Here is a 113147-nt window from a genome sequence, read left to right as displayed (position 1 = left end):
CCACCTTGCGCAGAACGATCCGCATGCGCTGTCGCTGGCGCGCACGATCGTGTCGAACCTGAACCGCGTCAAGCCGCAGCAGGGCGAACGGCGCGCGAGCGTCGAGCCGCACTATCCGGCGTCGGAACTGTACGGCGTCATCCCGGTCGATACGCGCAAACCATTCGACGTGCGCGAAGTGATCGCGCGCGTGGTCGACGGCAGCGTGTTCGACGAATTCAAGGCGCGCTACGGCACGACGCTGGTGTGCGGCTTCGCCCATATTCACGGCATGAAGGTCGGCATCATTGCCAACAACGGCATCCTGTTTTCGGAGTCGGCACTGAAGGGCGCGCACTTCATCGAGCTGTGCTGCCAGCGCAAGATTCCGCTCGTGTTCTTGCAGAACATCACCGGCTTCATGGTCGGGCGCAAATACGAAAACGAGGGCATCGCGCGCAATGGCGCCAAGATGGTCACGGCCGTGGCCACCGCTGCCGTGCCAAAGTTCACCGTCATCATCGGCGGCTCGTTCGGCGCCGGCAACTACGGCATGTGCGGCCGCGCGTTCTCGCCGCGCTTCCTGTGGATGTGGCCCAATGCGCGTATCTCGGTGATGGGCGGCGACCAGGCTGCGTCGGTGCTGGCCACCGTCAAGCGCGACGGCATCGAAGGCCGCGGCGGCCAGTGGTCGCCCGAAGAAGAAGCCGCGTTCAAGCAGCCGATCCGCGACCAGTACGAGCACCAGGGCCACCCGTATTACGCGTCGGCGCGGCTGTGGGACGACGGCGTGATCGATCCGGCCGACACCCGCACCGTGCTGGGCCTGGGCTTGTCCGCCGCCATGAACCAGCCGATCGGCGACACGACGTTCGGCGTGTTCCGCATGTAAGGGGATGACGATGACCTATGACACCCTGCTTGTGACCGTTGCCGACAAGGTCGCCACCGTCACGCTGAACCGCCCCGACCTGCGCAATGCCTTCAACGAAGGGGCGATTGCCGAACTGGCGCGCGTGTTCGATGAACTCGGCCGCAACGACGCCGTGCGCGCGATCGTGCTGGCCGCCAATGGCCCGTCGTTCTGCGCCGGTGCAGACCTGAACTGGATGAAGAAGATGGCCGGCTACTCGCATGACGAGAACGAGGCCGATGCCATGCGCCTGGCCGAGATGCTGCGCACGATCTACCTGTGCCCCAAGCCGGTGGTCGCGCGCGTCCAGGGCGATTGCTACGCCGGCGGCATGGGCCTGGTGGCGGCCTGCGACATCGTCGTGGCGAGCGAGGCGGCCGGTTTTTGCCTGTCCGAAGTGAAGCTCGGGCTGATTCCGGCTACCATCTCGCCTTACGTGATCAAGGCGATGGGCGAACAGGCAGCGCGCCGCTACTTCTTGACGGCCGAGCGCTTCGACGCGGCCGAGGCGCAGCGCATCGGTGTCGCGCACGCGGTCGTGGCGCCGGAAGCGCTCGACGCCACTGTCGCCGGGATCGTCAAGGCGCTGGTGAACAACAGCCCGCACGCCGTCCGGCAGGCCAAGACGCTGGTGCGCGAGATCGTTGGCCAGCCGGTCGACGATGCGCTGCTGCGTGACACGGCCGGGCGCATCGCCGCGATCCGCGCATCGACCGAAGGCCGCGAAGGCGTGGCCTCGTTCCTTGAAAAGCGCAAGCCGACATGGATTAACTAGTATTGGAATTTTATCGTGAAGCAGCAAACCACCTCCTCCGACTGGATCGCGCGCAGCCTGCGCAGCGTCTGGCATCCCTGCACCCAGATGCAGCATCACGAAGAGGTGCCGCTGATCGCGGTCAGCCACGGCAAGGGGCCGTGGCTGTACGACTATGACGGCAAGCGCTACCTGGACGGCATCAGCTCGTGGTGGGTCAACCTGTTTGGCCACGCCAACCCGCGCATCAATGCCGCGCTGAAGGACCAGCTGGACAAGCTCGAACACGCGATGCTGGCCGGCTTCACGCACGCGCCCGTGGTCGAGCTGGCCGAACGCCTGACGGCGCTCACCGGCCACGCGCTGGGCCACGCCACGTTCGCCTCCGACGGCGCATCGGCCGTGGAAATCGCGATGAAGATGAGCTTCCACGCGTGGCGCAATGCCGACCAGTCGTCCAAACAGGAATTCGTCTGCCTGCAGGGCAGCTACCACGGCGAGACGATCGGCGCGCTGTCGGTCACCGACGTGCCGCTGTTCAAGGACGCCTACGGCCCGCTGCTGCGCGCTTCGCACGTGGTAAGCGCCCCCGATGCCCGCAGCGCGTTCGAGGGCGAGACGGCGCAGGACGTCGCGCGGCGCGCGATCCTTGAAGTCAAAGCGCTGTTCGAAGAACGCGCTGACAAGATCGCCGCCATCATCGTCGAGCCACTGGTGCAGTGCGCCACCGGTATGGCGATGTACGACCCGCTGTATCTCAAGCTGTTGCGCGACCTGTGCGACCAGCACCGCGTGCACCTGATCGCCGACGAAATCGCAGTCGGCTGCGGGCGCACCGGCACCTTCTTCGCCTGCGAGCAGGCCGGCATCTGGCCGGATTTCCTGTGCCTGTCGAAAGGCATCAGCGGCGGCTACCTGCCGCTCTCGCTCGTGCTCACGCGCGACGATATCTACCAGGCCTTCTACAGCACCGACATCACGCGCGGCTTCCTGCACTCGCACTCGTACACCGGCAATCCGCTGGCCTGCCGCGCGGCGCTGGCCACGCTCGACATCTTCGAAGAAGACGACATGTTGAACCGCAACCGCGAGCTGGCCACCAGGATGACGGTGGCGCTGGCGCCGCTGGCCGACCATCCGCGCACGCGCCACTTCCGCCAGCGCGGCATGATCTTCGCGTTCGACGCCATCGAACCGGATACCGATCTTGCCTCCACCTTCGCGCGCCGCTTCTTTTCGACGGCGGCCGAGAACGAACTGCTGCTGCGCCCCATCGGTCGCACGGTGTACCTGATGCCGCCGTACGTGCTGGACGAAGAAGAAGTCGCGGGCCTGGCGGCGCGCACGATCAAGACGTTCGAATCCGTTATCGCGGGATGATGTGATGGATCTGATCGCCACCATCGACCGCCAGTTGGGCACGCTGGCCGCGCGCAGCCTCACGCGGCGCCGCCGCATCACCGATGGCGCCTGCGCGCCGCGCCAGCTGGTCGACGGCCGTGACCTGCTGGCCTTTTGCAGCAACGATTACCTGGGCCTGGCCGCTCACCCGCAAGTCATCGAGGCACTGCGCGAAGGCGCGCAGCTGTATGGCGCCGGCAGCGGCGCCTCGCACCTGGTGTCGGGCCACAGCCGCGCACATCACCTGCTCGAAGAAACGCTGGCCGAGTGGATGGCGCCGCACCTCGAGCAGGCGCGCGCGCTGACGCTGTGCACCGGCTATATGGCCAACCTGGCGATCCTAAGCGCCCTCGGTGTCGATGCCGATGCGATGATCTTTTCCGAGGCGCTGAACCATGCGTCGCTGATCGACGGTGCCCGGCTCGCGAAAGCGGGCGTCACGGTCTACCCGCATGGCGACGTCGAAACGCTGACGCAACGCCTGGCCGCCAGCAGCGCCAGCACCAAGATCGTCGTCACCGACAGCGTGTTCAGCATGGATGGCGACCTGGCGCCGCTGCCGGCGCTGCTGGCCGCATGCGAGCGCCACGGCGCCTGGCTGGTGGTCGACGATGCCCACGGCTTCGGCGTGCTGGGGCAGAACGGGCGCGGCGCACTGGAACATTTCGGCCTGCGCTCGCGAAACCTGATCTACATGGGCACGCTGGGCAAGGCCGCCGGCGTCGGCGGCGCGTTCGTGGCCGCGCACGCCAGCGTGATCGAATTGCTCATCCAGCGCGCGCGCCCGTATATCTATACGACGGCCTGCCCGCCGGCGCTTGCACACGCCTTGCTCGCCAGCCTTGCTATCATGGGTGGTGACGAGGGCGCCGAACGGCGTGCACACCTGGCACGACTGGTCGAGCAGCTGCGCGGTTCGCTGAGGCTGGAGCGCTGGGAACTGGCGGCGTCGACCACCCCGATCCAGCCCGTCATCATCGGCAGCAACGACGCTGCACTGCACGCCGCCAGCCGCCTGCATGAGCAGGGCTTGTGGGTGCCGGCGATCCGCCCGCCAACCGTGGCGCCCGGTACCGCGCGCCTGCGCGTGACCTTGTCCGCCGCCCATGCCACGGATGACGTGGCGCGGCTGGCGCAGGCGCTCAACGAACTGGAAAAGGCCGCACCATGAACAATCTGAATGAAACCGATGCACCGGTCATCGTGCAACCCGTACTTGACCCCGAGGTCGACCTGACCGAGCTCGATGAACCCGTGTTGGAGCCCGAACTCGAACTGCGCGCCGACGATCTGCCAATGCGCTTTGCGTGCTTCGTCACCGGCACCGATACCGAGATCGGCAAGACGCTGATCTCGGCCGCCATCCTGCACAAGCTCGTGGCCACAGGCCAGCGCGCCTGCGGCATGAAGCCAGTGGCGGCCGGCACTGAAGTACGTGACGGCGCGCTGCACAATGACGATGCCGACCAGCTGATCGCCGCCGGCAACGTGCACCTGCCAGTCTCGCTGACCACGCCCTACCTGCTGCGCGAACCGGCCGCACCGCACATCGCCGCCGCGCTCGAGGGCGTGACAATCGAGCTGGTGCCGATCCTGGCCGCCTTTGCCGAGGTCCAGGCCGCGTCCGACGCCGTCGTGGTCGAAGGCGTGGGGGGCTTTCGCGTGCCCTTCAACGACGACTTCGACAGCGCCGACCTGGCCGCACAACTGAACCTGCCCGTGATCCTCGTCGTCGGCATGCGCCTGGGCTGCATCAGCCATGCGCTGCTGACGGTCGAGGCGATCGTGGCGCGCGGCCTGGTGCTGGCCGGCTGGGTCGCCAACACGGTCGACACGGACATGCGCTTTGCGCAAGAGAACATCGAGGCGCTGACCCAGCGTATCCCGGCGCCGCTGCTGGGCCGCGTGCCGCGCCTGAACGAACCGACGGCTGCTGCGGCAGCCGAATTTATCGACCTCGCCGGACTGCCAGGCTGGCCGTCCACGCGGGTCTAGTTTTTGAAGGAACCGAAATGACCAATATGAACACTGTCGCCCTGCACCGCCCAACGGCAGCCATCAAGCCGCCCGAGAATGCAACCTGGCCGCTGGCCGACGTGCTCGCGCTGTTCGACCTGCCGTTCACCGAACTGATGCACCGCGCGTCGACCGCGCACCGCCTGAATTTCCCGGACGGCGACGTCGAACTGGCGACGCTGTTGTCGATCAAGACCGGCGGCTGCGAAGAAGACTGCGGCTACTGCCCGCAGGCGGCGCGCTACGACACGGGCGTGGAAGCCAAGAAGCTGCTCGACATCGACACGGTGCTCGACGCGGCGCGCGCGGCCAAGGCCAGCGGCGCGACGCGCTTCTGCATGGGCGCAGCGTGGCGCAGCCCGAAAGAGCGCGACATGGACAAGGTCGAGACGATGGTGCGTGAAGTCAAGGCACTGGGCATGGAAACCTGCGCCACGCTGGGCATGCTCGAAGCCGGCCAGGCCGAGCAGCTCAAGCGCGCTGGCCTGGACTACTACAACCACAATATCGACACCGCGCCGGACTTCTACAACAACGTCATTTCGACCCGCGAATACCAGGACCGCCTGGACACGCTGGGCCGCGTGCGCGAAGCGGGCCTGAAGGTCTGCTGCGGCGGCATCGTCGGCATGGGCGAGACGCGCGAACAGCGCGCCGGCCTGATCGCGCAACTGGCGAACCTGAACCCGTATCCCGAATCGGTGCCGGTCAACCATCTGGTGCAGGTGGCGGGCACGCCGCTGCACGGCATGGACAAGCTCGACCCGATCGAATTCGTGCGCACCATTGCGGTCGCGCGCATCACGATGCCGCAAGCGCGCGTGCGCCTGTCGGCGGGCCGCCGCGAAATGGGCGAAGCCGTGCAGGCGATGTGCTTCATGGCTGGCGCCAACTCGATCTTCTACGGCGACAAGCTGCTGACCACCGAGAACCCGGAAGCCGACGATGACCGCGTGCTGCTGGAAAAACTGGGCCTCAAAACCCGCGCAGCGACGCTGGAGTCGGCGCCGAAGGAAGCCTGCAGCTGCTGAATACCCCGTCGTTCCCGCGGAGGCGGGAACCTAAGTTTGCATGCGTATCAGCTACGTTTAACGTGCGTGGCCAAGCAAATGACTTGGGTTCCCGCCTTCGCGGGAACGACGTGGCAGCGCGAATGATCCGGCTGGAGAGACACAGCCAAAGTACCACCCGAACAACCATAAGCGAAAGATAACGCGCATGTTCACCAAACTCCTCATCGCCAATCGTGGCGAGATCGCCTGCCGTGTGGCCGCTACTGCGCGCCGCATGGGTATTCGCACCGTCGCCGTGTATTCCGAGGCCGACGCCGGCGCCAAGCACGTCGCGGTCTGCGATGAGGCCATCCTGATCGGCCCCGCCGCCGCGCGCGACAGTTATCTGCGCGGCCAGAAAATTATCGAAGTCGCCAAGGCCACCGGCGCGCAGGCGATCCACCCCGGCTACGGCTTCCTGTCCGAAAACGCGGAGTTTGCCGATGCTGTGCACGCCGCCGGCCTCGTGTTCGTCGGCCCGCCCGCAGCATCGATGCGCGCGATGGGTTCGAAGTCCGCCGCCAAGCAGCTGATGGAAAGCGCCAACGTGCCACTGGTGCCGGGCTACCACGGCGACGAGCAGGATCCCGCGTTTCTGCGCGAGCAAGCCGACCGCATCGGCTACCCGGTGCTGCTCAAGGCCAGCGCCGGCGGCGGCGGCAAGGGCATGCGTGTGGTCGAGCGTTCCAAAGATTTCGAAGGCGCGCTGGCCTCGTGCAAGCGCGAAGCGATTTCCAGTTTCGGCGACGACAAGGTGCTGGTCGAGAAGTACCTGATCCGCCCGCGCCACATCGAGATCCAGGTGTTTGCCGACAGCCTGGGCAACTGCGTCTACCTGCACGAGCGCGATTGCTCGGTGCAGCGCCGGCACCAGAAGGTGCTGGAAGAAGCGCCCGCCCCCGGCATGCCGCCGGAGCGGCGCGCCGCGATGGGCGAAGCCGCCGTGAACGCTGCGCGCGCCGTCGGCTATGTCGGCGCCGGCACCGTCGAATTCATCGCCAACCAGGACGGCTCGTTCTACTTCATGGAGATGAACACGCGCCTGCAGGTCGAGCATCCGGTGACCGAAATGATCACCGGGACCGACCTGGTGGAATGGCAGTTGCGGGTCGCCTTTGGCGAAGCGCTGCCGAAACAGCAGCATGAACTGGGCATCCACGGCCACGCGATCGAAGCGCGCGTGTATGCCGAAAATCCCGAGAAGGGTTTCCTGCCGTCGATCGGCACCTTGCGCCATATGGACGTGCCGCGTGCGGTCGCGTTCGAACTGGGCAGCGACGGCGCCAATCCGGCCGCCGTGCGTGTCGATTCCGGCGTGCGCGAAGGCGATGCGATTTCGCCGTTCTATGATCCGATGATCGCCAAGCTGATCGTCTGGGGCGCCGACCGCACCCAGGCGCTGGCACGCATGTCGCAGGCACTGAGCGAATTCCGCATCGTCGGTCTGGCCACCAATATCGCCTTTTTGAAACGCCTGGTTGAGGGCGAGGCGTTTGCCACGGCCGACCTGGACACGGGCCTGATCGAGCGCCATGGCGCGACGCTGTTCCCGCCTGCCGCACCGGCGCCGCTGGGCGCACTGGCCCTGGCCGTGTTCGCGCTGCGCGAGAACGCCGCCAACGACCCTGATCCGTGGAGCCAGGCCAGCGGCTGGCGCATGAACGGCGACTACCGCCGCGTGCTGTCGTGGTCCGACGAATTCGGCGCCTACCGCGTCGGCCTGACCTACCGCCGCGACGGGCTCGAAATCGACCTCGATGGCCAGACGCAGCGTGTGGAACGCGTCGGTGGTGCTGGCGACGACCTGGCGCTGCGCCTCGGCGAGACGGCCGTCCAGGGCGTCGTGCGCCGCGACGGCGACGTGTTCCACGTATTTACCGGCGGTGGGCATTTCACGCTGACGTACAATGATCCGATGGCCCACGCCGGCGAAGTCGAAACACTCGGCGGCCGCCTGACGGCGCCAATGCCGGGCAAGGTGGTCGCGGTGCTCGTCCAGGCCGGCGCCACCGTGGTGAAGGGCGAACCGCTCGTCATCATGGAAGCGATGAAGATGGAGCACACGATTGCCGCGCCGGGCGACGGCGTGGTCGAGGACGTGCTGTACGAGGTCGGCGACCAGGTTGCCGACGGCGCACCGCTGCTGGCCTTCAAGGCGGCGTAAGCAACACCCATAAAAACCACCCTACACGATGAGGGGGAGACATGCGGATTGTCCTGTACCGGGGCGATGGCGTCAGCGAGCCTTGGGAACACGCGTTTGCCAGCGTGCTGCCAGGCGCCCAGACCGTCATCTGGAAAGAAGGCGAGCAACTGGCGCACTGCGATTACGCGGTGCTGTGGAATCCGGCGCCGGCCCTGCTGGCCCAGCTGGCCCAGATGGAAAGCGTCAAGGCGATCTTCCTGATGGGCGCCGGCGTCGACGCGCTACTCAAGTTTGGCGATGCCTTGCCCGACGTGCCGCTGGTGCGCCTGGGCGACGCCGGCATGGGCGTGCAGATGGCCGAGTATGTGGCGCATGCGGTGCTGCGGTACTTCCGCCGCTTTGACGAATACGAGCAGCAGGCCAGGCACAGCGCCTGGAATCCGCTGCCCCAGCATCCGAAGGAATCGTTCACGATCGGCGTCATGGGGCTGGGCCGGCTGGGCATGCCGGTGGTCGAGGCGATGCGCCATTTCGGCTTTCCCGTGCGCGGCTGGAGCCGCAGCCCGAAAGACATCCCGGGCGTGCCAACCTATGCCGGCATGGCGCAATTCGGCGACTTTTTGCACGGCACGCGCGTGCTGGTCTGCCTGCTGCCGCTGACGCCAGAGACCACCAACCTGCTCGACCGCCACAACCTGGGCAAGCTGGCGCCGGGCGCGTTTCTGATCAACGTCTCGCGCGGCGCGATCCTGGCCGAGCCCGACCTGATGACGCTGATCCGCTCCGGGCACATCGCCGGCGCCACGCTCGACGTGTTTCGCCACGAGCCGCTGCCGGCCCAGCACCCTTTCTGGAACGAGCCGCGCATCGCCCTCACCCCGCATATTTCGGCGCTCACCATGCGCCAGGACGCCGTGCGCCAGATCGTCGCCAAGATCGACGCACTGGAACATGGCCAACCGGTCGACGACCTCGTCGATCGCCAACGTGGATATTAAGAAATGATGCCCCTGCCAACCAAGGTCAAGATCGTCGAAGTCGGCCCCCGCGACGGCCTGCAGAACGAAAAAGAAGCGCTCGGCGCTGACGTGAAAATCGAACTGGTCGAGCGCCTGGCCCGCGCCGGTTTCGTCAATGTCGAGGCGGCGGCGTTCGTCTCGCCCAAATGGGTGCCGCAGATGGCAACCTCCGCCGAGGTACTGGCCCGCATCGAGCGCCGGCCCGGCACGATCTATTCGGCGCTGGTGCCGAACATGCAGGGCTTCGAGGCCGCGCTGGCCGGCAAGGCCGACGAGGTCGTGGTGTTCGGCGCAGCGTCCGAGGCGTTTTCGCAAAAGAACATCAACTGCTCGATTGCCGAGTCGATCGCGCGCTTCGAGCCGGTCGCGCGCGCGGCCAAGGAACACGGCCTGCGCCTGCGTGGCTCGATCAGCACGGCGTTCGGCTGCCCGTACCAGGGCGCCGTGTCGCTGGACGCCGTGGGCGACGTCGTGGCGCGCATGCGCGATCTGGGCTGTGACGAGATCGATATCGCCGACACGATCGGCGTGGCAACCGCGCGCCAGACGCAGGCCGTGATGCTGCGCGCAGCCCAAGAATTTCCGATGGGCCAGCTGGCCGGCCACTTCCACGACACGTATGGCCAGGCGCTCGCAAATATCTATGCGGCGCTGGAAGTGGGCGTGGCAATTTTTCACTCGTCAGTGGCGGGCCTGGGCGGCTGCCCGTATGCCAAGGGTGCGACCGGCAATGTGGCAACCGAGGACGTGCTGTATCTGATGCAGGGGTTGGGAATTGAAACGGGCGTGGATCTCGACCAGGTGGTCGATGCCGGGCTGTTCATCTCTGCGCAACTGGGCCGCAAGAGCATCAGCCGTGCCGGCAATGCGCTGGCGGCCAAACGGGCCGATTGACCTTCACGCCCCCGGTGTGCCGGGGGCTGTTTCAAGGAAAACGGCCGCACAACGAAAAAAGCCGACAACTCGCGTTGTCGGCTTTTCTCTTAATGCTGGTCGGAGTACAAGGATTCGAACCTTGGACCCCCTGGTCCCAAACCAGGTGCGCTACCGGGCTGCGCTACACTCCGAAGAAGCAAGATAATACCGGCTTGCCGTCACTTGGTCAAGGATTTCGCGTCAAAATCCTCACTCACCCCGGATCTGCAGCGCCCGCTCATACAAGGCATTCTTCTTGCGGCCCGTGATCTGCGCCGCCAGATTGGCCGCCTGCTTGACGCTGCATTCGGTCAGCAGGATCTGCAGCACGCGCTCGGCCTCGATGTCTTCGGCATCGCTTGCAGCGACCGCGCCTTCGACCAGCACGACGAATTCGCCCTTCTCGCGGTGCGCGTCGGCCTTGACCCAGGCTAGGGCCTCGCCCAGCGTGCAGCGGTGGATTTCCTCGAACATCTTGCTCAGTTCGCGGGCAAACACGACCTGGCGGGTCGGCTCGAACGCGGCCACCAATGCTTCGACGCAATCGACGATCCGGTGTGGCGCTTCGTAGAACACGAGCGTCGACGTTTCGCGCGTCAGTGGCGCCAGCGCCGTTTCGCGCCCCTTGGCCTTGGCCGGCAGAAAGCCGACAAAGTGGAAGCGGTCATTGACCAGGCCGCTGGCCGACAGCGCCGTGATCGCCGCCGACGGGCCTGGCAACGGCACCACGTTCAGGCCGGCAGCGCGCACGGCATCGACGATGCGCGCGCCCGGATCGGACACGCCCGGCGTGCCGGCGTCGGACACCAGCGCCACGCGCTGGCCGGCGCGCAGGCGCTCGACAATCTTGTCGGCAACCTCGCGCTCATTGTGCTGGTGCGCCGCGATCGTGCTCTTGGAGAGACCAAAGCGTTGCAATAACGCGCCAGTCTTGCGCGTGTCTTCACAGGCGACGACGTCGGCCAGGGCAAGCAGGTGCAAAGCGCGCAGGGTGATGTCGGTGACGTTGCCAATCGGAGTAGCCACGACATACAGCGTTGCGGTAGGATAGGACTGCTGGGCCGCCTCGCCCATGACGGGAAGTCGGGCGATGTCGATGGTCTGCTGTTCTGTCATATAGGGTTCCGATGCTGAAGAAAAAAAATCTCACGGGCTTGATTGCCGCCTCACTCACGACGCTGCTGGCCGCGTGCGGCAGTACGCCCCTGCCACCCGATACCGGTTGTGGCATGCCAGGCGGATTGTGCAGCCCGGGCGCGTCAGTGACAAGTGGCGCGCCTGCCGCACCTGCCGACTCTGCTTATACACCACCTGCGCCGCGTTCCGATAGCGGCGTCCAGACGAGTCCGGTCGAATTGCCACCAAGCGCCGACGGCAGCACGCCAAGTGCCGCGGTCACGCCAAGCGGCCCCACCGTCCGTGTCGCGCTGCTGTTGCCCCTCGAATCGCAGGCGCTGGCACAGCCCGCCGAAGCGGTGCGCGCCGGCTTCATGGCCGCGTACGACCAGCAGCGCGGCAACGTCACCGTCAACCTCGTGCCCACCGGCGACTCGTCGCAAGCCGCGCTCGACGCCTACCGCATGGCGGCCGCCGAGAATGACATCGTGGTCGGCCCGCTCGCGCGCCCTGCCGTGGCGGCCCTGGCCACGAGCGGCGCCGTCACCAAGCCGACCATCGCGCTGAACCACCCGCAGGTCGCGGCCGCGCTGCCGTCCAAGATGCTCGTCATCGGCTTGTCGCTCGAAGACGAAGCGCGCCAGGTGGCCGACTGGGCTGCGAGCGAGCAGCCATCCGGCCAGGCACTGGTGCTGACCGGGCGCGCCACCTGGCAACAGCGCCTGTCGGGCGCCTTCAGCGCGCGCTGGTCCGAACTGGGCCGCGCCCAGAACACCGTCGAACTGCCCAATGCCGGCGGCTATGTCGACGGCAATGCGCTGGCCGACCTGCGCGCGCGCCTGCAATCGCAGCCGCCGCAACTGGTCTACGCGGCGCTCGACGCCAACAGCCTGCGCCAGGTGCGCAGCGCGCTCGGCACCTCGATGCCCACCTATGGCACGGCCTCGGTCAACCCGGGCCGCGATCCGGCCAGCATCCCGCCTGAGCTGGTCGGCGTGCGCATCCTCGACCTGCCATGGACCGTGCAGGCCGATCACCCGGCCGTGGCCAGCTACCCGAGCTGGAGCAGCGGCGGCCAGGGCCTCGACCTGCAGCGCCTGTACGCGCTGGGCATCGACGCCTACCGCATCGCGCGCGAGCTGTCGCTGCGTCCGTCCGGCGCATTCGAGCTCGACGGCGCCACAGGCCGCCTGTCGATCGATATGGGGCAAGGCGCGCGCGCTTTCCGCCGCGTCGAAACCGGCGTCGTCGTGCGCGATGCGATGCCTGGCGCCGATGGCGCCGCCGTGACCGGCCGCGTGTTCGAAGCGGTCTCCACCGGCCAGTAATATGTGGCCCGGGCGCCTGTCCCAACGGCAGGCCCAGGGCCATCAGTATGAACTTGCCGCCAGCGCCTACCTGCGCCGTCGCAGGCTGGTATCAGTGGAAGAAAACTTTCGCTGCAAGGGTGGCGAAATCGACCTGATCATGCGCGACGGCGCCACACTTGTGTTCGTCGAGGTGCGCCAGCGTGCCAGCAGCAGACAAGGCGGCGCCGCAGCCAGCATCACACCGGCCAAGATCCGGCGCCTGGTCTGCGCGGCCCAGGTGTACCTGCTGCGCTTTCCCGTCACACCGCCCTGCCGCTTCGACGTCGTCGCCATCGATGGCGAACAGATCGAGTGGCTGCAGAACGTGATTGAAGTGTAAGCAATTTTTACCGACCTTGCCCAGTGCCCCTTGCTACTACACTATAATCCTCGGCTATGAATACACAACGCATCCTCGCTCACTTCCAGGAGAGCGCTGACCTGAAGATGAGGTCGGCTGCAACCCTGGCTCCCCACATTTCGCAGGCGGTCGAACTCATGTTCGGCGCCCTGTCCAATGGCAACAAGATCCTGGCCTGCGGTAACGGCGGTTCGGCCGCCGACTGCCAGCACTTTGCTGCCGAGCTGGTCGGGCGCTTCGAACGCGAGCGCTTCCCGCTCCCGGCCATCGCGCTGACCACCGACACGTCGATCCTGACCGCGGTTGGCAACGACTACAGCTTCCGCGAAATCTATTCCAAGCAGGTGCAGGCCTTCGGTCAGGCCGGCGACATCCTGCTGGCCATTTCCACTTCGGGCAACTCGGGCAATGTGCTCGCTGCGGTCGAAGCGGCGCTCGAGCGCGAAATGCGCATCGTGGCGTTTACAGGCAAGGACGGCGGCCAGTTGGCCAAGCTGCTGACCGACGCCGACGTCCACGTCAACGTCCCGCATTCGCGCACCGCGCGGATCCAGGAAGTTCACCTGTGCGCCATTCACTGCATCTGCGACGGCATCGACGTCGCGCTGTTCGGAGGAGACGAGAATGCGTAATACCCGCCGGCCCATGGTCGTGCTGTTGACGAAAGTCGTTCTGGGTTCGGCCCTGCTGGCATCGCTGTCGGGCTGCTTTGGCCTGATCGTCGGCGCCGGCATCGGCAGCGCCGTCTCGGCGGTCGACCGCCGCACGCTGGGCGCCCAGACCGAAGACAAGTCGGTCACGGTCAAGGCCGAGATCAAGATGCGCGAAGTCACGAATGGCAACGGCAACATCAACGTCACGAGCTTCAACCGCAAGGTGCTGCTCACCGGCGAAGTACGCGACGAGGCCATGAAGGCCGCGGCCGAGCGCGAAGTGCGCAAGATCGAAAACGTCGTGTCGGTCATCAACGAACTGAAGATTTCGGGTTCGTCGAGCTACACCTCGCGCTCGAACGATGCTTTGATCACCACCAAGGTCAAGGCCAGCCTGGTCGACATGAAGACGGTGTCGGCGATCTCGTTCAAGGTCACGACCGAACGCGGCGTGGTCTACCTGATGGGTCTTGTGACCCCGCGCGAAGGCAATATCGCTGCCGATGTCGCCAAGGGCGTCTCGGGCGTGACGAGCGTGGTGAAGATCTTCGAGTACATCAGCGAAGAAGACGCCCGCGCCAAGCAGGCCAACGCGCAGAACGCACCGCAGGGTTCCTGAACCCCGGGTGCATCCGCACCATGCAAAAAAGCGGCAGGGCTATAATGGCCCTGCCGCTTTTTTTATTCGATCGCCGACCATGACCGCATCCCCCGCGTCCACCTCTTCCCGTTCCTGGATCAAGCCTGCCGCCATCGGCGCCGTCGTGCTGGCGCTGGCCGGCATCGGCTACGCCTCGCTGGCCAGCAGCACACCGGCCCCGGACGTCACGTTCATCAGCATCGCCGGCGACAAGGTATCCACGCAGTCACTGCGCGGCAAAGTTGTGATGGTCAACTTCTGGGCCACCTCGTGCGTCACCTGCGTCAAGGAGATGCCCGACATGGTCGCGACCTACAACAAGTACAAGGGCCAGGGTCTGGAATTCGTCGCCGTCGCGATGCAGTACGACCGGCCCGACTACGTGCTCAATTTTGCCGAACAGCGCAAGCTGCCATTTACCGTGGCGCTTGATTCGGCGGGCGATATCGCGCGCCAGTTCGGCGACGTCACGCTCACGCCCACCACCTTCCTGATCGACAAGCAGGGCCGCATCATCAAGACCTATGTCGGCGCGCCGGACTTCGGCGCGGTGCACAAGCTGATCGAGAAAGAGCTGGCCGGCTGATCCTGGTTACGCTTTCGGGTACAGGATCATCTGCGTGCAACGGAACAGCGCGATGGTCTTGCCGCTGGCCTTGTCCGTGACGGTGGCGTCCCAGATCTGCGTCGTGCGGCCCAGGTGCACGGCGGTGGCGACGCAGGCAATGGTGCCTTCGCGCGCGGTGCCCAGGTGGTTCGATTTCAATTCGATCGTCGTGAAGTTCTGCGCGCCTTCCGGCAGGTTGCTGATGCAGCCGTAGCCGGCGCAGGTATCGGCCAGCGTGACCACGCTGCCGGCGTGCAGGTAGCCGTTCGGCGCCAGCAGGTGCGGCGCGACCGGCATCTCGGCGGCCAGCTTGCCGGGGCTGACCTCAAGAATCTGGATGCCCAGGTGGCCGGGCAGGTAGGTTGCGCCGAAGGTGTTGAAGGCTTCAGGGGTATGCGGGATGCTCATGGGGTTGTCTCGGTGTTTTTATGAAAGCGGCATCGTACACCGAGACCACCCTCGGCGTCAGCGGCGCCGGCCCTCGTGGTGCTTGCCACCCTTGCCACCCTGCTTGCCGCCATGCCGCTGCCGGGCCGCCGCATTCTGCTGCTGCAGCAGTGCGTCGACCCGCTCGGACGCCTCGCGCGCCAGCTCCTGCGCCAGCGCGATGCTCGGGAAGTAGTCCGGCGCCCGGTACCCCAGCCACGCATAGGCCGAATACACGCGGCACTGGTCCTCGACCTCTTGCAGGTTCATGTAGAACAGCTGCTGCGGATTACTGTGGCCATGCAGCTTGACGACGATCTTCTTGGCCAGCGACAGGCACCAGTGTTCCCACGCCTTCTGCAGCGCCGGCACGCGGCTCGAGATTGGCACCAGTGACAGCATGAACTTGTCGGCCACTGACAGCGGCAGCGTGTCGAGCCACTCCGCGCGCTCGTTCTGGTCTTCGGTGATGCGCGGGTAGAAGAAGCCATCCGGCACGTCGATATTGTGGACAAAGCGCTTGAGCAGCTTGACCAGCGACGTCTCGCCCGTCACCGACGAAATGCGGTGCAGCTGCTCGAGCGACGGCGCCACGGCAAAGCCGCTGGTGGCCACCGCCGGAATTTTTTCTTTCATCAATGAGCGCATGACCTGGTGCGTCTCGTCGTCGTAGCCGACGACGAAGCCTTCGTCGTGCACGCCGTAGCGCCCTGCCCGGCCCGCGATCTGCTTGGCCAGCGCAGCGGAGATTTCTTCTTCCTCCACGCCGTTGTACTTGACCGTGGTCGTCATCACGATGCGTGCGATCGGCATGTTCAGCCCCATCGCCAGTGCGTCGGTGCCCACCACGATGTCGGCCTGACCGTCGCGGAAACGCTCGGCCTGCGCGCGGCGCACCTCGGGCGACAGGTTGCCGTAGACGGTGGCTACCGACAGCCCTTTGTCGGTGATCATGTCGCGCCACTTGAGCACCTCGCGGCGCGAGAACGCGATCACGGCGTCGCCCCGGCGCAGGTTCGACAGCTTGCGCACGGCCATCGGTTCCATCTCCAGAGGGCCCATCCGCTTGAGCACGTGCACCTCGAGCGGCACATCGAGCCGCTCGGCCAGCGCCTCGATCGCGCGCCGCGCTTCGGGTGCGCCAACCAGGTACACGACCGATGCCGGCGCGCCGCACACGGCGGCAGTCCAGGCGGCGCCGCGGTCGCGATCGGCCAGCATCTGGATCTCATCGATCACGGCCACATCGATCGGCGTTTTTGAGTCGAGCATTTCGACGGTGCTGGCGACGTGCGTAGCGCCCTCCACCAGGCGCCGTTCTTCGCCCGTGATCAGGCTGACCTTGATCGCCTCACCGTGCGGGCGCGCCGCCTGCAGGCGCTCGTAGTTTTCCAGCGCCAGCAGGCGCAGCGGCGCGAGGTACACGCCGCTGGGCGCCTTGGCCAGCGCTTCCATCGCGCGATGCGTCTTGCCCGAGTTGGTGGGGCCCAGGAGCGCGATGAACTTGCGGCCCATGCGGCTGGCGACGTCGAACGAGCGCGGGTACTCGGCCAGGTTGATGCTCTCCTTGGTGCGCGCCGCGTGGCGCTCTTCGGCGTCGCGCTCGATCGCATGGGTCAAGCGCTGCGAAATCCGCTGGAACACGTACTCGGCCGGCTCGGACGTCTGTAGTTCGTCCAGCACATCGAGAAACAGCATCGGATCGTAGCCAGCGTCGTCGGCATCGCCCGCCAGATCGCGCACGAATTCCTCGGCGTCCTGGTGCAGGCGCGCGAGGTCGGCGTCACCGGTGCGTTCTTCGATCAGCGCGCGCCGCCCGGCCAGATCCAGCTTGCGCCACTTGCTCGGCTTGGCCAGCACGCCGCGCGACGGCACCAGGCGATACGGTACGTGCAGGCCTTCGTAGCGCACCGCGCCCGAGAAGCGCAGGAACACGCGGCCTTCCAGTTTGACCAGTTCGATGCCGCGCGCGGCCAGGCCAAGTTCGCGCTCGAGAAACGTATCGTCGTCCTGCTCGGATGGGGGAAATGCTTGTTGGTCGCTCATGGGGAAAAGTCGCTATCGTGATGGCGTCACTATATCGCGCCAGCGACCAATGCACCGCCCGGCAGGGTGGCTGCAAACCGAGCGTCGACGTAACGTCAGCCCCTGGATGTGGCCGCATGGAGTTCGACCCATGCAGCAAACGCGTCAATGAACTTTTTCATCAGTTGCGTGGTGAATTCGTTATTGAACTTCCCGTCCGGTCCCAGCAATTTCTGGGCGCCGCCAATATACGCTTCCGGTTGCTGCAAGAGCGGCATGTCCAGGAACACCATCGATTGACGCAGATGGTGGTTGGCGCCGAAGCCGCCCGTGGCGCCAGGCGAGACGCTGACGATCGCAGCCGGCTTGCCGGCCCATACCGACTCACCGTAAGGACGGGAGCCGATGTCGATCGCATTCTTCAGCGCAGCAGGGACCGACCGGTTGTATTCGGGCGTGAAGAACAAGACGCCATCCTTCGACGCGATGTTCTGGCGAAAGCGGGTCCATGCTTCCGGCGCGCTGGTACCGTTTCCTTCCAGATCTTCATTGAACAGAGCGAGTCCGTCGATCTCGACGATGTCCAGCGACAGCGAGGCCGGCGCAAGCGCGATGATTTCGTGGGCAAACTGGCGGTTCAACGATTGTTGACGCAGGCTGCCGATAACGACGGCGATCTTTTTGGGTGGCATGACCATTCCTTTATGTTGACTGGCGGGGCGAAGCTTGCATCGGTTGCCATGCGCAGCCGTGCAAGCCGTTTCAGGCGGTGACCGGACGATGAGCGCCTGGCGCTCGCAGCGTCATCCGGCCTGGTGTCATACCTTGGCGGCGCCACTGACCACCAGATGGTGACCGGACACCCAGGCGGCATCGTCGCTGGCCAGAAAAATGACGGCGCCTTCCACATCGGCGACCGAACCCAGGCGTCCGAAAGGTGACAATTGCGCCAGCGCCTGATAGTCGCTTTCCTGCAGGTTGGCGATGACGCCGGCGTCGCGCAGCGGCCCCGGCACGACGCCGTTAACGGTGATGTTGCGCTTGCCCAGTTCTTGCGCCAGGCATTCGACGTAGAGTCGGCCCGCGGCCTTGCTGCCCGCATACGCGGTAAAGCCGGCGTTTGGCACGATCGTGGTCGTCGACGAGATCACGATGATGCGCCCGCCATCGGTGACGTGCCGCGCACTTTCGCGCAGGGTATAGAACGTGCCGAACACATTGGTTTTGGTGACCTGTTCGAACATCGCGTTGTCGATCTCGGTGATCGGTGTATCGATCAGTTCACGGCCAGCATTGGCCACGACGATATCGATACGGCCGAACCGGGCCAGCACCGCCGCGAACATCGCATTGACCGCGTCCGGGTCGCTGACGTCGCCACCGACCGCCATCGCCTGGGCACCTTCGGCGACGAGCGCCGCGACGTTTCTGGCGGCCGCAGCCTCGTCACTGTTGTAGGTCAGCGCAACGGCGGCGCCTTCTTTGGCAAAGCGGCGTGCCAGGCCCAGACCCAGTCCGCGCGACGCGCCGGTAATCAGGACGACCTTGTTGGTCATGCGCATGATCACACTCCTTCAACGGTGCGTGCGGTGGAGGCCGCGTTATCCTGCCACTCGACCAGTTCCTGCTCGATGCAGGCCATTTTGCGGCGCATGCCGCCCATGGCATCGGCGCCCAGGGCCGCATGCACGGGTGGATGATCCGCTTCCATCAGGTGGATGATGGCCAGCGCGCCCTTTTCTGGCACATTGGGCTGCTTGCCTTGCAGGTTGCCGATCGCACCACGGAACTTGCCGGCAGGCGTACCTTCGTAGTCGTCGATTTTCCGCTCGGCATACGCGAGCGAGCGACCGGCAAATTGCGTCTCGAAGACGCCGATGGTCAGGACCGTGGCGGCGATGCCGAACGGCGCCAGTTCCCCTGCCAGCGCCTCACCCAGGATGCCGGTGGCGCCCTTGGCAGCGGCGTAGACACCCATGCCCGGGTAGCCGATAAAGCCGCCGATGGCGGAAAACTGGACGATGTGGCCGGAGCGCTGCTTGCGCATTGCCGGCAGCACGGCGCGAACGATGTTCAGGCCGCCAAAGAAGTTCAGGTCGAAGATGCGCCGCGCTTCTGCATCCGACATTTCTTCCACGGCGCCGACCGTGCCGGCGCCAGCGCAGTTGGCGACGATGTCGATACGGCCGAAGCGGGCCAGCACCTCTGCCACACCGGCTTGTACGGCGACTTCATCGGTCACATCGGCCAACACGCCCAGGCCCTGTGCCGGATGCTTGCTGTTAAAGAAATCAACCTCTTGCTGCTTGCGGAACGTGGCGGCGACGATGGCGTCTTTTTCCAGAAGCTGGTGCACCAATTCATGCCCTAATCCTGACGATGCACCGGTAACGAGAACGACCTTGCCATTTACTGGTTTCATTTTCTGCTCCTTGGAGTTTCTGTTTGACGCCGCCGGGGTGGCGGTTTGGAGCACAAATAGTATGTTTTAAAAAATACCCCAACAAGCCGGTTTGGTCGGATGCATCGTCTGACCCATTGGATCATCGCCGCCTTAATTGTCCGGTTATCTGGACGCAGCTTCCCGGCACCGTCCATTGCTGGCACATCGCTTTGTAACTACCATGCGCTATTCCTGGCCGGCCGATACAGCGGACAGATTTCAATTGCGCATTCATATGGATGCCATTCACGCCGGGTATATCGGCTGGCTTTACCAGTGCAAATACCTGGCCCCTTTTAGAAAGAAAAAAATGACGATCCTGAATACCTTGAACAACAATACGCCTGCCGTGCAGACCACGGGACGCATCATGATTGCGGCGCTGTTTCTCGTCAGCGGCATGGCCAAACTGCTGGCGCCCGGGCCGACGCTGCTGTTCATCGCAGCCTCCGGCTTGCCCTTCGCGAAGCTGGCCTTCCTGATCGCCGTGTCAGTGGAACTTGGCGGCGGCCTGTTGCTCGCATTTGGCGTCCAGACACGCGCTGTTGCGCTGGCTCTGGCGATGTTCTCGCTGGTCACCGGCCTGGCATTTCACCACGCGATTGGCGATCAAATGCAATTGACTGAATTATTGAAAAATATCGCAATTGCTGGCGGATTGCTGCATATTGCGACCATTCGGGCGAACACGCCCCAACTGCAAAAAGCACCGCACGCATAATATGAAAACCCGGCCCGCAGGTATTCCAGATGCGGGCCGGCGGGCGAAATGAACGTGCATACATGAATTAGATCTGGACGCCCGCCATATAAGCCTTCAGAATCGTGGCCTGTCTTCGTAGGATTGGACCGCGCGTGAGCCGACTGGACCTGAACGATTTTTTTATTTTTGTGAATGTCGTCGATCGGGGCGGATTTACTGCCGCCGGTAATAATCTCGGCATGCCAAAATCGACGCTCAGCCACCGCATGCAGCAATTGGAAAGCCAATTGGGCGTGCGCTTGCTGAGTCGAACCTCGCGCCGTTTTGGCATGACCGAAGCCGGTGAAGAATTTTACCGGCACGCCGTGGCCACCTTGCGCGAAGCCGAGCTGGCCGAAATGTCGGTGCGCCACCGCCTGTCCGAGCCGATCGGCACCATTCGCTGTACGGCCGGCTCAGCCACCATGCACTTCGCCATGGCGGACATGATTGCCAATTTCCTGCGCCTCTATCCCAAGATCAATGTTGTCGCCCATGCGGCGGACCGCACCGTGGACATCGTCGGCGAAAACTATGACGTCGCCATCCGCGGCCACGCCGCCCCATTGCCCGATTCCGACCTGATCCAGCGAACACTCACGCCGGCGCCATGGTGTCTGTTCGCAGGGAAAAGCTATCTGGCCGAACATGGTGTGCCGTCTACACCAGCCGACCTTGCCGGGCATGCCTCGATTTTTTTTGCGCGGGCCAACGCACCGCTGCACTGGCGCCTGCGCCATGCGACGCTGCTGACAGAAGAAGTGGCCGTGCCGATCCCGCCCCGTCTGCAAAGCGAAGACATGCTCAGCCTGCAACAGGCTGCCGTCGCCGGGCTGGGGATCGTGGCCCTGCCGAGCTATATCGCGCGCGCCGCCGTCGAGCGGGGCGAGCTGCAGCGGGTCTTGCCCGAATGGATCGCTGGCGATGCCACGCTCACGGCGTTGGTCCCTTCCCGCAAGAACATGCTGCCCTCGGTACGGGTCTTCCTTGACCACCTGGCGGCGGAGTTTCCCAAGATCGTTCTGCTGTAAGTTCATCGTCCAGTTAGCTGGACACAGCGTCGCCGTTTCGACGGCTTCTCAATGGACGCCCACGGTTCTATATTCGCTCCATGACAACAGGCGCATGGAGCGACAAAATGGGCACTCAGCCTGCAAGCGAACCAACCGGCAGCAGCCCCGCACGCCTTGGGCGGGTGGATGCCGGCGTCACGCGCACGGTCGGCACGGGCTTCACCTCGCTGCAATTTAGCGCGTCGGTGTTCGAGCGTGACACCGATCCCCTCGTGATGCTGGATCATTTCGTGATGACCGGCGACACGTTCGCGCCCCACATGCACCAGGGCATTGCAACCTTGACGCTGCTGTTCGAAGACTCCCGGGGCCGGTTGATCAATCGCGATACCGTGAGTGGCACCGTGGCCCTGCAAGCGGGCGACCTGTACCGGCTGGCGGCTGGCAACAGCACCGTGCACGAGCAGCGGCCCGATGCGGGTGCGCGTATCCACGCACTCCAGCTGTTCGTCAAGCTGCCGTGCGCACTGCACCGTACGCCGCCCCATGCAGCGCATCTGCGACGCGCCGAGGTCCCGGTGACGCAAGGCCCGGGTTACCGGGTGCGCACCGTCCTGGGCGCCCATGGCGATGCCGGCACCGGTACCGCGGCCAACGAAATGCTGCTCCTCGACGGTCGTGTGGAACCCGGCGCACGCTTCCTGCATCACCTTGCCCGTGACCGTAAAGCGTGGCTCTACGTCATGTCCGGCCAGCTCGAAACGCGCGTCGCGGACGGCGTGCGCAGGCTGGATGCGGGGCAGATGACAACCGTCGACGCCGGCCAGGCAATCGACGTCGCCATCCACGCGACGACGACGACCCGCTTCATCCTGATCGCCGTCGAGCCGGTGCAGGTGCCAGGCAGGCCTGCAACGGTGCTGCGTGCGGCCCTGCCCCTGGCAATGCCCGGCGCCCCGGCCTCACCGGCCCGCTTGCTCCCGATCGAGGAGACGACATGAACCATGCACCTTCCCGGCCACGCCTGCTGTTCAACCCGCTGTTCCGGGCCATCTGGATCGGCATCATCGCGTCGAGCCTGGGTAGCTGGCTGTATGCGGGCGCGGCAGACACGGCGCTGCTGCTCGCGGCAGTCAGGATGTTGACCAGTCTACCGATGTGTCTGCTGGCACTGCTGTCGGTGATCGTGTCGCTGTACGGACAGCGGCACGGGCACCACCAGTTTGCGTTTCAAAAAATGGGCTCCAGCACTTTCGCGGTGAGCATCCTGACCTTCCTCGGTTGCGTGGGTCCCTGGGTCACGCTGTGCAGCGCCGTCCTCCTGGGCCTGTGCGCAGCAATTGCCGCGCTGTCCTTGCAGCCGGTGTGGTTAGAGCTGCTGAGCAAGGCCGACGTTCCCGGGAACCTCGCGTTTGGCGCGGTCGGGACCAACTTCGGACGAGCTGCCTGGAATGTGGCCAGCGGCATCCTCGCGACCGTGATCGGACCGGCCGCCATCTTCATTCTCAGCGCCCTGTCGCTCGGCGCGGCCTTCATCGCCGACAGGACCAAACGCATTCATCACGGAGTCCATCATGCACACTGAAACAGACAACCTGGCCACGCTGGCACGGCCGGCAGCATCTCTTGCACGCAAACTGGTCACGCGCACCAAAGGCAGCGACCATGGCGGCATCACCCGCCTGGTCAGCCCGGGCGATATCGGCGAATTGATCAAGCCCTTCATTTTTGTCGACCGCTTCACGCTCGATGCGCGGCGCGGCACAATGCGCATGCATCCGCACTCCGGCATCGCCACCGTCACCGCGGTGCTGGACGGCACGTTCGCCTATCGCGAATCGACTGGCGCGCATGGCGAACTGCCAGCGGGCGGGGTCGAATTCATGAGCGCCGGCGGCGGCGTCTGGCACCAGGGCATGGCAGCCGACGGTGCGCAGGTGCTGGGTTTCCAGCTGTGGCTGGCATTACCACCCGACGATGAAAATGCCCCGGCACACAGCCAGTATCTGGCCCCTGCCGACGTACCGCGCACTGGTCCGGCGCGGGTGCTGATCGGCACGTACGACGGCGCCGTCAGTCCGATCCAGCCACGCGCCGCGATCAATTACCTGCACGTGGTGCTGGCTGACGGCGAGCGCTGGCGCTACCTGCCGCCACCCGGCCATACGGTCGCCTGGGTAGGCGTGGCCAATGGCACGCTGCACACCGCCGGGGCTGCGCTTGATCTGGACGTGGCAGTGTTCGAAGAAAGCCAGCAGGCCATCGATGTCGTGGCCGAGGGCCGTACCGAGTTCGTGCTCGGGTCAGCGGTCAAGCATCCGCATCCGCTCGTCTCGGGCACCTATTCGGTACACACCAGCGCCGCTGCGCTGGAACAGGGCGAGCGCGAAATCGTGCGGCTGCGCGCCGTGATGCAGTCCGCCGTACAGCCCTGACCAACCCCATTGTGTAAGGCGTCCGACGCGCCTGGCGGCCAGATCGCCAGCAGCGCGTCGCATGCGTTGGCGGGCCTTTCAGGGCCTTCCTGCCCCTGTCCTCTAGATTGCTTCACCGTCCATTTCACCGGACATTGCATCCTGCAAGACCGTCTTGCTGGGCCCGACGCCCCTGCCTACCATGGATCTGTGCCGGTCATCCCGATCGGCGAACTTGACCGGCGCAATACCGCGCCTGCTCTGGAGTAACCATGACTTTGACAATGACACGACGCACTGCGATGGCGCTCGGCGCCCAGGCAACCCTGATCGCCCTGACCGGAAGCGCTGCAGCGCTGGCGTCCGGCGCACCGCGCAGCGGTACCGCGACGCAAGCTGCTTCCCGAACCGGCCAGCGGTTTGATGTCGTGATTGTCGGCGGCGGCTCTGCCGGCGCCGTTCTGGCCGCACGCCTCAGTGCCGACCCGCAGCGCCGCGTGCTGCTGCTCGACGCCGGTCCCGATTATCGGGCCGACCAGTATCCGGCACTGCTGGCCAATGCCAACCTGGTCGCCGCCTCACCCGAGCACGACTGGCATTACCACAGTGACGACGCGGCCCGTCTGGGCCATGACATCGGCATTCCGCGCGGCCGCGTGATCGGTGGCAGCTCGGCGGTCAATGCCGCCGTGGCGATGCGCGCCCGCCCTGCCGACTTCGCGCGTTGGGCCGGGCGCGGCATCGAAGGCTGGGCCTGGCCAGAGGTGCTTGCCGCCTACCGTGCCATGGAAAACACCCCCACGGGTGACGACGCCTGGCATGGCCGCAACGGACCGTTTCCGGTGCGCCAGCGCACTGCTGCGGAAAACACCGTTTCGATGCGCGCCTTCGTGACGGCCGCCGAGTCGGTGGGCCTGCCCCACGTGGACGACTTCAACGGCACGCGCCAGCATGGCGTTGGCCCCTATCCCCTGAATGTCGTTGACGGCGTGCGCATCAATACCGGGATGGCCTACCTGACCGCAGCGGTGCGGGCCCGCCCCAACCTGACGATCCGCGGCCGCGCCGAGACCGACCGCGTCCTGATCGAACGGGGACGCGCCGTGGGCGTGGTGCTGGTGGATGGCGACATGATCCCGGCCGGCGAAGTGATCCTGTCGGCCGGTGCGATTGGCAGCCCTGCCATCCTGCTGCGCTCCGGCATCGGACCGAAAGGTCATCTGGGCGAGATGGGGATCACCACCGTGGCCGACCTGCCGGTGGGCGAGCGCCTGCAGGAACACCCGTTCTTCTACAATGTCTACGCGCTGAAAGCGTCGGCCGTGGCGATGACGCCGGCCGCCGGCGCGATTGTCTGGACGCGCTCGCGCGACGCCGCCAAAGACGATCTGGACCTGCATATCTCGGGGACGCACCTGATCGATCCGAAGGCCAGCCCGACCGGCGGCGCGATCGTACTGGCCTGCGCCGTGACCTTGCCTGCGTCGAATGGCAGCGTGCGCCTTGCCAGCCGCGACCCGCGTATTGCGCCGCGCATCCGCTACAACTTCTTCGAGCAGGAGAACGATCTGGACCGGATGGTCGAAGCCGTCGAACTCTCGCGCAGGATCGGGCGCAGCGCGCCGTTTTCAGAGCTGATCGACCATGAAATGGCGCCCGGTGCCAGCGTGCCCGATGGCCAGGCGCTGCGCCGGAACATCGTCGCCAATGTCGCCGGCTACCAGCATCCCACGTCGAGCGTGCCGATGGGCGCGGACGGCGACAGGACCGCCGTGGTGGATGCCTGGGGCGCCGTGCGCGGCATCGCGGCGCTGCGCGTCGTCGACGCGTCGATCATTCCCGACATTCCATCGGTAGCAACCAACCTCACCACCATCATGCTGGCCGAGCGCATCAGCGCGCACCTGACGACATAAGCCGGCGCGGCGCAAAGGGACGCCGTATACGCCAACAGCGATCAGGGCGATGCATGCATCGCCCTGATCGCTGTTTCACCCACGGCCAACCGGCCGCAGGCACGGGACACCGGTTGGAGTTACGCCGCCACGCCCGCGTTGTGCGCCTGCTGGTCGGCGTGATACGACGAACGCACCATCGCGCCGACCGCCGCGTGCACGAAGCCCATTTCGTAGGCTTTTTGCTCGAACATCTTGAAGACGTCCGGGTGCACGTAGCGGCGCACCGGCAGGTGCGAATTGGTCGGCGCCAGGTACTGGCCGATGGTGAGCATGTCGATGTCGTGATCGCGCATGTCCTGCATGACTTGCAGGATTTCTTCATCGGTCTCGCCCAGGCCGACCATGATGCCCGACTTGGTGACCGCGCTCGGGTACATCTTCTTGAAGTCGCGCAGCAGCACCAGCGAGTGCGTGTAGTCGGCGCCCGGACGGGCTTCCTTGTACAGGCGCGGCACGGTTTCCAGGTTGTGGTTCATGACGTCAGGCAGGCCGTCAGCGAAAATGTTCAGTGCTTTTTCGAGGCGACCGCGGAAGTCGGGCACCAGCACTTCGATCTTGGTGTTCGGGCTCGAGGCACGCGTTTTCTGGATGCACTCGACGAAGTGGCCGGCGCCACCGTCACGCAGGTCGTCGCGGTCGACCGACGTGATCACGACATACGACAGGCGCAGCGCGGCAATCGTCTTGGCCAGGTTGGCCGGCTCGTTGATGTCGAGCGGGTCCGGACGGCCGTGGCCGACGTCGCAGAACGGGCAGCGGCGGGTGCACTTGTCGCCCATGATCATGAACGTCGCGGTGCCCTTGCCGAAGCATTCGCCGATGTTCGGGCAGCTCGCTTCTTCGCACACGGTCACCAGGTTGTTGGCGCGCAGGATGTCCTTGATTTCGTAGAAGCGCGACGAGGCGGTGGCCGCCTTGACGCGGATCCAGTCGGGCTTTTTCAGGCGCTCCATCTCGGCGATCGGCACGATCTTGATCGGGATGCGCGAGGTCTTGCTGGCGCCTTTTTGCTTTTCGCTGGCGTTGTAGGCGGCTGCGGCGGCGACGCCGGTATCGATTTCGGAAGTCATAGGCTCGTTGCCCTCGCGGGGCTGTCAGTTGGTTTGTTCGGGTCTGGCTGGACGCCCTCGGGTGCCAGCTGATCGACCAGGGCCTGGGCCAGCGCCCGCTGTACATCGTGCAGCGGCGCCTCGACGCCCATCGTGCGCATATCGACTGTAACCAGTCCGGAGTAACCGCACGGATTGATCCAGGTGAACGGGGCCAGGTCCATCGCCACGTTCAGCGATACGCCATGGTAGGTGCAACCATTGCCGCGTACTTTCAGGCCCAGCGCAGCGATCTTGGCGCCTTTGCGCGGACCGTCTGCGATATAGATGCCGGGTGCACCGGCAACGCGCTCACCGCCAAGATTATACGCCCCTAACACATCGATCACCGCCTGTTCGATTTTTTCCACAAACTGGCGCGCGTACAGCTTGCCACCCGGCTTGTTGCGGCGCAGGTCCATTAACAGATAGATCACGACCTGGCCCGGGCCATGAAAGGTCACTTCGCCGCCACGGTCGGTCTGGATCACCGGGATGTCGTGCGGGGCCAGTACGTGCTCGCGGTCGGCGCCCAGGCCCAGCGTGAACACGGGGGGGTGCTCGACGATCCACAGCTCGTCGCGCGACTCGGGCGTGCGCGCATCGGTGAAGGCGCGCATCGCCGCGAAGGTGGGCTCGTAGTCGGCCTGGCCGAGTTCACGAATCAGGGGGGAGGTCGCTGACATCGGGGACGAACGCCGTTACAGGACCATCTTGACCATCGGATGCGTCGACAGGGTGCGGTACACCTCGTCGAGCATTTCGCGGCTGGTCGCGCGGATGGTCACGGTCAGGCCCGTGTAGTTGCCCTTGGCCGACGGCCGGGTTTCCAGCTTGCTCTCGTCGAAGGTCGGGTCGAGCTGGGTCACCAGCGCCACGATGGTCGGGGCGAAGTCGATGTGGCTCGCGCCCATCACCTTGATTGGGAAGTCGCTCGGGTATTCGATGAGGGAATCTTTGGGGTCCATGGCTGTAATCCTGTGCAAAAGCGCATTGTAGCCAATACCGGCGGTTTCGCCCTGAGGGTGGGCTGAAAACCGCCGGTACCGGTCAGCGCTCCACGCGCGACACGCCGCGCGCGTCGGTGTTGGCGCGCTGGTCATTGTTGCGCTGCGCCGGGGTGAAGGCGGGCGCTGAAGGCTGCGGGCGCGGCGCCGGCGGGGCCACCATCTGCGGTGGCGCGGCAGGGCGCTGCGGCGCGTTCAGCATCGGAGCAGGCTCGGGACGCGGCTGGGGGCGAGATTCTGGACGCGAATCTGGTCGTGACTCCGGCCTCGCAAACGCCGGCGCATTGGTCGACATGACCGGCTGCCGCTGAATCCGTTCTGCCTGCTCACGCATGCGTTCGCGCCCCATTCGCTCCCGGTCGTTGCGCTCGACTTGGAACCGCATGCGGTCCATCTGGTTGCGATTCTCGAACTCGCGCCCCATGCGTTCGCGCTCGCCCTGCTCGCGCAGCGCCCGCTCCTGCCCCGCCATGCGCTCGCGCGCCAGCCGCTCGCCGTTATTGCGTTCGCGTGTGAGCCGTTCCTGCTCGCCGCGTTCGCGTGCCTGCTGTTCGAACTGCATGCGGTCAAGCGCTGGGCGCTCGAGGCCAGGGCGCTCAAAGGCTGGGCGCTCGACGCCGGTACGCCCAACATTTGCGCGCTCGAGCAGGTCGCGCCGGTCGCGGTTCCAGCCGGGGCGCGCCACCAGCGGTGGCGGCGGCGCGCTGCCCGGCGTGCCCGACACCAGCTGCTCCGGACGATTCGGGCGCGGCGCACGCGGGACGATCACCGGACCACGCCCGCCGAACTGCTCGCGCGGCACGACGGTCAGGCCATTGTAGCGACCTGGCTGCTGTTGCTCGCGGCGGGTGGCGTGGCGCCAGTCGTTCAGGCGGCGCAGGCGCTCGCTCGACAGGCGGTAGCCCGGCACATAGCGGTCATACGGACTCAATGGATACCAGCCATGCGCGGCCAGATTGTGCGACTGGAAGCCCACATTCCAGTTGCTGCCACCGACCCAGCCGACCAGCGCCGGCGACCACACGGGCCGGCGCTCGAGACGCCCCGGGGCCCAGGCCCAGCGATTGCGTACCTGCACCCAGCGTCCGTAGTGGAAGGGCGCGTAACCCCACGGCGCATTGTCGACCCAGGTCCAGCCCCACGGCGCGATGAAGGTCCAGCTGCCGTCGCGGTAGGGTGTCCAGTCGGCGGCCACCTGCGGGGTCCACAGGCTGCCGTAATCCGAACTCGTGCTCCAGCTGCCGTAGCGGTCGAGTTCTTCGTAGCCGGTCATCTCGGTGCCGATATGGCGCGCAGATTGCGCCGCCACCAGGGCCTGGTCGCGCGTGAGCGACCAGTCGTCGAAGTTGTCGCGCTGTGCCTGCAGCGTGCGCACGTCCTCATCGCGCACCTGGGCCGCGCGCCCGCCACGCACGGTCAGGCTGGCGCCGGCGCCGTCCACCTGTGCTTCGCCATCGAGAACGCTCACCAGGCTCGTATCGCGCTCACGCTCGGCGTCCACGCGCAGGCGCCCCGGCTGCGTCAGGCGCACGGTGGCCTGCGCGGTGCGCAGTTCGAATTCGGGCACGACGTCGACGTTCAGCACGCGCACGCTGACGCTGCCGTAATGCAGGCGCAGGCGCAGGCTGTCGTCGTCCAGTTCCGTGACCTCGAGCGAGCTGTCGCCATCGAGCCGGATGGCGGTGGAGCCGATCCGCAGCTCGGTGCGCGCGCCAGGCGCGGTGGAAATCAGGTTGCGCGACGTGATGGGCCAGTTCAGTTGGGCCGGGGACGATTCGGCGCCGACGTCGCCGCCGATGTCGACCTTGCCCTGCACCAGCGAGATGCGGCCGGCCCGGCCCGGGGCCTCGGCCAGTTGCGTGTCGTCCAGCACCTGGCCCTGTTCGAGCGCGTCAGTCTGCAGCACCGTTTGCGCGGGCACGGACGTGGAAAAGGCCGCCAGTACGAGCAATGCGGCGGTCGGGGCGAAACGAGGGGTCATGGTGGTGCTCCGGAGGGGAACGCAGACGGAAAGGTACAAACGCATTACAACGCGCGCCCGCTGACCGGGCAACGCGGCTTACAAACAGTTGCATCTGCCGGCAGACCGGCGTGTCAGCCCGGATGACGCTTGACGAAAAACAGCATCGAGCCAATCACGACCAGCACGCCGCCGAACACGCGGTTCTGCAGCTTCATGTGGCGCGGATCGCGCATATAGCGCTGCATCGACGCGGCCAGCGCCGCGTAGCAGTGCATGACGACCGAATCGATGACGACCATCGTCACGCCCAGGATCGCCAGTTGCGTGAGCAGCGGGGCGTCTTTCGAAATGAACTGGGGCAGCACCGCGACCATGAAGATGATGCCCTTCGGGTTGGTGGTATTGGTCAGGAAACCCGTCAGCACGCGGCGGCCGAACGGCGGGTGCGCTTCGAGGCCGACGGTCGATGCGGCGGGGCCGGGCGCAGGCGCGGCACGCCACTGGCTCACGCCCAGGTAGATCAGGTACAGCGCGCCGACCACCTTGACGATCGTGAACGCGACCGAGGACGCCAGCAGCAGCGAGCCGACACCGGCGCCGGCGATGATCAACACCAGTATCAGGCCCAGTTGCAGGCCCAGCACCGTGGCGCTGGCTTTCTTGAGGCCATAGGCCAGGCCGTGCGACATCGACAGCACCGCGCCGGAACCAGGCGAAATGGCGATCAGGGAACCAGCGATGACGAAGGCGATCCAGGTGGCGAAGCTCATGGTGGCGGGTAGAAAATGGGGAACAGCGGGGAGGGTGGACGACGGGACGTTACTGCATCAGCCTCGCGCGCGCGACCCGCACAGGGGCCGCGGCACAAGGCCGTGGGATGGTGCTTACTTCTTTTTGGTCGGGTTGACCGATGCCTTCAGCGTCGCGCCAGCCGAGAAACGCGGGCTCTTCGACGCCGCGATCTTGATCACTTCGCCGGTGGCAGGATTGCGGCCCTTGCGTGCAGCGCGCTTCGTCACCGAGAAGGTGCCAAAGCCGGTGATGCCGACCGTGTCGCCTTTTTTGAGGCGCTCGGTGATGATCTCGATGATCGTGTTCACGGCCACGCCAGCGGCAGCACCGGACATCTCGGTACGCTTCGCGAATTCTGCGATCAGTTCGCCTTTTTTCATAAATCCCTCCGGGGTTAAAAGAGCGGGAAGATTAGCATAAATATTGCCAAGTGCAATGCCGCGCCAGGAGGGAAATCTGCAAGGAAGCCTTATGCGACGCCGGTTTCGCCGATTGGACCGTTCAAACGGTTGCGTAGTGCGGCGTTGATCAGGGTCTGGTATCCGGTACCGCAACGCTCGGACAGGGTGCGAAATTCGTTGAGGACTTCGTCGTCGAGATAGATGGTGATGCGGGTCTTGCGCTTGGGAGGACGGACACGGCGAACGGGAGCTGCGGCCTGGATCGAATCGGTGTTCATGGGATCTCCTTGATGGGGGACGAGGCTGCAGCACCGCAACCTTCAGCATGGACAATACGTACAACGCATCCGGCGCGCGCGGCAAAAGCGACGAGATGCAGATTGGCGGGGTTGAAACGCAAAAACCGGCGCTGAACCGTGTAGGTACTTTACGGCGCCTCGGTTACTATCATTGCAACTTAATTTTGAAGGAGCACGACCCATGGCTGGAGCAAGTTTACTGACCCTACTGGACGATATTGCCGCCGTCCTCGACGACGTTGCCGTGATGAGCAAGGTCGCCGCCAAGAAAACCGCCGGCGTCCTGGGCGACGACCTGGCACTCAATGCGCAGCAAGTCACGGGCGTGCGCGCCGATCGCGAACTGCCGGTCGTCTGGGCCGTGGCCAAGGGCTCGTTCGTCAACAAGGCGATCCTGGTGCCGGCCGCACTGGCCATCTCGGTGTTCCTGCCGTGGCTCATCACGCCGCTCTTGATGATCGGCGGCGCGTTCCTGTGCTTCGAGGGCGCCGAAAAGCTCGCGCACAAATTCCTGCACAGCCCTGAGGAAGATGCACAGCACAAGGCCGCGCACGTGGCGGCGGTGGCCAATACCGAGGTCGATCTGGTCGCGCTGGAAAAAGAAAAAATCAAGGGCGCCGTGCGCACCGACTTCATCCTGTCGGCCGAGATCATCGTGATCTCGCTGGGCACCCTGGTAGGCGTCGCCTTCGGCCAGCAGGTTGCCGTGTTGGTGGCGATTGCCATCGTGATGACGATCGGCGTGTACGGCCTGGTGGCCGCCATCGTCAAGATGGATGACGCGGGTCTGTACCTGAGCAAAAGCCAGAACGGCGCCGCGCGCGGTCTGGGCAAGGGCTTGCTGGCATTTGCGCCGCGCCTGATGAAGGTGCTGTCGGTGGTCGGTACCGCCGCCATGTTCATGGTCGGCGGCGGCATCATCGCCCACGCCATCCCTGCCGTGCACCACTTCGCGCAAAGCATGGCCGCCGGCGTGGCCGACGTACCAGCGGTGGGCGGCGTGCTGGCGTTCCTGGTCCCGACCCTGGTCGACGCGCTCGTCGGCGTGCTCGTGGGCGCGATCATCGTCGCCGTCGTGACGCTGGTGCAGCGCATGCGGGGCAAGAAAGGCTGACGTGCTGGCGCAGCTGCGGGCATTGATGCAACCACCGGCCGGCATGGCGTTCGACTTCAGCCAGCCGGCTGGCGAACCCGCGCTGGCGCCGGCCGGTGGCATCACCTGGCAGGTGTTCGCCAACCCGGTCGCACTGTTTATCGGCGGGGTGACGGCAGTGCTGCTCGAACTGGCCGAACCGTCGGTGCGCACTGGCGTGTGGGACCACAGCAGCTTCCGGCGCGACCCGGCCCTGCGTCTGCGCCGCACCGGTTTTGCCGCAATGATGACGGTGTACGGCCCCCGCTCGGCGGCCGAACAACTAATTGCAAACGTGGTGCGTATCCACCGCCACGTGCAGGGCGCCACGCCGGCCGGCGTGCCGTACCACGCGAACGATCCGCGCCTGCTCGACTGGGTCCAGGCCACGGCCACCTTCGGCTTTACCGAGGCGTATCACCGCTACGCGCGCCGTTTGTCAGCGCTGGAGAAGGATGCGGCATTCGCCGAGGCGCAGCCTGCGGCGCGCTTGTATGGCGCGACGGGTGCGCCGCGCTCGTGGAGCGAGTGGGAAAGTACGCTGGCCAGCATTGCGCCTGGCCTGGAGGGGTCGGCCATCCTGGCCGATTTCATTCGGATCATGGGCGAGGCGCCGATCCTGCCTGCGCCCCTGCGGCCGCTCCAGCGTTTGCTGGTACGCGCCGCCATCGAGATCACACCGGAGCCGGTGCGCTCATTGCCGCAACTTCGCGGCCACGGCCTGCGCCTGGGCGAGGCCACGCTGGTGCGGGCCCTGGCGCGCGGCGCCGGCTTGCTGCCACTGGGCGACACGCCACCGGCGCAAGCCACCCGGCGGCTGGCGACAGCCAGGCCGCACCACTAACACACCATCACTTCGGCGGCTGATTACGCCGCAAGAACATCGAGCCCAGCGCCATGCCGACGGCAATCGACGTGTAGACCACGCCCAGCGACTTGTTCGACAGGCGTTTCTGGTACCCCGGCTGCAATGGCCGTGGCGTCAGCTTGTGGTCGGTGAAGGCGGCGAAGGCCGACGTTGCCGCTGCCGAGGCCAGGACGGCCGACGGGTTCTTCTGATCGAGCACGCCGCCCATGACACGCTCGAACACCAGTGCCCAGACCGTGGCGCTGGCATGGTGAATCAACAGACCGGGCACCGTGTAGCGCAGCGAGAAGCGGTCACGGAAGCTGGCCTTGCGACCGTGCACATAGTGACTGACAGCATTGGTTGCGGCATAGGGGCTGCCGGTTTCTTTCTTTGCGACCAGCGCCATGGCGACCGTCGAGACAATACTCGAGGCCGCACCGGAGACGAGTGCGCGCTGTATTACCGTATATTTCATACAATCCTCTTTTCGATCGCGTAAAGGGAACATCGGATGCGGATTTTGCTGACGGGTGCAAGCGGGTTTGTTGGGCAACACTTGTTGCAAGCGTTGCTGACCGAAGGCCACCACGTCGTCTGTGCGGTGCGTCATCCCGAAACGAGCGACGACCCGCGCCTCAGCTATATCCATGCTGATTTCACTAACGATAACAATAAATCAACCTGGCTGTCGCGCCTCTCGGGAATCGACGCCGTGATCAACACGGTCGGCATTTTTCGCGAGAGCGGCCGCCAGACGTTTGTCCGCCTGCACAAGGAAACGCCGCGCGCCCTGTTCGCCGCCTGCGCTGAATCGCATGACGTGCAGATGGTGATCCAGCTGTCCGCGCTGGGCGCGGATCGCGAAGGCACCACGCCGTATCACGTGTCCAAGCGCGAGGCCGACGACTACCTCGCATCGCTGCCGCTGCGTTCCTACATCGTCCAGCCGTCGCTCGTGTATGGCCGCGACGGCGGCAGCGCGCGCGCCATGCGCACGCTGGCCAGCATGCCGTTCACGCTACGCTTCGGCGACAAGCCGCAGCTGGTGCAGCCGATCCACATCGACGATCTGGTAGCGGCCATCATCGGCCTGTTCAAGCACCGGCTGCCGATGGCACCGGACGGCGGCGCGACGATGCGCGTGCCGCTGGTGGGGCCGCAAGCGATGCCCTTCACCGAATACCTGGCCACGCTGCGCCGCGCGATGGCGATGGGCCGCCAGCCGGTACTGCACTTGCCCGGGCGCGTAGCCCGTTTGGCCGCCGGTTTCGCTGGACTGCTGCCAGGCTCGCTGCTGGATCGTGACGCGCTGAAGATGCTCGATCACGACAACAGCGCCGACGCGACGCTCACGGCCAACCTGATCGGCCATCCGCCACGGCCCGTCAGTGCCTTCATTCAGGACGCCGAGTGCGAGCGGGCGCGCGCCAAGCTTGGCTGGCTGCTGCCGGTCCTGCGCTACAGCATTGCCGCGGTCTGGATCATCACGGCGATCGTCTCGCTCGGCCTGTTCCCGATCGAGGACAGCCTGGCGCTGCTGGCACAGGCGGGCGTGCCGCCGGAGCTGCAACTGCCCGCGCTGTATGGCGCGGCGGGCCTGGATCTGCTGCTGGGACTGGGCACGCTGTTTTTGCCGCGGCGACGCTGGTTGTGGGTGACGCAATTTGGCCTGATCGGCGTGTACAGCGTCGTGATTGCGTCGATGCTGCCGCAATTTCTGGTCCATCCGTTCGGGCCCCTGATCAAGAACCTGCCGCTGCTGGCGGCCATCTGGCTGCTGTACCACCTCGACGAAAAATAACGATTTCAACTGACATAGGAGCACCCATGCAGGCTTACCAAATTCTTCACGGCGCCAACATCGACGGCCTGCAAGCCATCGACTATCCGGTGCGCGACCTTGGCCTGGGCGAAGTGCGCATTCGCGTGCACGCCGTTGCGCTCAACTACCGCGACCTGATGGTCGCGGCCGGGAATTACCTGGTCTCGGTCGACGATCCGATCATCCCGTGCTCGGACGGCGCCGGCGAAGTGCTGGCCGTCGGGCCGGGCGTCACGCGCGTGCAGGTGGGCGATCGCGTGGCCGGTTCGTTCTTTCCGTTCTGGCACGAGGGTGCACCGACGCCCGCGAAAATCCGCAATGGCCTGGGCGGCGACATCGACGGCATGCTGGCCGAAGAAGTCGTGCTGCACGAGGATGCGCTGGCGGTTGTCCCGGCAGGCCTGAGCTTCATCGAAGCGGCCACGATGCCCTGCGCAGCGGTCACCGCGTGGAACGCCATCTTCGTCTCGAGCAATCACGTCAAACCCGGCGACACCGTGCTGCTGCTGGGGACGGGCGGCGTGTCGATCCTGGGCCTGCAACTGGCGCGCGCCGCCGGCCTGCGCACGATCGTGACCTCGTCGAGCGACGAGAAGCTGGCGCGCGCACGCGAACTGGGTGCACATCACACGATCAACTACACCACGATCCCCGAATGGCAGGACGAAGTGCTGCACCTGACCCATGGCGTGGGTGCGCAGGTGGTGCTGGAGGTGGGCGGCCAGGGGACCGTGAACCGGTCAGTGGCGGCGGTGGCAATGGGCGGCACGGTGGCCATCATTGGCGGCGTGAGCGGCTTTGGCGGTGAAGTCAATCCGGCGGCGCTGCTGGCCAGCGCCAAGCGCCTGGTGGGCGTGCACGTGGGCAGCCGCGCGATGCTGGAGGACGTGATGCGCTTCGTCGACGCCAGCGGCGTCAAGCCGGTAATCGATCGCGTGTTCCCGTTCGACCAGGCGCAGGACGCGTACCGCTATCTGGCGTCCGGCGCGCACTTCGGCAAGGTCGTGATCGACGTGACGAAATCCGTGTAATCAGCGGCGCAGGCGTGGCACCAGCTCGATTTCAAACAGCTTGGGCCACAGCTTGCCGGTGACGAACAGGCGCTTGCCTTTGTCGTCCCAGGCGATGCCGTTCAGGACGGCGTCGACGGATGTGGTGCCGCGCGCTTCCGGCGGCAACAGGCCGGTCAGGTCGATCAGGCCGAGGACCTTGCCGCTGTCGGGATCGATGCGCAGGATGAGGTCTGTCCCCCAGACATTCGAATACAGCTCGCCGTTTACGAATTCGAGCTCGTTCAGGCGCGGCACCGGCTGGCCCTCGGCCGTGACCTGGATGCGGCGCAGCTCCTTCATCGTCTTCGGATCGAGGATGCGGATGGCGGCGCTGCCATCGCTCATGTACAGCTGCTTCGCATCGCCCGCCAGGCCCCAGCCTTCGCCCTCGTACTTGAATTGCTGTTTGAGCTTGAAGGTCTTGAGGTCAAACACATAGCCGACCTGCGACTGCCAGGTCAGGCCGACCAGCGTATTGCCCACTGCGGTGGAGCCTTCACCGAATACGTTAGGCGGCAGATCGGCCTTCTGCACCACCTTGCCCGTCTTGATGTCGACCTTGCGGATCGTCGAGTGGCCGATCTGGCCCGTGCTTTCGTACAGGTAGCCATCGCGGTAAGACAGACCCTGCGTGAACGCTTGCGGATCGTGGGGGTAGGTGTTCTTGACGACGAAGCCATAGACCGGCGGCGCAGCGTGGGCGCTGCTGGCGACGACGAGGGCGGCAATGGCAAAGGTGGTGAGCTGTTTCAGCATGGCGGGTCGGGAGGAAAGCGGCAGGAGACTGTAGCACGAAGGCCGGGTGGTTGTTCGACGGGCTTGCTACAGACAGGCCAGCAGCCGTCCGCAGACGATGGCGGCCGTCCGGCGCCGCGGCGACAACGGCCCCGTGTACGATGTGCTGTCACCAATGCATCAGGAGTGGATCATGCTGATATGCCGTGCGGCCACCGCAGCCGATCTGGCCGCCTTGTGGCCGCTGCGCACGCGGGCCGTGCGGGCCAGTTGCGCGGCGCACTATCCGGCGACGGTGATCGAGACCTGGTCCGCCAGCGCGCCGCCGGCGTCACTGGCGGAGCTGGTGAATCTGGGGAGCGCCGTGGTGGCGGAAGAGGACAGCGCGCTGGCAGGCTTCGCGGTGCTCGACCTGGCCAGCGGCGAAGTCGATGCTGTGTTTGTCGAACCAGCGTATCAAGGGCGCGGGATCGCGCGGGACTTGCTGCGCTGGCTGGAAGTGCTGGCGCAGGGGCGCGGCGTGCAACGCCTGTTCCTGTCGGCGTCGCTCAATGCGGTGGCCTTCTATGAGCGCGCCGGATTCATGCGGGTGCGCGACGAGGTGTACGCGCATCGCAGCGGGATCGGCATCGCGTCCGTGTTCATGGAAAAGGTGCTGTCATCCGCTTGCGATGGCCCAGTACCGCTCAAGTGAACGTGAACGTCGCCTCTCGAGCTGTTCCAGCATGACTGGTCGGGAGGAAGGCACCATCAGATCATGCAGGATGCGTGGACCTCGCCAGGTAGCGGTCTTACACTGGCCTGGTGATTACTGCCATCAAGGATATGGATGCAGAATTTTTTGAAGATTCTGGGCGTCGCCGTTGCTGCGACTTTACCATGGGTCCCAGCGCAGGCGGCCTGCGAGGACTACACGAAGGAACTGCGCACGATGGTCAGCGCCGACCAGGCCTTGCGCTCCCGGCTCGATTTCAGCGAGATCAACACCCCGGCCCAGCAGAAAATCGGGGCGCACATGGGGGTGATCGACCGTGCCAACACCGCGCGTCTGAAAGTCCTGTTTGCACAGTGCGGTTTTCCTGACGCCGAAAAGCACGGCGAGCGCGCCGAGCGCGATGCCTGGCTGCTGGTGCAGCACGCCGATCACGACAGGGCATTCCAGAAGCAGACGTTGGCCTTGCTCGAGAAGATCGCCGCAGAGCGGGGCGAACCGGTAGGGCGCAACTTTGCCTATCTGTCCGACCGTGTCGCGGTGGCCGAGCGCAGGCCACAGCTGTATGGCACCCAGCTGATGTCGCTGCCAGAGCAGCCGTGCAATCTAGAGTTCGATCGGCTGGACGACCGTGAGAAAGTCGAAGCGCGCCGGGCCGCCCTGAATATGCCCCCACTCGATATCTACAAAAAGATGGTCATCAAAAACGCAAACTGTCAGGGAGATGTGCCGGAGACCAAGCCAGCGTCGCCATCATCACAGTAATTCGTGTGCAGGCTGCAGTTTCCGCGAGTACGATACAAGACAAAAAAGGCCCACCGAAGTGGGCCAGTCTTACGCTCGCATCAATCGATGAAGGTGAACGTCGCCTCTTGCGTCAGGCGCGACTTCGGCAAGCCCGCATTGAAGTCGGCTGGCGACGAGTAACCGAAGCTCACCAGCACCAGGCTGGTCAAGCCTTTCTCGTTCAGGCCGAATTCGGCGTCGAGGATCTTCTGGTCGAAGCCTTCCATCGGCGTCGCATCGATCTCCAGCGTGGCCGCGCCCACCAGCGCGGTGCCCAGCGCCAGGTAGACCTGCTTCTCGAGCCACTGGGCCACATCCTTGGTGCCGTAGCGGTGCTGGTTGACATAGCCGCGGCGGGTCGCGTCCTGGCCGGCGCGCGCCTGCGCGTCGCGGAAGCGCCCGTCGCGTTCTTCCTGTTCCAGCAGCGCGTCCATGTGCGCTTCGTCCATGTCGACGCGGGCGCACAGCACGATCACGTGCGATGCATCGTTGACCTTGGCGGCGTTGTAGACGTAGCCGCCCTGGGTCGCCTTGGCAATGCGCGCGCGGCCTTCGGGCGTGTTGGCGACGATGAAGTGCCATGGCTGCGAATTGACCGACGACGCGCTGTTACGCAGCAGGTCATACACTTGCTGCATCACTTCTTCGGGGATGCGACGCGCGCTATCGTAGGCTTTGGCGGTATGGCGCTTCTTGGCGGCCGACAGAATGTCCATGGTGTTCCTTTCGCTTTCGCTGGGTGATCGTGGGATTTTTCAATCCCACGATGGTAAGCGATTCCGGCGTCAGAAGTTTTCGAGGACGATTTTTCCGATGGCCTTGCCGCTTTCGATCAGCGCATGCGCGCGGCGCAGGTTCTCGGCGGTGATCGGACCGAAGTGCTCGCCCAGGGTCGTCGTCAGGCGGCCATCATCGACCATGTCGGCCACGCGGTTCAGCAGCTCGTGCTGACGCACCATGTCGGGTGTGCCGAACAGCGAGCGCGTGAACATCAGCTCCCAGTGCAGCGAGATCGATTTGCGCTTGAGCGGCACCGCGTCGAGCGTAGCAGGATCGTCGATCAGCGCCAGCTGGCCCTGCGGCGCGAGGGCCTCGATGATGTCGGCGTAGTGATGATCGGTGTGCGTCAGGCTGATGACGATGTCGACCTGGTCGAAGCCCAGCTCGGCCAGCTGCGGCTGCATCGGGCGCGTGTGGTCGACGGTATGGTGCGCACCCAGTTTGGTGACCCACTCGCGCGTGGCATCGCGCGATGCGCTGCCGATGACAGTGAGGCCCGTGAGCTGGCGCGCGAGCTGGATCAGGATCGAGCCAACACCGCCGGCCGCACCGATGACCAGCAGCGACTTGCCGGCCCCTCCGCCTTCAGGCACGCGCAGGCGGTCGAACAGCAGCTCCCAGGCCGTGATCGACGTCAGGGGCAGGGCAGCCGCTTCGGCAAAACCGAGCGTACGGGGCTTCTTGCCAACGATGCGCTCATCGACCGCCTGGAACTGGCTGTTGGAGCCGGGGCGAATAAGCGATCCGGCATAAAACACTTCATCGCCGGGCGCGAACAGCGTGACACTGTCGCCAACCGACTGCACGACACCACTGGCATCCCACCCGAGCACACGCGGCTCAGTCACTGCCACGCCAAGCCGGATCTTGGTATCGACCGGATTGACCGACACCGCGCGCACCTCGACCACCACATCATGCGGGCCCGGCTCCGGCATCGCCATTTCCATCTCGACAAGCGCCTTTGGATCATCGATCGGCAGCCCATTCTGCGTATAAACAATTGCTTTCATTTTTTCTCCTAAAACCAAACAATGAGGGTCAGCGTCGAATTGTTTGACAACTTCAGCTAATCAATTTCTTATTAATTCGACTCTGACCCTAATTGATTTGCAAGACATACAGCCGAGCTCAGGGTTAACGCCAGATCGAACGGAAATTGGATCAATTGCTCATTAATTCTACTCTGACCCCAATTATTTAAAGGGGTGATACGGCATAAAACTATGCCTGTAAGATACTAATTTAAATCAGGAAATTAAATCATCCCTGAACACATAAAATTCAAAGAAAACAATTAGGGTCAGAGTCGAATTGTTTATCAATTTTTGAAAATAAATTGAAAATTAATTCGACTCTGACCCTAATTAAAGCTGGCACATATTCAAGTGATTCAATACTGTTGACGCTGCAACATTTACTGGCTTGATATTGGGCTATTGCTCATTAATTCTACACTGACCCTCATTGTTAGGGGGTGAGGCGTTTGACGATGAGGCCGTTCTGGATGACGACGGCGGGGGCTTCCAGCAGGCGGACGTTGACGGTTGGGTCGCCTTCGACGGCGACGAGGTCGGCGTAGCGGCCGGGTTCGATGATGCCGACGTCTTTGCGTGCCAGTGCTTCGGCGGCGTTGATGGTGGCGCTCTGGATGGCTTGCAGTGGCGTCATGCCGTACTGGACCATGATGGCGAACTGCTTGCCGTTGCCGCCGTGCGGGTGGACGCCGGCGTCAGTGCCGAAGACCATTTTCACGCCGGCCGCATGGGCGCGCTTGAAGTTCTGGCGCTGCAGTTCTGTCACTTCGCGGTCCTTGCGCAGATTGTCTTCCAGCACGCCGTTCTTCTTGCCCTCAAGCGCCGTGTAGCTGCCGTTGTAGATGTCCATCGACAGCCATGCGCCATGCTTCTTGGCCAGGGCGATGCCTTCGTCGTCGATCAGGCTGGCGTGCTCGATCGTGTTCACGCCGGCGCGGATGGCGTCCTTGATGCCGGCGGCGCCGTGCGCGTGCGCGGCGACCTGCAGGCCCCACTGGTGCGCTTCTTCGACGGCCGCGCGCAGTTCGGCGAGGTTCATTTGCTGCTGGCCCGGCTCGGTGTTGCGCGAGAAGACGCCGCCCGTGGCGCACACCTTGATGACCTGGGCACCGTACTTGCGCAGCGAGCGCACCGACTTGCGCACTTCGTCCGGACCGTCGGCGTTGTAGGGACCTTTCTGGTCCATCGATGGCGGGAAGTAGGTGCTGTCGCAGTGGCTGCCGGTCGGGCCGAACGACCAGGCGGCGGGGATGATGCGCGGGCCGCGCACCTTGCCGGCGTCGATCGCCTGGCCCAGGCCGACGTCGTTCCAGTCAGCCGAGCCGAGATTGCGCACGGTGGTGAAGCCCGCGTCGAGCGTCTTGCCCGCATGGACCACGGCCAGCGCCGACCAGAAGCGGTCGTTGTATTCGAGGTTGCTGTAGCCGCCGTAGGTGGGGTCGGCGTCGATGTGGACGTGCATGTCGATCAGGCCGGGCAGCAGCGTCATGCCGGGCAGGTCGATGCGCGTGGGGGCTTCGCCAGCGGCGACTGCGCCGCCAGCAGCCGCAGCGCCACCCACGCGCCCGATGCTGACGACTTTGCCTTCGCGCACCAGAATCTCCGGCTTGTCGATCATGCGCCCGGTTTTCACGTCCAGCAGCCGCTCGGCGCTGATGATGACGTCGGCGGCGTGTACGCCGGACCAGCCCACGGTGGCCATGCACAGGGCCATCAGTTTCAGTGCCAAACGGTTCTTGCGGTTCAAGCCAGCTCCTCGAAAATTGGATGGACAAAATGCAACTTTACACCGCCATGCACCGTGCCCATCCACTTTTTTTGCAGCCTCACCGGTCGAGCACGAGCAGCATCGCCAGCACCAGCATCACGGCGCCCGTGAGCGCCTCGATCACGCGCCACACCCCAGGGCGCGCCAGTGTCGACGCGAAGCGCCGCGCCCCCAGCCCAATCGCCGAAAACCACAACGCCGACGCCGTGATTGCCCCCAGCGCAAACGAACTGCGCTCGCTCGCCGCCAGGCTGCTGCCCACCGCCCCGAGCAGCACGACAGTATCCAGATACACGTGCGGATTGAGCAGCGACAGCGCCAGCACGGTTGCCAGCGCCGCGCCCAGCGTCTGCGCCTGCGCAGCCCCGTCGCCGGACAAGGTCGCGCCGCCACGCCAGCTGCTCGACCAGCAGCGCAGCCCGTACCAGATCAGGAATGCCGCGCCGCCGTAGCGCGCCAGCGGCATCAGGATCGGCGACGCTTCAATCAGCGCGCCCAGGCCACTGGTGCCGGCCGCAATCAGGATCGCATCGACGATGATGCACGTGGCGACCGTCGGCAGCACGTGCCGGCCCCGGACCGCGGTGCGCAGCACGTGCGCGTTCTGGGCGCCGATGCCCATGATGAGACCAGCGCCCAGGCCCAGCCCCTGAAGATAGATCTGTTGCGAGAACATGGCAGCCTTTCGTGCGAAAGCCGCCACTATTCCAGCCCACGGACTCCACTTCAATTATATTCATGATTATTCAGGCTACGTAAGAAGCGCTAATCATGAAGCTCGACCCTCGCCGCAGCGCCGCCTTCCTCGCCGCCATCGACGCCGGCAGCCTGGAAGCCGCTGCCGCCCAGCTCAGGATCACACCGTCGGCCGTCTCGCAGCGCATCTCGGCGCTGGAGCAGGACATGGGCACGCCGCTGCTGGTGCGCAGCCGGCCCTGCCGCCCGACCGCGCCCGGCGCGCGTCTGCTGCAATACCTGCGCCGCTCCACGCTGCTCGAATCGGAGTTCCTGGCCGAGATGACGGGCGACCCGGGCCCGGCGCGCGTAACGCTCGCGGTCAACAACGATACGCTGGCGACCTGGCTGCTGCCCGTGCTGGCGCCCATCCTGATCGACGAACAGCTGCTGGTCGAATTCATCCTCGATAACCAGGGCCACACGTTCTCGCTGCTCGAAGGCGGCCATGCGGTGGCCTGCATCTCGGGCGAGGCAGAGCCGATGCGCGGCTGCAGCGCGAGCCTGCTCGGCGTGATGCGCTACCGGCTGGTGGCCTCGCCCGCGTTCGCGCAGCGCTGGTTCCCGGCCGGGATCACGCGCGCCACCGCGCAGGTCGCGCCGCTGATGGTCTTCGATCGCAAGGATGCGATGCAGTCGTCGTTCCTGCTCACGCAATTCGGGCTGCCGGACGGCGCGTACCCGTTTCACTACGTGCCATCCAGCGATGCGTTCGCGGAGGCGGTGCGCCTCGGTCTGGGCTACGGCATGCTGCCGCACGAGCAGTGCGCGGCGCTGCTGCAGAGCGGCGCACTGGTCGACCTGTCGCCCGCCATCGCGCACGACGTGCCGCTGTACTGGCACGCCTGGCGCATCCAGCCCCCGCGCCTCGATCGCATGGGTGCGGCGCTGCTCAAGGCCGCGCGCGCCGCGTTGCTACCGCTCGATCAGCCTTGAACCATGCAGGCAAGCGCCACAACAAAAAAGGCCGGCTGCACAAGCAGCCGGCCCCTCAGGTCAGGCAACGATCAGATCAGGCGATCACGAACCGATACGACCACCGTCGTTCTTGGTGATGACCAGCGTTGCCGAACGCGGACGCTTGCCTGCGCCGTAGCCGGCGTTGGCTGGCCACTGGCTCGTGTACTTGGTCGGATCGCCCAGATTGGCAGCAGCCGTGGTTTCGCCCGGGTGCTGGATGTTGACGAACAGCGCCTTGCCGTCCGGCGTTTCGGCGATGCCGGTCAGCTCGCAGCCTTTCGGGCCCACCAGGAAGCGCTTGAGCGTGTCCGGCGTGGCGGCCTTGCCGACGTAGGTGTCGACGTTCAGGATCGAACCATCGGCCTTCACGTTCGGCACGGTGACCTTCTTGCCATCACCGACCGTGCCTGGCCTGCCGGCGAGCATCATGCAGTTGGTGACATCGGTGTAGGCGCCATCGTCGGTCTGGAACCAGCAGATACCGGTCGAGGCGGTGAAGGACATGCCGTCCGGGCTCGAGAAGTCCTGGTCAGCGGAGAGGCCCGACAGGTTGATCGTGCTCGCCGCGGCCGCCGCTTCGGCGCCGAACAGGTACACGTCCCAGCTGAAGGTGGTGGCGGTCGAACCAGCGGCATCTTCCTTCATGCGGATGATGTGACCGTTCGGGTTGCCCGGCTGGGCGGTGGTGCCCTTCATGTCGGTGTAGGCGCGCGGGTTGGCCGCGTCCACGCCCATCTGGCTCGAGCCGCTTGGCTCGGCGCGGCGGTTGCTGTTGTTGGTCAGCGTGTAATAGATCTCGCCGTTGGCCGGGTTGACCGAGCACCATTCAGGGCGGTCCATCTTGGTCGCGCCGACGGCATCGGCCGCCAGGCGGGCGTTGACGAACACGTCGGCCTGGTCGGCGAACTTGTAAGTGGCGTAGCCGGCAATCGCGGCATTGGCGATATTCAGTTCGATCCAGCTGCCCTTGCCGTCGGCGTTGAACTTGGCCACATACAGCTTGCCGCTGTCGAGGTATTTGTCGCCGGTGGCGATACGGTCGGCGGCGATCTCATCGGCTGGGTTCCACGGGGCAGTCGAGACGAATTTATAGATGTACTCGCCGCGCGAATCGTCACCCATATAGATGGCCAGCGGCGCGCCGGCCAGCAGGCGGCCGAAGGCGGCGCTTTCGTGGGCAAAGCGGCCCAGCGCGGTGCGTTTTTTCAGTGGACGGGTCTTGTCGTAGGCATCCATCTCGACGATGTAGCCTTCGCCGTTGAGTTCATTGCGGTAGTCATCGCTGCCGTCGACCGACGTGCCCTTCTTGCTGATGTTCCAGCGTGCGTACTTGTCGTCCGTGCCGCCCGTTTCCCAGCCGTGACGCGAAGCCGCGCCCTGCGCCACGCCGTAGCGATTGAGCGATGCGACGCTCTTGTCGCCGCGCGCCGCGTTGTCGGTGGCCGAGCGGGTGAAGTAGCCGGCCCAGTTTTCTTCGCCCGACAGATAGGTGTTCCATGGCGTGCGGCCGGTGCCGCAGTTGTTGAGCGTGCCGCGGAACTTGGTGCCGTCCGGCGAGTACTTGGTCTTGACCAGCGCATTGCCGCGCACCGGGCCCGAAATCTGGACCTCGGTCTGCTGGTGCACGCGGCGGTTGAAGTTCGAATTCTGCAGGTATTCCCACTTGCCGTTGGTGGTGCGCACTTCGACGATGGACAGGCCGTGCAGCGCCATCTCCTTGTCGACTTCCAGCGCCGGGCGCGGCAGCGTATTGGTGCCGCCATTGGCGTGCACGAAGAACGAGGCCAGGCCTTCGTTGGTGGTCGCTTCGTGGTTCATGGCCAGCAGGCCGCGCGTCACGCCGGTGGTCGAGACGGCGCCATCGGCGGACAGCGAGAAGAATTCCATGCCGTCGTGGTGGTCGCCCGCGCGGTTCTCGAAATCGGTGTCGGTGCCGTCGTTCTTGTAGGCAGCGGTGCTGCTGGTGAGCGGATCGCCCAGTGCGTAGATCACGCTGGCGGTATAACCGGCCGGGACGACGACGGTGTCAGCCAGGCTCTTGCCGACGGCGGTGAAGCCGAGCAGCTTTTCGACTGGCGGCGGCGGCGGCGTGTTGCCGACTGGTGCCGGGGCCGTCGCGACAGGATCATCATCCGAACCGCCGCACGCGGTCAGGCCGAAGGTGCTCAGCAGCGCGGTGGCGGCCGTGGCGGCGCCGCCGCGCAGCATGTTGCGGCGGCTCAGGCGGGCGTTCATGACAGTGCTGAATTGCTCGTTCGACGAAGTATTCAGGTCGATATCGTCATGGTCGATGCCATGGCGGGCGAGATCGGTCGGCTTGTTCACGGGATGGATCCTGTATTTGTTGTAGGGATAAGGGAAAGCCCGTGAATAGTAGTAAGGCAAGATGACGCCGGCGTGACAGTTTGGTCACAGTTTGATGACATGAGGGGGGAATACGCCCATTCCGGATGCACGACGTATGCATCATTACTGCAAGGTCACGCCGATCTGGGTAAAATTTCCTGTTGAAATTGTTTTAACGTTCTCCAAGTCTGGAGACATAGCCGGAAGGTCACACATGCAGGAACCCCGCGACACCATGCCGGCACAGGACGCCGTCTCCTTCGGCTGGGCATTGTTCGAAGCCATCCCCGACTGCGTGAAACTGCTCGACACGGATGGCACGATCCTCGCAATGAACTGCAATGGCCGCAGCGCGATGGAAATCGACGATGCCGAGCTGCTGCATGGCCAGCCCTGGATGGCGTTCTGGCCGGCCGCGTCCCACGACGCCGTGCGCGCGGCGCTCGAGACGGCGCGTGCCGGCGGCACCGGTCATCTCGTTGCCGCCTGTCCCACCGCCAAAGGCACGCCCAAATGGTGGGACGTGATGGTCACCCGCACTGCCAGCGGCGACGGCCTGCGCGCCCATCTGCTCGTGATTTCGCGTGACATCACGCAGCAGCGCAATGCCAGCGAGGAGCGCGAACAGCTGCTGCACCAGCTGCAGGCCGCGAACATCGAAAGCAGACGGGTGGTCGAGCAGCTGCGCGCCAGCGAAGAGCGCTACCGCACCCTGTTCGACTCGGTCGATGAAGGCTTCTGCATTTTCGAGATGCTGTTTGACGACGCGAACCGGCCCATCGACTACCGCTTCCTCGAGATGAACCCGACCTTCCAGGCGCACACCGGCCTGAAAGACGCCGTGGGCCGCACCGCGCGCGAGATGCTGCCGGGGCTCGACGACTTCTGGTTCGACACCTATGGCCGCGTGGCGCTCACGGGTGAACCGGTGCGCTTCGAGAACGAGGCGCCGGCCATGAACCGCTGGTTCGATGTCTACGCAACCCGCATCGGCGGTGCGGACAGCCGCAAGGTGGGACTGCTGTTCAACGACATCTCGGCGCGCAAGCAGTCCGAATCGACGCTGCGGCGCCTGGCCGACGACCTGGCCGAGGCCGACCGCCGCAAGACCGAATTTCTGGCCACGCTGGCGCACGAGCTGCGCAACCCGCTGGCGCCGATCAGGAACGGCCTGTCGGTCATGCGCATGAGCGGCGACAATCCGGCAGCCATGGCAAAGGTGCGCGACATGATGGAGCGCCAGGTCGGCCACATGGTGCGCCTGATCGACGACCTGCTCGACATCGCCCGCATCAGCGGCGGCAAGCTGGAACTCAAGCGCCAGCGCACCGACCTGGCCGCCATCCTGGCCAGCGCAGTCGAAACGAGCATGCCGCTGATCGAGGCAGGCCAGCATGCATTCACGCTCGACGTGCCCGATGCGGTCCTGCCGGTCGATGCCGACGCCACCCGCATCGCGCAGGTCGTGGCGAATCTGCTCAATAACGCGGCCAAGTACACGCCACCGGGCGGGCAGATCGCCCTGTCGGCGCAGCGCGATGGTCTTGATGCCGTGATCACGGTGCGCGACAGTGGCGTGGGCATCGCGGCGGATGCACTGGCCGGCGTGTTCGAGATGTTCAGCCAGATCGGCCGCACGGTCGACCGCTCGCAGGGCGGGCTGGGCATCGGCCTGTCGCTGGTGCGGCGCCTGGTGGAGATGCATGGCGGCTCGGTTGCCGCCACCAGCGCCGGCGCCAATGCCGGCAGCATCTTCACGGTGCGCCTGCCATTGGCCGCCGAGGCAGTACAGGCCGCGCCCGCGCCAGGCGAACCTGCGCCAGCGCTTGATAACGCGGCGGGTGGCCTGAAGGTGCTGGTGGTAGACGACAACGTCGATGCCGCCGTGACGCTGTCGATGATCCTGGAGATGTCGGGCTACACGGCAAAGGTGGCGCACGACGGCTACGAGGCGCTGGCCGTCGCGCAGACGTTTGGTCCGCGCGTGGCGTTTCTGGACATCGGCATGCCGGGCATGAGCGGCTACGAGACGGCGCGTGCGATCCGCGCCACGCCGGGCCTGGAAGACATCGTGCTGGTAGCGCTGACCGGCTGGGGCGCCGAGAGCGATCGCCAACGCTCGAACGAGGCGGGGTTTGACCACCACCTGACCAAACCGGTGCAGCTCGACGTGGTCGAGGCGCTGCTGGCGGGCCTGTAATGCCGGCGCCGCGCCGGGCCAGTCAGTTGCGGCGCAGTTCGTCCTCGAGGTCGCCAATCAGCTGCGCCACGGTGGGCGTGATGCCCTTGTCGCCCGGCGTATAGAACACGCCCGGCAGTACGCTGTCTTCTTCAAGCTGCGGCAGCAGTTCTTCGATCAGTTCTTCCAGCGAGAACGCCTGCGCGTCGTAGCCGTCCCATTCGAATTCGGCGCACAGCGTGGCGTATTCGTTGGCCGGCCACATCGGAAACACGAGGGTGCCGTCGTCCGTTTTGGCCAGCGCCCAGCCGTCCTGGTACAGGCCCCATACTTCGCGCGCCTCGGCCGCGCGCCGGATGAAATACTCGTAGCGTTCCGGTCCCGCCAGCGTCACGACGGCCGCCAGCTGCTGGCCGCCCAGCTTGATCGCCGAGATGATCTGTTCGCTCATCACCACTCCAGTCCATCGAGGCGTGATGCCCCACAGCCGTCAGGATACGCCATCGGGATGCACGGGGTGCGTTTGTCACCTAACGAACGGCTGCGACGTGGCGGACGGTGTCTTGACGACCGGGGGCGGTGTGGCATGCAGGTCGTAGCGCACATCGTGCCGGTCGCACGGCGGCGCATCGAGCACCAGAAAGGCGTCCCAGCCCAGCCGGCCCGGACTGACGGCGTCCAGCGTGGTGTTGTGGACATCGGCCGCGCGCAGCACCAGCTCGACTTCGTATTCGAGGGCGACGCCGGTAAACAGCGCCAGCACGCTCTTGAGCGCGCGCGCGGCAAGCCCGCCCGGCAGAAAAGCCTGGAAGCCCGCATGCGCGAGCGGCCCGACGATCAGGCGCAGGCGCAGCGTGCGCTGCCAGACGCGCGCGCCGGCCAGCGCGCGCGTACCGAGAACGGCGCTGTCGTGGCCCAGCATCGATTGCTGCGCGGCCGGGATGTCGTACCAGGCGCCGATGAATTGTTCGGCCACGATCGGCTGACCGAAATATTCCGACAGCACGCGCGCGAGCTGCACGGCCGACACCGGCCGGTGCCGGACCGACGCCGCAAAATAGCCGATCGATTCATCCAGCACGGCGCCGTCGCCCAAGTCGCTCAGGCGCCGCCGCAACGCCGCGTCACCCAGCCCGGCAAGGCTCATCAACAGGGGCAGGAACGTATCCTGGCCATCGAGCTGGTACCTCAAAGGCAGACGGTACTTGCGCCAGGCTTCGTAGAACAGCGCCAGCGAGCGGTTCGAGAACGCATCCAGGAATGCGCGCGGGCCGTCGTCTTCTTCCTCGTTCTTGTGGTGCGCCTGGTGCGCGGCGATGCGTTCGGTGTAATGCGCTGGCAGCACGCCGTTGCAGCCCAGTAGACCCATGAAGGCCGGCGTCAGGTGCACATGGCGCAGCGTGCCTTCCTGCACGGCGTCGGCCAGCGCTGCGGCGTCGATCGGCAGCGCGAACGGCATGCCGATCGACAGGTCGCGCACATCGGCATGGATGCTTTCGAGCTGGCTGGCCGGAAAACCCAGCGACACCGAGTTCTGGAAGCGCAGCATGTCGGCCACCAGCCCGTGCGCCGGCTTGCCGCGACGCCGCAGCCACAACTCGAGCACCTGCACCGCCTGGAAGAAATCGAAGCGCCACGGCTCGCGGAACAGCTGCTCGATTACAGCAGACTCAGATCGCCGCTTCGGGGTGCGCATCGCAGCAGTTCCTCGGACGATTGATGGGACACGATCACCAGCTGGGTAAAGCTGTTGGCGTGCACGTACAGCGCCAGGAAGCGTTCGATGACGTGGGCGAAGAGATGGATGCCGCTGCCGACGAACGCTTCTTCGTCGATACTGAGCCGCACCTCGATCCCGCGCACCAGGCAATTGAAGGGATTACCGGACAACCAGGCGCTGGCGGGCGTGTAGGCAATCGCGAGGATGCCGCCGATCTGGCGCGTCGACGCGGCCGAACGGGGCACGTCGTGCAGCGCCAGCATTTCGCGAAACGCGTCGACACCGCCATCGGCCAGCGACAGGTGGTTCAGCGACAGCAGCGAGATCAGGCGCCACTGCGCGCTGCGGCCGCGTGCGAAGCGCCAGGTGCGCGTCGGCTTGCGCAGGAACGTGATGGCGCGCGTGCCCGAGCCCCCTTCCGTGAACAGGTCGCCCCCTGCCTGGCCATACGGCAGCAGCGACGGCAGGTCGCGGTTGGTGCAGGTCAGTTCGAGATTGAGCGTGGTCTTTTCGACCTTAGCGGGATCGAAGTCGATGTCGACGATCGTGATCTGCGTTTCGAAGCCGGGGCTGCGTTCGGCCAGCGCTTCATCGCGCGCCATGGCCCAGTAGTGGCCATTGTGCTGCGGCGTCTGCGCATGCTTGAGCGAGTAAAACGGCTGGAACTTGATGATCGTTTCGCCCTGCGCCGTCTGGCGCACCATATTGACGTCGTTGATCGCATTGACCTCGTAGCCATAGGCGCGGCGCCCGTCGGCCAGCACCGGGTAATTGGCCTTGGCGTGGGTCAGCTGGATCGGTTCGCCGCGCTGGGGGAACAGATTGATCACCGGCGTGCAGCCGGTAAGCAGGTTATTGGTCGAGAGGGTGCCGAGCATGCGCGCCAGGTTCGAGTCGCTGCGAATGCCGGCCAATGCCAGGTGCACCGTCAGCGCGCGTGTGCCGCGGGGCAGGGCGGCCGTCAGCATGGCCAGGTCGAGATCGACGAAGTTGAATTTCTCGGGAAAGCAGAAGTACTCGGTCAGCAGGCGATACGCCGCATGCGAGCGCGCCGGGAAATCGATCAGCGCCTCGTCGTCGCCAAAGCCGGCGCTGCGTACCGGCAGCGCTGGCAGCGCGATCCAGTGCCCGCCATCGGCCTGCACGTAGGCGGCCACTGTGCGCACCAGCAGTGCGTCGCGCAGCGCGGCGCACAGCGACGGCTCGCCATCGAGGAACAGGCGCAGCGCCGGCAGCGCCAGCGCATCGAGTCCGCGCCCGTCGCAGGTGATGGCCACGCGCACGCTGATGCTGGCCGTGGCGCCGGCCGGCAAGCGCACCGTGTCGGGCGCGCCGATGATCGGGGAGAACGCCGCGCGCGTGATGGCCAGCGGCGCGACCGTCACCGGATACACGGTGCGAAACGTGCATTCCACACCGCGCACGGGCCGCGTGTTGAATGCGGCGCCGCGCCCGATCGTCGTCACGCTCGTCTGCTGGGCGGCAGCAGCGCCGGTGGCGGCGGCGTCGGTGCTGGCGGTGATGGCGGGGCCGAGCTGCGCGATCGAGCACGATGGAAAAGGGCGCAGATAGTGCGGGTAGAGCACGCCGAACAGCGCTTCAGTGAACTCGGGATAATCGTCGTCGAGGCGCCGGGCAATGCGCGCGTTGAGAAAGGCGAACGACTGGATCATGCGTTCGGTGTGCGGGTCTTCGCAGACTTCACCGCTGATCAACAGGCGCCCGGCGACGCGCGGATAGCGTTCGGCGAATTCACGCAGGTTGTGGCGCAGGTAGGCCAGTTCGCTTTCGTAATACGGCAGGAGCTGGTCCATCTCAGGTCTCCTTCACCGGCGACGCCGCTGTTGCCATTGCTGCTGCTGCGCGGCCGGCCTTGCGGATGCTGTACTGGAGCGTGGACGGCTGCAGCACGGCGTCGAAGTTGACCGGCTCCTGCGACACGCTCCCCACCAGCACCGCCGTGATTGAAAAGCTCAGGCGATTGATCGACGGGCCGGCCGCCTCGTCGCGCAGCGCCAGCTGCGCCTTCACACCGGTCAGGCGCGGCTCATGGCGCGTGATGGCCGCTTCGATGCAGGCGCAGATATGGGCTCGGTCCGAAGGGCTCGAGAGCGAGCGGTCGGCGAAATCGCACAGGCCGTAGTCGACCATCGACGTCTTGCATTCGGTGTAGCCGGCAAGTTCGCCTTCCTGGATGATCGAGCGCGTGTTCAGGAGCGCTTCGAGGTCGCGCGCCACCGCATCCTTCAACTCGTCGACATTCAGGCGCACGACGACAACGCCCTGGCGTACCGGCTGGCCGAGCAGACGGTCGAACAGATCCGGCGTGTATCCCTTCATGGAGTGTTCCTTCGCGATGGCGCTGGGAGAGGGCGTGCGGAATGTTGCGTGGTGAAAACCAAACGCATGTTGCCATGCGGTTCGTCGCCAAACGTTGATGAACTTCACGTGGGCAACTCTATGTCGTCGTTATTGTTTCTTTCCGGCCATAACAACTGGGAAGACAGCACCATGACGAGCAAAGTTCTCTGGGGCGAAGGTCTGCTGCTGCGCCCCCAGCACTTCCAGCGCCAGGATGCGTACCACGAGCATTGCCTGTTCAAGAGCGTCAAGGCGGCCCATCCGTATGCCTGGGGCGTCGAGCTGTGCGAGATCGACCGCGAGGCGCTGGCCAGCAGCATGCTGCGCGTGACCGGGCTGGCGCTGCGCTTCCAGGATGGCGAGCTGTACGAGGCGCCCGGCAGCGACGAGCTGCCCGCCACGATCGACCTCAGCACGCTGGCGCAAACGGTGCAGGCAGTGACGTATTACGCGGCGCTGCCGGGCCTCAAACCCTTCAATGCCAACTTCGTGCAGCCGGGGCAGGCCGCAACGTCGGCCGACAACGCGGCGCGCTTCATGCAGGCGAACCTGGAAGCGCCCGACCTGTTCACGCAGGCTGCGCCGGTGCAGCTGGCCTATCTGCGGCGCGCGCTGCGGCTGGTGGCCGAGTTCGAGCCGCGCGACGCCTACATCCATTTTCCGCTGCTGCGCGTGCGGCGCACGCCCACCGGTGGCTTCGAGCCCGATCCTGCCCTGGTGCCGCCGGCCCTGTCAGTGGGCGCGTCACCGGTGCTGTTCCAGGGTTTGCGGCGCCTGCTCGACGCGCTGCAGGCCAAGGTCGGCGCGCTGTACGGCCACCACCGTGAACCGACCCGCAACGTGATCGAATTTCGCTCGGGCGACATGTCGTCGTTCTGGCTGCTGCACACGGCCAGTTCAGCCTACGCGGCGCTGACGCACCACTTCCATCATCCGGCGCTGCATCCCGAGCGCCTGTTCCAGTCACTGCTGGACGTGGCGGGCGGCCTGATGACGTTCTCGAAGAGCTGGACCCTGGCCGACCTGCCGGCCTACCAGCATGGCGACCCTGGCCCGGCGTTTGCGAAGCTGCACATGATCATCCGCGAACTGCTCGACACGGTCATCTCGGCCAAGTACTTCGGCATCATGCTCAACGAGGTGCGCCCGTCATACCACATCGGGATGCTCGACTCCGGCAAGATCGACGACGACACCACGTTCTATATCGCGGTATCGGCCGACATCGCAGCGCTCGAACTGATCGAGATCGTGCCGCTGCGCTTCAAGGTGGGCGCGCCGGACGACGTCGAGAAGTTCGTGCTCTCGGCGCTGCCCGGCGTGCGCCTGCAGTATTCGCCGCAGCCGCCGGCCGCCATCCCCGTGCGGCCCGAAACCTGTTACTTCAGCCTCGAATCGAAAGGGCCGATGTTCGAACGCATGCTCAAGGCGCAGTCGATCTCGATCTATGCGCCGGAAGGCTTGAGGGAACTCAAGCTGGAATTGCTGGCCGTGATGGCGTGATGGGGCGCTGCCGACCTGGTGGGGATAAACCTGTGGATAAGTCTGAATACTCAGCCGTGCCCTGTATGGACGGTGTTCTTGCACCAGCAACGGCGCAACACATCGCTGCTTTTTGGCGGCTAATTTAATTCTCGGTGGAAACTCTCGCGTATGATAAACGCCTCCTCCTCTTACGATTTGACGCGCAATGACCACTGCCATGGCCACCCCACCAAAGGCCGAAATGCCCCCAGCCCTGCTCGCTGAGCTGAGTGCCTGGGCCCAACAGTATGCACACGACGCCGGCGCCGGTCTGCGCGACGCGCTGGCAACAGCCGACAGCGAGAAACTTTCGCTGCAGGCCGACCTGGACGAAGCCCAGGCCGCGCGCGACCATGCCCAGTCGATGGCAGCAGAACGCGACGAAGAAATCCAGCGCCTGACGGCCGAGCTGCGCAATGCACGCCAGATCGCCACCGACGCCCTGGTCGGCAAGGCCAAGGACCAGCTGGCCATCGACGGCAAGGATGCGCAACTGGTCGATCTGCGCCAGCAGCTCGAACGCAATGTGACGGCCACGGCAGCCGAGTCGGATGCGCGCCTGCAGGCCCAGATGGACCTGATCGGCGCCACGACCGAGCGCGACAACCTGATGGGCGAGCTGAAGGATCTGCAGACCAAACTCGACACCTCGCGCACCGAGCGCAGCGCGTTGCGGGCCGAGCTCGAAGCGCTGCGTTCACGCAAATAACACCATCTGCAGCGCACAATGACAAAGGCCCCGGCGCTGTGAAGCACCGGGGCCTTTGTGGTTATTACGACGGTGTTGCTTACTCTTGCGATGCGGCCGTCACGTCGAGCGTGAAGGCTTTCAGGCCCAGGACAGCGCTGCTCTGCTGACGGATCTGGTTGGCATACGCTGCATCACCGTTGAGCTTGCGGCCGTACGAAGGGATCATTTCCTTCATCTTGGCTTGCCACTCCGGCGTGGCCAGCTTGTCCTTGAACGACGACGCTGCAATCACTTTCAGCATGATCGGCGCAGCGGTCGAGGCGCCTGGCGACGCGCCCAGCAGAGCAGTGACCGAACCGTCGTTCGATGCCACGACTTCGGTACCGAACTGCAGCAGGCCGCCCTTGGCCGGATCGTCCTTGACGATCTGCACGCGCTGACCTGCGTTGACCAGTTTCCAGTCTTCTTTCTTCGCTTCCGGCAGGTACTCACGCAGGGTTGCCACGCGGTCTTCCTGCGACTGCATCACTTGCTCGACCAGGTACTTGGTCAGCGGGATGTTGTCGATACCGGCTTGCACCATCGGACGCACGTTGCCGGTGTTGACCGATGCTGGCATGTCGATCCACGAACCATTTTTCAAGAACTTGGTCGAGAACGTCGCGAACGGGCCAAACAGCAGGGCTTTCTTGCCGTCGATGACCCGGGTGTCCAGGTGAGGAACCGACATTGGCGGCGAACCGACCGATGCCTTGCCATACACCTTGGCGTTGTGCGCCTCGACCAGCGCCTGGTTGGTCGTGACGAGCCACTGGCCACCGACCGGTACGCCACCGAAACCCTTGGCTTCAGGAATGCCCGTCTTTTCCAGCAGTGGCAGTGCGCCGCCGCCAGCGCCGATGAACACGAATTTGGTGCTCACGGTCGAGACCTTGTTGTCCGCCAGGTTCTTGACGGTGACGTTCCACAGACCGTTTTCGCCGCGCTTGATGTCTTCGACCTGGGTACGCAGGTTCAGCGTCATCCCGTGGGTGCCGGTCAGGTGCTTGACCATGCTGCGGGTCAGGGCGCCGAAGTTGACGTCGGTACCGATTTCCATGCGGGTGGCAGCCACTTTCTGCGCTGCGTCGCGGCCATTCATGACCAGCGGCGCCCACTTGCGGATCTGTTCCTGGTCTTCGCTATACAGCATGCCCTTGAACAGGTTTTCCTTCTGCAGTGCGGCGTAACGCTTGCGCAGGAAATTGATGTTGTCGTCACCCCAGACAAAGGCCATGTGCGGCACATTGTTGATGAAGCTCTGCGGCGCGCCAAGGTACTGCTTCTGCACCTGGTAGGCCCAGAACTGCTTCGACACTTCGAACTGCTCGTTGATGTCGACCGCCTTCTTGGTGTCGATGGTACCGTCCGGCATTTCCGGCGTGTAGTTCAGCTCGGCGAAACCGGAGTGACCGGTGCCGGCGTTGTTCATGGCATCCGAACTTTCGGCCGAAACCGAGTCCATGCGTTCGTACATCTGGATCGTCAGTTCCGGATCGAGTTCCTTGAGCATCGTCCCGAGCGTGGCGCTCATGACGCCGGCACCGATCAGGACAACGTCAACCGGCTTGTCATTGGATGGAGCGGGCGCTTTCGAGCACGAAGCAACGACGAAGCAAGAAAGGACGACTAATAGCGAGTTGCGCATACGAGTATCACCTGAAAAAATGTGTGCGATGGCCTGGCATGCAACATCTGATTTAAAAATTCGACGGCTCGGTAGTGGCGCATTCCGGAAGCAACAGGAAGCGCCATTAGAGAACGGGTTGTCGGGATCTGTCGCGGCAATCCACCGCAACAAGCCTCGACAACCGACGCAATAGCAACGGCGATGCATTGCTGCGATCGGGTCTCGATCGTGGCGGCATCGCGGGTTGGCAAACAAGGATATAACGCGTTGACAGGAGTGTCAGGCGGGCCAGTCAATATCCCGGGCGTCCATCGAAACTGGGGGTAACTCTTGTATAGGAGTTCGGTAAGTATAGCCCAAACAAAGTAGCCTTGCTTGGGGCTGGCCCCCTTAAAAGGCCGTCTCAGTATTCAAGCGGTAGCGTTCTGCGTACTACTACTGAGGCGGTGGCGCGACGTTTGTGCGGTGGGTTTGTTGAGGTGCGCGATGCAGGTTTCAGCGGCTTCGGGACAAGGAATGAATAGATACTTTCTGTCCATCCCCACTGCTATAATTTCAGTATGCAAATGGAAAGAATGACGCGTCACTTTGCCGCCTGGATCGCATGCATTGCGATGCTGTTTGCTGCATTGGCGCCGTCGATGTCCCATGCAATGGCTGTCGCGTCGGGTGATACCTGGACTGAAATTTGCAGCATGGGTAGCACCCGATTCGTCAAGGTCGCTTCAACGACAGGCGACGTTTCCGATCACGCTCCATCCGATGCTGGACATGTCGACCATTGCCCGCTGTGTGCGACGCACGCAGGCTCGTTCGCCTTGCCACCGGGTGCGGGATATTCCATCCCCCTGATCGACACCCAACAAACCCATTCCTTCCTGTTCTTCCAATCGCCCTATCCGCTGGCGATCTGGAAGCGCGCGCAAGCACGCGCGCCTCCTCTGCGCTCCTGATCTTCTGCAGCAGTTCGACGTGAAGCCTTGCGCAAGCGCGTGCTTTGCTTCGCCTACTTAAATTTGCCGACCATGCGTCCATCGCATGGTCGGCTCAGGTCAATACGAGAGAGAGATCCCCATGAAAAAAACACGCTACACATCCACCATGCACGCCACAGCCAGCGTCGTCCTGCTGGGACTGACGATTGTCGCTGGTACGCCTGCCGTTGCGCAGGCCGACGAGATAACGACGCGCACGCCAATCGTGATTGTGTCGGGCCACGCATTGCCCGATGGCCAGCGCGCCGGCACGCTGGCCATCGGGACGAACGGTTCATCGATGGACGTGCCGTTTTCCGTCGACAGCATCGATGGCGAGCGCGTACGCGACCAGGCAGGCACCACGCTGCAAGACGCGCTACGCAATATTCCCGGGGCGCAGGCCGATTCAGGTTTCAACGGGGCGCATACACAGTTTTTCATCTTGCGTGGTGCGGTTGCCGATAGCAGTACGGGCTCGAACCGTATCTTGCGCGACGGCGTGCGCCTGTCGAACTACCCGTATGTGCCGGCCTTCATCGACAGCGTGGATGTGCTGCGCGGCCCGGGGTCGGCGGTGGGCGTGCGCAGCGAACCCGGCGGCACGGTCAATCTCGTGACACGCCAGCCAACGATGGCCAATGCCGGCGCCGTGCTGGTAGCGGCGGGAGAGCATGCCGCGCGCGAGTACACCGCCGACCTGAACCGCATCCTGTCGGCGGAAGATGCCCTGGCAGCGCGCATCATCGTGACGCGCTCAGATGCGAGCCAGTGGCGCCATGTCCCCGATCGACTGGAGGCGGTCAAGCTGGGCATCGCACAGGGAGACGGGCGCCGTTATCGCTTGCGCGCCGGTGTCGAGGCCATCAACCAGACCTATCGCCCCGACTACGGCATCCCCGCAGTCGATGGGCGCCCGGTGGCCATTCCCCGCGACCGCCAGTTCGGTGAACCATTCGGCGATTCGACAACGAAGAATCGCATCATCGATCTGCACGGCGACTTCGCGATCACCGACGCTACCAAGGTTGCCGTCGATGTGACCCATCTGGCAGCACACGCGACGTCGATCAAGAATCTGTTGAACGGCGCGCCGTTGGCGGGGCAGCCAGCCGGCACGTACGCCAGGGTGTCAGCCTTGGAGCCTGCTACCAAACGACGGATCGACAGCATCGCCATGTCGCTGACCAGCAAGCAAGAACTGGCCGGCATCACCCACAAGCTGTTCTTCGGGCTGGACAGGTACAAGGAGACGCTCGACCAGCCTGCCTTGACTGTCCCGGCAGCGACCAGCCCGCCGATCAATGTCTACCTACCCGTATTCGGCCGCGTAACTGCGCCGCCAGCAGGCGTGGTGTTACCGCGTTCGCGCACGAACGAAGATCTGACCTCGCTTGCTGCCTCTGCGCAAGACCAGATCGATCTTGCTGCCTGGTCGCTCGTGGCGGGCCTGCGCTACACGGACCAGCAGTTCATGTTTGGCGCCGCGGGCACGCTGCCAGTGGACGAGTCCCGCTGGTCGCCGAAACTGGGTGTGCTGTACCGCGTATCGGCACAGCACACCCTGTACGCCAATATCGCGTCCGGCATGTCGCCAAACCAGGTGTCGTCGTCATCGAACCGGTCGCTGCCTTCGCGCGTTTCCAGGCAAATGGAAATGGGTTGGAAATCGCTGTGGCTGGAAGGGCTGTTGATGGGGGATATCGCCCTGTACCGTCTGCAGCAGACCAATATGATTTCGGCCGATCAGAGCACGCCGGCAAATAATTTCGACTTCACTGTCGACGGCTCGGCAAGGTCACAGGGCATCGAGGCATCGCTGACCGGATCGGTCACCGCGAACCTGGACGTTGCGGCAACCTATGCGTACACGGACGCTGCCTATCGCCAGAATGCCGTATATGGCGGCAAGCGTGTGCCCAACGTGGCCCGCCATGCCATGACCTTGTGGGGCCAGTATCGCTGGAACGACGCCTGGAAAACCGGTGCGGGCCTTTATTTGCAAGGTGCGCGCTTTGCCGATGAGGCAAACGGCACGACACTGCCGGGCTACGGCCGCTTCGACGCCACACACACCTGGGCCAGAAAGCTCGGGCAAGGCCAGTCGATCGAGGTGCAACTGGCACTACGCAATGCGTTCAACCAGCATTATTTCGTGTCGAGCCACTTGCATGTATCGCGCTGGATCATGCCGGGCGAGGGGCGCAACGTCAGGTTGACTGGTACTTACCGGTTCTGACCGGGTTGGCCCGCATTGAATCCGGTGGATGCGGGCACATATAGGATGTTTGCTACGGGATACGATATCGATGACGACGACCACAAGCTTGCCTGCAGCATCGCCACCGCAGACCCTGATGATCGACGGCGCCAACATCCGGGACATCGCTTCATTCTATGACGAGATCAACCGCGTCTTCATGGTGGGCGAGGATTGGCAGCTTGGCGCCAGCCTGGATGGGCTGGACGACATGCTATACGGTGGCTATGGCGTCTTGCGCGGCAAGTCGCCAGCGATCGTCGTCTGGCAGCAAATGGACAGTAGCCGTATTGCCCTGGGCGTCGAGGCGACCCGCGCCTACTATCTCGCAAAGCTCGAGCAGCCGCAGGTGTTTAAACCTGGCCCGATTCAAGCGGCACTGGCGCGCCTTGGGCAGGGCGGGCCGACGTACTTTGACCTGGTGATGCAGGTGTTTGCTGATCATCCGAACATTACATTGCGCTCGGCTGATCGCTGATGCCTTCTGTAGCCCCGCCACGACAGGCCCTAGTCTGGCCAGCAATTGCCGGGTAGGCGGATGGACATATGCCACTGGACCTTATTGGTAGATGGTTCCCTGCAGACTTCCGAAATGTTAATTTCACTTTCAGGTCGTTTTTAATTCACTATTAACTGATCATTTGGCACTTCTAACCGTTTTTTGGATTTTCCGTCAGCAAGATACAACACGGTCATATTTCCTATTCCTTTCGATAAAATTAGTATTCCATCAAATTTCACATATTGCATTGCTAACGGTTGTGTTTTGGATCTTTTTACTGAAGGGACAAGTGAAGCATACGGCTCCTTAACGAAAATTGTAGCGCTTTCTATTCGAATATTGGCTTGCCGCATAGCACCGTCGAGAAGTTGACCAGTAACGCCACCAAGAAGAATAGGCATAATCAGAATCAGTCCTAAGCTAAGCATCTGCGCTTTGCGCAACTTCTTTATTTTAGCTTGAGCCAAATCTCCATACTCCTCGATTTTAAAAAGAGAATTTTCAGCGAACTCCAAATTTCTTATTTTAGCCCCAGCGGAAATGAAACTAGAATAAAAGAAATACATAGCGATAGACAGAATCGGCAAATTCCAATAGGCACTAGAATTATCTCGACCTAATACCAAAATAAAAAGTACAGCAAAGATAGCGAATATAAAGTACTCTAAACTAAATTTAGCGAAATCGTACACTTGTGATGGGGGACGTGTTTTTCGAAATTTATACAACCAAATATATAATTTTGTCAGCCCCTTACTTACTGGTGACATGACTACGCCTAGAGAGACCAAGCTTACTACAAACAGCACATAGATTATTCCAAAGCAAACAGCCGTTAGCATAAAAAGCAAACCGTCGCCTATCGTTAATCCCTGTGGAAAATGACCAATTCTCAAAAAGTATCCTAGCACGCAAATGCCTCCGGTCAATATTCCAATCTTAGAAAAAAACGTCATGGCTTTTAAAAGCGCTTCTACACTTTTTCCAATTTGCTCAAAATTAAATTTTGACATAAATTAAACTTGTTCCTATTTCCAAATCATCTAACGACTGCAATAAATAGCAAAATAGACTATACCCAGACTATTTTTCCTCGTTTGACCCAAAAGTGTGATCTACAACCATTTTTAAGCCAAATTGATGGATATAAAGTAGGTCGCTCTTTTGAATCTACCGTCATTCTCCAGTGTGGGTCTGCGGCCGTTATCAATAATAGTTCGATTTTTCGATGACATCCACAAGGGCATATAAAGCCAACGCTCCAATCTTCTTTACCGTCACGCACAACAACGAAATTACGCCTTGGCAAGTTAGTGGGGAGAAACTCCCCTTTTGCTACTTCAACATAACGCGTACTCCATAAATCGTTAAAAAAATTCTTCAGACGTAGTAACAGTACTTTTAGCATTTTATGTTCTCAGCAATTAAGCCCCCTTGCTATTGAGCGCTGGCAGTCCAATTAACGGCTCTTGGGCTCCACGCGCAAGTAATGGATTTATGCCTGTGGTAAACCCAGTCTCGGGTATATATTCTTCTTCACCAGCGGCAAAACTAAGCTGCCTCCGCGAATACTTTTTGTTCGAATCATGCCTGAACGGATACATGCGAGAGATAAATTCCAGCATCATGTCGGCCGTCGCTCGCATGTTGAGTGAAATTACCGAAGGGGCCTCTTCAAGCGTACCCTTGATATACCCGTCCTGAACTTCTTGGTCATATTGCTTAGGTGCGGTGCGCTTCAGAAATTCTGCACGCAAGCTAGCTTGTGTGTATACGCCTCTGTCGGCTAGAGTAGGACCACCAGGCCGCACGTAATCGATCCGTGCACACACATCAAGAATAGCGATGTCATCGTCTTTACGACGGGTAGGAATGCATACGCCTACGTCAAACAGAGGAATCAGAAAGGCTGATGCAATTAAATCAGCGATCTGTCTTCCTTCTTTTGAATCCACGCAACAGAAAATGACATCGGCCTGGCTAACCTGCAGCACTGCTTCCCTATCAAAGATAGTTGTCGGAACAGGCACTGATACATCTGGTCCACGATGAGTGGTTACAGCACGTACAAGCACGTCGACTTTTAGTTCGCCGATGTCAGCAATACTTGTATTGAGGATTCGGTTCAGATTTTTTTCTTCGACCTTGTCGTAATCCACCACGATTAAACGACCAAAACCTAGCCGTGATGCCTGCTCCATGCAAATCGATCCAGTACCCGATGCGCCAATCACTGCTGCCGTCAAGCGATGCAATTCGCGCCGCGATTCGGCTCCAAACGCCATGGGGCGTTTGTGAAAGCTTTCGTCTGCCCACCAAAGACGCATGTTGTCATCTGCCAAAGCCACAAGCTCAAGCTTTTGCGGCTTCATATCATCTCGATACACCCTGGCTAACATTTCACCTTGTGGGAGCATGATGGCCGAACCATGAAGTCGGCCAAGAGCCTGAAAGATGCAAGGTATCGTCAACTGGTCGCTGCGATCATCCTGCAGCGAGAATTCGAAGTACCCGCCGGGGTGGGAATGCAAGAGAAGCAAAGACAGATCATCTTCTCTTGCCATGTCGATGGCTTCTTCAATCGCCTTCCCTGGCCATCGTAAAAAGTCCACCTCGCGAATGCAGTTCTCGTGTGGCACAAGCAACAAATCTCGCACCATAAGCCGGAGACGGGGCCCGACACTTCGAGAGCAAAGCAAAACCGCTGCTGCCTCGAGCCCATCTCCAGGGAAGAGGTGCCGAAGCAGTTGCTGATGATGTTCGTTGGTTAGCGCTAGCGTCGATGCAGATGGCATTAGAGAACCTCTTTAATCAAAGCCGATTCGACCAGAGCAATGTGGGTCATCACATTATCAACGCCAGGGCGCCATACTGAGCGGCCGCCGCGGTGACGCGACCAACGCTGATACTGATAACCTTGGATTGTTTCGCAAGCTTCCGTAGCTGCAATTGATACCCCAGTCAATAAGACGCCAGCTGGGAACAAGTAAAACATATCGAGCTGGGCCATCGGATAGGTGGGCGGGACCTCAATCGCCAAGTTGACAAGACTTTGTGTATATCCAGCAGGGAGCTTGTACTTCGGCAGCAAGATCCACTGACGCGCATTATCGATGACGGTTTGCCAGTTAGGGTAGGCACTATCCAAAAAGGCCTCATCGGCCGGCAGCAGGCAAAACTGACGTATGGTCGAAGGTCCCGACTCGCCATTGTCAACGTCCTTTGGCGTCAGGCGAACTTTCTCGATACCAGGCTGGGTCAGATCAATGTCATCATCAAGACTCAGCTCACGCTTATCGTGGCCTTCGACGATGAGGTAGATATGCCAGTCTTGTTCAGTGCTCACACCAGCTAGCTCTAAAGCTTTCCGCACCTTGATTATCGGTGTGTCCACACTCAGAGCCACGCCCTGTACATTCAACTTCCAAGTCGGAGCATGCGTGACCAGATTTTCAACACCACGATGAGACAGATTGAGTTCGTCATTCTCACTCAACAAAACTTCCCCACGCTCCGGGTCAACCAAGAAAATACCTTTGTTCTCGGAAACGGCGGCAAGCGTGCGGATGACCGAGATGGAAATAAGCGATGCCGGCCAATCGTAGCGAACACCATCAATGAGAAAGCGTGAAGAACCCTCGCTTTCAGCCACGATGAAACGGTTAACACCCTCTCGGATATTCACCGTCTCGGTGGGACGAACGTCCTCTAAACCATGCGCAAGCCACTGGAGCACAGTGATCTGGGGCACCGGAGCGAATCCTGCCGCTTCCGCGATTTGCATGCCGGTTGGTTTGTCGTCATTGATACGGACGGAACGCAACGCCAGGTCCAAGCCGCAGACCAAGATATCGCAGGTATCATCTTTGGAGGTATAAGTAGGCATAATTTTCTGCTTCAATGAAGCCGTTTAACATCTAAGGCACCATTGCCCGATGAGCTAGCCTCATGATACCTCACAAGTTCTGGTTAAAGCAAGCTGTTTAACGAGATTATTTGATTGCTTGGTACTTGAACTCTATTCCGCCTGTATCGGCGACGTCCTCGCGTCGAACAATGTACCCCTGTGCAACCAAATTCTTCAGCCTAGTACTTGCATTTTGAACGGAGAGACTCAGATCCTCGGCCGTCTGTGACGCTAGAACTGAGCGATTGGTTAGGACATACTGAACCAACACTTTTGCAGCCGAATTTAGCTCTGGACCAATGATCTCAAACTGATCATCTTTCCATATCACCAACGGCTGCTCTTTCGCCTGCGCGGCATAGTTCCAGTTGTCGATGAGGTCTCTATCACTAATGTCGGTAAGAAAAAACCCCTTCTGGCCTCTAAATTGCTTAGCTACAGCAATCACGCTTTCTCTCGGAAAAGATGCATCAGTAGCTTCGATCCCTGCCAACGATATGCCAAAGATGTCGTAACAAGGTTGAGCTTCGACGAAACTAACTAGCTTGCGAAAGACTTCCTTACCTTCGACGTTTCCGAAGGGGTGGGAGTCGCTAGTGAAGTCACGAAGATTTATCTTTTTGGAATTCTGTTTCATTTCTGTAATTTAACCAGATTTTGGCATATCGTCAAGTAGAAAATCAAAACATATGTGAGTACCTAAGATCTTTGTCAGACCTAAACTATGAGAGAACTTTATTTGTCCGTTCACATAGTTCATTCTCAGCTCAAAGGTTTCTTGACGTACAGATATTTTTGCACTGAACTGCTTAGCAATACCGGCTGAACGCTTCAACCCTAAACCCCGACCATCATCATCAGATTTGCTGAAGCCTCCTTTTAAAAATACTTCAGTCAACAAAGCTACCCGTGGGTCCAGCTTGGAGCTATTTATTTTTCTTAGTAACTCAGGATATTTTTTTTCTAATATAGGCATTAAAGTGCCGACAATTCCAACGCCGCTGTCAGAAATAACCGTTTGAATATGTGGCTTCTTACCTGCGTAAGCTTGAAGTGCAGCAAACCCTGGTCTGGTCGATCCCGAATGCTCATAAACATTTCCAAATAATTCAGATAATACTGTGAAAGCAACTTGGGAATAACTTTTCCCAGCACATACCTCAAAACTCTCCTTTAGGTTTTTTGGAATTTTTCTATCAGGCGAAATAGGATCAATTGAGCGCAGTTCCACAACACTGTTATTATTCCCTGCATAGGTCGTAGCCCTAGATTTCATAGGGCGATATGGTTTTATTTCAATATCTTTTTCTAACTGATCAAAAAGTCCAATCCGGCTGAAATAGCCAATACTCTTTTTGCAATTACTGAAATCAATTGTAACTTTCTTCTTTAATGCACGCAGTTGATTGCAAATAGCCAAGATTCGCGCCAGCGCTTCTAGCAAAATATTGCAGTCCTTGGCAATGACAAACGTAACTGCCGAATGATTCCCATCTAAAACATTCTTGTTAAGCAAAGATTCTTCGAAAATATCAGCAGACATCCAAGAACATTCCATGAATTCCACCTTCAACTCGCTATCAGAGATAAGTGACCACTGATAACCCAAATCTTGTACAAAAATATCTTTATTGTCGTGCAAAATTTTACTAACTGCAGATCTGTCCAAGGACAACTTTTCAGCAATATTTTTAGCTTTTAGTTCTGGGCAAGTACTAAGCAGAATTTGAATTTTATTTAACATTTATTCATTCACCCTGCGATCATGTAATTTCCGGTATTTTATCTGATGTTTTGCTTATTAGTTTGAATTATTGATAAAGGGTATAACACTTCAACAGTGACTCTTTGTAGTGACAATTCGATAGAATTTAAGGCTAATTTTGATCGAATGCCGAGTCTGGTGTTTGAGCAGTGCATCCAGCCTGACAGAGAGCATCTCTGGGGAATAGACGCCAATCTTATAAAAGCGGCAAGTATGCGGTTGTTCAAGTTTGTTCTACCGGATCCGATCGCGAAAATTAATCGCATTTTCGTGCGTAAGTTCTCGCGCATTCATACCGCTGCAAACCATTTTCTGGGTCAATCGAGTCTTTCGAGCTGGTAACTGGTGGCCCGATCGTTGAGTACCTATCCATTTCGATAATTTAACAATAGTGCTAAATTTTATGAACAAGCAAATTTTTTTTCAGCATCATCTAAGATTTGAACCAAAAATTGCCAAAATCCATAGATATATAAGGTGCAAGCGGCATAAGTTCCGATATTCGCGTATTACTAAAATTACCGGATAGAAGACAGTGCACCTCAGAATACTGAAGTTCAAAAATAGTACTACCAATGAATGCCCCCGGATTACCCTCATCCTCTCTTCAGGAAATGCCGGGTATCCCTCTTCTTTGTCATACTTGTCTGACGCAGCAGAAAATGGGCCGAAGGATGGCGTGAGCAGAGGCTGCCACGAAAACTGCCGAACTGCATCCGCCGGCGTCTTTATTAAATGTTAGTGGTTGCCTGAAGCAGAATCAAACCACATAACTATTTTCAATCTCGGCATCACGGGTATCGCTTGTCTCAGATTTTAATCAAATTTTTTTAACTAGAATTGAAATGAAACTGCGGTGCTCAAACCGGTGGGCACCTTATTCCACCGTCACCGACTTCGCCAGATTACGCGGCTTGTCCACATCCGTCCCACGCGCCAGCGCCGTGTGATACGCCAGCAACTGCAGCGCAGCCACGTGCAGGATCGGTGACAGCAAACCGTAGTGCTCAGGCAAACGAATCACGTGCAGGCCATCGCCCGACGTGATGCGCGAATCGACGTCGGCGAACACGTACAGCTGACCGCCACGCGCGCGCACTTCCTGCATGTTCGACTTCAGCTTTTCCAGCAGTGCATCGTTCGGGGCGATCGTCACCACTGGCATTTCTTCGGTCACCAGCGCCAGCGGGCCGTGCTTGAGTTCGCCGGCCGGATACGCTTCAGCGTGGATGTACGAAATCTCCTTGAGCTTCAGCGCGCCTTCCAGTGCGATCGGGTAGTGGATGCCGCGGCCCAGGAAGAGGGCGTTTTCCTTGCGGGCGAAGTCGTCGGCCCAGGCGATGATCTGCGGCTCGAGTGCCAGCACGGCGGCCAGCGCGACGGGCAGGTGACGCATCTGCTTGAGGTGCTCGGCTTCTTCGGCATCGGTCAGGCGGCCATTGACCTGGGCCAGCGTCAGCGTCAGCAGGAACAGGGCGGCCAGCTGGGTCGTGAAGGCCTTGGTCGAGGCCACGCCGACTTCGACACCGGCGCGGGTGATGTAGGCCAACTTGCATTCGCGCACCATGGCGCTCGTCGAGACGTTGCAGATGGTCAGCGTGTGTTCCATGCCCAGGCTGCGCGCGTGCTTGAGCGCGGCAAGGGTGTCGGCCGTTTCGCCGCTCTGGGTGATGGTCACGACCAGCGTGTCCGGATGCGGCACGCTGTCGCGGTAGCGGTATTCGCTGGCGATCTCGACGCTCACGGGTACCTTGGCCACCGATTCGATCCAGTACTTGGCGGTCAGGCCCGCGTAGTAGCTGGTGCCGCAGGCCAGGATCAGCACGCGGTCGATTTTCTTGAACACCGCAAAGGCGCCGTCGCCGAACAGTTCCGGCATGATGCCCGTGACGCCTTCGAGCGTGTCGCCGATCACGCGTGGCTGCTCGAAGATCTCTTTCTGCATGTAGTGGCGGTATGGGCCGAGTTCGGCCGCGCCGGTGTGGGCGTGCACGGTCTTGACTTCGCGCTCGACCGGGCGGCCGTCGACGTCGACGATCCAGTAGCGCGCCAGTTGCAGGTCGACCACGTCGCCTTCTTCCAGATAGATGATCTGGTCGGTCGTGCCGGCCAGCGCCATCGCGTCGGAGGCGACGAAGTTCTCGTCTTTGCCCACGCCGACGATCAGTGGCGAGCCTTGGCGCGCGGCGATCACGCGGTGCGGTTCTTCGCGGCAGAACACGGCGATGGCGTAGGCACCGTGCAGGCGCTTGACGGCTTGCTGCACGGTCTCGAACAGGTCGCCGTTGTACATGTGGTCGACCAAGTGAGCGATGACCTCGGTGTCGGTCTGGCTCATGAAGACGTAGCCCAGGCCCGTCAGTTCAGCGCGCAGTTCGTCGTGATTTTCGATGATGCCGTTGTGAACCAGCGCGATGCGCGCGTTGTCTTCGCTTGGCGAGAAGTGCGGGTGGGCATTGTGCGATGCCGGCGCGCCGTGGGTGGCCCAGCGGGTGTGGGCAATACCGGTGAAGCCTTCCAGATGAGCTTCCTTGACTTGCGCTTCCAGTTCGGCCACGCGCGACGTCGAGCGCGAGCGTGTCAGGCGGCCGTCGAGGTGGACCGCCACGCCGCAGGAGTCATAGCCCCGGTACTCGAGGCGCTTGAGGCCCTCAATCAGGACAGGGGTAATGTTGCGTTTTGCGACTGCTCCGACGATACCGCACATGGCTAACCTCACTTCAAAGATATTCAATGAGTATTATCGTAGAGCAATTACGGTGAAATAAGCGTACAGTGTGCGGTTATATTTGTCATATTATTTCACCACTACGACGCTGTGAAATCTTGTTTCATATAGCAGCATTAAATACTCTTAAATTTCATGCCTATCAATGCTCTCCCTGTCCTTGACGACATCGATCGTCGCATTCTGACCATTCTGCAGACTGACGCATCGCAGACGAACGCACAGCTGGCGGCGCAAGTGCATGTGTCGCCACCGACGTGCCTGCGCCGTGTGAAGACCATGACGGACAGCGGCATCATCCAGCGCCAGGTGGCCATCGTCGCGCCCGACAAGGTGGGGGCGGGCCTGAGCGCCATCGTCGAAATCACGCTCGACGTGCAGGCCGCCGAGCGCATGGCCGAATTCGAGAAATTGGCAGACACGGAAGCTGCGGTGCTGCAGTGCTACCGCGTGTCGCCCGGCCCGGATTTCGTGCTGATCGTGCAAGTGGCCGACATGCCGGCCTACCACGAGCTGGCGCACCGGCTGTTCACCGCGCACGCCAATGTGCGTAACGTGAAGACCTATTTTGCCACCCACCGCAGCAAGTTCGAGACGCGTATCGCCGTTTAATCAGGCATAAAAGTCGCGCGAATACCTGTGGATAACAATGTGGATGACCACAGGGAAGAACATGGGATAAGCTGGGTATTACCCTGTGTTTATCTTGTTCATTTCCTGTGATTAGCCTGTGCGCACTCAGTGGATTACTTCTTGATTTTCACTGGACGCTTCCAGCTGTCGATGGTGATTTGCTTCGATCGCGAGATGGTCAGCTTGCCGGCTGGCGCATCCTTGGTCAGCGTCGTGCCGGCCGCCAGCGTCGCGCCCTTGCCGACCGTGACCGGCGCGATCAGCTGGGTGTCGCTGCCAACGAACACGTCGTCTTCGATCACGGTGCGGAACTTGTTCGCGCCGTCGTAGTTGCACGTAATGACGCCGGCGCCGATGTTGACGCGCGAACCGATTGTGGCGTCGCCCACGTACGCCAGGTGATTGGCCTTGCTGTGCGCGGCGACCGTGCTGTTCTTGACCTCGACAAAGTTACCGATGTGGACATCTTCGCCGAGCGTGGTGCCCGGCCGCAAGCGCGCGTACGGGCCGATCTGCGAGGCGGCGCCGATCGTGGCGTCGTCGATATGGGAGAACGGCTTGATATTGGCGCCCGCGCCCACGGTGGCGTCGACCAGCACGCAGTGCGCGCCGATGCGCACGCCGTCGGCCAGCTCGACGCGGCCTTCGAATACGCAACCCACATCGATCGTGACATCGCGACCGCAAATGAGTTCACCGCGCACATCGATGCGGGCCGGATCCATCAAGGTCACGCCGCGTTCCAGCAATGCGTGGGCAATGTTCAGCTGGTGACGGCGCTCGAGCTCGGCCAACTGCACTTTGCTGTTCACGCCCGCCACTTCCCATTCGCCGGACGGCTGGCTCGAGACGACCGGCACACCGTCGGCCACGGCCTGGGCGACGATGTCGGTAAGGTAATACTCGCCCTGGGCATTGTTGTTGGACAGCGCCGCCAGCCACTTCTTGAGATGGCGGGTTGGAATCGCCATGATGCCGCTGTTGATTTCCTTGATAGCGCGTTCGGCCTCGGTAGCGTCTTTCTCTTCGACGATACGCACGATCTTGCCGTCTTCACGCACGATGCGGCCCAGCCCGAATGGATTGGCCTGCTCGACGGTGAGAATGCCCAGCTTGTCGCTACCAGCAGCCTCGACCAGGCGGCGCAGCGTGGCGACGGTGGTCAGCGGCACGTCGCCGTAGAGCACGATCGTTGGCTGGTCGTCATCCAGTTGCGGCACGGCTTGCATGACGGCGTGACCGGTGCCCTGCTGCGGTTCCTGCAGCGCGGTATCGATCGTGCTGCCGGTGGATTCTGCCACTGTTGCGACCATCTCTGGCACCGCTGCGCCTCCATGTCCATAAATCACGCATAATTTCTGCGGATTCAAGCCACGCGCGGTATCGATGACGTGGCGCAAAAGGGGCTTACCAGCCAGTGGATGCAGTACTTTCGGCAAGGCAGACTGCATGCGTTTGCCCATACCGGCGGCGAGGATCACAACGTTCATAAGCCGTTCTCAAAAAGTTGAATATATGAAAAATTTTAGCATGCGCGATGGCGCGTTCCGACGCGTGTTTGCGCTTCTGCTGCTTGCCATGACGGTCATGGCCGCCGGTTGCAGCTCGATTCGCTTCTCGTACAACCAGGGTGACACTTTACTGTACTGGTGGATGAATTCGTATGTCGACTTCGAAGGTCAACAAGCGGATGTGGCCAAGCGCGATATCAAAGCCGTGTTCCAGTGGCACCGCAAGACGGAGTTGCGTGACTATGCTGCATTGCTGGGCACGTTCAAGCGCCAGCTGGCTGGCAACCCGACCCAGGCCGACCTGCTCGGCGACTACCGCGAAATCCGCGTGCGCGCCGATCGCCTGGGCCAGCGCGCCGTGCCGGAACTGACGACGCTGGCCATGTCGATCACGCCCGACCAGATCACCCACATGGAGCGCAAGTTCAAGGACAAGAACGACGAATACCGTCGCAAGTTCATGGATGGCAGTGTCGACAAGCGCCAGCGTGCCCGTTTCAAGAAGTCGATGGAACAGATGGAACTCTGGTTCGGCAACTTCAGCAGCGAACAGGAGGCGACCCTGCGCCGCGCGTCCGATCTGCGTCCGCTGGACAACAACCTGTGGCTGGAAGAGCGCCAGTACCGCCAGCGCCGCGTGCTGGCCGTGCTGCAAGAGATCCAGCAAAAGAAACTCAACCGCGAACAGACGTCGGCGCGTGTCGCAGGCTTGATGCGGGAATTGTCTGCCCGCATGGACTCGCCGGAACGCAAGGGTTTCTATGACGCCAGCATTGATCACACCACCAAGTTCATCATGACAGCGATCCGGATCGCCACGCCGCAGCAGAAAGCCCATGCGCAGGAGCGTATCCAGGGCTGGATTGGCGACCTTGAGGCGCTGGCTGCAGGTAAATAAGTAAGCCAATAAGTCACTGAAGAAGTACGCAAAGGGCGGCGCACAATCGCATGTAAACCCCATGCTATAGTGCCGCCCATGCACAGAAAGTCCATCAACTCCAAGCCTGCCGGCACCAAGCCGCACGGCGCGCCGCGCATGGCGCAACATCAGGTCCGCATCATCGGCGGCGCCTTCAAACGAACCCTGCTCCCCGTCGTCGACGCCCTTGGCCTGCGGCCCACGCCGGACCGGGTGCGCGAGACCGTTTTCAACTGGATCAATCACCTGCTCGCCAATGACTGGGATGCTGCTACCGTGCTCGACCTGTACGCCGGTTCCGGGGCGCTGGGCTTCGAAGCGGCCAGCCGCGGCGCGGCGTCGGTGCTGATGGTTGATAACCATAGCCCTGCGGTACGCCAGCTGGAAGCAAACCGCGACAAGCTCAAGGCGACCAACGTCACCATCCTGCGCGCGGACGCGTTGACGCTCGTGCGCGACCTGGTCACCCGTGGCCAGCGCTTCGACGTGATCTTTCTCGATCCACCTTACCAGCAAGACTTGCTGGCCAAGACCTTGCCGTTGTGCGCAGCGCTGCTGAACGAGGGCGGCATGGTGTACGCAGAAGCGGAGGCGCCCCTGCTGGCCGAAGGTGATGCGGTACCCGAGTGGCTGGCAGGCTGGGAAGCCGTACGTGCGGATAAGGCCGGCATGGTCTACTATCATCTGCTCAAGCTGCAAGAAAAACAGGCATGCGTTGTTGAAAGGCTGTGAAAACTGCACAGCCATTGGGCAAACCCCGCCCCAGCGTGGGGCGAATGCCGGGTATTTAAGGCATAATGCGCGTTCTATCACGGTGTATTTTTCACAGGAGCCGCAATGGTTGTAGCTGTCTATCCAGGTACTTTCGATCCGCTCACCCGCGGCCACGAGGATTTGGTACGCCGCGCATCCGGCCTGTTCGACCGTCTGGTGGTCGGCGTTGCCGATAGCCGGAACAAGCGTCCCTTCTTCACACTTGAAGAGCGCCTCGAGATCGCCAATGAAGTGCTGGGCCATTATCCGAACGTGCAGGTCGAAAGTTTCTCGGGCCTGCTCAAGGATTTCGTACGCAAGCACGATGCCCGTGTGATCGTGCGCGGTCTGCGCGCGGTATCCGATTTCGAATACGAGTTCCAGATGGCGGGCATGAACCGCTACCTGCTGCCGGATGTCGAAACCCTGTTCCTGACCCCGTCCGACCAGTACCAGTTCATTTCGGGCACCATCGTGCGCGAGATCGCCATGCTGGGCGGCGACGTGTCCAAATTCGTTTTCCCATCGGTCGACCGCTGGCTGCAAAACAAGATCGCCAGCCTGCCCCCAGCACCGGTCGCCTGATTTACCTGGAAGTACCATGGCCCTTCTGATTACCGACGACTGCATCAACTGCGACGTCTGCGAGCCCGAATGCCCCAACGATGCCATTTCGATGGGCGACGAGTATTACCAGATCAATCCGAACAAGTGCACCGAGTGTGTCGGTCACTTTGAAGAACCGCAGTGCCAACTCCTGTGCCCGGTCGCATGCATCCCGCTCGACCCGGCCTGGCGCGAATCGCGCGAAGAACTCCTCATCAAGTACGAACGTCTGACGGCCGACAAAGCCGCCGCCTGACCGTCTCCCTGGCCGACGCCTCCCTGTCGGCTCGCTTCTCCTCCCCTATATCTCTACACCGCCAGCTGGCTTGACCGCTGGCGGCGTTCACTCGCGTAATCAATTCGCGTCGCATCTCGTTTGATCCTCCAACGTTCTACATGGTTAGCTTTATCGATACTTCCAGTAGCAAATTTTCCATCGCCCTTCTTGTTACTTATAGTTTTATTATAATTTACATAGAATGTGAACTTCGTGGAACAGATAATAAATATCGTCTTAAATTCTGCTTCGTCGTTTAATTTTACTCAATTAAGCTTAAATTTATTCTCAATTTTTAATATATAAAATTTTAGCCAAATTCCTCTAAATTATCGCTTAAAGATGATTTCATTAGCGTAAATCGGTCTAAAATCCATTTCTACGCACCTAGAAATTTCTAGATTATGTAATTCTATGTGAACTTTGTCACATTTTGAGGCCGAGAAAAGTTGGGTAACACCAAGTCACCGTTGAAAACATGAGAGTTGGGCGTGCCTTGCCGGAATACAAAGCGACAGGCGAAAAAAAACGCGGCTACCGTGTCCGGTGCCGCGTTTCAGCGAAGGGGAAAAGCAGGTCAGTGATCGATGGTCATCAGGCTGACTTCGACGGCAGGGCCGATTTGCTTGGGCGGGGCCGTACCGTCAGGTACAGCGCGCGGCCAATACCAACCAGCAGAGGACGGAAGAACAGGGCGACTCCGCCGAGCAGGGCGAGATAGATGGTCATGCTGAACAACAGGCTGTAGGGCACCGCACTGGCGGTTTGAACTAGGGTGGCGGTGGAAAACATGATGTACTCGTTCTGTAATTGTGGATAACTCTAGTGCATCGCAACATATAAATCTAATTCCCATCGCTGATGGCACTTATACTGTTTGTGAATGAGTTGAGGTACACTTGTATTCACGACAGTTTTATCCTGAATTCCATGAGCTTTCTGACGCTTGACCTGAATTTGCTGCGCGTGTTCGATGCCGTCATGACCGAGCAAAACCTGACCCGCGCTGCCGGCCACCTGGCCATGACCCAGCCTGCTGTCTCGAATGCCATCAAGCGATTGCGTGAAAGCCTGGGCGACGAACTCCTGATCCGCACCGCGTACGGCGTCAAGCCGACGCCGCGCGCCGAAGCGCTGTGGCCAGCGGTGCGCCAGGCGCTGGCGGCGCTCGAAGCGGCCGTGATGCCGGAAACGTTCGATGTCTCCAAGGCGCAGGCAACGTTCCGGATGGCGATGGCCGACGCGACCGCTGCCCTGTGGCTGCCGTCGCTGATGCGCTCGATCGAAGGCGAGGCGCCAGGCGTGAACATCCGCATGGTGCCGCTGACCACGCGCGAACCGCGGCCGATGCTGCTGCGCGGCGATATTGATCTGGCAGTGGGCTTCTTTCCTGGTGTGGCGGCGCAGTTGTCGTATGAAACGGGCTCGCCGATTCGCCACGAACGGCTGTATTCGGGCGTGTACGTGTGCGTGATGCGCAAGGATCACCCGCTGGCCAAGGAAAAGCTCGATCTCGACACCTATTGCAAGGCAAACCACCTGCTGGTGAGCTTCTCGGGCCGCGCCCACGGCTTGGTGGACGAGGCACTGGGCCAGATGGGCCGCGAACGGCGCATCCTGCTGACGGTGAACCAGTTCTTCACGGCCGGCCGTGTGGTGGCCAACTCGGACCTGATCACGGTGCTGCCGAAGCACTTGCTGGTCTCGACCGGCATGGCCGATGTGCTGATCTGGAAAGAACTCCCACTCCAGCTGCCGGCCGTCCACCTGGACATGCTGTGGCACGAGCGTGATGGCCGCAGCCCGGCGCACCGCTGGCTGCGCAAGAACCTCGAAGGCATGGCAGAAAGCGCTTCTAAAGGCGGCGTGCGCAAGGTCGTCTGATACGTTGTCGCCAAGGATGGCGCAGCCGCGTCATCCCTTCTCTCCTGTACGCCGACCTCCTTGCTTGGTGGCTCTGCCTACCATGCAATTCCCCAATCCGTTTTGCGCGAGATCCGTCAGCGGGTTTGCGCTAGCGCATCCTGAATGATTCGTCACGTTCCAGAATGGGCATGCGCCGTGCATACCGCATACGCACCTACAGGGAGACAGGGAGATGACAATGCGCCATTTATCGACAGGCCAATACGGGGTGTTTGCGATCACTCTGCTGCTCATGCTTGCGCTATCCGGCGGTGCCAATGGCGCTGCAGAGGATGACGCCACTGATACCGAGCGCAGTAGTGGTGACATCTACAGCATCGTCAATCTCGCCGCACCAACGACCTACAACGGCTTTGTCAATGCACATGGTCAGGCTGCATTCGAGTACCTGGGGCCGGACGATCGCACCCAGGTGGCGTTCTTCAATGGCGATCGCATTGTCGATATCAGTCCTCCAGGCAATGACCGTACGTTTGTCGGCGGTCTGAACGAACAAGGCGAGGTGATTTTCAACGCACGCTTCCTTGACGCGCAGAGTCCCGGTGGCCTGCGTTACCAGCCGCTGCGCTGGTCGGCCGCGCGGGGCCGGGTCGTGCTGCCGTCGCTTAATGTGAGCGAATACGCCTCCCTGGACGCCATCAACAAACATGGCCAGATCGCGGGTCTGTCTGCCACGTCCAGCGACAACAGCAGCGTGCGTGCAGTGCGCTGGACGTCGGCAAATCGCCTGTCATCACTGCCCGGCGTCACGGGCTTCGTTCCAGGCGCTGCCTACGGCATCAACGATCTCGATGCCGTCATCGGCTCGGGCAGTGCTGTCAATGGCGGGACGACCACGCTGGTCTGGAACGCAGACGGCCGTCCCACGAATCTGGGAACATTCGGCGCGCGCAGTGCGTTCGGTATCCGCATCAATAATCAGGGCGACGTTCTCGGTTGGCGCATCGTCGACGCTGCAACCCGCGGGTTCTTCTTGTCGAGTCCCGGAAAGCCCGCAGTCAGCATCAATGCCGCCTATCCCACGACACTCAATGAAACGGGCGAGGTCATCGGCGCCGTGCGGGGCCCGACCACGAGCGAGTTTCGCGCTTTCCGGTATTCGCGTGCGCGGGGTTTTCTCAGTCTGCACCCGGCGGGCATGTTCACGTCCGAGGCCAACGCACTGAATGATGATGGCGTGAGCGTGGGCCTGGTCCGCTCCGGCATGCTCGACGAAGGCCGCGCCTATCGCTGGTCGCGCACGGGCGTGGCAACCGATCTCAATCTGCGCCTGCAGAACTCGCCAACAGGGTTGGTGCTCACCGAAGGGCTTGGTATTGCAGCCAACGGCGACATCCTGGCCCAATCCAACGCCGGCCTGGTGTTTCTGTGTCGTGGTGGCAGCGGTACCGATGCGCCGGTGCTGGGTCCGATACAAATCCCGGCGCTGCGCCAGAACGAGCTTGCCAGGCTCACGCTGTCATTTCGCGACCGCAATGCAAGCGATACCCACACTGCCACCATTGACTGGGGCGATGGCAGCGGGCCGCTGCCGGCGGTCGTGCGCGAGCGTAATGGCACCGGCACAGTGCTGGCTGAACACAAATTTGGCGTTGCAGGGGATTACCGCGCGACCGTGATCGTCACCGATTCGGCGCGCAGACGTACGACGATGTCTGCGTCCGTCCGGGTCGGCTTCACCGACGGCGCGCAACTGGTCGGCGAAGGGATGCTCCAGTCGGCTGCGGCCCCTGGTAGCGGTGTCTATTCGCCTGCTGCCAGAACAGCCTTCCGGCTGGCAGCGCCACTCGCGCTCAAGACAGCTGCTGGCACGCCGTTCGTGTTTCGTCTGATGGGCAGCACGTCATTCAAAGGCGAGACGCTGGATCGGATCACGCTCGACGGCAACCGGGTCAGGCTGGAAGGCACGGGGCAACTGTCCAATCGCCCGGGCTACCGCTTCGTGATCGATGCGGTGGCGGGGGAGGGCGACGCGCTGACCAGCGCCAGCAGGATGGCAGTGCGCATCGAAGAAGCGAATAGCGTGGGCGCGATGCGCAAAGTCATGTTTGAAGCCGGCCGCGACGGCGCTATGCCGCAGGATCTCACTCAGGCCGCCGGTCAGGCCGCCAGTCAGGCCGCGCAAGCATCACCTGCCGCCCTTCTGTACCGCGGCGCACTACGCATGACCGGCCAGACCAGCAAAACCGGCCAGGCTGGGCAGCCATAACTCAGCGAATCGGCAGCTTGGTGGAGTTTTTCACTTCTTCCATCACCGCATAGGTGTGCGTCTCGCGCACACCTTTCTGCAGCAGCGTTTTGCCCAGAAATTCGCGGTAAGCGGCCATGTCTTTCACGCGCGCCTTGACCAGGTAGTCGAAGCCGCCCGCCACCATATGGCATTCGAGCACTTCGGGAATCATCTGCACGCTCTGCTTGAAGGCATCGAACACTTCAGGCGTGGTGCGGTCGAGCACGACTTCGATGAAGACCAGCAGCGACACGTCCAGCAACTGCGGGTTGAGCTGGGCGGTGTAGCCCATGATGTAACCTGATTCGTGCAGCTTGCGTACACGTTCAAGGCAGGCAGCCGGCGACAAGTTGACGCGCGCCGCCAGTTCGACGTTGCTGATGCGGCCGTCGTTCTGCAATTCGGCCAGAATCTTTTTGCTAATCTTGTCCAGCATGCTACATCTCCTTGTAAATTTTATTTGGTCAGATTGTCGCATCAAAAACTATCTATTGCCAGTATCGGTTAAATCCAGAATAAATCCAGAAGAAATCCTTCTACAATCGAATCATTTCCACCAAGTTCCAATCTGCGCCGGCTGTTGCTTACAGCACGGCGCTTTTGCTGTGCGGTGGCCCTCGTTGTGTATTTTTCTTTTGACTAGATAGCCATGCAGATTGCTGCTCACCCGGCCTCCACCTTCGTTCCGTTCGACGCCCTTCACGCTGAAATCAAGCGCGACCAGACTCCCCTGCGCGCCGCCATCACGGCCGCCTACCGCCGCGATGAAACTGAGGCGGTACAGTGGCTGCTGGTCCAGGGTTCCGGCGCCAGCCACGATGCCCAGGCCCTGGCGCACCGCCTGGTCGCCGCCGTGCGTGAAAAACGCACCCGCTCGTCGGGCGTGGACGCCCTGATGCATGAATTCTCGCTGTCATCCGAAGAAGGTGTGGCATTGATGTGCCTGGCCGAAGCACTGCTGCGCATTCCGGACAGCGAAACGGCCGACCGCCTCATCGCCGACAAGATCAGCAAGGGCGACTGGCGCAAGCACCTGGGCGAATCCCCGTCGCTGTTCGTCAACGCAGCCACCTGGGGCCTGCTCATCACCGGCAAGCTGGTGTCGACCAATAGCGAGCAAGGCCTGGGCTCGGCGCTCACGCGCATGATCGCCAAGGGCGGCGAACCGCTGATCCGCAAGGGCGTCGACATGGCGATGCGCATGCTGGGTAACCAGTTCGTCACCGGCCAGACCATCGACGAGGCACTGAAAAACAGCCGCGAGAACGAAACGCGCGGCTATCGCTATTCGTACGACATGCTGGGTGAAGCGGCGCTGACCGAACTCGATGCGCAACATTATTACGCGTCGTACGAGCAGGCCATCCATGCGATCGGCAAAGCCTCGAATGGCCGCGGCATCAAGGACGGTCCAGGCATCTCGATCAAGCTCTCGGCACTGCACCCGCGCTACAGCCGCGCGCAGTCGGCGCGCGTGATGGACGAACTGCTGCCGCGCGTGCGCAGCCTCGTGCTGCTGGCCAAGCGCTACGACATCGGCATCAATATCGACGCCGAAGAAGCGGATCGCCTCGAGATCTCGCTCGATATGCTCGAGGTGCTGGCGTTCGACCCCGAGCTGGCCGGCTTCGAAGGTATCGGCCTGGTCGTGCAGGCTTACCAGAAGCGCTGCCCGTACGTGATCGATTATGTGATCGACCTGGCCAAACGGAGCGGCCGCAAGTTCATGGTGCGGCTGGTCAAGGGCGCTTATTGGGACGCCGAGATCAAGCGCGCCCAGGTGGACGGCATGCCCGGCTATCCGGTCTACACGCGCAAGGTGCACACCGATGTGTCTTACCTGATCTGCGCGCGCAAGCTGCTCGGCGCGTCCGACATTCTGTACCCGCAGTTCGCCACCCACAATGCGCATACGCTGTCCGTTATCTACACGTGGGCGCGCCTGGGAAACATCAGCAACTACGAATTCCAGTGCCTGCACGGCATGGGCGAGACGCTGTACGACCAGGTCGTGGGCAGCAAGAACCTCGACAAACCGTGCCGTATTTACGCGCCGGTCGGTTCGCACGAAACGCTGCTGGCGTACCTCGTGCGCCGCCTGCTGGAAAACGGCGCCAACTCGTCGTTCGTGAACCAGATCGTCGACGAGAGCGTGGCCATCAACACCCTGATCACCGATCCGTTCGAGGTCGCCCGCGCCAGCGGCGGCAAGCCGCATCCGGCAATCGCGCTGCCGGTGGACATGTTCGGTACGGAGCGCAAGAACTCCGCCGGCATGGACCTGGTCAACGAAGACATTCTTGGCGTGCTGGCGGGTGGCCTGTCGCAACAGCGCCGGCACGTCGCCGCGCCCCTGACCGCAGCAAAGGTCGACGCCGGTCCGCTCGCCAACGTGGTCAACCCGGCCCAGTCGGCCGATATCGTCGGCCTGGTGCAGGAAGCCTCGCGCGCCGATGTCGATGCCGCGCTGGCAGCGGCCAGTGCCTTTGCCGGCGAGTGGGCCGCCACCAGCACGACCGAGCGCGCCGCGATTCTGGAACGCACCGCCGACCTGTTCGAGCACCATGGTGTCGAGCTGATGGCCCTGGCCGTGCGCGAAGCGGGCAAATCGCTGCCGAACGCGATTGCCGAACTGCGCGAAGCGGTCGACTTCCTGCGCTACTACGCGGTGCAGATCCGCGCTGTAACTGGAGTCCAGGCAAACGTCCAGGCGCTGGGCCCGGTCAGCTGCATCAGCCCATGGAACTTCCCGCTGGCGATCTTCACGGGGCAGGTCGCGGCTGCACTGGCCGCCGGCAACGTGGTGCTGGCCAAGCCGGCCGAGCAAACGCCGCTGATCGCCCACCGGGCGGTGGAGCTGTTCCTCGAGGCCGGCACGCCGCGCGCTGCGCTGCAACTGCTGCCAGGCCGCGGCGAAGTCGTCGGCGCCGCGCTGACGGCCGACAGCCGCATCAAGGGTGTGATCTTCACCGGCTCGACCGAAGTCGCGCAGCTGATCAACCGCACGCTGGCCAAACGCGCCGAACAGGAAGGCATCGACATTCCGCTGGTGGCCGAAACGGGTGGCCAGAACGCGCTGATCGTCGATTCGTCGGCGCTGCCCGAACAGGTGGTGGGCGACGTGTTGAGTTCGGCCTTCGATTCGGCTGGCCAGCGTTGCTCGGCGCTGCGCGTGCTGTTCCTGCAGGAAGACATCGCCGACAAGACCATCAAGATGCTCAAGGGCGCGATGCAGGAACTGCGCGTGGGCAGCCCGGATCGCCTGGCCACCGATATCGGTCCGGTCATCGATGCAGAAGCGCAGCGCAACCTGCTGGCGCACATCGAACGCACGAAGGCCACCGCGCGCAGCCACTTTGCGCTCGAGCTGCCAAGCGCCATCACCAGCTGTGGCACGTTCGTGCCGCCGACGGTGCTCGAGATCGCGTCGCTGTCGGAACTCAAGCAAGAGGTGTTTGGCCCGGTCCTGCACATCGTGCGCTACCGCCGCGCCGATCTGCCAAAGGTGATCGCGTCGATCAATGCCACGGGCTTTGGCCTGACGCTGGGCGTGCACTCGCGCATCGATGAAACGATCGACTACATCGTCAACCATGCACACGTCGGCAATATCTACGTGAACCGCAATATCGTTGGCGCGGTCGTCGGCGTGCAGCCGTTCGGTGGCGAAGGCAAATCCGGTACTGGTCCGAAAGCCGGTGGGCCGTTGTACATCAAGCGTCTGCAGCGCGGCGCGGCGCCATTGATGGACCATGTCCGTCAGGCTGACGTTGCGCTGGAAGCGCTGATCGGCTGGCTGCGCACGAACGGCCAGCAACCCGTGGTGGCACTGGCCGAAGGCTATGCGCGCACGTCGTTGAATGGCGTGGCGATCGACTTGCCGGGGCCGACCGGCGAGCGCAATCGCCTGTCGTTCACGCCGCGCGGCGTCGTGCTGTGCGCATCGGGTACGCCGGCAGGTCTGCTCAATCAAGTGGCAGCTGCGCTGGCCACTGGCAACCGCGCACTGGTGCTGACCATGTCGCCGGAGGCGATCCCGGCCAACCTGCCGCAGGCGGTCAAGGAGCGCGTGCGCTTCATTGGCAAGGACGAAGTCGATGCGGGCGAGTTCGCGATCGCCCTGGTCGAATCGGGCCTGGCCGGCTCGCTGCGCACGCAGCTGGCGGCGCGCAGCGGCGCCATCGTCGGGGTGGTCGATACCGAACCACTGGCAGCAGTCGATCTGTGGCGGCTGGTGGCCGAACGCGCCGTCTGCGTCAATACGACGGCGGCTGGGGGTAACGCCAGCCTGATGACGCTGGGCCTGTAATTCACACTACATCGGCGACTTCGGTCGCCGATGTGCTTTCTAACCCGCATTCACGTCAGGAGCAGTAACAGCAGTTGCAGGAACCACACCAACAACAAGGAGACTCACCATGCTTGTAGGCGTTCCAACCGAAATCAAGAACAACGAATACCGCGTCGGCCTCACGCCGGCGTCGGTGCATGAACTGGTGGCGCAAGGCCACCAGGTGCTCGTCCAGCAGGGCGCCGGCAGCGAGATCGGCTTGCCCGATGCGCAGTACGTCGCGGCCGGCGCCAGCATCGTGGGCAGCGCGCAAGAGGTGTTTGCGCAGGCCGCCATGATCGTCAAGGTCAAAGAGCCCCAGGCGGCTGAATGCGCGATGCTGCGCGAAGACCAGATCCTTTTCACGTACCTGCACCTGGCGCCAGATCCCGACCAAACGGCGGCGCTGGTGCGGTCAAGAGCCATCTGCATCGCCTATGAAACTGTCACCGGGCCTGGCGGCGGCTTACCGCTGCTCGCGCCGATGAGCGAAGTGGCAGGGCGCATGTCGATCCAGGCGGGCGCTGCGCATCTGGAAAAATCCCGGGGCGGCATGGGCCTGCTGCTGGGTGGTGTGCCGGGCGTGGCCGCGGGCCACGTCGTCATCATCGGCGCCGGCGTGGTGGGCGCCAATGCCCTGCAGATGGCGGTCGGCACGGGCGCACGGGTGACGGTGCTCGACAAGAACCTCGATCGCCTGCGCCAGCTCGATCTGGTCTATGGCAACCGTATCGCCACGCTGCATTCCAACGCGCAGGCGCTCGAAGAAGCCGTGCTGTCGGCGGATCTGGTCATCGGCGGGGTGCTGGTGCCGGGCGCCGCAGCGCCGAAACTCGTCACGCGCAGCATGGTGTCACGCATGAAGCAGGGCGCGGTCATCGTCGATGTGGCGATCGACCAGGGCGGCTGCTTTGAAACGTCCCACGCTACCACCCACGCCGATCCAACCTTCGTCGTCGACGGTGTCGTGCATTACTGCGTTGCGAACATGCCTGGTGCAGTGGCGCGCACATCCACTTTTGCGCTGAACAACGCCACGATCGGCCACGTGCTGGCGCTGGCCGGCAAGGGGTGGCGGCGCGCGTTGGGGGATGATCCCCATCTGCGTCATGGCCTGAATGTTTGTCAGGGCAAGGTCACGTTCGAAGCCGTGGCGCAAGCACTTGGCTACGACTACATGCCGGCCGAGTCGCTGCTGGACTAGAGCGGCGCTGCTGCCAGATCCCGGCACAGGCGCCGGGTGATGTGGAATGCGTACTGCGCGGCCACTGTCTTCACGAAGCCCATGAAGTCGTGCGCCGCGTGTTCGTTGGCGTTGTCCGAAATCGCGCGGATGACGGCAAACGGCACATTCAGTTCGTGACACACCTGCGCCACTGCAGCGCCTTCCATCTCCACCGCAACCAGGCCTGGCAGCGCGGCATTCATCGCATCGATCTTCACGGCTTCATGCACGAACAGGTCACCGCTGGCAATCAGGCCACGGTGTACGCGCGGCTGCGTCAAGCCGAATTGTTCACGGTCAGCCTGAGCGATTGCATGCGTCAGGTCTTCGTCCAGGAATGCATGCGCGGCACTCGACACCCGCAGCGATAGCCTGGCGTCCGGCTGAAAATGCGTTTGCCCCGTCAATGGCACCTCGAAACGGGGGAACAGGGGACTGGCATCCATGTCGTGCTGGACCAGCGATTCAGCCACCACGATGTCGCCAACCCGGATCGACGCATCCCCGGCGCCAGCCACGCCCGTGAACAGGATGTGGGTAACTCCGAACTTCTCCACAAGCGTTGTCGCCGTCATAGCGGCAGCAACCTTGCCAATTCGCGACAGAACGCACACGGCGTCGATTTCCCACAGCTGTCCGAGAAAGTACTCACGCTTGCCGTGGATGAGCGTGGAGGGCCCTTGCAAGGCTTCCACGAGCCCTGCCTGTTCTTCGTGCAACGCGCTGATGATGCCTAAAAGCATTTTTTTTGCCGGGCCGTTGTGCATAAGCGCCGGATTGTACACAGCATTGTCAGCCATTGGAGACAAATTTACTGGCCTGGTTTTTCGTTCTGCAAAACGCTTTTTTTTTGGCTGCGCTGTTATTTGCTTATTTAATTAAGAGAGTTGTATACAAAATAGTAGTAGTAAGTAAACGCACGATTTTCTGTGGATAAGGTGCGTTTACTGAACAGAATCAGCGCGTTAAGTCCTGTTTTTTACGCGGGACAACACATGCGCGAGTCACGCATGGATCGTGGACAACAATTTGGTTGTCGCCAAAAGCCGGGGTTCTGCACAGTTGATGCTGTGGATATGCAGGCGCTTGTCCACAGGACCTTTGCGCCTGGACGCTGGTTGTCAGTGATCGACGCTGACTGGCAATCTCAAATTGCTGGCGGTTTTGTGCCCACGTTCTTTTTTTTGAAAAACGCTTTTAGAACGATGCTCAGTCGAGCTTCTGGCGAAAGATGTACAGCGCGCGAGTTATCCAGTTTGTTTACTTAAAAGCTTGTATACAAAATAGTAGTAATAGTAAACGTGGCCGATTGTGTGGATAAGCTTGGATTTTTCCACAACTTCAACGGTTTAGGCGATTTGAAACTGGCTGGAGAACCCTGGTGCTGACGGTGCAGCGATGGTGGACAGATTTGCCGACGATTGAAAAAAACGGGCTTTTGCACATTCCATCCTGTGGATATGCATTGGGTTCTCCACAGACCTGAAAGCGTGTTTGCAATGACCGCGTTGTTTCGATCTGCCACGGACAGAATTTTTTTTTTGAAACAGGCATCTCAGGTTTACAACCAATAACTGTATACAACATTGGTAGTAATAAGTAAGGGTGGCCACTTTCTGTGGACAACCCGGTTAACGAGAACAAAATCATCGACTTACACTGCGTATAAGGCAGTGCACTAGTCACCCGGCTTCATGGTGGCAAATCTGGACAAGATTTTTGCTTGTGTACAAAAGCGGAGTTCTGCACAAACCGTACCTGTGGATATCCATTTGCTTATCCACAGGTGGGGTCTGGACAGGCGTTTACGTTCTGGTAAGCTGTGTTTCATCGAGTCAGCGCCAAGGGGAGCCGCATGGAATTCGAGTCGCATTACGCTACGGTCAATGGCCTGAACATGCACTACGTGACGGCTGGCGAAGGCCCGCCGGTGATCCTGCTCCATGGTTTTCCTGACACGCACCAGATCTGGCGGCGTCAGATTCCGGATCTCGCTGCGGCGGGTCTGCGTGTGATTGCACCTGACCTGCGTGGCTACGGCAAGACCGATATGCCGCAAGACGTCGGCGCGTATGCCGTGTCTTTTTTGGCCGATGATGTATTGCGACTGATGGATGCGCTCGGTATTGACAAGGCTGCCGTGGTCGGTCATGACTGGGGCGCGTTGATCGGCTGGCACCTGGCCATGCATGCGCCGGAACGCATCGTACGCTATGCCGCCCTGTCGGTCGGCCATCCCAAGGCAATTTCCTCTTCAAGTCTCGGTCAGAAACTGCGGTTCTGGTACATGCTTGTTTTCAAAACGCCTGTCGTTGCGGAGGCATTGCTGAAAGCAGGGGACTGGGCTGCGTTGCGAAAAATGATCCGCAGTCGCGAACAGCAAGATATCTGGATCGCGGCGCTTGCACCCGAAGGTCGCCTGACGGCAGCGCTGAATTATTATCGCGCCAATTTCAAGCCATCATCCGCGCGGGCTTGGCTGCCGGTCAATGTGCCGGTGATGGGTGTCTGGAGCGAGCACGATCCAGCATTGGGCGAACAACAGATACTCGATTCGCGCGAGCAATGTCGTGCAGGTTTTCGCTATGAACGTATCGATGGTGTTGGCCATTGGATGCAGCTCTCGGGCGCGGATCGCCTGAATGCATTGTTGCTCGACTTCATAAAGTCGCCTACCGCTTGACCGTCAGGTAAGTACGTACGGCATGCCGTAGAATTGCGGCTTCAGCACTCCTCCCGAATCCTTTCCATGATTGATGTTGTTTGGCTCGGTGGCGCCGCGTTCGCCGCCGGCCTGGTCGATGCCGTTGTCGGCGGCGGCGGCCTGGTCCAGCTTCCCGCGATGTTCTCCCTGTTGCCGAAAGAAGCGCCGGCAACCATCCTCGGTACCAACAAGCTTGCAGCAATCTTCGGCACCAGTTCGGCCGCTGTGGATTACGCGCGGCGCGTTCGGGTAGCGTGGAGCACCGCCGCGCCGGCAGCCGCCGCCGCATTTCTCTTGTCGTTCGCTGGCGCCTGGACGGTAACCCGCGTGCCCGCCGATTTCGTCCGCGCCTTGTTGCCCATTATCCTTGTTGCGGTCGCGGTCTATACCTTCATGAAGAAAGACCTGGGGTCCGTGCACGCACCGGTGCACAGCGGTTTAGCCGAACGGTATTGGGCGATCGGGATTGGCGCGGCGATCGGATTCTACGACGGGTTCTTCGGTCCCGGCACTGGCAGTTTTTTGATCTTCCTGTTCGTACGCTTTTTCGGCTTTGATTTTCTGAGTGCTTCGGCTGCTGCAAAGATCGTCAACGTGGCGTGCAACTTCTCGGCGCTGATGTGGTTTGGTTACAGCGGCCATATTCTGTGGCAACTCGGACTGATGATGGCGGGCTGCCAAATCGTGGGGTCATTGACGGGCACGCGACTCGCAATGAAGTATGGCAGCGGGTTCGTGCGCAAGGTCTTCTTGTTTGTTGTCAGCGCGTTGATTGTCAAGACTGCCTACGATTCCTTCACAAAGTTGGGTTGGTAGTCGCCATTGTTCCACGTGAAACATCATGAAGCCGGGTCAGCCCCGCTTTATCAGTTGCGACGTTCCACGTGAAACAACTGCGATGTCCAACTTTTTCGACGTTCCACGTGAAACAAAATTCGTCGTTTTCTGGCGGTCGAAGAATCAGTCAGCACAAAAGAATCTATAATCGCGCATTAGTCTCCTCGCCTCACATCCCATCATGCTATTTCCAACTGAATTCGACGTCATCGTCGTCGGCGGCGGCCATGCCGGCACCGAAGCTGCACTCGCGTCTGCACGCACAGGTCAAAAGACCCTCCTGCTGACGCACAATATTGAAACGCTGGGCGCCATGTCCTGCAATCCGTCGATCGGCGGCATCGGCAAAGGACACCTGGTCAAGGAAGTCGATGCCCTCGGCGGCGCCATGGCCATTGCCACCGATGAGGCAGGCATCCAGTTCAGGATCCTGAATTCATCGAAGGGGCCCGCCGTGCGTGCTACCCGCGCGCAAGCCGACCGCGTTTTGTACAAGGCGGCGATCCGCTCGCGCCTGGAAAACCAGCCGAACCTGTGGCTGTTCCAGCAGGCAGTCGAAGACCTGATCGTTGAAGGCGACCGGGTCGTCGGCGCCGTCACCCAAGTGGGTCTGAGCTTCCGCGCACGCGCAGTGGTACTCACGGCCGGTACTTTCCTGGACGGGAAAATCCACGTCGGCCTGCAGAATTATGCCGGTGGCCGCGCGGGCGATCCACCGGCGACGTCATTGTCGGCACGCCTGAAGGAACTCAAGCTGCCGCAAGGCCGCCTGAAAACCGGCACGCCGCCGCGCATCGATGGCCGCAGTATTGACTTCTCGCTGCTGACCGAGCAGCCCGGTGACGTCGATCTGGTGCCGGTGTTCTCGTATATGGGCAACGTGGCGATGCATCCGAAGCAGGTGCCATGCTGGGTCACGCACACCAACGAGCGCACGCACGACATCATCCGCGCCGGACTGGACCGCAGCCCGATGTATACCGGCGTGATCGAAGGTGTCGGTCCGCGCTATTGCCCGTCGATCGAAGACAAGATCCATCGCTTCGCCAGCAAGGAATCACACCAGATCTTCCTCGAGCCGGAAGGCTTGACGACCAACGAGTTCTATCCAAACGGGATCTCGACCAGCTTGCCATTCGACGTGCAACTGGCCCTGGTGCGCTCGATGCGCGGCATGGAAAACGCGTTCATTCTGCGGCCCGGCTATGCGATCGAATACGATTATTTCGATCCTCGCGGCTTGAAAGCGTCGCTGGAAACCAAGTCGATCAAGGGTCTGTTCTTCGCCGGCCAGATCAACGGCACCACCGGCTACGAAGAAGCGGCGGCCCAGGGTTTGCTGGCCGGCTTGAACGCCGCGCTGCAAACGCAGGGCAAGGATGCCTGGACGCCGGGTCGCTCGGAAGCGTACCTCGGCGTGCTGGTCGACGACCTGACGACGCAAGGTGTGGCCGAGCCATACCGCATGTTCACCAGCCGCGCCGAATATCGCCTGTCGCTGCGTGAAGACAATGCCGACATGCGCCTGACCGAAATCGGTCGCGGGCTGGGTCTGGTTGACGACGCACGCTGGGCGGCATTCGAGATCAAGCGCGAATCCGTCGCACGTGAACTGGAACGCCTGCGCTCGGTGTGGGTCAACCCGCGCATCCTGGCGGCGGCCGAGTCGGAACGCATCGTCGGCCAGCCGCTCGAGCGCGAATACAATCTGGCCGATCTGCTGCGCAGACCGGGCGTGAACTACGACACCTTGATGACGATGAGTGGTCTCGAAGGGCAGAGCCTGGCCGGTCCCGGCGTTGAGGATCCCGCTGTCAAAGAGCAGGTCGAGATTCAACTTAAATATTCCGGCTACATCGATCGCCAGGCGCGTGAAGTCGAGCGTCACGATCACTACGAAAACATGAAGCTGCCTGAGAACCTGAACTATCTGGATATCGAAGCGCTGTCGTTCGAAGTGCGTCAGAAGCTCGACAAGCAGCGACCCGAAACCCTGGGCCAGGCCTCGCGCATCTCGGGTGTAACCCCGGCCGCGATTTCACTGCTCTTGGTGACGCTGAAAAAACGGGGCGCCAAAGGTTTTGCAACCGTCGCAGCCGAGGTGGCCGAATGAAATACAACTTCGATCATGATGCACTGGCGGCCGTACTGGACCAGGGCATCAAGGACATGACACTGGCCATCACGCCCGAACAGCAGACCAAGCTGATGGGCTATCTCGCGCTGATGAACAAGTGGAACGCCGTCTACAACCTGACGTCGCTGCGCGATCCACAGCAGATGGTCACGCACCATCTGCTCGACTCGCTCGCGGCGGTGCCGGCATTTGCCGATGCCCGCAATGTGCTGGACGTGGGGGCAGGAGGCGGATTGCCGGGCATCGTCCTGGCCATCGTGCGGCCGGACATGAACGTGGCGATGATCGACACCGTGCACAAGAAAACCGCATTCCTGAACCAGGTGAAGGCAGAACTGAAGCTGACCAATGTCAGCGTGCACACGATGAAGGTGCAGGATCTGGTCGTGAGCGAACCATTCGACGTGATCACCTCGCGCGCGTTTGCTGACCTGTCCGACTTCGTCAACTGGTCGGGCCATCTGCTGGCCGAGGGCGGCAAATTCATCGCGCTGAAAGGCGTGGCGCCAAGCGAGGAACGCGAGCGCCTGCCACAGGACTGGAAAGTCGTGGACCTGCAGCCCTTATGGGTGCCAAGACTGCAGGCAGAGCGACACTTGGTATTCATCGAGCGAGCCGCATAAAAGCTACCAACAGTACATACTATATAAATCATACGAACTGTACTAACCGTACTATCTGTATTAACCGTATAAACAGTTTATATCGTTTAACTCATATAAACCAATGAAACGGTTTTACGGAATGAACGATATGATGCCTTGTAGTCGCATCCAGGAAAGGAAAAGATGGCGAAGATTTTTTGCGTTGCGAACCAGAAGGGTGGAGTAGGCAAGACCACCACCAGCGTCAACCTGTCCGCAGGCCTGGCCAAACTGGACCAGCGCGTGCTGCTGGTCGACCTCGACCCGCAGGGCAATGCCACGATGGGCGCCGGTATCAACAAGGCCGAGCTGGCCGCGTCGATCTATCAGGTGCTGCTGGGCGAATCCGATGTGGCCACGGCGCGCGTGCGCTCGGAAGCAGGGCGCTTCGATGTGCTGCCTGCCAACCGCGAGCTGGCCGGCGCCGAAGTCGAGATGGTCGCGCTCGAGAACCGCGAGCGGCGCCTGAAGGAAGCACTGGCCGCAGTGGCCGATGACTACGACTTCATCCTGGTCGACTGTCCGCCCGCGCTGTCGCTGCTGACCTTGAACGGTCTGTGCGCCGCTGACGGCGTGATCATCCCGATGCAGTGTGAATACTATGCGCTCGAAGGCTTGTCCGACCTGGTCAACACGATCAAGAAGGTGCACGCCAACCTGAACACCGACCTGAAGATCATCGGTCTGCTGCGCGTGATGTTCGATCCGCGCATGACGCTGTCACAGCAGGTCTCGGGCCAGCTCGAGCAGCATTTCGGCGACAAGGTCTTCAAGACGATCATCCCGCGCAATGTGCGGCTGGCCGAGGCGCCGTCGTACGGCATCCCCGGCGTGACGTTCGATCCGTCCTCGAAAGGCGCGCAGGCATACATCGCCTTCGGCGCCGAAATGGTCGAGCGCATCAAGAGCATGTAATCAATCAAAAAGCTGACAAAGAGATGGCAACCAAAAAACTCAAGGGACTGGGCCGCGGCCTCGACGCCCTGCTCGGCGGCGACCTGGACGCCGCACCGGCCGTGCCGAACACGCCGTCCGTGCTCGCCGTGACCCAGATCCAGGCCGGCAAGTACCAGCCCCGTACGCGCATGGATGAAGTGAGCCTGTCGGAGCTGGCCGCATCGATCAAGACCCAGGGCATCATGCAACCGGTGCTGGTGCGCCCGTTGCCGCCGGGTAGCAGCACGCCATATGAGATCATCGCCGGCGAACGGCGCTTCCGCGCGGCGCAGATGGCGGGGCTGGATGAAATCCCGGTGCTGGTGCGCGACGTCGACGACCAGGCTGCGGCCGCGATGGCGCTGATCGAGAACATCCAGCGTGAAGACCTGAACCCGCTCGAAGAAGCGCAGGGTATCAACCGTTTGATTTCGGATTTCAATTTCACGCACGAACAGGCAGCAGGCGCCGTGGGCCGCTCGCGTAGCGCGGTCTCGAACCTGCTGCGCCTGATCAACCTGGCGCAACCGGTGCAGACGATGCTGATGGCCGGCGACATCGACATGGGTCATGCTCGTGCCTTGCTGGCGGTCGACAGCGCGCACCAGATCACGCTGGCCAATCAGGTGATCGCCAAACGGCTGTCGGTGCGCGAAACGGAAAAACTCGTCACGCGCGCGCTCGACGAACACAACGCGCCGGCGCAAGCCGCTCGTGCGAAAGACAAGTCGGGCGACATCGTGCGGCTCGAAGAAGAGCTGTCGGACAAGCTGGCCACCCCCGTCGTGTTCAAGATGGGCCCGAAGGGCAGGGGCCAGATGATCATCGATTTCGCCGACCTTGACATCCTGGAAGGGGTACTGGCGCGGCTGCGCGCTTGAGCGCGAGCGGGCTGCAGGCAGGGTGGCCGGTGACCGGACTGCCCTGCAATGTGACACCCACTGCCTACACCATCTGGCGTTAAGTTGTTGAAAATAATGCCCTATCCACCAGCAACGTGTCACATTTCCGTCATCTTTACAGAGCAGTTATAAGTAGGGAATCGTTTGACTCACATCCGTATAACCACTTATAATTCCGGCGATTCATGTAATTACCACCACGTAGCACGTCCACTGCGCCAGCGCGAAGACCTATAAAAATATGCTGCGCATCGTTTCCCTGCAGTTGATTGCAACAGTTCTCGTCGGCGTCATCGCCGGATTACTGGGGGGATGGCCTGCGGCGTTTTCTGCGGTACTTGGCGGTTTGAGTTGCGTCGTGCCCAACGGAATCATGGCAGTGCGCCTGTTTGCCGCATCAGCAAGTGGCACGGCGAACCCTGCGACATTTTTCATATGGGAATTTATAAAGATTGCATTGACGCTGGCGCTCCTGGGCGCGACGGCGTGGCTGTACCGCGATCTGAACTGGCTGGCATTGGTCGCCGGAATCATCGTGGCGCTGAAAAGTTACATATTCTTATTATTTAGGCAATGACATGGCGACTCCAACCGTAGACGGCGCAGCCCACGCGCCCACCGCATCAGAATATATCCGGCACCACCTCGGCCACCTGTCGACTGGCCACCAGAATGGCCCGGTCGACTTTTCCGTGATCAACATGGACACCGTGTTCTGGTCGATCGCCATGGGCATCGTCGGTTCGCTGATCCTGTGGAGCGCTGCGCGCAAGGCCACCGCCGGCGTGCCGGGCCGCTTCCAGGCTGCCGTCGAGATGCTGTTTGAAATGGTTGACGATCAAGCCAAGTCGATCGTGCACGGTGACCGCAGCTTCATCGCGCCAGCCGCACTGACCGTGTTCGTCTGGGTCGCCCTGATGAACTGCCTGGACTTCCTGCCAGTCGACATGTTCTCGTCGGCATTTGCCGCCCTGGGCGTCGAGCATCTGTTCCCGTACCACCGTGTGGTCCCGACCGCCGACATCAACGGCACCATCGGCATCTCGCTGGGCGTGCTGGTCCTGATGATTTACTACGGCATCAAGATCAAGGGCTTTGGCGGCTGGATCCACGAACTGCTGGCAGCACCGTTCGGCATCTGGATGGCGCCGTTCAACCTGCTTCTGAATATCATCGAATATGCAGCAAAAATGGTGTCGCTCGGTATGCGACTGTTCGGCAACATGTTTGCCGGTGAGCTGCTGTTCCTCTTGATCGCACTGCTGGGTGCATCGGCTACCGCATTCGGTGTCGTTGGCCACATCATTGCTGGTTCCATCTGGGCGATCTTCCACATCCTGATCGTATTCCTGCAGGCATTCATCTTCATGATGCTGACGCTGGTATACCTCGGTCAGGCCCACGAAGGCCACTGATCGGCGCCGCAAGCATCGAAACAGATAGTGGTTGTAAAGAAGTTGTAGTTTTTAATCTAGTTTTCAATTTAACTTTTGGAGTTACACATGACTGACCTTTCTTTTGTTGCACTGGCTTGCGGTTTGATCATCGGCCTGGGCGCTATCGGTGCTTGTATCGGTATCGCAATCATGGGCGGTAAGTACCTGGAAGCCAGCGCACGTCAGCCAGAACTGATGAACACCCTGCAGACCAAGATGTTCCTGCTGGCTGGTCTGATCGACGCTGCGTTCCTGATCGGTGTTGGTATCGCCATGCTGTTCGCGTTCGCTAACCCGTTCGTTCCAGTCTAAGACGCGCTTCTCGCTGTCTTGAAGGGCCGAACCAGTTCTGGTTCGGCATCCGTGTTTCTGTAAGAAGGAAAAAACCGTGAACATCAACTCAACGTTGTTTGTCCAGTTCGTGGTCTTCTTTATCCTGGCGATGTTCACGATGAAATTCGTGTGGCCGCCACTGATGAAGGCGCTCGATGAGCGCGCCGCGAAGATTGCAAGTGGCCTGGCTGCTGCAGACCGTGGCAAGGCCGATCTGGCTGCTGCTGAAAAGCGTGTCCAGACCGAACTGGCTGGCGCCCGTGACGAAGTCCAGAAACGCATCAACGACGCTGAAAAGCGCGCTGCTGTGATTATCGAAGAAGCCAAGCGTACTGCCGCCGACGAAGGCGCGCGTATCGTTGCCGCCGCCAAGGCTGACGCCGAGCAGCAAGTCAACAGCGCACGCGAAGCACTGCGTGGCCAGGTTGCCGCCCTTGCGGTCGCCGGCGCCGAGCAGATCCTGAAGCGTGAAGTGAACGCAGCGGCCCACGCCGACCTGCTGTCGCAACTGTCGACCGAGCTCTGATCATGGCAGAACTCGCAACCGTCGCCCGCCCCTACGCCGAAGCGCTGTTCCGTGTCGCCCAAACCGGCGACATGAACACGTACTCGGCCATCGCGTCGGAACTGGGCCAGATTGGCGCCAGTGCCGACGTGCAGACCTTCGCCAGCAACCCGATCGTCACGCACGCACAACTGGCGGACACGATTGCGTCCCTGGTCAAGTCGCCGCTGAATGCTGAAGCGAAGAACTTTATCGCGATGCTGGCCCAGAACGGCCGCATCAACCTGCTGCCCGAGATCAGCACCCAGTTTGCGCTCCTGAAAAACGCGAACGAGGGCGCTGCCGATGCGATGATCCATAGCGCGTTCGAGATCTCGGCCGACCAGCTGGCGCAGCTGGTCGCCACGCTGGAAAAGAAATTTGGCCGCAAGCTCAACCCAACGGTAACAGTGGATCCATCGCTGATCGGTGGTGTGCGCGTGGTCGTCGGTGACGAAGTGCTCGATACCTCGGTTCGCGCCAAGCTGCAACGGATGCACGTTGCGCTGGCCAACTAAATACGACGTATCGACTGGCACGCGCCGGCGTTCCCGCCCTTGCCCTACGCATCAAGAAACTATAATTGGAGTTAGCAAGCATGCAACTTAACCCATCTGAAATCAGCGAACTGATCAAGAGCCGGATCCAGGGCCTCGAAAGTTCGGCTGACGTTCGCAATCAAGGCACGGTGATCTCGGTCGCCGACGGTATCTGCCGCATCCATGGTCTGTCGGACGTGATGCAGGGCGAGATGCTGGAATTCCCAGGCAACACCTTCGGCCTGGCCATGAACCTCGAGCGCGACTCGGTCGGCTCGGTCATCCTGGGTGCTTACGAGCACATCTCGGAAGGCGACATCGTCAAGACCACCGGCCGTATTCTGGAAGTGCCGATCGGTCCTGAACTGTGCGGCCGCGTCGTCAATGCACTGGGCCAGCCGATCGACGGCAAAGGTCCTGTCAACGCCAAGCTGACCTCGCCAATCGAAAAGATTGCGCCAGGCGTTATCGCGCGTGAATCGGTCTCGCAGCCAATGCAGACCGGTATCAAATCGATCGACGCGATGGTGCCGATCGGCCGTGGCCAGCGTGAGCTGATCATTGGTGACCGCCAGACCGGTAAATCGGCTGTTGCAGTCGACGCGATCATCAACCAAAAAGGTCAGGGCGTGACCTGCGTGTACGTCGCGATCGGTCAGAAAGCATCGACCATCAAGAACATCGTGCGCTCGCTGGAAACGCACGGCGCGATGGAGTACACCATCGTTGTTGCTGCATCGGCGTCGGAATCGGCCGCCATGCAATACATCTCGGCCTACTCGGGCTGTGCGATGGGCGAATACTTCCGCGACCGCGGCGAAGACGCACTGATCGTATACGACGATCTGTCGAAGCAGGCAGTTGCCTACCGCCAGATCTCGCTGCTGCTGCGCCGTCCACCAGGCCGCGAAGCGTACCCAGGCGACGTGTTCTACCTCCACAGCCGCCTGCTCGAGCGCGCAGCACGCGTGAACGCCGATTACGTGTCGAAGTTCACCAACGGCGCCGTGACCGGCAAGACCGGTTCGCTGACCGCACTGCCGATCATCGAAACGCAAGCTGGCGACGTCTCGGCATTCGTGCCGACCAACGTGATCTCGATTACTGACGGCCAGATCTTCCTGGAAACGTCGCTGTTCAACGCCGGTGTCCGTCCTGCGATCAACGCCGGTATCTCGGTGTCGCGCGTCGGTGGTGCTGCTCAGACCAAAGTCATCAAGAACCTGTCCGGCGGTATTCGTACCGACCTGGCCCAGTACCGTGAACTGGCTGCGTTCGCGCAGTTCGCATCGGATCTGGACGAATCGACCCGCAAGCAGCTGGACCGCGGTGCGCGCGTGACCGAACTGCTCAAGCAGCCACAGTTCTCGCCACTGTCGACCTCGCTGATGGCCGCATCGCTGTTCGCCGTCAACAAGGGCTACCTGGACGATATCGAAGTCAAGAAAGTGCTGCCATTCGAGCACGGCCTGCATGCCTTCCTGAAGTCGGGCCATGCAGCGCTGCTGGCGAAGATTGACGAAACCAAGCAACTGGACAAAGACGGCGAAGCAGCACTGGCCGCGGCCGTTGCTGATTTCAAGAAATCCGGCGCATATTAATCTGTGGGCCGGCGTCGCCCCATGGCGATGCCGGTGCCTGGAAGGAGTAAGGACTCATGGCAGCAGGCAAAGAGATTCGTGGCAAGATCAAGAGCGTAGAAAATACGAAGAAGATCACCAAGGCGATGGAAATGGTCGCCGCATCGAAAATGCGCAAGGCGCAGGAACGTATGCGCGCCGCCCGTCCCTACAGTGACAAGGTTCGTAACATCACCGCCAATCTGGCCACTGCAAACCCGGAGTACACGCACGCATTCATGGCGCAAGCCAAGGACGTGCAGGCAAAGGCAGTTGGTTTCATCGTTGTCACGACCGACAAGGGTCTGTGCGGCGGCATGAACACCAACATCCTGCGTCAGGTAACCGTCAAGGCGCGCGAACAGGAACAGGCGGGCAACCGCGTCGAGGCAGTTGCCATTGGCAACAAGGGCCTGAGCTTCCTGAACCGTGTCGGCATGAAGCTGGTGTCGCAAGCCACCCAGCTGGGCGATGCACCGCAACTGGACAAGCTGATCGGACCGGTCAAAGTGATGCTGGACGCGTACCAGGAAGGCAAGCTCGATGCTGTCTACCTGTGTTACACCAAGTTCATCAACACGATGAAACAGGAAACCGTGGTCGAGCAACTGCTTCCGCTGTCAGCCAATTCGCTGAAAGCCGATGCAGGCGCCACCAGCTGGGACTACATCTACGAACCGGAAGCACAGGTCGTCATCGACGAACTGCTGGTGCGTTACGTGGAAGCGCTGGTCTACCAGGCAGTGGCAGAAAACCTGGCGTCCGAGCAATCGGCACGCATGGTCGCAATGAAGGCCGCGAGCGATAACGCCGGCAGTGTCATCAGCGACCTCAAGCTGGTCTACAACAAGACCCGCCAGGCGGCGATTACCAAAGAACTCTCCGAGATCGTGTCGGGCGCCGCAGCTGTTTAACAGCGCCGCCCGTGGGGATGGCGTCAAGCGGGTTAGGCCCGCTATGCTGTCCCCGACCGATCAAAGCAAAAAAGAATTTAACTAAATATCTGAAGGAACGAACATGGCTGATGGCAAAATCGTTCAGTGTATCGGCGCAGTGGTTGACGTGGAATTCCCACGTAATGCCATGCCGAAAGTGTACGACGCACTGAAAATGGAAGGCTCGGATCTGACCCTGGAAGTCCAGCAACAGCTGGGCGACGGCGTGGTCCGTACCATTGCTCTGGGCAGCTCGGACGGCATGCGCCGTGGCATGATGATCCAGAACACCGGCAAGCCAATCATGGTCCCAGTCGGCACCCCGACCCTGGGCCGTATCATGGACGTGCTGGGCAACCCGATCGACGAATGCGGTCCGGTCAGCCACGAGCGCATGGCGTCGATCCACCGTGACGCGCCAGCCTACGACGAACTGTCGCCATCGACCGACCTGCTGGAAACCGGCATCAAGGTCATCGATCTGGTCTGCCCGTTCGCCAAAGGCGGTAAAGTCGGCCTGTTCGGCGGCGCCGGCGTCGGCAAGACCGTCAACATGATGGAACTGATCAACAACATCGCCAAGGCACACTCGGGTCTGTCCGTGTTCGCCGGCGTGGGTGAGCGTACCCGTGAAGGTAACGACTTCTACCACGAGATGGCCGATGCAAAAGTCGTCGACCTGGAAAACCCTGCCAACTCGAAAGTGGCAATGGTCTACGGTCAGATGAACGAACCACCAGGCAACCGTCTGCGCGTCGCGCTGACCGGTCTGACCATGGCCGAAGCGTTCCGTGATGAAGGCAAGGACGTTCTGTTCTTCGTCGACAACATCTACCGTTACACCCTGGCCGGTACCGAAGTGTCGGCACTGCTGGGTCGTATGCCATCGGCAGTGGGCTACCAGCCTACGCTGGCCGAAGAGATGGGCCGTCTGCAAGAGCGCATCACCTCGACCAAGACCGGTTCGATCACGTCGATCCAGGCCGTCTACGTCCCTGCGGATGACTTGACCGACCCATCGCCAGCAACCACCTTTGCTCACCTGGATTCGACCGTCGTTCTGTCGCGTGACATCGCCTCGCTGGGTATCTACCCTGCAGTCGACCCACTCGATTCGACCTCGCGCCAGCTGGACCCGCTCGTCGTCGGTGAAGAGCACTACGCCACCGCGCGCGCTGTGCAGAACACCCTGCAGCGCTACAAGGAACTGCGTGACATCATCGCGATTCTGGGCATGGACGAGCTGGCACCGGAAGACAAACTGGTCGTGGCACGCGCTCGCAAGATGCAGCGTTTCCTGTCGCAGCCATTCCACGTCGCTGAAGTGTTCACCGGCGCGCCGGGCAAGTACGTTTCGCTGAAAGACACGATCAAGGGCTTCAAGATGATCGCATCGGGCGAACTGGATCACCTGCCGGAGCAAGCGTTCTACATGGTCGGCACGATCGAGGAAGCTATCGAGAAAGCCAAGAAACTGGCTGCTGGTTAAGTCGCTTTCTTCCACTGAAAGACACACATGGCAAACACATTTCAAGTCGACGTCGTCTCGGCCGAAGAGCAGATCTTCTCCGGCCAGGCCGAATTCGTCGCGTTGCCGGGTGAAGCGGGTGAGCTGGGTATCTACCCGAAGCACACCCCGTTGATCACGCGCATCCGCCCGGGCGCCGTGCGCATCCAGGTTGCCGGTGGTGGTGAAGAGTTCGTCTTCGTCGCTGGCGGTATCCTCGAAGTGCAGCCGAACGGCGTGACCGTGCTGGCCGACACCGCAATCCGCGGCGCCGACCTGGACGAAGCGAAGGCGACGTCCGCGAAGAAGCAGGCTGAAGACCTGATGCTCAATCAAGAGTCGAAGATCGACTACGCAAAAGCCCAGGCCGAAATGGCTGCAGCAATTGCGCAGTTGGCGGCAATTCAGCGTCTGCGTTCGAAAGGCCGTTGAGCTTAGTACAAGCTTGGCAACAAAAAGGCAGCCTGCGGGCTGCCTTTTTTTATCGTTGGCGTCTGGCCACAAAGGGCGGCCCCCTGTTGCACGACGCTGCCAGCATGCGCAAGATAAAACAAAAATTAAACATTCTGAAATAACTAAAAGCAAAATTGATTGCGATAAAAACAAAAAACTGGCAGACTCCAGATCGCAATCAACATGACGAATTATTATTATTTCAGTACAGGTTACCAATGAATATCGCAAACGCCGGGATGGCAACCGATCAGTCTTTACCAACAGATTTGCCTGGATCGACGTCGTCCGCGCATGCGACCCGCTCATTTGGCAATCTCAGGATTGCCGTCGTGTTGCCTTGCTATAACGAAGGTCTTGCGATCCGCGCTGTCGTCAAGAAATTCCAGCAAATCCTGCCAACCGCCCACGTCTACGTCTACGACAACCGTTCGACCGACAACACTGCCAGCGAAGCCCGCGCCGCAGGTGCGTTCGTGCGTCATGAACCCTGGCCTGGCAAAGGCAATGTGGTGCGCCGCATGTTCGCCGATCTCGATGCCGACATTTATCTGATGGCCGACGGCGACGGCACGTACGATGCCGATCGCGCACCAGCGATGATTGCGCGCCTGATCGATGAGCAGCTCGATATGGTGGTTGGCACCCGGGAAAACGTCTATGAAAATGCGCACCGCGCCGGTCATGGCTTCGGTAACCGCCTGTTCAATGGCCTGTACCGGCGCTTGTTTGGCCGCCTGTTTACCGATATCTTTTCGGGGTACCGGGTATTCTCGCGTCGATTCGTCAAAACCTTTCCAGCCGTGTCAGCAGGCTTTGAAATCGAAACCGAAATGTCGGTTCATGCCTCGCAGCTCCGCATGCCAATCGTCGAAATGCCGACTGCCTACGGCAAACGCCAGGAGGGTAGCACCAGTAAATTGAACACGATTCGCGACGGTATCCGGATCCTGCTGACGTTCCTGCTTCTGCTGAAGGAAGTCCGTCCCGTGCAGTTCTATGGGAGCATCGCCCTGTTGTTCATGCTGGTCTCGGTCGTGCTTTCCATTCCGCTGTTGGATACCTATGTGCAGACCGGCACGGTGCCACGCTTTCCGACCGCCATTCTCGCAACCGGGTTGATGCTGCTTGGCGGGATGTCGCTCATGTGCGGCGTGATTCTCGATAGCGTCGCCCGTGGCCGTCTTGAGCAAAAGCGCATCCAATATCTGCAGGTACCGCGCTTCAAGACCGAACAGAGCGAGCAAGAGTGATCCTGCGCTTTCTCGTGGTGGGAGGACTCGGTTTCGCGATCGACCTCGGATGCACCGCGCTACTGGTCTGGAGCGGTGTGTCGCCGTTTTATGCGCGCCCGCCCGCCATGGTGGTCGCCACCCTGGTGACCTGGATTGCCAACCGCAGCTTTACTTTCCAGGTCAAGGAAAAGACATCGCTGGCCGAAGGCCTGCGTTATGCGGCGACTGCGCTGGCGGCTGCGGCCGCCAACTATGCCATCTATTCTTTACTGGTATGGAAGGACTGTCCTCCATTGCTGGCGGTCGCCATTGCCTCCGTGCTGCAGGCGGGTGCGAGTTACGTTGGCTACCGAAAATTTGCATTCCGGATCGATACGCCAAAATGAACGACACCCTCTCCCGGACGTCCCCGACCGTCATGGACAAGATCCGTCAGCACAGCCTGCCGCTGATGGGGATCCTGGTCGGCCTGGCGGCAATGATCCATTACTTTGCCATGCGCGGCTCGCTGTGGGAAGACGAGCTGATTGCGTTGACCCATACCTTCCAGCCGCTGCCGTCCTTCTTCATTGAAATCCTGCGCAACGATATCCATCCCTTCTTCTATTTTCTGGTCCTGAAGGGCTGGATGCTGCTGTCACCCGGCAGTAGCTGGTGGGCGCTGGCAAATTCGTTCGCCGTGACCCTGCTGTCGGCCGTGGTCGTGTACCGGGTCGGGCGCGCGATCAGCGGCACCAGCGCTGCGCTGTGGGCGACCGCGATCTTCCTGTTACTGCCGACGACGGTCTGGGGTGCTGCCAACCTGCGCATGTACGGTTTGATGCCGGCGATGCTGGTGGGTTTCTGGTATTTGAATGTCCGCTTCCTGCAGCAGCCATCGCGCTGGGGCGGCGTGGCACTGGTGCTGCTCGGGATCTGCACGGCCTACGTGCACGCAATTGCATTCATCTTCGTTTTCTTTATCTTCCTCGCGGTCGCCATCGAGCAGTTCAAGGTCGCTCCACGCAAGACATTCAGGAACTGGTTCTTGCTGCAGGTCGTCGCCGGCATCACGATTCTGCCGCTGCTCGGTACTGCGCTGATGCGCGGCACCGAACCACTGCCGGCAAGTTCGTGGGACAGCATCGTGATGATCCTGGGGCAGACTGTTGCAGGCAATGGGGGAGGCCCCTATCGCACCATACTCATGTGGGCTGGCTTCGTGGTGTTTTTGTCGCTCCTGTACTTTGCCCTGCAGAGCAAGCGCTGGCGCGTGCCGGTACTGGTTATCCCGGTGGGCGTGCTGTTGGCCGTGTATGTCATCGGGTTCCTGGGTAAACCGATTTTCAAGTCGCCACCGTTTTCGGCAGCCCTGCTGCCGTTCCTGGCGCTGGGCGCGGGCGCCGGTATTGCGCACATCATGACGCTACCGCGCCGCCTGCCTGCCGCCTTTGCAGCGACATTTATCGTCGCGCTTGCGGCCGTAACCATTCCGTGGTCGGACAAACTGCTGTCATTCGGTAGCTACGAAGCGGCCGCCGCCGAGGTAAAAAAACATGCCGTCGCGGGTGATGTCGTGATTATTCCGCACCTGAGCGTGTATTGGGGCGTGCTGTTCTTTGCCGAAGGCGCCAATTGGGGCCTGCCACTGGAAGTGCGCCCGCCGGACAATCAGCAGTGGCGCAAGGTGACCGACAAGCTCGGGCCTGAACTTGCCAATACCTTGTCGCTGCTGCCCAAGACGCAGTTTGTCGAGTTCAATGGGATCAAGTACTGCGTCGGCACCGATGTTGCCGCTTGCGCCAGCGGTGCCCGACGTGCGTGGGTAGTCGATCGTCGCAGCTACAACAATGGCGTGGAATTTGGCCAGCGCATGGCGCCGCAAAAGCCGGTCTATATCCACGAGCTCGTGGTGACGCAACTTCTGTCTTCAGAGCAAGGGCAGAAGCGTTTCGACAATCCTTTCCTGTCCGATCGGGAGATTGAAGGGCAGGAAACGTCCTACTGACCAGAAGGCCGACGCCGCGGCTGACATCGCCGCGGAGATCCGACCTTCATCTCCTGCTAAGCTGCTCGTCATCACAACGACATTCACGCCCAGCCACCATGCGCACCATTGCCCGGATTCTCGAAGAGAGCACCACCATCGCCATCGTCGGCCTGTCGAACAAGCCGGAGCGGGCCAGCCACGAAGTGGGCGCCTACCTGCAGCAGCACGGCTACCGCATCCTGCCAGTGAACCCCCAGTACGCCGGCGAGACCATCCTCGGCGAGCCCGTGTTCGCCACGCTGCAGGACGCTGCCGCCTCGCTCGCAGACAGTGGCCAGCGTATCGACGTCGTCGATTGCTTCCGCAAGTCGGAAGACATCGGCCCGATCGCGCGCGATGCGATCGCCGTGGGGGCAGGGTGCCTGTGGATGCAGCTCGAGATCGAGAACCAGGTTGCCGCCGATCTGGCACGCGCCGCCGGCCTGGATGTGGTGATGAACCACTGCATCAAGATCGAGCACCGCAGCCTTCAGGCAAGTGCCTGAAAAGCGGCGCGTGGCGTCGCTGCCCGCGCTACAATCGCTGCTACTTCCACCTCGTCAATACCACGCCATGATCAAGACCATTGCCCTGCTGCTCGCCGCCAGCGCCGCCGCCAGCGTCATTCCGCCCGCCAGCGCGCAGGCTGCACCTGCTGCACCAACGCCGGCATTGAACAAAACGCCGGCCGCCTGTCCGGCAGTGCTCAAGCACAGCTTCAAGCGCCTGCAGGACGAAGCGCCGCAAGACCTCTGCCAGTACAGCGGCAAGGTGGTCCTGGTGGTCAACACGGCCAGCTACTGCGGCTTTACCAAGCAGTACGAGGGCCTGGAAAAGATCTACGCCAAATACGGCAGTCGCGGCCTGGTGGTGCTGGGCTTCCCGTCGAACGACTTCGGCCAGCAGGAACCGGGCAACGCCAAAGAAATTGCGGACCTCTGCTACAACACCTACGGCGTGAAGTTCCCGATGTTTGCCAAGACGTCGGTCAAGGGACCGGACGCCAATCCGCTGCACGCGCAGCTGATCAAGGCAACGGGCAAGGAACCGAAGTGGAACTTCACCAAGTACCTGATCGGGCGCGACGGTAAAGTGCTCGAGTATTTCCCGAGCAAAGTGACGCCGGAAGACCCGCAACTGGTCGGTCAGATCGAGAAAGCGCTGTAACTTTACAGGCAACATGGTCATTTTGATGTGGATCAACGTTTTTTTGGGTCCACATCAATAAGCTTACTTTCGTGGCAGTAATTTAAAAACGAAAGGTAAGAACCAATGACAACGATGTTGAAATCCGTAGTGGTGGCCCTGATTGCCGTGGCATCTGCACAGGCGCTGGCCCAGGAATCGCCGTGGCTGGTGCGTGCACGCGCCATCCAGATGGAGCCGGACAACAAGTCGAGCCCGGTTGGTGGTGTGGGCGCGGCAGACACGATCAAGGTCAGCAACAAGACCATCCCCGAGCTGGATATCAGCTACTTCTTCACGCCGAACTTCGCGGCGGAACTGATCCTGACCTATCCGCAGAAGCACAATGTGACGCTGGCCGGCACCAGGATTGGCAGCTTCAAGCACTTGCCGCCGACGCTCAGCGCGCAATACCACTTTGCACCGGGCGCCACGTTCAATCCGTACGTGGGCGTGGGCGTGAACTACACGCGTATCTCGAGCGTCAAGCTGCTCGATGGCGCGGCTGACCTGGAGAATGACAGCGTCGGGCTGGCGCTGCAGGCTGGCGTCGACTTCCGCCTGGACGAGCACTGGTCACTCAACGCCGACATCAAGCGCGTGAACATCCGCAGCGACGTGATTGTCGGTGGCGCCAATATCAGCCACCTGAAAGTCGATCCGATGCTGTTCGGCCTGGGTGTCGGTTACCGCTTCTGAAGAAGTACGGCGCGCAGCGGCCCACGCAGCGCGTTGCAGACGACGATGTCGTCGGCCGCTTCGAGCATTGCGCGCGTGATCACGCCTTCGCGCGCATGCCATGCGGGCGCTGCCAGCAGCACGCCCCGCATGACGCCTGGCAGCACGCCACAGGCCAACGGCGGCGTGATCCACGCATCCCCCATGCGCACGAACACATTGCTGCGCCCACCTTCCGTCAATTCACCGCGCTCGTTGAAGAACAGCGCATCGAACGCGCCGCGCGCTTCGGCCGCCTGCCAGGCCGCGTCGTAGCGGCTGCGGCGGCTCGTCTTGTGACGCAGGAAGATGTCGCTACTGGTCGTCGGTTCGTCGGCCAGCACCACCAGCACCGGCTCCTGCAGCGGCGCCAGCACGCCCGATGTGATGGTCAGCGCGCCGGCCGCATCGATGGCAAGGCGCATGCGGTAAGTGCTGTCGGTTGGCAGCGCCAGGCAGGCAGCGTCCAGGGCGGCATGCGCGGCGCCGGGGTCAAACGGGACACCGAAATAGCGGCACGATGCGCGCAAGCGCTCGAGGTGCTGTTCGACGTGCCCGCAACCGTGCTCGCGTGAGGTGCGCAGCGTTTCGAAGATCGTGACATCGTTGCGCAGTCCGGTCAGGAAGCCTGCTTTCAACTGGCACTCCGCGAATTCGTCGTGCGCTTCGCTGTCGTGGACAATGCCGGCGCCGACACCCAGCTCGCCGCGCCGTATGCCGTTCTCTGGTGCCGCCAGCGCCAGCGTGCGAATCGGCACCGACAGGCAGAAGTCGCCGAACGCATGGCCTTGTGGCGCCGGATCGAACCAGCCGATCGCGCCGGTATAGACGCCGCGCGCATCCGGTTCGAGGTCGTGAATGATTTCCATCGCGCGGCGTTTGGGCGCGCCCGTGATCGAGCCGCACGGGTACAGCGCGTCAAACACATCCACCAGCGCCGCATCGGGCTTCAGGCGCGCCTGCACCGTGGACGTCATCTGCAGCACGGCGCCGTAGCGCTGCACGTCAAACAGCACGGGTGTCTGCACGCTGCCCGTGACCGCCACGCGGCCCAGGTCATTGCGCAGCAGGTCGACGATCATCAGGTTTTCGGCGCGGTTCTTGGTGTCCTGCGCCAGGTCGTGCGCGCGCGCAGCATCGATGGTGGCGTCACCGCTGGCGCGCGCCGTGCCCTTCATCGGTCGCGCCTGCAGGACGCCATCGGCGTGGCGCACGAACAGCTCGGGCGAGAACGACAGCAGCGCGCGGCCATCCGGCAGCGCCACCAGCGCGCCATACGGTACCGGCTGACGTGCACGCAGGCGCGTATACAGGGCGACGAGCGGGCCGAAGGCATCAAAGCGCAAGCGATACGTGTAGTTGACCTGGTAGGTGTCGCCCGCCTCAATGAGTGCGCGGATGCGGCCGATGGCCTCGACGAATTGGGATTCGTCGACATTGGCCGTGATGCCGGCCACGCCGGCAATCTGGTCCGGGCCGGCGCTGCGCGTGGCGAGCCACGATGCGACCTGCTCGCCCGTCAGGTGGTCGCAGTGCGAAAACAGCAGCACCTGCGCCAGCGGTCCGTCGAGGGCGCGCGCCGGCAGGTTCTGCAGGTGCGCGCCAAGTTCGTACGTCAGCAGCGGCACCGCATACAAACCCTGCTGCAGCGCGGTTTGCAGGGCCGCCAGCAGCGGCGGCCAGCCGCTGGCATCATCACAGGTCAGCGTGCCGGCATGGCCGCGGTAGAGCCGCGAACGGGCTTCGTGCGTGGCGCGCGCATCGTCGAGCAGTGCAAAGACTTCACCAGTATCCATCCCCGGATTTTACGCTGCCAGCAGCAACGACAGGTGCAGCGGCGTGCCTTCCACGGGACTGACCTTGAAGCCGCTCTTGGCAAAGCGGTGCCAGCGGCCGGTGACGTAATTCATCAACAGGCTCGCGCGGCCGGCGACGTCGGCTTCCTGGCCATGGCCCTGCGTGACGGCCACGCGCAACGCCCCTTTGAATGCCAGCTCGACCTTGTCGTAAAACGCATTCATGCGGTGCTGCAGGCGTTCGTCTTCGTTCACCAGCGCGTCGCCGATCAGCACGCGCGTCATGCCCGGATTGTTCGCGGCAAAGCCGAGCAGCATCTGCACGATCGCGCGCGTCTGATCCAGGCCGCCTTCTTCGTTTTCAGTAATCTGGTTGATGACGCCAAATACCGAGGTCTCGATGAACTCGATCAACCCCTCGTACATCTGGGCTTTGCTGGCAAAGTGGCGGTACAAGGCCGCTTCAGAGACGCCCAGGCGCGCGGCCAGTGCGGCGGTGGTGATTTTCTCGCCCTTGGGCTGCTCGAGCATCGCGGCCAGGGCCTGAAGGATTTGCAGCTTGCGCTGGCCGGGCTTCGTGCTTGCCATGGGATCCCTAGGTGGTTAATCGTTTAACGCAGCCTCGACAGCCGCGCAGGAAGTTGCCGCACGGATTTTACTTTGACATTGACGTAACCGGGGCATTTCAATGTCCTCGGCAAAGGCGCGGTGCCGATCGGATCGCTCACACGCAGGTATTGGGTGACCCAGACAGTGCGCAGGCCCAGCTGGCGCGCGGTGCGCAGATTGGCCAGCGTGTCTTCGACCAGGATGCAGCGCTGCGCAGCCACGCCATGCTTGCGCAAGAGGCGGCGCAGCATCAGCTTGGACGGCTTGGGCCGCAACTGGCGGTGCACGTGCATGTGCTCGATCGCCACGTGGTGCGAGAAATGGTTGTGCAGCTTCAGGCGGCGCACGATCTCGGTCGAGTACGAGTTGGGCGCATTGGTCAGCAGGATCTTGCGGCCCGGCAGGCGGCGCAACAGGCGGCCCAGGCCGCGCTCGAAGCGCAGCAGCTCGGCCAGCGGGCCGATATCGTGCGTCTGGCGCAGGAAGTCGGCCGGGCACACCTGGTGATGGCGCATCATGCCGAGCAGGGTGGCGCCGTAGCGCTTCCAGTACCCGACGCGCGCGGCATTGATCATCGCTTGCGTGGCAGTTTCGCCGTTCTGGCTCAGCACGCGCGCGATATAGGTATTCATGTTGGCGCTGATCGCCGGAAAAATCGCATGCGATGCGTCGTGCAGGGTGTTGTCGAGGTCAAATAACCAGACAGGTGCGCGGGGTAGGGAAGTGGCCACGGTGCGAGGCGTTGGTAAAGCAGAGGGGAGGTGAAGCGATGGTGCCCTTTACGTGGATTGAACACGTGGCCTCTCCCTTACCAAGGGAGTGCTCTACCACTGAGCTAAAAGGGCGGTACTGGTTTTTCTGTGGCGATTGTTTCCGCCACAAAAAATTTAATGAGACCGGATCATAGTGCCAAAAGCCTGTTCGGTCAAGACTTCGAGCAGCAATGAGTGTTCGATCCGGCCATCGATGATGTGCACGGTGTTCACGCCCGATTTGGCAGCGTCGAGGGCTGATGAAATCTTGGGCAGCATGCCGCCCGAGATCGTGCCGTCGGCGAACATCTCGTCGATCTCGCGCGCCGAAAGGTCTGTGACGAGGTTGCCCGATTTATCTTGCACGCCGGCGATGTTGGTCATCATGATCAGCTTTTCGGCCTTCAGGATTTCGGCGATCTTGCCGGCGACGACGTCGGCATTGATGTTGTAGGCCTGGCCGTCCTGGCCAAAGCCGATCGGCGAAATGATCGGGATGAACGCGTCGTCCTGCAGCGCCTTGACGACGGCCGGGTTGATGGCGTCGATCTCGCCAACAAAACCGATGTCGAGGAACTCGCCCGGTTTTTCCTTGTCAGGCATGGCCATGCGGCGCGCGCGAATCAGGCCGCCATCCTTGCCGGTCAGGCCCACGGCCTGGCCACCGTAGTGGTTGATCAGCATGACGATGTCCTGCTGGACTTCGCCGCCCAGCACCCACTCCACCACTTCCATGGTTTCTTCGTCGGTGATGCGCATGCCCTGCACGAACGTGCCTTGCTTGCCGATTTTTTTCAGCGCGTTGTCGATCTGCGGGCCGCCGCCGTGCACCACGACCGGATTCATGCCCACCAGCTTGAGCAGGATGACGTCGCGCGCGAAGCCGTGCTTGAGGCGCTCGTCGGTCATGGCGTTGCCGCCGTATTTGATGACGATGGTCTTGCCGTGGAAATTACGGATGTACGGAAGCGCTTCGGCCAGGATCTGCGCCTTGATCGCCGGGGAGACGCCCGCGAGGTCGTTTGGTTGGTCGTCGGTAGTCAGGCTGGTCACTTGAGCGTTCATGGAGAGTCCGAAATAATTGTCGCGAGATTTTACAGCCAAATGCCGTAAAAACAGCGTAAACCTTGTGGGGAGTGAGCGGCGTTTCGTTGTATTTTATAGCAGTACCCACCACTCTACTCCTGCCATGCCATTCCCGCCGTTCGCCATTCATCTTCAACGCTGTTCAGACCATGAGTCATTGCACGCGCTGCGGCGCCCCGTTCAGCTGCGCCATGGCCGATGGCGACAGCGCGCCGTGCTGGTGTACGGCGTTGCCGCCGGCCGTGGCGGTGCCGCAGGAAGCGGTCGGCTGCTGGTGTCCGGCCTGTCTGCGCGCCCACATTGCCGCGCAGGACCAGCCCCCAGCTGCCGCACCGCCCTGACGGCTCAGCGCTGGGTGCGGAAGAAGCGCATCATTTCGCGGCTGGCGTCAGGCCCCTTGCCGTCGGTATAGCTGCCGTTTGCCTGGCCACCCGACCACGCGTGGCCGGCGCCATGCACCAGCCAGTGTTCTGCCTGCACGGTGCCATCGGTGGCCGGATACAGCGTGCGCGTGTAGGCATGGCCGTCCGGCACGTTGCCCGGTTCGGTCGTGCCCGGCTGCGGCAAATGGCGTGCGCCCTGCGCTACTACTTCTTCGCCATTGGCCGGGTGCACTGTCGTATCGCGGTCGCCATGGAACACAATCACAGGCAGTGGCTGGTTCTCGAGCTGGCTGCGGCGGAAGTCACCCTTCATCGCCGCCAGGGCCGACGACAGATCATTGGCTGACGCGAACGGTAAACCCGAATGCACGCCGACGGCAGCGTACAGGTCGGGATACAGCGTGCCCATGATGGTGGCCATCGCGCCGCCGGCGGACAGGCCGGCCACATACACCTGGCTCGCATCGACGCTGTAGGTGGCCATGATCGCCTGCGTCATGCCGGCGATGAGCGACGGCTCGCCTTCATCGCGGCGCTGGTCGACGGCGTTGAACCAGTTCCAGCAGCGCGACGGGTTGGCGCTTTTGCTTTGCGCCGGGTACAGCACCAGGCAGCCGACCTCTTCGGCCAGCACGTTCATCCCGGTGCCTGCGGCGAAGTCGTCCGGGTCCTGCGTGCAGCCGTGCAGCATCACCACCAGCGGCGCGGGGCCGCCCGTGTAGCTGGCTGGGATGTAGAGCTTGTAGTCGCGCGTGCCGGCGGCATTCGTGTGGCTGCCGGCGATGAAGGGGCCGGTCAGCGGCGCGCTGGCCGTTGCTGCGGGCGCGGCAGCAGGCGTGGCGGCAGCAGCAGCAGGGGCTGGCGCGGATTGCGGCGCGGATTCCGACGCGGATTCCGGTAGCGTCACCGTCAGCGTGAAATCACGCATCTGTTGGCGGGCGACCCGGTGCAACGCGTTGACGTTGCTCATCGCTTGCCGTACTGCTGCGCCTGGGGTCACCGGACCCGAGCGCCAGAGCGTTCGGGTAGCGCTGCGCATTTGCGCGAGCATGAGTCGGTTGAGTTTCATGGCATTCCTTTTTTGTGCACTGCACCAATTTCAGGCCATGAGCTTACACGAACCTTGCCAGCGTTGCCGAACGGCCCGTATATATGCTGCTGCGTTAGATACGGAACATTGATCTATGTGATCACATCAAGCGCCAACGCATGCTCAACCGCAGGTTTCCACGTATTCCACGGCCGGTTTGATGCCCGCACGCATGCGTTGCAGCTTGCCCTTGCTCGCTTCAAAGATCAGCGCCTTGTCCTTGCCCTGTGCGAGCGTCAGGTACTGGCCGTTTTCGTCATATTTGTGTGGCCCGACCTGCAATGCCGGACGATGGCGCTGCGCCTCCTTGACCGACATGCGCGCCGTGATACCGGCGCTGTTGCGCACGATCCGGTTGGCGTCCGCGCGCGTGATCACGCCGTTTTCAACCATGAAGCGCACATCGGGATACCGTTTGAAGGTCACCATCGAACAGGCCGGGTCGGCCGGGCGCGGCGCGGCGCGCTGGCCCAGCTGGCGCTCGACGGCGCTCAGCCGCTGGCCGAATCCGATCTTGCCGTAGCCGTCGGGAGAGAGGATCTGGCCAAAGGCGGTCGTGGACACGCCGAACAGGCCAGCCAGCAAAACAGAGCGTAATTTCATGGGCACCTCGTGCAAAGTCGCGTTGCCCCAGTATAGTAAAAGACAGGCAACACGCGGCGCTGGACTGCCAGCCGCGCGATAATGCCACTTTATTTTCCACCACTGCGAACGATGGCTCCCGAACTGCAAACCCCTGTACCGTCGCCTTGTATCAATATCTGCCAGATGGTCCCCGAGACGGGCTTGTGCCAGGGCTGCCTGCGCACCATCGATGAAATCGTCGCCTGGGGCACGGCCACGGATGATGCCAAACGCGCGATCTGGGCCGAGATCCGGCGCCGCGAGGGCGAGATCGACTGGCAGTAGCGATCGTTTAGAGGCAGGAATCTAGCACGGTCGTACTTTTTTCAGGGCTATAATCAGGCCCATCCTCCATCCACCACCGAGAGCTTCCATGACGATGCCCGCCGCGCTGCAAAACCTGTCCCTTCCTGTCATCGCTTCGCCGATGTTCATTGCCAGCGGCCCCGCGCTGGTGGCAGCCCAGTGCAAGGCCGGCATCGTCGGCTCGTTCCCGGCACTCAATGCCCGGCCGGCCGAGATGCTCGACGTCTGGCTGACCGACCTGCAGCGCGAACTGGCCGACTACGCCGCGGCCAATCCGGGCAAGAAGGTCGGCCCGATCGCCGTCAACCAGATCGTGCACCAGTCGAATGACCGCCTGGCGCATGACGTCGAAGTCTGCGTCAAGCACCAGATACCGATCATCATTTCGTCGCTGCGCGCACCGCCGCGCGAGATGATGGACGCCGTGCATTCGTATGGCGGCATCGTGCTGCACGATATCGTCTCGATCCGCCACGCCGAAAAGGCGCTGGAAGCGGGCGTCGATGGCCTGATCCTGGTGGCCGCTGGCGCTGGTGGTCATGCAGGCGCGCTGTCGCCGTTCGCGCTGGTGGGCGAAATCCGCAAGATGTTCAAGGGCCCGATCGCGCTGTCCGGCTCGATTGCCACGGGCGACGCAATCCTGGCCGCGCAGGCGATGGGCGCCGACTTTGCCTACATCGGTTCGCGCTGGCTGGCGACGAAGGAATCGAACGTCAGCGACGACTACCGCGATGCGATCGTCGAATCGACGGCAGCCGACGTCGTCTACACGAACCTGTTTACGGGCGTGCATGGCAACTACCTGAAAAAATCGATCGTCGCGGCCGGGCTGGACCCGGACAACCTGCCCGAATCGGACAAGAGCAAGATGAGCTTTGGTTCGGGCAGCGCCAAGGCCTGGCGCGACATCTGGGGCGCAGGGCAGGGTGTCGGCCTGATGGACGACGTGCCGACGGTGGCCGACATGGTCGCGCGCTTGACCGCGGAATACATGGCGGCGCGCGCGCGCCTCGCGCTTTAAATAGATGGGACACGCGCTCGCCGCGTGCTATCAACACATGGTGGCACGCGCGCGCCTCGCGTCATGAATACATGGTGGGGTACGCGCGCCTCGCGTCATGAATACATGGTGGCGTACGCGCGCCTCGCGTTATAAAGACATGGTGGCGTACGCGCGCCTCGTGTTATAAATACATGGTGGCGTACGACCGCCTCGCGCGTAGGGTGGACGGGTTCCCCGTCCACGCGTTCAAACCAGGTTGGCGCAGAGGTTTGTCGTAGCGAAGGGAAGCCGTTGGTTGAACGCGTGGAAGGCGTAGCCTTCCACCCTACGGCATCGTCACAGGCATCAGCACCGACACCGACACGGTCCGGCTCAGCCTGCCAATTCGGGTGCTGCCTGTTTCAAATCCTCGGGCCGGATCGTCCACAGTCCCGGCAGGTTGCGCCAGTAGCCGTACACGTCCATCCCGAAGCCGACGACGAACTTGTTCGGCAAGCTCAAGCCGATCAGGTCGGCCGTGATCGGCTTGGCGCGGCCCAGGTCCTTGTCGGCAAACACCACGACCATCACTTCGGCCGCGCCCATGTCCAGCAGGCGCTGCTTGACGTGGGCCAGCGTCTCGCCTTCGTCGAGGATGTCGTCGACCAGCAAAATCGTGCGACCCGCCACGTTCTGGCGCGGGATCACTTTCCACACCAGTTCGCCGCCACGGTCATCGTCGCCGTAGCGGCTCACGTGGATGTAGTCGAAGTCGAGCGGGAAGGCCAGTTGCGGCAGCAGGGTGCCGGTGAACACGACCGCGCCGCCCATCACGCCCAGCACGAGCGGAAATTCGGTGGCGCCCGGCGCAGCAAAGCGCGCATTGAGCTGGTCGGCGACGCTGGTAACAGCGGCCTGGACTTCAGTCGGAGTGACGATCTGCGTGGCGTTCGCCAACAGCGCGCGGGCGCGCTCATGATGAAAATCGAGCATGGGTCTCTATGTCTGGTGGATGCCGCGCCATTATGCGTGATCCCCGGGCTGGAGGGTGTTCCGGTTGGGGCGCCCCGCGTATGTCGGCGACGCCAAATGGGGCGTATCATACGCAGCTTGGAAAACAAATCGACGCCTTCGCCCATGTCCGCAGCCACCGAACAAGACCGCACTTCCCTCGATTCCCAGACCCTCCGCGCCGACCGGCTCGCGCAACTGCGCGCCGCCATGGCGCGCCACGGCATCGACGCCGTCATCGTGCCGTCGAGCGATCCGCACCTGTCGGAATACCTGCCCGGTCACTGGAAGGGCCGTGAATGGCTGTCCGGCTTCACGGGCTCGGTCGGCACCTTCATCGCCACCGCGAAATTTGCCGGTGTCTGGACCGATGGCCGCTACTTCACGCAGGCCGACACCGAACTGGCCGGCACCGAGATCGCGCTGATGAAGATTCCGGGCGCGGCCAGTCAGCTGCACGTCGACTGGCTCGCCGCCAACCTGGCCGCCGGCCAGACCGCCGCCGTCGATGCGCGCGTGCTGGGCCTGGCCGGTGCACGCCTGCTGGCCGACGCGTTGCAGGCCAGGGGCATCGTGCTGCGCACCGATCTCGACCTGCTGGACGATGTGTGGACCGAGCGCCCGGCGCTGCCGGCCGACGCCGTGTTCGAGCACCTGCCGCCGTTTGCCACCGTCACCCGCGCCGACAAGCTGCAGTCCACGCGCGCGGCGATGGAAGCGCATGGTGCCGGCTTCCATTTCGTCTCGACGCTCGACGACATCGCCTACCTGTTCAACCTGCGCGGCGCCGACGTCAGCTTCAATCCCGTGTTCCTGGCCCATGCGCTGATTGGCCGTGGCGACGCCACGCTGTTCGTTGGTGACGGCAAGGTGCCGGCTGAGGTGCGCGCGCGCCTGGAAGCCGACGACGTGCACCTGGCGCCATACGAAAACGCCGTGC

General features: G+C 62.0%; 112 protein-coding genes and 2 tRNA genes (2 of these 114 running past the window's edge). 69 read left to right on the top strand and 45 right to left on the bottom strand.

The genetic code is table 11. The features are described 5' to 3' along the window. The 9 genes from HD842_RS12950 to HD842_RS12910 all read left to right on the top strand — a co-directional run. A protein-coding gene (locus tag HD842_RS12950) for a carboxyl transferase domain-containing protein (RefSeq protein ID WP_183555022.1) crosses the window boundary here: on the top strand, window positions 1-871 show its 3' portion. It extends 737 nt beyond the left edge of the window; the window shows 871 of its 1608 coding nt (coding positions 738-1608); the start codon falls outside the window, past its left edge; its stop codon occupies window positions 869-871. A gap of 10 nt (window positions 872-881) precedes the next feature. Next, the gene (locus HD842_RS12945) at window positions 882-1667 is read left to right on the top strand and encodes an enoyl-CoA hydratase/isomerase family protein (RefSeq protein WP_183555020.1); all 786 of its coding nucleotides are present in this window, start codon (window positions 882-884) and stop codon (window positions 1665-1667) included. Window positions 1668-1682: 15 nt separating this feature from the next. Continuing rightward, entirely contained in the window at window positions 1683-3026 is a 1344-nt protein-coding gene (gene bioA, locus HD842_RS12940) for an adenosylmethionine--8-amino-7-oxononanoate transaminase (RefSeq protein ID WP_183555018.1), read from the top strand. 4 nt (window positions 3027-3030) lie between these two features. After that, window positions 3031-4218 (top strand): 8-amino-7-oxononanoate synthase, encoded by a 1188-nt coding sequence (gene bioF / locus HD842_RS12935; protein ID WP_183555016.1) that lies wholly within the window; start codon window positions 3031-3033, stop codon window positions 4216-4218. Next, window positions 4215-5042 carry a dethiobiotin synthase gene (gene bioD, locus HD842_RS12930; protein ID WP_183555014.1) on the top strand — a complete coding sequence of 276 codons (828 nt, stop codon included), beginning with the start codon at window positions 4215-4217 and terminating at the stop codon, window positions 5040-5042. The genes bioF and bioD overlap by 4 nt, the downstream gene beginning before the upstream one ends. Window positions 5043-5068: 26 nt before the next feature. Next, the gene (gene bioB / locus HD842_RS12925) at window positions 5069-6094 is read left to right on the top strand and encodes a biotin synthase BioB (protein WP_183555312.1); all 1026 of its coding nucleotides are present in this window, start codon (window positions 5069-5071) and stop codon (window positions 6092-6094) included. A gap of 187 nt (window positions 6095-6281) precedes the next feature. Next, window positions 6282-8279: an acetyl/propionyl/methylcrotonyl-CoA carboxylase subunit alpha gene (locus tag HD842_RS12920; RefSeq protein ID WP_183555012.1), complete on the top strand. Its 1998-nt coding sequence runs from the start codon at window positions 6282-6284 to the stop codon at window positions 8277-8279. Window positions 8280-8320: 41 nt separating this feature from the next. Next, window positions 8321-9259, top strand: coding sequence for a 2-hydroxyacid dehydrogenase (locus tag HD842_RS12915; protein WP_183555010.1), 939 nt, complete (start codon window positions 8321-8323; stop codon window positions 9257-9259). A 3-nt stretch (window positions 9260-9262) separates the two neighbouring features. Further along, a complete protein-coding gene (locus HD842_RS12910; RefSeq protein ID WP_183555008.1) occupies window positions 9263-10174 on the top strand; it encodes a hydroxymethylglutaryl-CoA lyase in 912 nt (303 codons plus the stop codon). Between the two features lie 96 nt (window positions 10175-10270). Here HD842_RS12910 and HD842_RS12905 read toward each other — a convergent pair. Together HD842_RS12905 and rsmI are read right to left on the bottom strand one after the other, a co-directional pair. After that, window positions 10271-10347, bottom strand: a tRNA-Pro gene (locus HD842_RS12905). Window positions 10348-10405: 58 nt separating this feature from the next. After that, window positions 10406-11311, bottom strand: a complete 906-nt coding sequence (gene rsmI / locus HD842_RS12900) for a 16S rRNA (cytidine(1402)-2'-O)-methyltransferase (RefSeq protein ID WP_183555005.1) — start codon at window positions 11309-11311, stop codon at window positions 10406-10408. Between the two features lie 11 nt (window positions 11312-11322). Between rsmI and HD842_RS12895 the strand changes: the two genes are divergently transcribed. From HD842_RS12895 to HD842_RS12875, 5 genes are all read left to right on the top strand, one after another. Continuing rightward, window positions 11323-12639 (top strand): penicillin-binding protein activator, encoded by a 1317-nt coding sequence (locus tag HD842_RS12895; protein ID WP_183555003.1) that lies wholly within the window; start codon window positions 11323-11325, stop codon window positions 12637-12639. Window position 12640: 1 nt separating this feature from the next. Further along, complete coding sequence (locus HD842_RS12890; protein ID WP_183555002.1) at window positions 12641-13000, top strand: YraN family protein; 360 nt, start codon at window positions 12641-12643, stop codon at window positions 12998-13000. Window positions 13001-13056: 56 nt separating this feature from the next. Next, window positions 13057-13653, top strand: coding sequence for a phosphoheptose isomerase (locus HD842_RS12885; RefSeq protein WP_183555000.1), 597 nt, complete (start codon window positions 13057-13059; stop codon window positions 13651-13653). Continuing rightward, window positions 13646-14293 carry a BON domain-containing protein gene (locus HD842_RS12880; RefSeq protein WP_183554992.1) on the top strand — a complete coding sequence of 216 codons (648 nt, stop codon included), beginning with the start codon at window positions 13646-13648 and terminating at the stop codon, window positions 14291-14293. Before HD842_RS12885 ends, HD842_RS12880 begins: the two co-directional genes overlap by 8 nt. A 79-nt stretch (window positions 14294-14372) precedes the next feature. Further along, on the top strand, window positions 14373-14900 hold the full coding sequence (locus HD842_RS12875; protein WP_183554990.1) for a TlpA disulfide reductase family protein: 528 nt from the start codon (window positions 14373-14375) through the stop codon (window positions 14898-14900). 6 nt (window positions 14901-14906) lie between these two features. On the opposite strand, the gene HD842_RS12870 is transcribed toward HD842_RS12875, so the two are convergent. The 5 genes from HD842_RS12870 to HD842_RS12850 all read right to left on the bottom strand — a co-directional run bounded on the left by HD842_RS12870 (window position 14907) and on the right by HD842_RS12850 (window position 19794). After that, complete coding sequence (locus HD842_RS12870) at window positions 14907-15329, bottom strand: PaaI family thioesterase (RefSeq protein ID WP_183554988.1); 423 nt, start codon at window positions 15327-15329, stop codon at window positions 14907-14909. A 57-nt stretch (window positions 15330-15386) separates the two neighbouring features. Next, a complete protein-coding gene (locus HD842_RS12865; RefSeq protein ID WP_183554986.1) occupies window positions 15387-17393 on the bottom strand; it encodes a helicase-related protein in 2007 nt (668 codons plus the stop codon). A 95-nt stretch (window positions 17394-17488) separates the two neighbouring features. After that, window positions 17489-18064, bottom strand: coding sequence for an NADPH-dependent FMN reductase (locus HD842_RS12860; RefSeq protein ID WP_183554984.1), 576 nt, complete (start codon window positions 18062-18064; stop codon window positions 17489-17491). 126 nt (window positions 18065-18190) lie between these two features. Then, entirely contained in the window at window positions 18191-18934 is a 744-nt protein-coding gene (locus HD842_RS12855) for an SDR family NAD(P)-dependent oxidoreductase (RefSeq protein ID WP_183554982.1), read from the bottom strand. A 2-nt stretch (window positions 18935-18936) separates the two neighbouring features. Further along, window positions 18937-19794 carry an SDR family NAD(P)-dependent oxidoreductase gene (locus HD842_RS12850; RefSeq protein ID WP_183554980.1) on the bottom strand — a complete coding sequence of 286 codons (858 nt, stop codon included), beginning with the start codon at window positions 19792-19794 and terminating at the stop codon, window positions 18937-18939. Between the two features lie 202 nt (window positions 19795-19996). On the opposite strand from HD842_RS12850, the gene HD842_RS12845 reads away from it, so the two are divergent. From HD842_RS12845 to HD842_RS12820, 6 genes are all read left to right on the top strand, one after another. Beyond that, entirely contained in the window at window positions 19997-20536 is a 540-nt protein-coding gene (locus tag HD842_RS12845; RefSeq protein ID WP_229424742.1) for a DoxX family protein, read from the top strand. A gap of 134 nt (window positions 20537-20670) precedes the next feature. Then, window positions 20671-21588, top strand: a complete 918-nt coding sequence (locus HD842_RS12840; protein ID WP_370660832.1) for a LysR substrate-binding domain-containing protein — start codon at window positions 20671-20673, stop codon at window positions 21586-21588. Between the two features lie 107 nt (window positions 21589-21695). Then, on the top strand, window positions 21696-22571 hold the full coding sequence (locus HD842_RS12835; RefSeq protein ID WP_183554978.1) for a pirin family protein: 876 nt from the start codon (window positions 21696-21698) through the stop codon (window positions 22569-22571). Further along, window positions 22568-23155: an MFS transporter gene (locus HD842_RS12830; protein ID WP_183554976.1), complete on the top strand. Its 588-nt coding sequence runs from the start codon at window positions 22568-22570 to the stop codon at window positions 23153-23155. The genes HD842_RS12835 and HD842_RS12830 overlap by 4 nt, the downstream gene beginning before the upstream one ends. Beyond that, entirely contained in the window at window positions 23145-24005 is an 861-nt protein-coding gene (locus tag HD842_RS12825; protein ID WP_183554974.1) for a pirin family protein, read from the top strand. Before HD842_RS12830 ends, HD842_RS12825 begins: the two co-directional genes overlap by 11 nt. A 251-nt stretch (window positions 24006-24256) precedes the next feature. Continuing rightward, entirely contained in the window at window positions 24257-25900 is a 1644-nt protein-coding gene (locus HD842_RS12820; protein ID WP_229424741.1) for a GMC family oxidoreductase, read from the top strand. Between the two features lie 119 nt (window positions 25901-26019). On the opposite strand, the gene lipA is transcribed toward HD842_RS12820, so the two are convergent. The 7 genes from lipA to HD842_RS12785 all read right to left on the bottom strand — a co-directional run bounded on the left by lipA (window position 26020) and on the right by HD842_RS12785 (window position 31471). Next, window positions 26020-27012, bottom strand: coding sequence for a lipoyl synthase (gene lipA, locus HD842_RS12815; protein WP_183554972.1), 993 nt, complete (start codon window positions 27010-27012; stop codon window positions 26020-26022). Further along, on the bottom strand, window positions 27009-27716 hold the full coding sequence (gene lipB, locus HD842_RS12810; protein WP_183554970.1) for a lipoyl(octanoyl) transferase LipB: 708 nt from the start codon (window positions 27714-27716) through the stop codon (window positions 27009-27011). The genes lipA and lipB overlap by 4 nt, the downstream gene beginning before the upstream one ends. Window positions 27717-27731: 15 nt before the next feature. Then, complete coding sequence (locus HD842_RS12805; protein WP_183554968.1) at window positions 27732-27998, bottom strand: DUF493 family protein; 267 nt, start codon at window positions 27996-27998, stop codon at window positions 27732-27734. A gap of 82 nt (window positions 27999-28080) precedes the next feature. Then, complete coding sequence (locus tag HD842_RS12800; protein ID WP_183554966.1) at window positions 28081-30018, bottom strand: FecR family protein; 1938 nt, start codon at window positions 30016-30018, stop codon at window positions 28081-28083. Window positions 30019-30131: 113 nt separating this feature from the next. Continuing rightward, window positions 30132-30770: a LysE family transporter gene (locus HD842_RS12795; protein ID WP_183554964.1), complete on the bottom strand. Its 639-nt coding sequence runs from the start codon at window positions 30768-30770 to the stop codon at window positions 30132-30134. Between the two features lie 114 nt (window positions 30771-30884). Next, window positions 30885-31172: an HU family DNA-binding protein gene (locus tag HD842_RS12790; protein WP_183554962.1), complete on the bottom strand. Its 288-nt coding sequence runs from the start codon at window positions 31170-31172 to the stop codon at window positions 30885-30887. 89 nt (window positions 31173-31261) lie between these two features. Continuing rightward, window positions 31262-31471 (bottom strand): BrnA antitoxin family protein, encoded by a 210-nt coding sequence (locus tag HD842_RS12785; protein WP_183554960.1) that lies wholly within the window; start codon window positions 31469-31471, stop codon window positions 31262-31264. 47 nt (window positions 31472-31518) lie between these two features. On the opposite strand from HD842_RS12785, the gene HD842_RS12780 reads away from it, so the two are divergent. The 3 genes from HD842_RS12780 to HD842_RS12770 are packed head-to-tail and all read left to right on the top strand — an operon-like array spanning window position 31519 to window position 33468. Further along, window positions 31519-31695, top strand: coding sequence for a hypothetical protein (locus HD842_RS12780; protein WP_183554958.1), 177 nt, complete (start codon window positions 31519-31521; stop codon window positions 31693-31695). Beyond that, window positions 31674-32606 (top strand): DUF808 domain-containing protein, encoded by a 933-nt coding sequence (locus HD842_RS12775; RefSeq protein WP_183554956.1) that lies wholly within the window; start codon window positions 31674-31676, stop codon window positions 32604-32606. Before HD842_RS12780 ends, HD842_RS12775 begins: the two co-directional genes overlap by 22 nt. Window position 32607: 1 nt before the next feature. Continuing rightward, window positions 32608-33468 (top strand): oxygenase MpaB family protein, encoded by an 861-nt coding sequence (locus tag HD842_RS12770; protein WP_183554954.1) that lies wholly within the window; start codon window positions 32608-32610, stop codon window positions 33466-33468. A 7-nt stretch (window positions 33469-33475) separates the two neighbouring features. Here the strand turns inward: HD842_RS12770 and HD842_RS12765 are convergent, their stop codons facing one another. Beyond that, on the bottom strand, window positions 33476-33949 hold the full coding sequence (locus HD842_RS12765) for a hypothetical protein (protein ID WP_183554952.1): 474 nt from the start codon (window positions 33947-33949) through the stop codon (window positions 33476-33478). Window positions 33950-33985: 36 nt separating this feature from the next. Between HD842_RS12765 and HD842_RS12760 the strand changes: the two genes are divergently transcribed. Continuing rightward, window positions 33986-35275 carry an SDR family oxidoreductase gene (locus HD842_RS12760; protein ID WP_183554949.1) on the top strand — a complete coding sequence of 430 codons (1290 nt, stop codon included), beginning with the start codon at window positions 33986-33988 and terminating at the stop codon, window positions 35273-35275. Between the two features lie 26 nt (window positions 35276-35301). Continuing rightward, on the top strand, window positions 35302-36327 hold the full coding sequence (locus HD842_RS12755) for a zinc-dependent alcohol dehydrogenase family protein (protein ID WP_183554947.1): 1026 nt from the start codon (window positions 35302-35304) through the stop codon (window positions 36325-36327). Here the strand turns inward: HD842_RS12755 and HD842_RS12750 are convergent, their stop codons facing one another. Beyond that, complete coding sequence (locus tag HD842_RS12750) at window positions 36328-37104, bottom strand: glutaminyl-peptide cyclotransferase (RefSeq protein ID WP_183554945.1); 777 nt, start codon at window positions 37102-37104, stop codon at window positions 36328-36330. It abuts the gene before it with no gap. A gap of 172 nt (window positions 37105-37276) precedes the next feature. Here HD842_RS12750 and HD842_RS12745 point away from each other — a divergent pair, with 172 nt between their 5' ends. Both HD842_RS12745 and HD842_RS12740 read left to right on the top strand, forming a co-directional pair. Beyond that, window positions 37277-37777, top strand: coding sequence for a GNAT family N-acetyltransferase (locus HD842_RS12745; protein ID WP_183554943.1), 501 nt, complete (start codon window positions 37277-37279; stop codon window positions 37775-37777). A gap of 135 nt (window positions 37778-37912) precedes the next feature. Further along, entirely contained in the window at window positions 37913-38560 is a 648-nt protein-coding gene (locus HD842_RS12740; protein WP_308638406.1) for a DUF6624 domain-containing protein, read from the top strand. Between the two features lie 80 nt (window positions 38561-38640). Here the strand turns inward: HD842_RS12740 and nfsB are convergent, their stop codons facing one another. From nfsB to HD842_RS12720, 4 genes are all read right to left on the bottom strand, one after another. Further along, on the bottom strand, window positions 38641-39297 hold the full coding sequence (nfsB, locus tag HD842_RS12735) for an oxygen-insensitive NAD(P)H nitroreductase (RefSeq protein WP_183554939.1): 657 nt from the start codon (window positions 39295-39297) through the stop codon (window positions 38641-38643). 69 nt (window positions 39298-39366) lie between these two features. Then, window positions 39367-40374, bottom strand: a complete 1008-nt coding sequence (locus HD842_RS12730; protein WP_183554937.1) for a zinc-binding alcohol dehydrogenase family protein — start codon at window positions 40372-40374, stop codon at window positions 39367-39369. A gap of 457 nt (window positions 40375-40831) precedes the next feature. Continuing rightward, a complete protein-coding gene (locus HD842_RS12725; RefSeq protein ID WP_308638403.1) occupies window positions 40832-42145 on the bottom strand; it encodes a Xaa-Pro dipeptidase in 1314 nt (437 codons plus the stop codon). 79 nt (window positions 42146-42224) lie between these two features. Further along, entirely contained in the window at window positions 42225-42842 is a 618-nt protein-coding gene (locus tag HD842_RS12720; RefSeq protein WP_183554935.1) for a LysE/ArgO family amino acid transporter, read from the bottom strand. A 95-nt stretch (window positions 42843-42937) separates the two neighbouring features. Between HD842_RS12720 and HD842_RS12715 the strand changes: the two genes are divergently transcribed. Then, window positions 42938-43837 carry a LysR family transcriptional regulator ArgP gene (locus HD842_RS12715; protein WP_183554933.1) on the top strand — a complete coding sequence of 300 codons (900 nt, stop codon included), beginning with the start codon at window positions 42938-42940 and terminating at the stop codon, window positions 43835-43837. Window positions 43838-43921: 84 nt separating this feature from the next. On the opposite strand, the gene HD842_RS12710 is transcribed toward HD842_RS12715, so the two are convergent. After that, the gene (locus HD842_RS12710; RefSeq protein WP_183554931.1) at window positions 43922-46186 is read right to left on the bottom strand and encodes a PhoX family protein; all 2265 of its coding nucleotides are present in this window, start codon (window positions 46184-46186) and stop codon (window positions 43922-43924) included. Between the two features lie 235 nt (window positions 46187-46421). On the opposite strand from HD842_RS12710, the gene HD842_RS12705 reads away from it, so the two are divergent. Further along, window positions 46422-48407 (top strand): PAS domain-containing hybrid sensor histidine kinase/response regulator, encoded by a 1986-nt coding sequence (locus HD842_RS12705; protein ID WP_183554930.1) that lies wholly within the window; start codon window positions 46422-46424, stop codon window positions 48405-48407. Window positions 48408-48429: 22 nt separating this feature from the next. Here the strand turns inward: HD842_RS12705 and HD842_RS12700 are convergent, their stop codons facing one another. The 4 genes from HD842_RS12700 to tssE all read right to left on the bottom strand — a co-directional run bounded on the left by HD842_RS12700 (window position 48430) and on the right by tssE (window position 52446). Further along, entirely contained in the window at window positions 48430-48837 is a 408-nt protein-coding gene (locus HD842_RS12700) for a DUF2750 domain-containing protein (protein WP_183554928.1), read from the bottom strand. A 75-nt stretch (window positions 48838-48912) separates the two neighbouring features. Continuing rightward, window positions 48913-50082: a type VI secretion system baseplate subunit TssG gene (tssG, locus tag HD842_RS12695; protein ID WP_183554926.1), complete on the bottom strand. Its 1170-nt coding sequence runs from the start codon at window positions 50080-50082 to the stop codon at window positions 48913-48915. Next, window positions 50046-51920, bottom strand: coding sequence for a type VI secretion system baseplate subunit TssF (gene tssF / locus HD842_RS12690; RefSeq protein ID WP_183554924.1), 1875 nt, complete (start codon window positions 51918-51920; stop codon window positions 50046-50048). The genes tssG and tssF overlap by 37 nt, the downstream gene beginning before the upstream one ends. 1 nt (window position 51921) lies before the next feature. Next, window positions 51922-52446 carry a type VI secretion system baseplate subunit TssE gene (gene tssE, locus HD842_RS12685; RefSeq protein WP_183554922.1) on the bottom strand — a complete coding sequence of 175 codons (525 nt, stop codon included), beginning with the start codon at window positions 52444-52446 and terminating at the stop codon, window positions 51922-51924. 171 nt (window positions 52447-52617) lie between these two features. On the opposite strand from tssE, the gene tssK reads away from it, so the two are divergent. Together tssK and HD842_RS12675 are read left to right on the top strand one after the other, a co-directional pair. Beyond that, a complete protein-coding gene (tssK, locus tag HD842_RS12680; protein ID WP_183554919.1) occupies window positions 52618-53970 on the top strand; it encodes a type VI secretion system baseplate subunit TssK in 1353 nt (450 codons plus the stop codon). Between the two features lie 199 nt (window positions 53971-54169). Further along, the gene (locus HD842_RS12675) at window positions 54170-54700 is read left to right on the top strand and encodes a hypothetical protein (protein WP_183554917.1); all 531 of its coding nucleotides are present in this window, start codon (window positions 54170-54172) and stop codon (window positions 54698-54700) included. 79 nt (window positions 54701-54779) lie between these two features. On the opposite strand, the gene mqo is transcribed toward HD842_RS12675, so the two are convergent. Then, window positions 54780-56369, bottom strand: coding sequence for a malate dehydrogenase (quinone) (gene mqo / locus HD842_RS12670; protein WP_183554915.1), 1590 nt, complete (start codon window positions 56367-56369; stop codon window positions 54780-54782). A gap of 542 nt (window positions 56370-56911) precedes the next feature. Here mqo and HD842_RS12665 point away from each other — a divergent pair. From HD842_RS12665 to HD842_RS12655, 3 genes are all read left to right on the top strand, one after another. Continuing rightward, a complete protein-coding gene (locus tag HD842_RS12665; protein ID WP_229424739.1) occupies window positions 56912-57304 on the top strand; it encodes a DUF2946 domain-containing protein in 393 nt (130 codons plus the stop codon). Between the two features lie 121 nt (window positions 57305-57425). Further along, window positions 57426-59564 carry a TonB-dependent receptor gene (locus HD842_RS12660; protein ID WP_183554913.1) on the top strand — a complete coding sequence of 713 codons (2139 nt, stop codon included), beginning with the start codon at window positions 57426-57428 and terminating at the stop codon, window positions 59562-59564. A 70-nt stretch (window positions 59565-59634) separates the two neighbouring features. Beyond that, a complete protein-coding gene (locus HD842_RS12655) occupies window positions 59635-60063 on the top strand; it encodes a barstar family protein (protein ID WP_183554911.1) in 429 nt (142 codons plus the stop codon). A 140-nt stretch (window positions 60064-60203) separates the two neighbouring features. Here the strand turns inward: HD842_RS12655 and HD842_RS12650 are convergent, their stop codons facing one another. The 7 genes from HD842_RS12650 to glmS form a co-directional block, all read right to left on the bottom strand. After that, window positions 60204-61100: a hypothetical protein gene (locus tag HD842_RS12650; protein ID WP_183554909.1), complete on the bottom strand. Its 897-nt coding sequence runs from the start codon at window positions 61098-61100 to the stop codon at window positions 60204-60206. A gap of 59 nt (window positions 61101-61159) precedes the next feature. Then, window positions 61160-61495 (bottom strand): DUF6527 family protein, encoded by a 336-nt coding sequence (locus tag HD842_RS23855; protein WP_221290478.1) that lies wholly within the window; start codon window positions 61493-61495, stop codon window positions 61160-61162. A 16-nt stretch (window positions 61496-61511) separates the two neighbouring features. Beyond that, the gene (locus HD842_RS12645; RefSeq protein ID WP_183554907.1) at window positions 61512-62882 is read right to left on the bottom strand and encodes a ThiF family adenylyltransferase; all 1371 of its coding nucleotides are present in this window, start codon (window positions 62880-62882) and stop codon (window positions 61512-61514) included. Next, on the bottom strand, window positions 62882-63973 hold the full coding sequence (locus tag HD842_RS12640) for a multiubiquitin domain-containing protein (protein ID WP_183554905.1): 1092 nt from the start codon (window positions 63971-63973) through the stop codon (window positions 62882-62884). The genes HD842_RS12645 and HD842_RS12640 overlap by 1 nt, the downstream gene beginning before the upstream one ends. Before the next feature lie 106 nt (window positions 63974-64079). Next, entirely contained in the window at window positions 64080-64631 is a 552-nt protein-coding gene (locus HD842_RS12635; RefSeq protein WP_183554903.1) for a MarR family transcriptional regulator, read from the bottom strand. Window positions 64632-64640: 9 nt separating this feature from the next. Continuing rightward, the gene (locus tag HD842_RS12630; RefSeq protein ID WP_183554901.1) at window positions 64641-65738 is read right to left on the bottom strand and encodes an ATP-binding protein; all 1098 of its coding nucleotides are present in this window, start codon (window positions 65736-65738) and stop codon (window positions 64641-64643) included. A gap of 898 nt (window positions 65739-66636) precedes the next feature. Further along, the gene (glmS, locus tag HD842_RS12625) at window positions 66637-68466 is read right to left on the bottom strand and encodes a glutamine--fructose-6-phosphate transaminase (isomerizing) (protein ID WP_183554899.1); all 1830 of its coding nucleotides are present in this window, start codon (window positions 68464-68466) and stop codon (window positions 66637-66639) included. Window positions 68467-68622: 156 nt separating this feature from the next. Between glmS and HD842_RS12620 the strand changes: the two genes are divergently transcribed. Continuing rightward, window positions 68623-69099 carry an Lrp/AsnC family transcriptional regulator gene (locus HD842_RS12620; RefSeq protein ID WP_183554897.1) on the top strand — a complete coding sequence of 159 codons (477 nt, stop codon included), beginning with the start codon at window positions 68623-68625 and terminating at the stop codon, window positions 69097-69099. A 134-nt stretch (window positions 69100-69233) separates the two neighbouring features. Here HD842_RS12620 and glmU read toward each other — a convergent pair whose 3' ends face one another. Beyond that, complete coding sequence (gene glmU, locus HD842_RS12615) at window positions 69234-70610, bottom strand: bifunctional UDP-N-acetylglucosamine diphosphorylase/glucosamine-1-phosphate N-acetyltransferase GlmU (protein ID WP_183554895.1); 1377 nt, start codon at window positions 70608-70610, stop codon at window positions 69234-69236. Between the two features lie 25 nt (window positions 70611-70635). Here glmU and HD842_RS12610 point away from each other — a divergent pair, with 25 nt between their 5' ends. From HD842_RS12610 to HD842_RS12595, 4 genes are all read left to right on the top strand, one after another. After that, window positions 70636-71529, top strand: a complete 894-nt coding sequence (locus tag HD842_RS12610; RefSeq protein ID WP_229424738.1) for a DUF6279 family lipoprotein — start codon at window positions 70636-70638, stop codon at window positions 71527-71529. Between the two features lie 78 nt (window positions 71530-71607). Continuing rightward, window positions 71608-72282, top strand: coding sequence for a 16S rRNA (guanine(966)-N(2))-methyltransferase RsmD (gene rsmD, locus HD842_RS12605; protein ID WP_370660831.1), 675 nt, complete (start codon window positions 71608-71610; stop codon window positions 72280-72282). Window positions 72283-72387: 105 nt separating this feature from the next. Continuing rightward, window positions 72388-72888: a pantetheine-phosphate adenylyltransferase gene (gene coaD / locus HD842_RS12600; protein ID WP_183554893.1), complete on the top strand. Its 501-nt coding sequence runs from the start codon at window positions 72388-72390 to the stop codon at window positions 72886-72888. 16 nt (window positions 72889-72904) lie between these two features. Beyond that, window positions 72905-73165, top strand: a complete 261-nt coding sequence (locus HD842_RS12595) for a YfhL family 4Fe-4S dicluster ferredoxin (RefSeq protein WP_183554890.1) — start codon at window positions 72905-72907, stop codon at window positions 73163-73165. Between the two features lie 615 nt (window positions 73166-73780). Here HD842_RS12595 and HD842_RS12590 read toward each other — a convergent pair. Then, window positions 73781-73978, bottom strand: coding sequence for a hypothetical protein (locus HD842_RS12590; RefSeq protein WP_183554888.1), 198 nt, complete (start codon window positions 73976-73978; stop codon window positions 73781-73783). 138 nt (window positions 73979-74116) lie between these two features. Between HD842_RS12590 and HD842_RS12585 the strand changes: the two genes are divergently transcribed. Both HD842_RS12585 and HD842_RS12580 read left to right on the top strand, forming a co-directional pair. Continuing rightward, complete coding sequence (locus tag HD842_RS12585) at window positions 74117-75070, top strand: LysR family transcriptional regulator (protein ID WP_183554886.1); 954 nt, start codon at window positions 74117-74119, stop codon at window positions 75068-75070. Window positions 75071-75290: 220 nt separating this feature from the next. Then, the gene (locus tag HD842_RS12580; RefSeq protein WP_183554884.1) at window positions 75291-77321 is read left to right on the top strand and encodes a hypothetical protein; all 2031 of its coding nucleotides are present in this window, start codon (window positions 75291-75293) and stop codon (window positions 77319-77321) included. A 1-nt stretch (window position 77322) separates the two neighbouring features. Here HD842_RS12580 and HD842_RS12575 read toward each other — a convergent pair whose 3' ends face one another. Next, complete coding sequence (locus HD842_RS12575) at window positions 77323-77778, bottom strand: Lrp/AsnC ligand binding domain-containing protein (RefSeq protein WP_183554882.1); 456 nt, start codon at window positions 77776-77778, stop codon at window positions 77323-77325. Window positions 77779-77991: 213 nt separating this feature from the next. Between HD842_RS12575 and putA the strand changes: the two genes are divergently transcribed. Continuing rightward, window positions 77992-81651: a trifunctional transcriptional regulator/proline dehydrogenase/L-glutamate gamma-semialdehyde dehydrogenase gene (gene putA / locus HD842_RS12570; RefSeq protein WP_183554880.1), complete on the top strand. Its 3660-nt coding sequence runs from the start codon at window positions 77992-77994 to the stop codon at window positions 81649-81651. 109 nt (window positions 81652-81760) lie between these two features. Continuing rightward, on the top strand, window positions 81761-82876 hold the full coding sequence (ald, locus tag HD842_RS12565; protein ID WP_183554878.1) for an alanine dehydrogenase: 1116 nt from the start codon (window positions 81761-81763) through the stop codon (window positions 82874-82876). Here the strand turns inward: ald and HD842_RS12560 are convergent. Beyond that, a complete protein-coding gene (locus HD842_RS12560) occupies window positions 82873-83640 on the bottom strand; it encodes a 5'-methylthioadenosine/adenosylhomocysteine nucleosidase (RefSeq protein WP_183554876.1) in 768 nt (255 codons plus the stop codon). The two genes, ald and HD842_RS12560, sit on opposite strands and share 4 nt — an antisense overlap. A gap of 252 nt (window positions 83641-83892) precedes the next feature. Here HD842_RS12560 and HD842_RS12555 point away from each other — a divergent pair, with 252 nt between their 5' ends. The 22 genes from HD842_RS12555 to HD842_RS12450 all read left to right on the top strand — a co-directional run bounded on the left by HD842_RS12555 (window position 83893) and on the right by HD842_RS12450 (window position 103550). After that, complete coding sequence (locus tag HD842_RS12555; protein ID WP_183554874.1) at window positions 83893-84165, top strand: hypothetical protein; 273 nt, start codon at window positions 83893-83895, stop codon at window positions 84163-84165. 587 nt (window positions 84166-84752) lie between these two features. Beyond that, entirely contained in the window at window positions 84753-85580 is an 828-nt protein-coding gene (locus tag HD842_RS12550) for an alpha/beta fold hydrolase (protein ID WP_183554872.1), read from the top strand. Window positions 85581-85646: 66 nt separating this feature from the next. Next, window positions 85647-86417 carry a sulfite exporter TauE/SafE family protein gene (locus HD842_RS12545; protein ID WP_183554870.1) on the top strand — a complete coding sequence of 257 codons (771 nt, stop codon included), beginning with the start codon at window positions 85647-85649 and terminating at the stop codon, window positions 86415-86417. Between the two features lie 202 nt (window positions 86418-86619). Beyond that, window positions 86620-88551, top strand: a complete 1932-nt coding sequence (mnmG, locus tag HD842_RS12540; protein ID WP_183554868.1) for a tRNA uridine-5-carboxymethylaminomethyl(34) synthesis enzyme MnmG — start codon at window positions 86620-86622, stop codon at window positions 88549-88551. Beyond that, window positions 88548-89198, top strand: coding sequence for a 16S rRNA (guanine(527)-N(7))-methyltransferase RsmG (gene rsmG / locus HD842_RS12535; protein ID WP_183554866.1), 651 nt, complete (start codon window positions 88548-88550; stop codon window positions 89196-89198). The genes mnmG and rsmG overlap by 4 nt, the downstream gene beginning before the upstream one ends. 165 nt (window positions 89199-89363) lie before the next feature. Next, window positions 89364-90134 carry a ParA family protein gene (locus HD842_RS12530; RefSeq protein WP_183554864.1) on the top strand — a complete coding sequence of 257 codons (771 nt, stop codon included), beginning with the start codon at window positions 89364-89366 and terminating at the stop codon, window positions 90132-90134. Window positions 90135-90157: 23 nt separating this feature from the next. Continuing rightward, complete coding sequence (locus HD842_RS12525) at window positions 90158-91036, top strand: ParB/RepB/Spo0J family partition protein (RefSeq protein ID WP_183554863.1); 879 nt, start codon at window positions 90158-90160, stop codon at window positions 91034-91036. 262 nt (window positions 91037-91298) lie between these two features. Beyond that, window positions 91299-91634, top strand: coding sequence for an ATP synthase subunit I (locus HD842_RS12520; RefSeq protein ID WP_183554861.1), 336 nt, complete (start codon window positions 91299-91301; stop codon window positions 91632-91634). Window position 91635: 1 nt separating this feature from the next. Then, window positions 91636-92472, top strand: a complete 837-nt coding sequence (gene atpB, locus HD842_RS12515; protein ID WP_183554859.1) for a F0F1 ATP synthase subunit A — start codon at window positions 91636-91638, stop codon at window positions 92470-92472. 87 nt (window positions 92473-92559) lie between these two features. Further along, entirely contained in the window at window positions 92560-92805 is a 246-nt protein-coding gene (gene atpE / locus HD842_RS12510; protein ID WP_183554857.1) for a F0F1 ATP synthase subunit C, read from the top strand. A 76-nt stretch (window positions 92806-92881) separates the two neighbouring features. Beyond that, on the top strand, window positions 92882-93352 hold the full coding sequence (locus HD842_RS12505; RefSeq protein ID WP_183554855.1) for a F0F1 ATP synthase subunit B: 471 nt from the start codon (window positions 92882-92884) through the stop codon (window positions 93350-93352). Between the two features lie 2 nt (window positions 93353-93354). Further along, window positions 93355-93888: a F0F1 ATP synthase subunit delta gene (locus HD842_RS12500; RefSeq protein WP_183554853.1), complete on the top strand. Its 534-nt coding sequence runs from the start codon at window positions 93355-93357 to the stop codon at window positions 93886-93888. 80 nt (window positions 93889-93968) lie between these two features. Continuing rightward, the gene (atpA, locus tag HD842_RS12495) at window positions 93969-95510 is read left to right on the top strand and encodes a F0F1 ATP synthase subunit alpha (protein ID WP_183554851.1); all 1542 of its coding nucleotides are present in this window, start codon (window positions 93969-93971) and stop codon (window positions 95508-95510) included. Window positions 95511-95566: 56 nt separating this feature from the next. Then, window positions 95567-96442: a F0F1 ATP synthase subunit gamma gene (atpG, locus tag HD842_RS12490; RefSeq protein ID WP_183554849.1), complete on the top strand. Its 876-nt coding sequence runs from the start codon at window positions 95567-95569 to the stop codon at window positions 96440-96442. A gap of 103 nt (window positions 96443-96545) precedes the next feature. Beyond that, window positions 96546-97952: a F0F1 ATP synthase subunit beta gene (gene atpD, locus HD842_RS12485; protein WP_183554847.1), complete on the top strand. Its 1407-nt coding sequence runs from the start codon at window positions 96546-96548 to the stop codon at window positions 97950-97952. 27 nt (window positions 97953-97979) lie between these two features. Then, window positions 97980-98402, top strand: a complete 423-nt coding sequence (locus HD842_RS12480) for a F0F1 ATP synthase subunit epsilon (protein WP_183554845.1) — start codon at window positions 97980-97982, stop codon at window positions 98400-98402. A 239-nt stretch (window positions 98403-98641) separates the two neighbouring features. Next, window positions 98642-99676, top strand: coding sequence for a glycosyltransferase (locus HD842_RS12475; RefSeq protein WP_229424737.1), 1035 nt, complete (start codon window positions 98642-98644; stop codon window positions 99674-99676). Continuing rightward, on the top strand, window positions 99673-100044 hold the full coding sequence (locus HD842_RS12470) for a GtrA family protein (RefSeq protein WP_183554843.1): 372 nt from the start codon (window positions 99673-99675) through the stop codon (window positions 100042-100044). Before HD842_RS12475 ends, HD842_RS12470 begins: the two co-directional genes overlap by 4 nt. Continuing rightward, the gene (locus tag HD842_RS12465) at window positions 100041-101645 is read left to right on the top strand and encodes a glycosyltransferase family 39 protein (RefSeq protein WP_183554841.1); all 1605 of its coding nucleotides are present in this window, start codon (window positions 100041-100043) and stop codon (window positions 101643-101645) included. Before HD842_RS12470 ends, HD842_RS12465 begins: the two co-directional genes overlap by 4 nt. 98 nt (window positions 101646-101743) lie before the next feature. Next, on the top strand, window positions 101744-102172 hold the full coding sequence (locus tag HD842_RS12460; RefSeq protein WP_183554839.1) for a CoA-binding protein: 429 nt from the start codon (window positions 101744-101746) through the stop codon (window positions 102170-102172). Window positions 102173-102239: 67 nt separating this feature from the next. Next, a complete protein-coding gene (locus tag HD842_RS12455) occupies window positions 102240-102833 on the top strand; it encodes a glutathione peroxidase (protein WP_183554837.1) in 594 nt (197 codons plus the stop codon). 105 nt (window positions 102834-102938) lie between these two features. Continuing rightward, a complete protein-coding gene (locus HD842_RS12450) occupies window positions 102939-103550 on the top strand; it encodes an OmpW/AlkL family protein (RefSeq protein WP_183554835.1) in 612 nt (203 codons plus the stop codon). Here the strand turns inward: HD842_RS12450 and HD842_RS12445 are convergent. The 5 genes from HD842_RS12445 to argB all read right to left on the bottom strand — a co-directional run bounded on the left by HD842_RS12445 (window position 103538) and on the right by argB (window position 107790). Then, the gene (locus tag HD842_RS12445) at window positions 103538-105364 is read right to left on the bottom strand and encodes a chorismate-binding protein (protein WP_183554833.1); all 1827 of its coding nucleotides are present in this window, start codon (window positions 105362-105364) and stop codon (window positions 103538-103540) included. The genes HD842_RS12450 and HD842_RS12445 overlap by 13 nt on opposite strands. A 9-nt stretch (window positions 105365-105373) precedes the next feature. Then, window positions 105374-105952: a nucleoid occlusion factor SlmA gene (gene slmA, locus HD842_RS12440; protein WP_183554831.1), complete on the bottom strand. Its 579-nt coding sequence runs from the start codon at window positions 105950-105952 to the stop codon at window positions 105374-105376. Window positions 105953-105975: 23 nt separating this feature from the next. Next, window positions 105976-106704: a pyrimidine 5'-nucleotidase gene (locus tag HD842_RS12435; protein ID WP_183554829.1), complete on the bottom strand. Its 729-nt coding sequence runs from the start codon at window positions 106702-106704 to the stop codon at window positions 105976-105978. A gap of 39 nt (window positions 106705-106743) precedes the next feature. Then, window positions 106744-106818, bottom strand: a tRNA-Thr gene (locus tag HD842_RS12430). 42 nt (window positions 106819-106860) lie between these two features. After that, window positions 106861-107790, bottom strand: a complete 930-nt coding sequence (argB, locus tag HD842_RS12425) for an acetylglutamate kinase (protein ID WP_183554827.1) — start codon at window positions 107788-107790, stop codon at window positions 106861-106863. Between the two features lie 170 nt (window positions 107791-107960). Between argB and HD842_RS12420 the strand changes: the two genes are divergently transcribed. Further along, window positions 107961-108152, top strand: a complete 192-nt coding sequence (locus HD842_RS12420; protein WP_183554825.1) for a cysteine-rich CWC family protein — start codon at window positions 107961-107963, stop codon at window positions 108150-108152. A 4-nt stretch (window positions 108153-108156) separates the two neighbouring features. Here HD842_RS12420 and HD842_RS12415 read toward each other — a convergent pair whose 3' ends face one another. Beyond that, window positions 108157-109263: an extracellular catalytic domain type 1 short-chain-length polyhydroxyalkanoate depolymerase gene (locus tag HD842_RS12415; protein WP_183554824.1), complete on the bottom strand. Its 1107-nt coding sequence runs from the start codon at window positions 109261-109263 to the stop codon at window positions 108157-108159. A 144-nt stretch (window positions 109264-109407) separates the two neighbouring features. Then, window positions 109408-109887 (bottom strand): hypothetical protein, encoded by a 480-nt coding sequence (locus HD842_RS12410; protein ID WP_183554822.1) that lies wholly within the window; start codon window positions 109885-109887, stop codon window positions 109408-109410. Between the two features lie 111 nt (window positions 109888-109998). Between HD842_RS12410 and HD842_RS12405 the strand changes: the two genes are divergently transcribed. Continuing rightward, window positions 109999-110193 (top strand): DUF1289 domain-containing protein, encoded by a 195-nt coding sequence (locus HD842_RS12405; RefSeq protein ID WP_183554821.1) that lies wholly within the window; start codon window positions 109999-110001, stop codon window positions 110191-110193. 88 nt (window positions 110194-110281) lie between these two features. Then, window positions 110282-111235, top strand: coding sequence for an NAD(P)H-dependent flavin oxidoreductase (locus HD842_RS12400; RefSeq protein ID WP_183554819.1), 954 nt, complete (start codon window positions 110282-110284; stop codon window positions 111233-111235). 354 nt (window positions 111236-111589) lie between these two features. On the opposite strand, the gene HD842_RS12395 is transcribed toward HD842_RS12400, so the two are convergent. Further along, window positions 111590-112189 carry a hypoxanthine-guanine phosphoribosyltransferase gene (locus HD842_RS12395; RefSeq protein ID WP_183554817.1) on the bottom strand — a complete coding sequence of 200 codons (600 nt, stop codon included), beginning with the start codon at window positions 112187-112189 and terminating at the stop codon, window positions 111590-111592. A 144-nt stretch (window positions 112190-112333) separates the two neighbouring features. Between HD842_RS12395 and HD842_RS12390 the strand changes: the two genes are divergently transcribed. Next, window positions 112334-113147, top strand: partial view of an aminopeptidase P family protein gene (locus tag HD842_RS12390; RefSeq protein ID WP_183554815.1) — the 5' portion only. Its footprint extends 1028 nt past the window's final position; 814 of the gene's 1842 nt are visible here — the first part of the coding sequence; its start codon is at window positions 112334-112336; its stop codon lies beyond the right edge, outside the window.

Origin of the sequence: Massilia aurea (genome assembly GCF_014200505.1) — a bacterium.
Classification (GTDB): domain Bacteria; phylum Pseudomonadota; class Gammaproteobacteria; order Burkholderiales; family Burkholderiaceae_D; genus Telluria; species Telluria aurea_B.
The sequence above is the reverse complement of the archived record's forward strand: the minus strand, read 5'-3'. Positions and strand labels throughout refer to the sequence as shown.

Bases quoted from the DNA above. Each gene is read 5' to 3' on its own strand.
- HD842_RS12765 (WP_183554952.1), bottom strand. From the start codon at position 33,949: ATGAAATATACGGTAATACAGCGCGCACTCGTCTCCGGTGCGGCCTCG.
- HD842_RS12790 (WP_183554962.1), bottom strand. From the start codon at position 31,172: ATGAAAAAAGGCGAACTGATCGCAGAATTCGCGAAGCGTACCGAGATG.
- HD842_RS12880 (WP_183554992.1), top strand. From the start codon at position 13,646: ATGCGTAATACCCGCCGGCCCATGGTCGTGCTGTTGACGAAAGTCGTT.
- HD842_RS12595 (WP_183554890.1), top strand. From the start codon at position 72,905: ATGGCCCTTCTGATTACCGACGACTGCATCAACTGCGACGTCTGCGAG.
- HD842_RS12835 (WP_183554978.1), top strand. From the start codon at position 21,696: ATGGGCACTCAGCCTGCAAGCGAACCAACCGGCAGCAGCCCCGCACGC.
- HD842_RS12870 (WP_183554988.1), bottom strand. From the start codon at position 15,329: ATGAGCATCCCGCATACCCCTGAAGCCTTCAACACCTTCGGCGCAACC.
- bioB (WP_183555312.1), top strand. From the start codon at position 5,069: ATGAACACTGTCGCCCTGCACCGCCCAACGGCAGCCATCAAGCCGCCC.
- rsmG (WP_183554866.1), top strand. From the start codon at position 88,548: ATGAAATACAACTTCGATCATGATGCACTGGCGGCCGTACTGGACCAG.
- HD842_RS12920 (WP_183555012.1), top strand. From the start codon at position 6,282: ATGTTCACCAAACTCCTCATCGCCAATCGTGGCGAGATCGCCTGCCGT.
- HD842_RS12895 (WP_183555003.1), top strand. From the start codon at position 11,323: ATGCTGAAGAAAAAAAATCTCACGGGCTTGATTGCCGCCTCACTCACG.
- HD842_RS12805 (WP_183554968.1), bottom strand. From the start codon at position 27,998: ATGGACCCCAAAGATTCCCTCATCGAATACCCGAGCGACTTCCCAATC.
- atpE (WP_183554857.1), top strand. From the start codon at position 92,560: ATGACTGACCTTTCTTTTGTTGCACTGGCTTGCGGTTTGATCATCGGC.
- HD842_RS12585 (WP_183554886.1), top strand. From the start codon at position 74,117: ATGAGCTTTCTGACGCTTGACCTGAATTTGCTGCGCGTGTTCGATGCC.
- HD842_RS12415 (WP_183554824.1), bottom strand. From the start codon at position 109,263: ATGAAACTCAACCGACTCATGCTCGCGCAAATGCGCAGCGCTACCCGA.
- lipA (WP_183554972.1), bottom strand. From the start codon at position 27,012: ATGACTTCCGAAATCGATACCGGCGTCGCCGCCGCAGCCGCCTACAAC.
- mnmG (WP_183554868.1), top strand. From the start codon at position 86,620: ATGCTATTTCCAACTGAATTCGACGTCATCGTCGTCGGCGGCGGCCAT.
- HD842_RS12820 (WP_229424741.1), top strand. From the start codon at position 24,257: ATGACTTTGACAATGACACGACGCACTGCGATGGCGCTCGGCGCCCAG.
- atpA (WP_183554851.1), top strand. From the start codon at position 93,969: ATGCAACTTAACCCATCTGAAATCAGCGAACTGATCAAGAGCCGGATC.
- HD842_RS12450 (WP_183554835.1), top strand. From the start codon at position 102,939: ATGACAACGATGTTGAAATCCGTAGTGGTGGCCCTGATTGCCGTGGCA.
- glmU (WP_183554895.1), bottom strand. From the start codon at position 70,610: ATGAACGTTGTGATCCTCGCCGCCGGTATGGGCAAACGCATGCAGTCT.
- glmS (WP_183554899.1), bottom strand. From the start codon at position 68,466: ATGTGCGGTATCGTCGGAGCAGTCGCAAAACGCAACATTACCCCTGTC.
- HD842_RS12475 (WP_229424737.1), top strand. From the start codon at position 98,642: ATGAATATCGCAAACGCCGGGATGGCAACCGATCAGTCTTTACCAACA.
- HD842_RS12730 (WP_183554937.1), bottom strand. From the start codon at position 40,374: ATGAAAGCAATTGTTTATACGCAGAATGGGCTGCCGATCGATGATCCA.
- HD842_RS12720 (WP_183554935.1), bottom strand. From the start codon at position 42,842: ATGTTCTCGCAACAGATCTATCTTCAGGGGCTGGGCCTGGGCGCTGGT.
- HD842_RS12660 (WP_183554913.1), top strand. From the start codon at position 57,426: ATGAAAAAAACACGCTACACATCCACCATGCACGCCACAGCCAGCGTC.
- HD842_RS12645 (WP_183554907.1), bottom strand. From the start codon at position 62,882: ATGCCATCTGCATCGACGCTAGCGCTAACCAACGAACATCATCAGCAA.
- putA (WP_183554880.1), top strand. From the start codon at position 77,992: ATGCAGATTGCTGCTCACCCGGCCTCCACCTTCGTTCCGTTCGACGCC.
- tssK (WP_183554919.1), top strand. From the start codon at position 52,618: ATGACGAGCAAAGTTCTCTGGGGCGAAGGTCTGCTGCTGCGCCCCCAG.
- nfsB (WP_183554939.1), bottom strand. From the start codon at position 39,297: ATGGACATTCTGTCGGCCGCCAAGAAGCGCCATACCGCCAAAGCCTAC.
- HD842_RS12550 (WP_183554872.1), top strand. From the start codon at position 84,753: ATGGAATTCGAGTCGCATTACGCTACGGTCAATGGCCTGAACATGCAC.
- HD842_RS12740 (WP_308638406.1), top strand. From the start codon at position 37,913: ATGCAGAATTTTTTGAAGATTCTGGGCGTCGCCGTTGCTGCGACTTTA.
- HD842_RS12655 (WP_183554911.1), top strand. From the start codon at position 59,635: ATGACGACGACCACAAGCTTGCCTGCAGCATCGCCACCGCAGACCCTG.
- rsmI (WP_183555005.1), bottom strand. From the start codon at position 11,311: ATGACAGAACAGCAGACCATCGACATCGCCCGACTTCCCGTCATGGGC.
- HD842_RS12580 (WP_183554884.1), top strand. From the start codon at position 75,291: ATGCGCCATTTATCGACAGGCCAATACGGGGTGTTTGCGATCACTCTG.
- HD842_RS12525 (WP_183554863.1), top strand. From the start codon at position 90,158: ATGGCAACCAAAAAACTCAAGGGACTGGGCCGCGGCCTCGACGCCCTG.
- HD842_RS12610 (WP_229424738.1), top strand. From the start codon at position 70,636: ATGAAAAATTTTAGCATGCGCGATGGCGCGTTCCGACGCGTGTTTGCG.
- ald (WP_183554878.1), top strand. From the start codon at position 81,761: ATGCTTGTAGGCGTTCCAACCGAAATCAAGAACAACGAATACCGCGTC.
- HD842_RS12825 (WP_183554974.1), top strand. From the start codon at position 23,145: ATGCACACTGAAACAGACAACCTGGCCACGCTGGCACGGCCGGCAGCA.
- HD842_RS12405 (WP_183554821.1), top strand. From the start codon at position 109,999: ATGGCTCCCGAACTGCAAACCCCTGTACCGTCGCCTTGTATCAATATC.
- HD842_RS12745 (WP_183554943.1), top strand. From the start codon at position 37,277: ATGCTGATATGCCGTGCGGCCACCGCAGCCGATCTGGCCGCCTTGTGG.
- HD842_RS12755 (WP_183554947.1), top strand. From the start codon at position 35,302: ATGCAGGCTTACCAAATTCTTCACGGCGCCAACATCGACGGCCTGCAA.
- HD842_RS12455 (WP_183554837.1), top strand. From the start codon at position 102,240: ATGATCAAGACCATTGCCCTGCTGCTCGCCGCCAGCGCCGCCGCCAGC.
- HD842_RS12555 (WP_183554874.1), top strand. From the start codon at position 83,893: ATGCGCGAGTCACGCATGGATCGTGGACAACAATTTGGTTGTCGCCAA.
- HD842_RS12795 (WP_183554964.1), bottom strand. From the start codon at position 30,770: ATGAGCTTCGCCACCTGGATCGCCTTCGTCATCGCTGGTTCCCTGATC.
- HD842_RS12590 (WP_183554888.1), bottom strand. From the start codon at position 73,978: ATGTTTTCCACCGCCACCCTAGTTCAAACCGCCAGTGCGGTGCCCTAC.
- HD842_RS12855 (WP_183554982.1), bottom strand. From the start codon at position 18,934: ATGCGCATGACCAACAAGGTCGTCCTGATTACCGGCGCGTCGCGCGGA.
- HD842_RS12480 (WP_183554845.1), top strand. From the start codon at position 97,980: ATGGCAAACACATTTCAAGTCGACGTCGTCTCGGCCGAAGAGCAGATC.
- HD842_RS12785 (WP_183554960.1), bottom strand. From the start codon at position 31,471: ATGAACACCGATTCGATCCAGGCCGCAGCTCCCGTTCGCCGTGTCCGT.
- HD842_RS23855 (WP_221290478.1), bottom strand. From the start codon at position 61,495: ATGCTAAAAGTACTGTTACTACGTCTGAAGAATTTTTTTAACGATTTA.
- HD842_RS12630 (WP_183554901.1), bottom strand. From the start codon at position 65,738: ATGTTAAATAAAATTCAAATTCTGCTTAGTACTTGCCCAGAACTAAAA.
- HD842_RS12890 (WP_183555002.1), top strand. From the start codon at position 12,641: ATGTGGCCCGGGCGCCTGTCCCAACGGCAGGCCCAGGGCCATCAGTAT.
- HD842_RS12620 (WP_183554897.1), top strand. From the start codon at position 68,623: ATGCCTATCAATGCTCTCCCTGTCCTTGACGACATCGATCGTCGCATT.
- HD842_RS12460 (WP_183554839.1), top strand. From the start codon at position 101,744: ATGCGCACCATTGCCCGGATTCTCGAAGAGAGCACCACCATCGCCATC.
- HD842_RS12800 (WP_183554966.1), bottom strand. From the start codon at position 30,018: ATGACCCCTCGTTTCGCCCCGACCGCCGCATTGCTCGTACTGGCGGCC.
- HD842_RS12945 (WP_183555020.1), top strand. From the start codon at position 882: ATGACCTATGACACCCTGCTTGTGACCGTTGCCGACAAGGTCGCCACC.
- slmA (WP_183554831.1), bottom strand. From the start codon at position 105,952: ATGGCAAGCACGAAGCCCGGCCAGCGCAAGCTGCAAATCCTTCAGGCC.
- HD842_RS12830 (WP_183554976.1), top strand. From the start codon at position 22,568: ATGAACCATGCACCTTCCCGGCCACGCCTGCTGTTCAACCCGCTGTTC.
- HD842_RS12500 (WP_183554853.1), top strand. From the start codon at position 93,355: ATGGCAGAACTCGCAACCGTCGCCCGCCCCTACGCCGAAGCGCTGTTC.
- HD842_RS12545 (WP_183554870.1), top strand. From the start codon at position 85,647: ATGATTGATGTTGTTTGGCTCGGTGGCGCCGCGTTCGCCGCCGGCCTG.
- HD842_RS12715 (WP_183554933.1), top strand. From the start codon at position 42,938: ATGAAGCTCGACCCTCGCCGCAGCGCCGCCTTCCTCGCCGCCATCGAC.
- lipB (WP_183554970.1), bottom strand. From the start codon at position 27,716: ATGTCAGCGACCTCCCCCCTGATTCGTGAACTCGGCCAGGCCGACTAC.
- HD842_RS12760 (WP_183554949.1), top strand. From the start codon at position 33,986: ATGCGGATTTTGCTGACGGGTGCAAGCGGGTTTGTTGGGCAACACTTG.
- HD842_RS12400 (WP_183554819.1), top strand. From the start codon at position 110,282: ATGACGATGCCCGCCGCGCTGCAAAACCTGTCCCTTCCTGTCATCGCT.
- HD842_RS12410 (WP_183554822.1), bottom strand. From the start codon at position 109,887: ATGAAATTACGCTCTGTTTTGCTGGCTGGCCTGTTCGGCGTGTCCACG.
- atpD (WP_183554847.1), top strand. From the start codon at position 96,546: ATGGCTGATGGCAAAATCGTTCAGTGTATCGGCGCAGTGGTTGACGTG.
- HD842_RS12750 (WP_183554945.1), bottom strand. From the start codon at position 37,104: ATGCTGAAACAGCTCACCACCTTTGCCATTGCCGCCCTCGTCGTCGCC.
- HD842_RS12395 (WP_183554817.1), bottom strand. From the start codon at position 112,189: ATGCTCGATTTTCATCATGAGCGCGCCCGCGCGCTGTTGGCGAACGCC.
- tssE (WP_183554922.1), bottom strand. From the start codon at position 52,446: ATGAAGGGATACACGCCGGATCTGTTCGACCGTCTGCTCGGCCAGCCG.
- HD842_RS12875 (WP_183554990.1), top strand. From the start codon at position 14,373: ATGACCGCATCCCCCGCGTCCACCTCTTCCCGTTCCTGGATCAAGCCT.
- HD842_RS12420 (WP_183554825.1), top strand. From the start codon at position 107,961: ATGAGTCATTGCACGCGCTGCGGCGCCCCGTTCAGCTGCGCCATGGCC.
- HD842_RS12675 (WP_183554917.1), top strand. From the start codon at position 54,170: ATGGCCACCCCACCAAAGGCCGAAATGCCCCCAGCCCTGCTCGCTGAG.
- HD842_RS12665 (WP_229424739.1), top strand. From the start codon at position 56,912: ATGCAAATGGAAAGAATGACGCGTCACTTTGCCGCCTGGATCGCATGC.
- bioF (WP_183555016.1), top strand. From the start codon at position 3,031: ATGGATCTGATCGCCACCATCGACCGCCAGTTGGGCACGCTGGCCGCG.
- mqo (WP_183554915.1), bottom strand. From the start codon at position 56,369: ATGCGCAACTCGCTATTAGTCGTCCTTTCTTGCTTCGTCGTTGCTTCG.
- HD842_RS12910 (WP_183555008.1), top strand. From the start codon at position 9,263: ATGATGCCCCTGCCAACCAAGGTCAAGATCGTCGAAGTCGGCCCCCGC.
- HD842_RS12775 (WP_183554956.1), top strand. From the start codon at position 31,674: ATGGCTGGAGCAAGTTTACTGACCCTACTGGACGATATTGCCGCCGTC.
- HD842_RS12845 (WP_229424742.1), top strand. From the start codon at position 19,997: ATGCGCTATTCCTGGCCGGCCGATACAGCGGACAGATTTCAATTGCGC.
- HD842_RS12865 (WP_183554986.1), bottom strand. From the start codon at position 17,393: ATGAGCGACCAACAAGCATTTCCCCCATCCGAGCAGGACGACGATACG.
- HD842_RS12635 (WP_183554903.1), bottom strand. From the start codon at position 64,631: ATGAAACAGAATTCCAAAAAGATAAATCTTCGTGACTTCACTAGCGAC.
- HD842_RS12885 (WP_183555000.1), top strand. From the start codon at position 13,057: ATGAATACACAACGCATCCTCGCTCACTTCCAGGAGAGCGCTGACCTG.
- HD842_RS12445 (WP_183554833.1), bottom strand. From the start codon at position 105,364: ATGGATACTGGTGAAGTCTTTGCACTGCTCGACGATGCGCGCGCCACG.
- HD842_RS12640 (WP_183554905.1), bottom strand. From the start codon at position 63,973: ATGCCTACTTATACCTCCAAAGATGATACCTGCGATATCTTGGTCTGC.
- HD842_RS12705 (WP_183554930.1), top strand. From the start codon at position 46,422: ATGCAGGAACCCCGCGACACCATGCCGGCACAGGACGCCGTCTCCTTC.
- HD842_RS12560 (WP_183554876.1), bottom strand. From the start codon at position 83,640: ATGCTTTTAGGCATCATCAGCGCGTTGCACGAAGAACAGGCAGGGCTC.
- atpG (WP_183554849.1), top strand. From the start codon at position 95,567: ATGGCAGCAGGCAAAGAGATTCGTGGCAAGATCAAGAGCGTAGAAAAT.
- rsmD (WP_370660831.1), top strand. From the start codon at position 71,608: ATGCACAGAAAGTCCATCAACTCCAAGCCTGCCGGCACCAAGCCGCAC.
- HD842_RS12465 (WP_183554841.1), top strand. From the start codon at position 100,041: ATGAACGACACCCTCTCCCGGACGTCCCCGACCGTCATGGACAAGATC.
- HD842_RS12915 (WP_183555010.1), top strand. From the start codon at position 8,321: ATGCGGATTGTCCTGTACCGGGGCGATGGCGTCAGCGAGCCTTGGGAA.
- HD842_RS12575 (WP_183554882.1), bottom strand. From the start codon at position 77,778: ATGCTGGACAAGATTAGCAAAAAGATTCTGGCCGAATTGCAGAACGAC.
- HD842_RS12860 (WP_183554984.1), bottom strand. From the start codon at position 18,064: ATGCCACCCAAAAAGATCGCCGTCGTTATCGGCAGCCTGCGTCAACAA.
- atpB (WP_183554859.1), top strand. From the start codon at position 91,636: ATGGCGACTCCAACCGTAGACGGCGCAGCCCACGCGCCCACCGCATCA.
- coaD (WP_183554893.1), top strand. From the start codon at position 72,388: ATGGTTGTAGCTGTCTATCCAGGTACTTTCGATCCGCTCACCCGCGGC.
- HD842_RS12780 (WP_183554958.1), top strand. From the start codon at position 31,519: ATGGACAATACGTACAACGCATCCGGCGCGCGCGGCAAAAGCGACGAG.
- argB (WP_183554827.1), bottom strand. From the start codon at position 107,790: ATGAACGCTCAAGTGACCAGCCTGACTACCGACGACCAACCAAACGAC.
- tssF (WP_183554924.1), bottom strand. From the start codon at position 51,920: ATGGACCAGCTCCTGCCGTATTACGAAAGCGAACTGGCCTACCTGCGC.
- HD842_RS12650 (WP_183554909.1), bottom strand. From the start codon at position 61,100: ATGTCAAAATTTAATTTTGAGCAAATTGGAAAAAGTGTAGAAGCGCTT.
- HD842_RS12520 (WP_183554861.1), top strand. From the start codon at position 91,299: ATGCTGCGCATCGTTTCCCTGCAGTTGATTGCAACAGTTCTCGTCGGC.
- HD842_RS12700 (WP_183554928.1), bottom strand. From the start codon at position 48,837: ATGAGCGAACAGATCATCTCGGCGATCAAGCTGGGCGGCCAGCAGCTG.
- bioD (WP_183555014.1), top strand. From the start codon at position 4,215: ATGAACAATCTGAATGAAACCGATGCACCGGTCATCGTGCAACCCGTA.
- tssG (WP_183554926.1), bottom strand. From the start codon at position 50,082: ATGCGCACCCCGAAGCGGCGATCTGAGTCTGCTGTAATCGAGCAGCTG.
- HD842_RS12850 (WP_183554980.1), bottom strand. From the start codon at position 19,794: ATGAAACCAGTAAATGGCAAGGTCGTTCTCGTTACCGGTGCATCGTCA.
- HD842_RS12530 (WP_183554864.1), top strand. From the start codon at position 89,364: ATGGCGAAGATTTTTTGCGTTGCGAACCAGAAGGGTGGAGTAGGCAAG.